98 protein-coding genes and 5 tRNA genes (2 of these 103 only partly in view) are annotated in these 115,343 nt (G+C 57.3%); 33 read left to right on the top strand and 70 right to left on the bottom strand.

Annotated elements, in window-relative coordinates:
* A protein-coding gene (gene yigL / locus DBY66_RS11480; protein WP_094111152.1) for a sugar/pyridoxal phosphate phosphatase YigL crosses the window boundary here: on the bottom strand, positions 1-526 show its 5' portion. 275 nt of this gene lie to the left of the window's left edge; 526 of the gene's 801 nt are visible here — the first part of the coding sequence; the start codon lies at positions 524-526; its stop codon lies off the left edge, out of view.
* 32 nt (positions 527-558) lie between these two features.
* Positions 559-1,554, bottom strand: coding sequence for a lysophospholipase L2 (pldB, locus tag DBY66_RS11475; RefSeq protein WP_039381774.1), 996 nt, complete (start codon positions 1,552-1,554; stop codon positions 559-561).
* 104 nt (positions 1,555-1,658) lie between these two features.
* Here pldB and rhtB point away from each other — a divergent pair, with 104 nt between their 5' ends.
* Positions 1,659-2,282, top strand: a complete 624-nt coding sequence (gene rhtB / locus DBY66_RS11470; protein ID WP_094111154.1) for a homoserine/homoserine lactone efflux protein — start codon at positions 1,659-1,661, stop codon at positions 2,280-2,282.
* Between the two features lie 62 nt (positions 2,283-2,344).
* Here the strand turns inward: rhtB and rhtC are convergent, their stop codons facing one another.
* Genes rhtC through pldA form a run of 3 tightly spaced genes read right to left on the bottom strand, consistent with a single transcriptional unit; the run spans position 2,345 to position 5,705 of the window.
* Positions 2,345-2,968 carry a threonine export protein RhtC gene (gene rhtC / locus DBY66_RS11465; protein ID WP_104085852.1) on the bottom strand — a complete coding sequence of 208 codons (624 nt, stop codon included), beginning with the start codon at positions 2,966-2,968 and terminating at the stop codon, positions 2,345-2,347.
* A 12-nt stretch (positions 2,969-2,980) separates the two neighbouring features.
* The gene (gene recQ, locus DBY66_RS11460) at positions 2,981-4,807 is read right to left on the bottom strand and encodes an ATP-dependent DNA helicase RecQ (RefSeq protein WP_039381770.1); all 1,827 of its coding nucleotides are present in this window, start codon (positions 4,805-4,807) and stop codon (positions 2,981-2,983) included.
* A 19-nt stretch (positions 4,808-4,826) separates the two neighbouring features.
* Positions 4,827-5,705 (bottom strand): phospholipase A, encoded by an 879-nt coding sequence (gene pldA / locus DBY66_RS11455; protein ID WP_039381766.1) that lies wholly within the window; start codon positions 5,703-5,705, stop codon positions 4,827-4,829.
* A 166-nt stretch (positions 5,706-5,871) separates the two neighbouring features.
* Between pldA and DBY66_RS11450 the strand changes: the two genes are divergently transcribed.
* Both DBY66_RS11450 and rarD read left to right on the top strand, forming a co-directional pair.
* Positions 5,872-6,342, top strand: a complete 471-nt coding sequence (locus tag DBY66_RS11450; protein ID WP_039381765.1) for a thioesterase family protein — start codon at positions 5,872-5,874, stop codon at positions 6,340-6,342.
* A gap of 41 nt (positions 6,343-6,383) precedes the next feature.
* On the top strand, positions 6,384-7,283 hold the full coding sequence (gene rarD / locus DBY66_RS11445; protein WP_108570302.1) for an EamA family transporter RarD: 900 nt from the start codon (positions 6,384-6,386) through the stop codon (positions 7,281-7,283).
* Here rarD and DBY66_RS11440 read toward each other — a convergent pair.
* The 9 genes from DBY66_RS11440 to DBY66_RS11400 form a co-directional block, all read right to left on the bottom strand.
* On the bottom strand, positions 7,254-8,306 hold the full coding sequence (locus DBY66_RS11440) for an AbrB family transcriptional regulator (protein ID WP_039381762.1): 1,053 nt from the start codon (positions 8,304-8,306) through the stop codon (positions 7,254-7,256). The two genes, rarD and DBY66_RS11440, sit on opposite strands and share 30 nt — an antisense overlap.
* 639 nt (positions 8,307-8,945) lie before the next feature.
* Positions 8,946-9,899, bottom strand: a complete 954-nt coding sequence (gene corA, locus DBY66_RS11435) for a magnesium/cobalt transporter CorA (protein ID WP_039381760.1) — start codon at positions 9,897-9,899, stop codon at positions 8,946-8,948.
* A 315-nt stretch (positions 9,900-10,214) separates the two neighbouring features.
* The gene (gene uvrD, locus DBY66_RS11430) at positions 10,215-12,377 is read right to left on the bottom strand and encodes a DNA helicase II (protein WP_039385680.1); all 2,163 of its coding nucleotides are present in this window, start codon (positions 12,375-12,377) and stop codon (positions 10,215-10,217) included.
* Positions 12,378-12,544: 167 nt separating this feature from the next.
* Positions 12,545-13,261, bottom strand: a complete 717-nt coding sequence (gene yigB / locus DBY66_RS11425; RefSeq protein WP_108570303.1) for a 5-amino-6-(5-phospho-D-ribitylamino)uracil phosphatase YigB — start codon at positions 13,259-13,261, stop codon at positions 12,545-12,547.
* Complete coding sequence (gene xerC / locus DBY66_RS11420; protein ID WP_108570304.1) at positions 13,258-14,160, bottom strand: tyrosine recombinase XerC; 903 nt, start codon at positions 14,158-14,160, stop codon at positions 13,258-13,260. The genes yigB and xerC overlap by 4 nt, the downstream gene beginning before the upstream one ends.
* Complete coding sequence (locus DBY66_RS11415) at positions 14,157-14,861, bottom strand: DUF484 domain-containing protein (protein ID WP_094111160.1); 705 nt, start codon at positions 14,859-14,861, stop codon at positions 14,157-14,159. Before DBY66_RS11415 ends, xerC begins: the two co-directional genes overlap by 4 nt.
* Positions 14,858-15,682 carry a diaminopimelate epimerase gene (gene dapF, locus DBY66_RS11410; protein WP_039385679.1) on the bottom strand — a complete coding sequence of 275 codons (825 nt, stop codon included), beginning with the start codon at positions 15,680-15,682 and terminating at the stop codon, positions 14,858-14,860. Before dapF ends, DBY66_RS11415 begins: the two co-directional genes overlap by 4 nt.
* Before the next feature lie 29 nt (positions 15,683-15,711).
* On the bottom strand, positions 15,712-15,915 hold the full coding sequence (locus DBY66_RS11405; RefSeq protein ID WP_039381747.1) for a lipoprotein: 204 nt from the start codon (positions 15,913-15,915) through the stop codon (positions 15,712-15,714).
* A gap of 112 nt (positions 15,916-16,027) precedes the next feature.
* Complete coding sequence (locus DBY66_RS11400; protein WP_104085856.1) at positions 16,028-18,586, bottom strand: class I adenylate cyclase; 2,559 nt, start codon at positions 18,584-18,586, stop codon at positions 16,028-16,030.
* Between the two features lie 308 nt (positions 18,587-18,894).
* On the opposite strand from DBY66_RS11400, the gene hemC reads away from it, so the two are divergent.
* The 4 genes from hemC to hemY are packed head-to-tail and all read left to right on the top strand — an operon-like array spanning position 18,895 to position 22,926.
* Positions 18,895-19,836, top strand: coding sequence for a hydroxymethylbilane synthase (gene hemC / locus DBY66_RS11395; protein WP_094111176.1), 942 nt, complete (start codon positions 18,895-18,897; stop codon positions 19,834-19,836).
* Positions 19,833-20,573: a uroporphyrinogen-III synthase gene (hemD, locus tag DBY66_RS11390; protein WP_104085857.1), complete on the top strand. Its 741-nt coding sequence runs from the start codon at positions 19,833-19,835 to the stop codon at positions 20,571-20,573. The genes hemC and hemD overlap by 4 nt, the downstream gene beginning before the upstream one ends.
* 23 nt (positions 20,574-20,596) lie before the next feature.
* Positions 20,597-21,727, top strand: a complete 1,131-nt coding sequence (gene hemX / locus DBY66_RS11385; RefSeq protein ID WP_039381739.1) for a uroporphyrinogen-III C-methyltransferase — start codon at positions 20,597-20,599, stop codon at positions 21,725-21,727.
* Positions 21,728-21,729: 2 nt separating this feature from the next.
* Positions 21,730-22,926, top strand: a complete 1,197-nt coding sequence (gene hemY / locus DBY66_RS11380; protein ID WP_108570305.1) for a protoheme IX biogenesis protein HemY — start codon at positions 21,730-21,732, stop codon at positions 22,924-22,926.
* A gap of 1,096 nt (positions 22,927-24,022) precedes the next feature.
* Here the strand turns inward: hemY and DBY66_RS11375 are convergent.
* From DBY66_RS11375 to trxA, 18 genes are all read right to left on the bottom strand, one after another.
* Positions 24,023-24,099, bottom strand: a tRNA-Pro gene (locus DBY66_RS11375).
* Between the two features lie 53 nt (positions 24,100-24,152).
* Positions 24,153-24,239: transfer RNA gene (locus DBY66_RS11370), tRNA-Leu, on the bottom strand.
* Positions 24,240-24,255: 16 nt separating this feature from the next.
* Positions 24,256-24,331: transfer RNA gene (locus DBY66_RS11365), tRNA-His, on the bottom strand.
* A 90-nt stretch (positions 24,332-24,421) separates the two neighbouring features.
* Positions 24,422-24,498: transfer RNA gene (locus DBY66_RS11360), tRNA-Arg, on the bottom strand.
* A 158-nt stretch (positions 24,499-24,656) separates the two neighbouring features.
* The gene (gene wecG / locus DBY66_RS11355) at positions 24,657-25,400 is read right to left on the bottom strand and encodes a lipopolysaccharide N-acetylmannosaminouronosyltransferase (protein ID WP_199559922.1); all 744 of its coding nucleotides are present in this window, start codon (positions 25,398-25,400) and stop codon (positions 24,657-24,659) included.
* A gap of 18 nt (positions 25,401-25,418) precedes the next feature.
* Positions 25,419-26,762 carry an ECA oligosaccharide polymerase gene (gene wzyE / locus DBY66_RS11350; protein ID WP_108570104.1) on the bottom strand — a complete coding sequence of 448 codons (1,344 nt, stop codon included), beginning with the start codon at positions 26,760-26,762 and terminating at the stop codon, positions 25,419-25,421.
* Positions 26,759-27,829 (bottom strand): TDP-N-acetylfucosamine:lipid II N-acetylfucosaminyltransferase, encoded by a 1,071-nt coding sequence (locus tag DBY66_RS11345; RefSeq protein ID WP_108570103.1) that lies wholly within the window; start codon positions 27,827-27,829, stop codon positions 26,759-26,761. Before DBY66_RS11345 ends, wzyE begins: the two co-directional genes overlap by 4 nt.
* Positions 27,826-29,079 (bottom strand): lipid III flippase WzxE, encoded by a 1,254-nt coding sequence (gene wzxE, locus DBY66_RS11340; protein WP_108570102.1) that lies wholly within the window; start codon positions 29,077-29,079, stop codon positions 27,826-27,828. The genes DBY66_RS11345 and wzxE overlap by 4 nt, the downstream gene beginning before the upstream one ends.
* On the bottom strand, positions 29,079-30,209 hold the full coding sequence (rffA, locus tag DBY66_RS11335) for a dTDP-4-amino-4,6-dideoxygalactose transaminase (protein WP_108570101.1): 1,131 nt from the start codon (positions 30,207-30,209) through the stop codon (positions 29,079-29,081). Before rffA ends, wzxE begins: the two co-directional genes overlap by 1 nt.
* Positions 30,206-30,904: a dTDP-4-amino-4,6-dideoxy-D-galactose acyltransferase gene (gene rffC / locus DBY66_RS11330; RefSeq protein ID WP_039381720.1), complete on the bottom strand. Its 699-nt coding sequence runs from the start codon at positions 30,902-30,904 to the stop codon at positions 30,206-30,208. The genes rffA and rffC overlap by 4 nt, the downstream gene beginning before the upstream one ends.
* A complete protein-coding gene (rfbA, locus tag DBY66_RS11325) occupies positions 30,882-31,763 on the bottom strand; it encodes a glucose-1-phosphate thymidylyltransferase RfbA (RefSeq protein ID WP_039381718.1) in 882 nt (293 codons plus the stop codon). Before rfbA ends, rffC begins: the two co-directional genes overlap by 23 nt.
* 22 nt (positions 31,764-31,785) lie before the next feature.
* A complete protein-coding gene (rfbB, locus tag DBY66_RS11320) occupies positions 31,786-32,862 on the bottom strand; it encodes a dTDP-glucose 4,6-dehydratase (RefSeq protein ID WP_104085860.1) in 1,077 nt (358 codons plus the stop codon).
* Entirely contained in the window at positions 32,859-34,118 is a 1,260-nt protein-coding gene (gene wecC, locus DBY66_RS11315; protein WP_071668218.1) for a UDP-N-acetyl-D-mannosamine dehydrogenase, read from the bottom strand. Before wecC ends, rfbB begins: the two co-directional genes overlap by 4 nt.
* A 2-nt stretch (positions 34,119-34,120) precedes the next feature.
* On the bottom strand, positions 34,121-35,245 hold the full coding sequence (gene wecB, locus DBY66_RS11310; RefSeq protein WP_039385676.1) for a UDP-N-acetylglucosamine 2-epimerase (non-hydrolyzing): 1,125 nt from the start codon (positions 35,243-35,245) through the stop codon (positions 34,121-34,123).
* A gap of 10 nt (positions 35,246-35,255) precedes the next feature.
* Positions 35,256-36,302, bottom strand: a complete 1,047-nt coding sequence (gene wzzE / locus DBY66_RS11305; protein WP_071668219.1) for an ECA polysaccharide chain length modulation protein — start codon at positions 36,300-36,302, stop codon at positions 35,256-35,258.
* 33 nt (positions 36,303-36,335) lie between these two features.
* Positions 36,336-37,412 carry a UDP-N-acetylglucosamine--undecaprenyl-phosphate N-acetylglucosaminephosphotransferase gene (gene wecA, locus DBY66_RS11300; RefSeq protein WP_071668220.1) on the bottom strand — a complete coding sequence of 359 codons (1,077 nt, stop codon included), beginning with the start codon at positions 37,410-37,412 and terminating at the stop codon, positions 36,336-36,338.
* Between the two features lie 274 nt (positions 37,413-37,686).
* Positions 37,687-38,946, bottom strand: a complete 1,260-nt coding sequence (gene rho / locus DBY66_RS11295) for a transcription termination factor Rho (protein ID WP_039381703.1) — start codon at positions 38,944-38,946, stop codon at positions 37,687-37,689.
* A gap of 344 nt (positions 38,947-39,290) precedes the next feature.
* Entirely contained in the window at positions 39,291-39,623 is a 333-nt protein-coding gene (gene trxA, locus DBY66_RS11290; RefSeq protein WP_039381699.1) for a thioredoxin TrxA, read from the bottom strand.
* Between the two features lie 116 nt (positions 39,624-39,739).
* Here trxA and rhlB point away from each other — a divergent pair, with 116 nt between their 5' ends.
* Positions 39,740-41,035 (top strand): ATP-dependent RNA helicase RhlB, encoded by a 1,296-nt coding sequence (gene rhlB / locus DBY66_RS11285; RefSeq protein WP_094111166.1) that lies wholly within the window; start codon positions 39,740-39,742, stop codon positions 41,033-41,035.
* Between the two features lie 6 nt (positions 41,036-41,041).
* Positions 41,042-42,526, top strand: a complete 1,485-nt coding sequence (gene ppx / locus DBY66_RS11280) for an exopolyphosphatase (protein ID WP_039381693.1) — start codon at positions 41,042-41,044, stop codon at positions 42,524-42,526.
* A 17-nt stretch (positions 42,527-42,543) separates the two neighbouring features.
* Here the strand turns inward: ppx and rep are convergent, their stop codons facing one another.
* Positions 42,544-44,562: a DNA helicase Rep gene (gene rep / locus DBY66_RS11275; protein WP_039385675.1), complete on the bottom strand. Its 2,019-nt coding sequence runs from the start codon at positions 44,560-44,562 to the stop codon at positions 42,544-42,546.
* A 151-nt stretch (positions 44,563-44,713) separates the two neighbouring features.
* Between rep and ppiC the strand changes: the two genes are divergently transcribed.
* Positions 44,714-44,995, top strand: coding sequence for a peptidylprolyl isomerase PpiC (gene ppiC / locus DBY66_RS11270; RefSeq protein WP_039381691.1), 282 nt, complete (start codon positions 44,714-44,716; stop codon positions 44,993-44,995).
* Here the strand turns inward: ppiC and DBY66_RS11265 are convergent, their stop codons facing one another.
* Together DBY66_RS11265 and pdeH are read right to left on the bottom strand one after the other, a co-directional pair.
* The gene (locus DBY66_RS11265) at positions 44,996-47,056 is read right to left on the bottom strand and encodes an AsmA family protein (protein ID WP_108570100.1); all 2,061 of its coding nucleotides are present in this window, start codon (positions 47,054-47,056) and stop codon (positions 44,996-44,998) included.
* Positions 47,057-47,115: 59 nt separating this feature from the next.
* A complete protein-coding gene (gene pdeH, locus DBY66_RS11260; RefSeq protein WP_104085862.1) occupies positions 47,116-47,886 on the bottom strand; it encodes a cyclic-guanylate-specific phosphodiesterase in 771 nt (256 codons plus the stop codon).
* Positions 47,887-48,461: 575 nt separating this feature from the next.
* On the opposite strand from pdeH, the gene DBY66_RS11255 reads away from it, so the two are divergent.
* Complete coding sequence (locus DBY66_RS11255) at positions 48,462-49,334, top strand: alpha/beta hydrolase (RefSeq protein ID WP_039381681.1); 873 nt, start codon at positions 48,462-48,464, stop codon at positions 49,332-49,334.
* A gap of 413 nt (positions 49,335-49,747) precedes the next feature.
* Here the strand turns inward: DBY66_RS11255 and DBY66_RS11250 are convergent, their stop codons facing one another.
* The 19 genes from DBY66_RS11250 to DBY66_RS11160 form a co-directional block, all read right to left on the bottom strand.
* A complete protein-coding gene (locus tag DBY66_RS11250; protein ID WP_108570099.1) occupies positions 49,748-51,238 on the bottom strand; it encodes a pitrilysin family protein in 1,491 nt (496 codons plus the stop codon).
* A gap of 245 nt (positions 51,239-51,483) precedes the next feature.
* Complete coding sequence (locus tag DBY66_RS11245) at positions 51,484-52,764, bottom strand: dicarboxylate/amino acid:cation symporter (protein ID WP_108570105.1); 1,281 nt, start codon at positions 52,762-52,764, stop codon at positions 51,484-51,486.
* 233 nt (positions 52,765-52,997) lie between these two features.
* On the bottom strand, positions 52,998-55,007 hold the full coding sequence (hmsP, locus tag DBY66_RS11240) for a biofilm formation regulator HmsP (protein ID WP_199559921.1): 2,010 nt from the start codon (positions 55,005-55,007) through the stop codon (positions 52,998-53,000).
* Positions 55,008-55,213: 206 nt separating this feature from the next.
* Positions 55,214-56,209: a glycosyl hydrolase family 8 gene (locus DBY66_RS11235; RefSeq protein WP_199559923.1), complete on the bottom strand. Its 996-nt coding sequence runs from the start codon at positions 56,207-56,209 to the stop codon at positions 55,214-55,216.
* 18 nt (positions 56,210-56,227) lie between these two features.
* Positions 56,228-56,674 (bottom strand): cellulose biosynthesis protein BcsD, encoded by a 447-nt coding sequence (gene bcsD, locus DBY66_RS11230; protein ID WP_108570096.1) that lies wholly within the window; start codon positions 56,672-56,674, stop codon positions 56,228-56,230.
* Positions 56,674-60,474, bottom strand: coding sequence for a cellulose biosynthesis protein BcsC (locus tag DBY66_RS11225; protein ID WP_108570095.1), 3,801 nt, complete (start codon positions 60,472-60,474; stop codon positions 56,674-56,676). Before DBY66_RS11225 ends, bcsD begins: the two co-directional genes overlap by 1 nt.
* An 11-nt stretch (positions 60,475-60,485) precedes the next feature.
* On the bottom strand, positions 60,486-62,936 hold the full coding sequence (gene bcsB / locus DBY66_RS11220; protein WP_108570094.1) for a cellulose biosynthesis cyclic di-GMP-binding regulatory protein BcsB: 2,451 nt from the start codon (positions 62,934-62,936) through the stop codon (positions 60,486-60,488).
* The gene (gene bcsA / locus DBY66_RS11215) at positions 62,933-65,038 is read right to left on the bottom strand and encodes a UDP-forming cellulose synthase catalytic subunit (protein ID WP_104085865.1); all 2,106 of its coding nucleotides are present in this window, start codon (positions 65,036-65,038) and stop codon (positions 62,933-62,935) included. Before bcsA ends, bcsB begins: the two co-directional genes overlap by 4 nt.
* Before the next feature lie 54 nt (positions 65,039-65,092).
* Positions 65,093-65,893, bottom strand: coding sequence for a cellulose biosynthesis protein BcsQ (bcsQ, locus tag DBY66_RS11210; protein ID WP_071668229.1), 801 nt, complete (start codon positions 65,891-65,893; stop codon positions 65,093-65,095).
* A complete protein-coding gene (gene bcsO, locus DBY66_RS11205; protein ID WP_108570093.1) occupies positions 65,884-66,417 on the bottom strand; it encodes a cellulose biosynthesis protein BcsO in 534 nt (177 codons plus the stop codon). Before bcsO ends, bcsQ begins: the two co-directional genes overlap by 10 nt.
* Positions 66,418-66,891: 474 nt before the next feature.
* A complete protein-coding gene (dppF, locus tag DBY66_RS11200; RefSeq protein ID WP_108570092.1) occupies positions 66,892-67,902 on the bottom strand; it encodes a dipeptide ABC transporter ATP-binding subunit DppF in 1,011 nt (336 codons plus the stop codon).
* Positions 67,892-68,878: a dipeptide ABC transporter ATP-binding protein gene (gene dppD, locus DBY66_RS11195; protein ID WP_039381653.1), complete on the bottom strand. Its 987-nt coding sequence runs from the start codon at positions 68,876-68,878 to the stop codon at positions 67,892-67,894. Before dppD ends, dppF begins: the two co-directional genes overlap by 11 nt.
* 12 nt (positions 68,879-68,890) lie before the next feature.
* The gene (gene dppC, locus DBY66_RS11190; RefSeq protein ID WP_039381650.1) at positions 68,891-69,793 is read right to left on the bottom strand and encodes a dipeptide ABC transporter permease DppC; all 903 of its coding nucleotides are present in this window, start codon (positions 69,791-69,793) and stop codon (positions 68,891-68,893) included.
* A gap of 9 nt (positions 69,794-69,802) precedes the next feature.
* Positions 69,803-70,822 carry a dipeptide ABC transporter permease DppB gene (gene dppB / locus DBY66_RS11185; RefSeq protein WP_039381648.1) on the bottom strand — a complete coding sequence of 340 codons (1,020 nt, stop codon included), beginning with the start codon at positions 70,820-70,822 and terminating at the stop codon, positions 69,803-69,805.
* A 200-nt stretch (positions 70,823-71,022) separates the two neighbouring features.
* Positions 71,023-72,633, bottom strand: coding sequence for a dipeptide ABC transporter periplasmic-binding protein DppA (gene dppA / locus DBY66_RS11180; protein ID WP_108570091.1), 1,611 nt, complete (start codon positions 72,631-72,633; stop codon positions 71,023-71,025).
* Between the two features lie 841 nt (positions 72,634-73,474).
* Positions 73,475-73,551, bottom strand: a tRNA-Pro gene (locus DBY66_RS11175).
* A gap of 122 nt (positions 73,552-73,673) precedes the next feature.
* Positions 73,674-75,365 (bottom strand): kdo(2)-lipid A phosphoethanolamine 7''-transferase, encoded by a 1,692-nt coding sequence (eptB, locus tag DBY66_RS11170; RefSeq protein WP_108570090.1) that lies wholly within the window; start codon positions 75,363-75,365, stop codon positions 73,674-73,676.
* Between the two features lie 260 nt (positions 75,366-75,625).
* Positions 75,626-76,054 carry an organic hydroperoxide resistance protein gene (locus DBY66_RS11165; RefSeq protein WP_108570089.1) on the bottom strand — a complete coding sequence of 143 codons (429 nt, stop codon included), beginning with the start codon at positions 76,052-76,054 and terminating at the stop codon, positions 75,626-75,628.
* A 73-nt stretch (positions 76,055-76,127) separates the two neighbouring features.
* On the bottom strand, positions 76,128-76,592 hold the full coding sequence (locus DBY66_RS11160) for a MarR family transcriptional regulator (RefSeq protein WP_108570088.1): 465 nt from the start codon (positions 76,590-76,592) through the stop codon (positions 76,128-76,130).
* A gap of 60 nt (positions 76,593-76,652) precedes the next feature.
* Between DBY66_RS11160 and DBY66_RS11155 the strand changes: the two genes are divergently transcribed.
* Positions 76,653-77,246 carry an HD domain-containing protein gene (locus DBY66_RS11155; RefSeq protein WP_108570087.1) on the top strand — a complete coding sequence of 198 codons (594 nt, stop codon included), beginning with the start codon at positions 76,653-76,655 and terminating at the stop codon, positions 77,244-77,246.
* A 41-nt stretch (positions 77,247-77,287) separates the two neighbouring features.
* Here DBY66_RS11155 and DBY66_RS11150 read toward each other — a convergent pair whose 3' ends face one another.
* Entirely contained in the window at positions 77,288-77,584 is a 297-nt protein-coding gene (locus tag DBY66_RS11150; RefSeq protein ID WP_039381633.1) for an HTH-type transcriptional regulator, read from the bottom strand.
* A 699-nt stretch (positions 77,585-78,283) separates the two neighbouring features.
* Here DBY66_RS11150 and DBY66_RS11145 point away from each other — a divergent pair.
* The 5 genes from DBY66_RS11145 (at position 78,284) to DBY66_RS11125 (ending at position 83,669) form a co-directional block, all read left to right on the top strand.
* Positions 78,284-79,000 carry a DUF3053 domain-containing protein gene (locus tag DBY66_RS11145; protein WP_108570086.1) on the top strand — a complete coding sequence of 239 codons (717 nt, stop codon included), beginning with the start codon at positions 78,284-78,286 and terminating at the stop codon, positions 78,998-79,000.
* A 431-nt stretch (positions 79,001-79,431) separates the two neighbouring features.
* On the top strand, positions 79,432-81,366 hold the full coding sequence (locus tag DBY66_RS11140) for a PTS mannitol transporter subunit IICBA (RefSeq protein ID WP_108570085.1): 1,935 nt from the start codon (positions 79,432-79,434) through the stop codon (positions 81,364-81,366).
* A gap of 93 nt (positions 81,367-81,459) precedes the next feature.
* Positions 81,460-82,608 carry a mannitol-1-phosphate 5-dehydrogenase gene (mtlD, locus tag DBY66_RS11135; RefSeq protein WP_039381626.1) on the top strand — a complete coding sequence of 383 codons (1,149 nt, stop codon included), beginning with the start codon at positions 81,460-81,462 and terminating at the stop codon, positions 82,606-82,608.
* A gap of 63 nt (positions 82,609-82,671) precedes the next feature.
* A complete protein-coding gene (gene mtlR / locus DBY66_RS11130; RefSeq protein WP_175540444.1) occupies positions 82,672-83,217 on the top strand; it encodes a mannitol operon repressor MtlR in 546 nt (181 codons plus the stop codon).
* A gap of 89 nt (positions 83,218-83,306) precedes the next feature.
* Positions 83,307-83,669, top strand: a complete 363-nt coding sequence (locus DBY66_RS11125; RefSeq protein WP_065647847.1) for a YibL family ribosome-associated protein — start codon at positions 83,307-83,309, stop codon at positions 83,667-83,669.
* A gap of 6 nt (positions 83,670-83,675) precedes the next feature.
* Here DBY66_RS11125 and DBY66_RS11120 read toward each other — a convergent pair whose 3' ends face one another.
* From DBY66_RS11120 to fdhD, 3 genes are all read right to left on the bottom strand, one after another.
* On the bottom strand, positions 83,676-84,638 hold the full coding sequence (locus DBY66_RS11120) for a VirK/YbjX family protein (RefSeq protein ID WP_108570084.1): 963 nt from the start codon (positions 84,636-84,638) through the stop codon (positions 83,676-83,678).
* 184 nt (positions 84,639-84,822) lie between these two features.
* Positions 84,823-85,440 (bottom strand): superoxide dismutase [Mn], encoded by a 618-nt coding sequence (gene sodA, locus DBY66_RS11115; protein ID WP_039381619.1) that lies wholly within the window; start codon positions 85,438-85,440, stop codon positions 84,823-84,825.
* A gap of 149 nt (positions 85,441-85,589) precedes the next feature.
* Complete coding sequence (fdhD, locus tag DBY66_RS11110) at positions 85,590-86,381, bottom strand: formate dehydrogenase accessory sulfurtransferase FdhD (RefSeq protein ID WP_233499585.1); 792 nt, start codon at positions 86,379-86,381, stop codon at positions 85,590-85,592.
* 332 nt (positions 86,382-86,713) lie between these two features.
* Between fdhD and fdhE the strand changes: the two genes are divergently transcribed.
* Positions 86,714-87,640: a formate dehydrogenase accessory protein FdhE gene (fdhE, locus tag DBY66_RS11105; protein ID WP_071668234.1), complete on the top strand. Its 927-nt coding sequence runs from the start codon at positions 86,714-86,716 to the stop codon at positions 87,638-87,640.
* A gap of 48 nt (positions 87,641-87,688) precedes the next feature.
* Entirely contained in the window at positions 87,689-88,300 is a 612-nt protein-coding gene (locus DBY66_RS11100) for a glutathione S-transferase (RefSeq protein ID WP_071668235.1), read from the top strand.
* Between the two features lie 57 nt (positions 88,301-88,357).
* Here DBY66_RS11100 and glyS read toward each other — a convergent pair whose 3' ends face one another.
* Positions 88,358-90,427: a glycine--tRNA ligase subunit beta gene (glyS, locus tag DBY66_RS11095; protein WP_039381608.1), complete on the bottom strand. Its 2,070-nt coding sequence runs from the start codon at positions 90,425-90,427 to the stop codon at positions 88,358-88,360.
* Positions 90,428-90,436: 9 nt separating this feature from the next.
* A complete protein-coding gene (gene glyQ / locus DBY66_RS11090) occupies positions 90,437-91,348 on the bottom strand; it encodes a glycine--tRNA ligase subunit alpha (protein WP_039381606.1) in 912 nt (303 codons plus the stop codon).
* A gap of 203 nt (positions 91,349-91,551) precedes the next feature.
* Here glyQ and DBY66_RS11085 point away from each other — a divergent pair, with 203 nt between their 5' ends.
* Positions 91,552-92,547, top strand: a complete 996-nt coding sequence (locus DBY66_RS11085) for an acyltransferase (protein WP_104085873.1) — start codon at positions 91,552-91,554, stop codon at positions 92,545-92,547.
* Between the two features lie 43 nt (positions 92,548-92,590).
* Here the strand turns inward: DBY66_RS11085 and DBY66_RS11080 are convergent, their stop codons facing one another.
* Positions 92,591-93,334 (bottom strand): alpha/beta hydrolase, encoded by a 744-nt coding sequence (locus DBY66_RS11080; RefSeq protein ID WP_349254539.1) that lies wholly within the window; start codon positions 93,332-93,334, stop codon positions 92,591-92,593.
* A gap of 463 nt (positions 93,335-93,797) precedes the next feature.
* On the opposite strand from DBY66_RS11080, the gene DBY66_RS11075 reads away from it, so the two are divergent.
* Both DBY66_RS11075 and DBY66_RS11070 read left to right on the top strand, forming a co-directional pair.
* On the top strand, positions 93,798-94,901 hold the full coding sequence (locus DBY66_RS11075; protein WP_233499583.1) for an EpsG family protein: 1,104 nt from the start codon (positions 93,798-93,800) through the stop codon (positions 94,899-94,901).
* 242 nt (positions 94,902-95,143) lie between these two features.
* Complete coding sequence (locus DBY66_RS11070; RefSeq protein ID WP_108570080.1) at positions 95,144-96,181, top strand: acyltransferase; 1,038 nt, start codon at positions 95,144-95,146, stop codon at positions 96,179-96,181.
* A 65-nt stretch (positions 96,182-96,246) separates the two neighbouring features.
* Here DBY66_RS11070 and DBY66_RS11065 read toward each other — a convergent pair whose 3' ends face one another.
* The 4 genes from DBY66_RS11065 to DBY66_RS11050 all read right to left on the bottom strand — a co-directional run bounded on the left by DBY66_RS11065 (position 96,247) and on the right by DBY66_RS11050 (position 99,513).
* Entirely contained in the window at positions 96,247-97,380 is a 1,134-nt protein-coding gene (locus tag DBY66_RS11065; RefSeq protein WP_071668238.1) for an ROK family protein, read from the bottom strand.
* Positions 97,381-97,473: 93 nt separating this feature from the next.
* Positions 97,474-98,214 carry a DNA replication protein DnaC gene (dnaC, locus tag DBY66_RS11060; protein ID WP_071668239.1) on the bottom strand — a complete coding sequence of 247 codons (741 nt, stop codon included), beginning with the start codon at positions 98,212-98,214 and terminating at the stop codon, positions 97,474-97,476.
* Entirely contained in the window at positions 98,214-98,750 is a 537-nt protein-coding gene (gene dnaT, locus DBY66_RS11055) for a primosomal protein DnaT (RefSeq protein WP_039381566.1), read from the bottom strand. Before dnaT ends, dnaC begins: the two co-directional genes overlap by 1 nt.
* A gap of 100 nt (positions 98,751-98,850) precedes the next feature.
* Positions 98,851-99,513, bottom strand: coding sequence for a hypothetical protein (locus tag DBY66_RS11050; RefSeq protein ID WP_094111890.1), 663 nt, complete (start codon positions 99,511-99,513; stop codon positions 98,851-98,853).
* A 128-nt stretch (positions 99,514-99,641) separates the two neighbouring features.
* Here DBY66_RS11050 and DBY66_RS11045 point away from each other — a divergent pair, with 128 nt between their 5' ends.
* The 10 genes from DBY66_RS11045 (at position 99,642) to DBY66_RS11000 (ending at position 109,775) form a co-directional block, all read left to right on the top strand.
* Entirely contained in the window at positions 99,642-100,202 is a 561-nt protein-coding gene (locus DBY66_RS11045) for a DNA-3-methyladenine glycosylase I (RefSeq protein WP_108570079.1), read from the top strand.
* 108 nt (positions 100,203-100,310) lie between these two features.
* Complete coding sequence (locus tag DBY66_RS11040; protein ID WP_039381558.1) at positions 100,311-100,973, top strand: OmpA family lipoprotein; 663 nt, start codon at positions 100,311-100,313, stop codon at positions 100,971-100,973.
* Positions 100,974-101,127: 154 nt separating this feature from the next.
* Complete coding sequence (locus tag DBY66_RS11035) at positions 101,128-102,123, top strand: LacI family DNA-binding transcriptional regulator (RefSeq protein WP_104085879.1); 996 nt, start codon at positions 101,128-101,130, stop codon at positions 102,121-102,123.
* A gap of 61 nt (positions 102,124-102,184) precedes the next feature.
* Positions 102,185-103,210, top strand: a complete 1,026-nt coding sequence (locus DBY66_RS11030; protein WP_108570078.1) for a LacI family DNA-binding transcriptional regulator — start codon at positions 102,185-102,187, stop codon at positions 103,208-103,210.
* A 127-nt stretch (positions 103,211-103,337) separates the two neighbouring features.
* Complete coding sequence (locus tag DBY66_RS11025) at positions 103,338-104,084, top strand: xylose isomerase (protein WP_039381548.1); 747 nt, start codon at positions 103,338-103,340, stop codon at positions 104,082-104,084.
* Between the two features lie 10 nt (positions 104,085-104,094).
* Positions 104,095-105,042: a sugar kinase gene (locus DBY66_RS11020; RefSeq protein WP_071668244.1), complete on the top strand. Its 948-nt coding sequence runs from the start codon at positions 104,095-104,097 to the stop codon at positions 105,040-105,042.
* A 93-nt stretch (positions 105,043-105,135) separates the two neighbouring features.
* On the top strand, positions 105,136-106,416 hold the full coding sequence (locus tag DBY66_RS11015) for an MFS transporter (RefSeq protein WP_071668245.1): 1,281 nt from the start codon (positions 105,136-105,138) through the stop codon (positions 106,414-106,416).
* Positions 106,417-106,483: 67 nt separating this feature from the next.
* A complete protein-coding gene (gene ghrB, locus DBY66_RS11010) occupies positions 106,484-107,458 on the top strand; it encodes a glyoxylate/hydroxypyruvate reductase GhrB (RefSeq protein WP_108570077.1) in 975 nt (324 codons plus the stop codon).
* Between the two features lie 84 nt (positions 107,459-107,542).
* Positions 107,543-108,829: a valine--pyruvate transaminase gene (locus tag DBY66_RS11005; RefSeq protein WP_108570076.1), complete on the top strand. Its 1,287-nt coding sequence runs from the start codon at positions 107,543-107,545 to the stop codon at positions 108,827-108,829.
* A gap of 40 nt (positions 108,830-108,869) precedes the next feature.
* Positions 108,870-109,775, top strand: coding sequence for an EamA family transporter (locus DBY66_RS11000; protein ID WP_039381533.1), 906 nt, complete (start codon positions 108,870-108,872; stop codon positions 109,773-109,775).
* A 57-nt stretch (positions 109,776-109,832) separates the two neighbouring features.
* Here DBY66_RS11000 and ibpA read toward each other — a convergent pair whose 3' ends face one another.
* The gene (gene ibpA / locus DBY66_RS10995) at positions 109,833-110,249 is read right to left on the bottom strand and encodes a small heat shock chaperone IbpA (protein WP_039381531.1); all 417 of its coding nucleotides are present in this window, start codon (positions 110,247-110,249) and stop codon (positions 109,833-109,835) included.
* Positions 110,250-110,536: 287 nt separating this feature from the next.
* Here ibpA and DBY66_RS10990 point away from each other — a divergent pair, with 287 nt between their 5' ends.
* The gene (locus DBY66_RS10990) at positions 110,537-110,893 is read left to right on the top strand and encodes a YceK/YidQ family lipoprotein (protein ID WP_223811800.1); all 357 of its coding nucleotides are present in this window, start codon (positions 110,537-110,539) and stop codon (positions 110,891-110,893) included.
* On the opposite strand, the gene DBY66_RS10985 is transcribed toward DBY66_RS10990, so the two are convergent.
* The 4 genes from DBY66_RS10985 to DBY66_RS10970 all read right to left on the bottom strand — a co-directional run.
* Positions 110,862-112,133 carry a DUF3748 domain-containing protein gene (locus DBY66_RS10985; protein ID WP_108570075.1) on the bottom strand — a complete coding sequence of 424 codons (1,272 nt, stop codon included), beginning with the start codon at positions 112,131-112,133 and terminating at the stop codon, positions 110,862-110,864. The two genes, DBY66_RS10990 and DBY66_RS10985, sit on opposite strands and share 32 nt — an antisense overlap.
* Before the next feature lie 101 nt (positions 112,134-112,234).
* On the bottom strand, positions 112,235-113,527 hold the full coding sequence (locus tag DBY66_RS10980) for an MFS transporter (RefSeq protein ID WP_104085883.1): 1,293 nt from the start codon (positions 113,525-113,527) through the stop codon (positions 112,235-112,237).
* Positions 113,528-113,771: 244 nt separating this feature from the next.
* Entirely contained in the window at positions 113,772-114,920 is a 1,149-nt protein-coding gene (gene dgoD / locus DBY66_RS10975; RefSeq protein WP_039381519.1) for a galactonate dehydratase, read from the bottom strand.
* Positions 114,917-115,343, bottom strand: partial view of a 2-dehydro-3-deoxy-6-phosphogalactonate aldolase gene (locus DBY66_RS10970; RefSeq protein ID WP_108570074.1) — the 3' portion only. Its footprint extends 191 nt past the window's final position; 427 of the gene's 618 nt are visible here — the last part of the coding sequence; the start codon falls outside the window, past its right edge — the gene reads right to left on this strand; its stop codon occupies positions 114,917-114,919. Before DBY66_RS10970 ends, dgoD begins: the two co-directional genes overlap by 4 nt.

The following is a 115,343-nucleotide window of genomic DNA, read 5'->3' as shown; positions in this document are numbered from 1 at the left end:
AACTGACGTTAACGCGATCGCCCCAGCGCGCTTCAATCGCCTGCTCCAGCGGCAGCAGACGAGCCGGATCGCTGCAGGTGAAGAAGACTTTGCTGATGCCATCGGTGGGCAATATTCCCGGCTCATAGAGCTGATACATAAACTCCGACTCCTGGAAATAGTCCTGCTCATCGGGATGGTGACGGTTCATAAACCACTCATCATCGCGATAAACATGGGTCAGAATATTTTCATCCTGATATTTCAGGGCGTAAAGCTCGCTGGCGATATCGCCGTCAAGATTGTGGCTGAAAATCAGCTCGCCTGCGGCGTTATGCACGCGCGCGCCGTTGGAGGTGATCATATACGCCGGAATGCCGAGCTTGTCGCGCATCTGTCCCACGTCGATATGGTGGCGGCCGGTGGCAAAAACAAAATGGATATCACGCGCCACCAGCGCCTGCAGCGTGGTACGGGCAAACGGCGTCAGACGATGTTGCGGCGAGAGCAGCGTGCCATCCAGATCGGATGCAACGATGTGAAACATGGAAACCTCGGGTTGTAATAACGGAAATAACGTCAGCTGAGATGACGGGCAAAAAAATCCACGGTGGCATTGAGCGCTTCGGCGCGCATTGCATCTGATTCAAACAGAATTTCATGGCGCGCGCCTTCAATGACGCGCGGTGCGTTACCTTCGCAGGGATGCCCGGCTGCCGCCAGCGCCTGGCAGAAGAGATCCTGTGAACGGTTGTCCACCACATCATCTTCACTCGCCTGCAGCAGCAGCAGCGGCGTGGTGATATTTGCCGCCTGACGCATGATATTGCGTCCGGCCTGCACGCCTTCACGCACCCAGTGATAGGTCGGACCGCCGACGCGAATAGCCGGATCGTCAGCATAAAAGCGCAGATTGCGTCGATAGCGCTCGCGGCTGTGCGTCAGGCGGTTAATGCCAAACGGATGCGCGCGCCAGCGTCCGGTACCAAGGGCGTATCCGTCGCGCAGCGCCGGCCGCTTCTCTGCCCAGTCAAGAATACGGTGCGCCAGAAAGGGCGGCAGCGGTAGCACAATGCCAAACATAGGTGCGCACAGCACCGCCGCATGAAATGCCCGCGGCTGCCGGGCCAGAAACAGCGCGACAATCGCACCGCCCATTGAGTGAGCGAGGACATAGCGCTGCTGATAATGCTGGCTGACAATCTCTTTCAGGTAGAGCGTCTCCAGATCGTCAACATAGTCGCTGAACTCCACCACGTGTCCGCGGTGCGAATCTGCCAGCAGCCGCTCAGAGCGCCCCTGCCCGCGATGGTCAATAATCACCACATCGTAGCCGCAGTGAAACAGGTCGTATGCCAGCTCCGGGTATTTGATATAGCTTTCAATACGCCCCGGCACAATCAGGATCACGCGCGTGTGGTGTGGCGCAGTAAAACGTACATAGCGGAGAGTAAGATTGCCCGTTCCGGTGAACTCACACTCTTCCCGCTGCCGCCAGAAGTCGAGCAGCGGACCGGTAGCAAACGCCGCAAAAGCGCGTTCACGCCTGAGCCAGCTCTCTCTGTGATGCTGCATCTGCCCCTCCCGGAGAGTTCAGTTCGCCCTGCTGGTATGCCATAGCGCAGCGCAATTTTCTGGCGTATTGTGTCATACTTCGCTCGCTTCAGGGAATGTCACACATGACGACAGAATGGTGGTTAACCTACCTGCTTACCACAACCATCCTCAGCCTTTCACCAGGCTCAGGCGCTATCAATACCATGAGCACCGGTATCAGCCACGGCTATCGCGGTGCGGCCGTATCGATTACCGGCTTACAGCTCGGACTGGCGGTGCATATTGTGCTGGTGGGGGCCGGACTCGGCGCGCTATTTTCACAGTCGCTGCTGGCGTTTGAGATCCTCAAATGGGCCGGTGCTGCCTATCTGATCTGGCTGGGTATTCAGCAGTGGCGCGCCGCTGGCAGCCTCGACCTGAACGCCGTTGCCAAAGCGATGCCGCGCCGGCACCTGTTTCAGCGCGCGCTGCTGGTGAACCTGACCAACCCTAAAAGTATCGTGTTTCTCGCCGCGCTGTTTCCGCAGTTTATTCTGCCCCATCAGCCGCAGCTGATGCAGTATCTGATTCTCGGCGTGACCACGATTGTGGTCGATATCATCGTGATGATTGGCTACGCCACGCTGGCAACGCGCATTGCGGGCTGGATCAAAGGCCCGAGACAGATGAAGCTGCTGAACCGCATTTTTGGCGGATTGTTTATGGCGGTCGGCGCGCTGTTAGCCAGCGCGCGTAAAATAGCGTAATAAACGGCCGGGTGTGCGGTCAGCCACACCCGGCGCAGCGTCGCCGTTTCAGGCGACCGGGCCTAGCGCGAAATAATCAGGTGAATGCCAAAACCGGCAAACAGCACGCCCGCCATGCCATCCACCCACTTTGCCATGCGCTGATACTTCTCGCGCATCCACGGCAGGGCAAAGATAGCGGCCACCAGCGCAAACCATGCAAAGGTTTCCGCAATAATCAGCAGGAATAGCCCCCAGCGCGTCGCGGCACCGACATCATTGCCGACAAACAGCGAAAAGACGCTGCCAAAATAGATAATGGCTTTGGGATTGGACAGGTTTGTCAGCAGCCCTTTCAGAAAGCTCATGCCGCGCTTCGGCAGCTCCACCTCGGGTGCATCACTCTGCGGCTGCTTATGGCGCTGACGCGCCGAGCGCAGCAGCTGCCAGCCCATCCACAGCAGATAGAGCCCGCCGCCCACCATGATAATTTCATGCAGCCATGCCATTTTGGCCAGCAGCAGGTGCAGCCCCATCAGCGCTACGCCCGCCCAGACAACAATGCCCAGCGTAATGCCCAGCACGCCCATCATCGCCTCTTTACGCGAGCGGCTGGCCGCAGTTTGCGACACAAAAAAGAAGTCAGGGCCGGGGCTCATCAGCGCAACCAGGTGCACCAGCGCGACGGTAGCAAATAATATCAGCATGCGTTTAGTCCTTTATTCGTCATTATCAAGATGTTCCCGGATCATCAGCAGGAACGGCTTACCAAAGCGCTCCAGCTTGCGATGCCCTACGCCGTTTACGCTCAGCATATCTGACGCGCTGACCGGCAACTGTTCCGCCATTTCAATCAGCGTGGCGTCATTAAACACCACGTAAGGCGGAATATTCTCTTCATCAGCTATCGCCTTGCGCAGCTTACGCAGCTTGGCAAACAGCTTGCGATCGTAGTTGCCGCCGTACACTTTTGGTGCACTGCTGCGGCTTTTCGCCGTCACGGTACGCGGTACCGCAAGCATCAGCGGTATTTCAGCGCGCAGTACCGGACGCGCGGCCTCGGTGAGCTGCAGCGCAGAGTGCATGGCGATATTTTGTGTCACCATGCCGAGGTGGATGAGCTGACGCAGTACGCTGATCCAGTGCTCCAGGCTCTGCTCGCGCCCCAGGCCATAGATCGGCAGTTTGTCGTGGCCGTTATCGCGAATACGCTGGCTGGCTGAGCCGCGCAATACTTCCACAATGTAGCTCATGCCAAAACGCTGGCCGGTACGGTAAATGCACGACAGCGCTTTCTGCCCGTCAACCAGCCCGTCATAGCGGCGGGGAGGATCGAGGCAGATATCACAGTTGCCGCAGGGCTGCTGACGCCCTTCGCCAAAGTAGTTCAGCAGTACCAGACGCCGGCAGGTTTGCGCTTCCGCAAACGCGCCCATCGCATTGAGCTTGTGACGCTCGATATCCTGCAGCGGCCCCGGGACTTTCTCTTCCAGGCATTTGCGTAGCCAGACCATATCCGCCGGATCGTAAAGCATCATCGCTTCAGCAGGCAGGCCATCGCGGCCGGCGCGGCCGGTCTCCTGATAGTAGGATTCGATGTTGCGCGGGATATCAAAATGCACCACAAAGCGTACGTTGGGTTTGTTGATCCCCATGCCAAACGCCACGGTAGCGACCACAATCTGCAGATCGTCGCGCTGAAACGCTTCCTGCACATGCGCGCGCTGTGCGCTGTCGATGCCGGCGTGATAGGCGCCCACGCTCAGACCACGGCTCTGCAGACGCGCGGCGGTATCTTCCACTTTTGCCCGGCTGTTGCAGTAGATAATGCCGCTTTTGCCGCGCTGCTCCTGTACGTAGCGCAGCAGCTGATCGGTGGGTTTAAACTTCTCCACCAGGGTATAGCGAATGTTAGGACGATCAAAGCTGCTGACCTGAATCAGCGGATCGCGCATCTGCAGCAAATGGACAATGTCGTTACGCGTGGTTTCATCGGCCGTGGCGGTCAGCGCCATCACCGGCAACTGCGGAAAGCGCTGCCTCAGCTGCCCGAGTGCGCCATACTCCGGCCGGAAGTCATGCCCCCACTGCGAAATACAGTGCGCTTCATCGACGGCCAGCATCACCGGATTCCAGTGCTGCAGCCCCTCGAGGAAGTTGTCCATCATCAACCGTTCCGGAGCGATGTAGAGCAGTTTGAGCTTCCCGGTACGGCAATCGGCAAAAACCTGCTGCTGCTGTTCGCGCGTCTGCGTCGAGTTAAGACACGCCGCCGCCACACCGTTGGCCAGCAGCTGATCAACCTGATCTTTCATCAGTGAAATCAGCGGGGAGACCACCAGTGTCAGCCCGTCCTGCACCAGCGCCGGGATCTGATAACAGATCGATTTGCCGCCGCCGGTCGGCATGACGACCAGACAGTCGCGCCCCGAGAGCGCTGACTCGATAATGGATTGCTGACCCGGACGAAACTGCTGATAGCCGAAGGTGTCATGTAACACCTGCTGCGCCAGCGTTTCCTGATTGTGCACTGCCGAAATTGCCACGGTAATCCTGTTTTACTGATTAGAACAGATCGTTAAGCGTTACGCCCACGCCTAAACGGGTCTGACGGTGGTTATAGTCGATAAGCGATTCGCCATAGCCGCTGAACAGCTGCGTATAAAAGCGAACGTGTTCAGTGAGAGGATAGCTCCAGGCGAAGGTTGCGCCGCCGTAGCCGCTGTTCCAGTTATAGTTGCCTTCCACGCTGAAAATGCTGTCGCCCATCATATAGCCGAGCTTCGCGCGGTAATAACCCATGTATTTGGTAATGTCCGGGTTATCGTCATTGCTGGCGCTTTCCGGCAGACGATACCAGGGCTTGATCTCCGCAAGGAAGTTGCCGTTTTCTGCCATCAGGCGGGCGTAAAGGCGGTTCCAGCTGCGGGAAGTGGGATCGCTGCGACCATTGGACTGATGATTAACGCCCAGCTCCACATCGCGCAGCGTCCAGCCTGCCAGTGAGTAGTCCGTTGCCCAGCCCAGAAACAGCTGTGGCTCATAGTTCGTTTCGCGGAAGGGTGACGACGCGCCGCGATTCGACAGCTGCCACCATGAACGCTGAGTATACGAGGCGGCCAGTACTGAGTTATCACCTAAAATGCCGCGCCACAGCGGAAACGCCAGGCTGAGCTGGAATTTTACTTCATCTTTTTTCGCTTTGTCTGCCCAGTTGTAAGAGGAAATCGCCTCTTTATTCATGTCGCTGGTGTAGGTGTAAAGCAGGTAGTTGTTTTCATAGGGGTAAAGCACAAACGGATTGTCATGCTTTTCCAGCAGATTTGCGATCACGCTCCCCTTCACCGCAGGTGCGTCGTGAATATTTTTAATCGTGGCTTCATCTGCCTGCGCCAGTGCAGGAACGGTTAATGCCGCGGCCAGCATGACGTATTGCTTACGCATAGTGTTCTCCAGTGCGCTGCGTGGGAAGGTTTTCAGGGCGGTGGTACAAAAAGCAGGCCATTCTACACGCAAAGCGGGGCGTTGATCAGCGCCGATTTCTGAAACTGGAAAGCAGCGCGGGAGCAGCATAATATACACAACTTCTTAACATCTTAAGGCCGTAACTATGTCATCTCCGATGCTGACTCAGCAGGACGCGCGCCAGCTGATTGGTGAAATTTTTGTTTATCATATGCCATTTAATCAGGCGCTGGGCCTGGAACTGGAACACCTTGATGCTGATACGGTCCGGCTGGCATTTGCCAATAAAACCATGCTGGTAGGCAACGCCGCACAGCAAATCCTGCATGGCGGCGTGATTGCCTCAGTACTGGATGTTACCGCCGGACTGGTTTGCGTCAGCCATGCGCTGACGCGGCAGGAGAGCATCAGCGAAGAGGAGCTGCGGCAGCGGCTGGCGCGAATGGGCACTATCGATCTGCGGGTTGATTATCTGCGCCCGGGCCGCGGCGAGCGTTTTATCGCTACCGGCACTCTGCTGCGTGCCGGTAATAAAGTCGCCGTGGCGCGCGTTGAACTGCATAATGAGCAGCACGATTATATCGCTACGGCCACCGCCACCTACCTGATTGGTTAACCCACGCAGCGCAACCGGTGCGCCGCCTTATGGACAATACAATGGACAGCCAGCAAACGCGGGAGGGCATTTTTTATGCGCTCGGCGCTTATTTTATCTGGGGCGTTGCTCCGGCCTACTTCAAACTGGTCAGGGCAGTGCCGCCCGCCGAAATCATGACCCATCGGGTGATCTGGTCCGTGCTGTTTATGCTGATCCTGATCACGCTGAGCCGCAGCTGGAAGCAGGTGCGTCAGGTGGCCGCTCAGCCGAAAAAAGTTCTGCTGCTGGCGCTGACCGCCGTCACCGTCGGCGGCAACTGGCTGCTGTTTATCTGGGCGGTCAATAATCAGCATATGCTGGAGGCGAGCCTCGGCTACTTTATCAATCCGCTGATTAATGTGGTGTTGGGTATGCTGTTTCTGCGTGAGCGCTTTCGCCGTCTGCAGTGGCTGGCGGTTGTGCTGGCGGCGGCGGGCGTACTGGTGCAGCTGTGGCAGTTTGGCTCGCTGCCGGTAATTGCGCTGGGGCTGGCGCTGAGCTTTGCGCTGTATGGTCTGGTGCGGAAAAAGATCCAGGTTGATGCACAAAGCGGCATGCTGATCGAGACGATGTGGCTGTTCCCGCTGGCGGCGATCTATCTGTTTGGTATTGCCGACAGCGCGACCAGTCATCTCAGCGCCAATCCGCTCAGCCTCAATCTGATGCTGGTGGCCGCCGGCGTGCTGACCACCATTCCGCTGATGCTGTTTGCCGCAGCCTGCGCGCGTCTGCGCCTCTCAACCGTGGGCTTTTTCCAGTATCTTGGCCCGACGCTGATGTTTCTGCTGGCGGTACTGTTTTATGGCGAGCGTCTCACCCCCGATAAGCTGGTCACCTTTGGCTTTATCTGGCTGGCGCTGGCGGTGTTTATTTTTGACGCCGTACTCTTCTCAGCCCGCACGCGGATGCGCAAAGCGTGAGATAAAGCGCGCCAGTGCCGGGCCGGTGAGCAGAATGGTAAACAGACGCAGCGTCTGCAGCGCCATAACAAACGCCATATCGACCCGGCTGCCGGCGGCGATAATAGCGACGGTATCCAGCCCGCCCGGGCTGGTAGCCAGATAGGCGGTCATCAGGTCAATATGCAATACCCGCGTCAGCATCCATGCCAGCGCCGCACACAGCACCATCAGCCCGAGGATTGAGGCGAGCATCTGCGGCAGCGTCCGCAGCGCCAGCAGGAAAATCGGGCGCGTAAAGCGCAGTCCGACGCTCCATCCAATCAGCGCATAGGCCAGCGCCAGCAGCCACTCCGGCACCTGCAACGTCGCGATTTCGCTCCCCTGCAGCGTGGCCCCAGTCAGCGCCGGCAGCAGCAGCGCACCGGAGGGGATCCGCAGGCGCTGCCCGAGCCAGGCACCGGCGATCATCACCACCAGCGTCAGCAAAAAACCGTGGCCGAGCGCCGGAAACCAGATTAGTCCGGTCGCACCGCCGCTGGTATCCAGACCAATACGCGCCACTACCGCCGCCGCCGTGGCGACGAACAGCACGCGCAGATACTGCATAAACGCGACCAGACGCACGTCAGCCCCGAAATCCCCTGCCATCGCCACCATCGCCGAGGCGCCGCCGGGCGACGATCCCCAGGCACCGGTAGGCCCCGGCAGGTTACTGAAGCGCACCAGCAGAAAACCTGAGAGACCGCTGGCGGCCAGCGTAAGGATCAATACCGCCAGCACCACCGGCCAGTCGTTTAATAAGGGGGTCAGTATGGCGGGCGACAGGCTCTGAGCGATCATGCAGCCCAGCACCGCCTGCGCCAGAATAAACAGCCGCTTATCGATGCGCAGCGTTGCGCCGCTGAGTCCCATTACGGTTCCGGTGATCATCGGGCCAAGCAGCAGCGCAGCGGGCAGGTGAAGCAGCTGGAGAGCAACGCCCAGCGTCAAAGATGCAACCACCAGCAGCATCCATTGTAAGCGGAGAGAGTAGTGTGACATGAGCAAAATCAGACAAAGATAAGAGTTCAACAGGTTACGCAGGTTGCGCCCCCGGAGCCAGCGCAAATCGTTTTTTAATCAGCAGGCGGGGGCGATGTTTGACCAGGGCGCCATGAATGGCGCCCCTACAGAAATGTAGGGGGCGCATTTATGCGCCCCTGGCGTCAGACGGGTGCGGTGTTCAACCAGGGCGCCATGAATGGCGTCATCAGGCGAGTGCGGTATTTAACCAGGGCGCCATGAATGGCGTCATCAGACGGGCACAATTATTCAGCCAGGGCGCCATGAATGGCGTCATCAGACGCGTGCGATATTCAACCAGGGCGCCATGAATGGCGCCCCTACAAAAATGTAGGGGGCGCATTTATGCGCCCCTGGCGTCAGGCGGGTACGGTATTCAGCCAGGGCGCCATGAATGGCATTATCAGACGGGTGCGGTGTTCGACCAGGGCGCCATTAATGGCGCCCCTACAGGAACGTAGGGGGCGCATTTATGCGCCCCTGGCGTCAGACGGATACGGTATTCAACCAGGGCGCCATGAATGGCGCCCCTACAGAAATGTAGGGGGCGCATTTATGCGCCCCTGGCGTCAGACGGGTGCGGTGTTCAACCAGGGCGCCATGAATGGCACCCCACGATCACAGCCAGTTTTTGCGTTTGAAATAGAGATAAGGTGCCAGGCCTGCCAGCATCATCAGGCAGATTGCGCCAGGATAGCCGAAGCTCCATTTTAGCTCAGGCATAAACTCAAAGTTCATACCATAGCTGGAAGCCACCAGCGTTGGCGGCAGGAACACCACCGAGACCACCGAGAAGATCTTGATAATGCGGTTCTGTTCGATATTGATAAAGCCCATCGCCGCCTGCATCAGAAAGTTGACCTTCTGGAACAGGGATTCATTGTGCGGCAGCAGCGATTCAATATCGCGCAGGATCTCACGTGCCTGCTCCAGCTGGTTACCTGGCAGGCGCGCCTTACGCACAAGGAAATTGAGCGCACGCTGCGTATCCATCAGGCAGAGACGGACTTTCCAGCCGATATCTTCCAGCTCGGCGAGACGCGACAGCGCCTCGTCATACTCTTCACCCTGCTGGCCTTCCATAATCACGCGGCTCAACTTCTCCAGCGCGCTATAGATATTTTCAATCTCATCCGCCAGCTGCTCAATTTTGGTCTCGAACAGATCCAGCAGCAGCTCGTAAGCGTTGCCGTCGGTCAGCTGCTGATTGCGGGCGCGCATGCGGTAAAGGCGAAAGGCTGGCAGCTCGCGCTCGCGCAGCGTATAGAGGCGATCTTCGCGGATTGTAAAGGCCACGGTGGAGTTGCCGGCGTGATCTTCAGCATCCTCAAAGAAAAAGAACGAGTGGATATGCAGGCCATCTTCATCTTCAAAGAAGCGCGCCGAGGCTTCAATATCTTCCAGCTCCGGACGCGTTGCCAGGCTCTGTCCCAGCTCTGACTGCACGCGCTCGCGCTCGCTGTCATCCGGCTCGATGAGATCGACCCATACCGACGTGTTGAGTTTATCGTTGTTGTCTTCCAGCTCGATGCGCGTCAGGCGATCGCGCTCGAGTTTAAATGCGCTCAGCATAGCAATACTCCCCATTGCAGACCAAATGGGACAGGGCGGTGCCCGTCACGTCCGAAACGTAACGGACACGGCAAAGCCTTAACGCGGAAACTTTCGCTTCAGGGTGTGATCAGTGCTGACTCATGCGACGGATAAGCAAAGGAGGTCGCGGATAACCTTTAAGGCTACCTGCGTAAAGAGGTAGCCTTAGATATTCCTGCTAAACAGGATGTTGAGCCAGCATCGACTGGGCGCGTCCAAGGCATTGTCCTCTCATGATAATAGTGCGCGCATGTTACGCTGAGACGAAAAAGTCGTCAAGGTAGCGCAGCCGCGCTACATCGCCTCCAGCCGCGCATACGCGGCGACCAGCCACTTAATGCCCTGCCCCTGGAAAGCGACCTGCAGGCGACTGTGCTCGCCGCTGCCTTCCAGATTAATAATGGTGCCTTCGCCAAACTTCGCGTGGCGCACCCGCTGACCCAGGGTAAAGCCGCTGTCGCTTTTGCTGGTGGGCGTGCCCATGCGCTGATGGCTGACCGGACGGCTGACGCTGGCGCGCAGGCGCACTTCCTCCACGCACTCTTCCGGCAGTTCGCCAATAAAGCGCGACGGGCGATGATAGACTTCCTTGCCGTAAAGCCGCCGCGTCTCGGCGTAGGTGAGCGTCAGCTTGACCATCGCCCGGGTGACGCCAACATAGGCCAGCCGCCGCTCCTCCTCCAGACGCCCGCCCTCATCCAGCGACATCTGGCTCGGGAACATGCCCTCTTCCATGCCGACAATAAAGACCTGAGTAAACTCCAGCCCTTTTGCCGAGTGTAGCGTCATCAGCTGTACGGCATCCTGCCATTTATCCGCCTGACCTTCGCCCGCCTCCAGCGCGGCGTGCGATAAAAACGCCTGCAGCGGCATCAAATCTTCATCTTCATCCTGATAGCTGAACTGGCGGGTGGCCGTGACCAGCTCCTCTAAGTTCTCGATACGCGCCTGGCCTTTTTCGCCTTTTTCCTGCTCATACATCAGCCACAGACCGGAATCTTTAATCACGCGATCGGTCTGCACATGCAGCGGCATCTCTGCGGTTTCATGCGCCAGCGCATCAACCAGTTCGCAGAAGCGCTGCAGTGCCGACGCCGCCCGGCCCGCCAGGGCCCGGTTCTGCAGCAGTTCCCGCGTAGCCTGCCACAGCGTCAGCTGTTTTTCGCGCGCCGTCTGCCGTACCACATCCAGCGTTCTGTCGCCCACGCCGCGCGTCGGCGTATTGACCACGCGTTCAAACGCGGCGTCGTCGTTGCGGTTGGCGATCAGGCGCAGATAGGCGAGCGCATCTTTGATCTCCTGGCGTTCAAAGAAGCGCATACCGCCATAAATACGGTAGGGCATGCTGGCCTGCAGCAGCGCCTCTTCCAGCACGCGCGACTGGGCGTTACTGCGATAGAGAATCGCGCAATCCTGCAGCGCATTGCCGTTCTCATGCCAGGTTTTAATGCGGTTAACCACAAAGCGCGCTTCATCCAGCTCGTTAAACGCGCAGTAGATTGAAATCTTTTCGCCGTCGCTGCCGTCGGTCCAGAGCTCTTTTCCAAGCCGCCCGCTGTTGTTGGCGATCAGGGCATTGGCAGATTTCAGGATATGGTTGGTGGAGCGGTAGTTCTGCTCCAGGCGGATAGTTTCCGCCCCGGGAAAGTCCTGCAGGAAGCGCTGGATATTTTCAACCTGCGCGCCGCGCCAGCCGTAGATGGACTGATCGTCATCGCCGACAATAATTACCCGGCTGCTGTCGCCCGCCAGCATGCGGATCCACGCATACTGAATGTTGTTGGTGTCCTGAAACTCATCGACCAGAATATTGCTAAAGCGCTCGCGATAATGATTCAGGATCTGAGGCTTATGCAGCCACAGCTCATGCGCGCGCAGCAGCAGCTCGGCAAAATCGACCAGGCCGGCGCGATCGCACGCCTCCTGATAGGCCTGATAAATACGCAGCCACGTCTGCTCAACCGGATTGTTGTAGCTTTCGATATGTTTTGGCCGCAGGCCCTCATCTTTCTTGCCGTTGATGTACCACATGCCCTGCCGTGCCGGCCACTGCTTATCATCCAGATTCATTGACTTAATCAGACGCTTCAGCAGCCGCAGCTGATCTTCGCTGTCGAGGATCTGAAAATCCTGCGGCAGTCCGGCATCCAGATGGTGCGCCCGCAGCAGGCGATGCGCCAGGCCATGGAATGTGCCAATCCACATGCCGCCCTGTCCGCTGCCAATCAGCTGATCGATACGATGACGCATCTCAGCCGCCGCTTTATTGGTGAAGGTGACCGCCATGATGGAGTATGGCGAGCAGTTCTCCACCGACAGCAGCCAGGCGATGCGGTGCACCAGCACACGGGTTTTGCCGCTGCCTGCTCCGGCCAGCACCAGCAGATTGCTGCGCGGTGCGGCAACCGCCTCACGCTGTTTGTCATTCAAGCCGTCGAGCAGATCAGAAACGTCCATAAGCACCGTTTTTAAAGAATAGAGTTGCGTACCCTGAGTCATTCGTCCTGCAGCGATGCTGCAGATCTCTGAATGGTCGCGCGCTTACGCAGGTAAGTCGCCAGAGTGAACCGGCACAGCCCGTAAAGCCGTGCGCCGGAGGATACGACTGGATAAATTTACAGCCATTATAGCAGTGAGGTCAGGGATGCCAACCGATGAATTTCAACGTGCGGCAGCAGACGGGCGTCATCAATCTGCATCAGATTGCCGCTGTTCAGGTTGATCCAGCACGCCTGCAGGCCGGCGCGCAGCGCGCCTGCAACATCGGTGGTCAGGTCATCGCCAACGTGCAGGATCGCCTCCGGCGCAATAGCCAGCCGCTCCGCCGCGAGATGATACATATCCTGCCACGGCTTGGCGCGACCGTGCGGACCGGCGCGCAGCGTAAACTGAAAGTAGTGCTGAATGCCGAGCTTTTCCGGATCGGCATTGCCGTTGGTGATCGCCACCAGCGGCACGCGCTCGTCGAGCCAGCGCAGCGTCTGGTGCGTCTCTTCCGGCATCACAACCTGACTGCGCCAGTGGTGAAAGGTGCGCATAACCTCTCCTGCGCCCGCGGCAGCGTCGGCGGCCGGCAGGCCAATATTCAGTAACGCCAGCTCCACCGAACGGCGGCGCCACTCTGAGACGTCATGATAAATATCGGGTTCGCGCGCCAGCAGCTCATCACGCAGCTGCTGATAATCGGCCGGTGTGAATTCACGCAGCGCCGGGTGAAACGCCTGCAGCGCCGCATGCGTCTCCTGCGCGGTCTTACGGATCACCGGGCGGTTGTCATACAGCGTATCATCCAGATCGAAGGTCAGCGCCTTAACCGGATGCAGGGAGCGGTAAAACTTCATTCTGATTTTCCTCGTTTGGCACGCGGATGCGCGGCATCGTAGACCGAGGCCAGATGCTGGAAATCGAGATGGGTATAGATCTGGGTGGTCGAGAGATTGGCATGCCCGAGCAGCTCCTGCACCGCGCGCAGGTCGCCGCTTGACTCCAGCAGGTGCGTGGCAAATGAGTGGCGCAGCTTATGCGGATGAATATGGCTGGCCACGCCCTGCTTGATGCCCCACTCGGCAAACCGCTTCTGCACGTTGCGCGCGGAAATCCGGCTGCCGCGCGAAGAGACAAACAGCGCATCATCCTGCGGAGCAAAACTGTCGCGCAGCGCCAGCCAGTGCTGCAGCCAGGTCACCGCCGTTGCGCCAACCGGCACGCGCCGCTCTTTACTGCCTTTGCCCAGCACCTGGACTTCACCCGACTCTGCATCAAGATCGCGGCAGTTGATCCCGACCAGCTCGCTGAGACGCAGGCCGCCGCCATACATGGTTTCAAGCATTGCGCGATCGCGCACCGCCAGCGGGTCATTAAGGTCAATCTCCAGCAGCTGCGTGACTTCATCCACGTCCATATTCTTTGGCAGATGGCGGGCGTTACGCGGCGTGGCGATACCTTTCGCCGGATTTGCGCTCAGCATGCCCTGGCTGACCTGCCAGTCGAGAAAGCTGCGCAGGGCAGACATCCGCAGCGCCAGACTGCTCGCCTGCAGGCCATCGCGCCGGCTGCGCGCCGCCAGACTGCGCACCTGCGCCGGCTCCAGCTTTGACCATTCGGTTAACTGCATGCTTTCCGCGAGAGTCACAAGCGCCAGCAGCTGGCGACGATAGTTTTTCTGCGTCAGCGGGCTGAGCTGACGTTCAACCTGCAGGTAGCGCAGAAAGGCGTCGACCGCGGGCAGCAGCGTACTCATACGCGCTCGATCCAGCGCGCCAGCAGCGCCGGCAGCATCTGGGCCAGGTGCTGCAGTAAGAGTGTTCCCATGCCGGCCTGATAGTGCTGATTATCGCGGCTGCTGAAGATGACGACGCCCGCTTCACCCCGCTCGCCCAGCAGCGACATCGCAACCGAGCCGACCGCTTTCGCCTGCGGCAGCAGCAGCAGCAGCTCCGGCCCGTTCAGGCTGCCAAGATAGTGCTGCTGCTGACCAAAACGCTGAATACGCAGCGGCTCAAACGCCTGTCGCGCCAGACCCAGCTGGATAAAATCAGAGGGTGCGCCGAGGCGCCATTGATCGCTGAACAGCCGCACATTGGCGCCCGCCAGACCCAGCTCGCGCGCCCAGCGCTGCAGGCGGTTCAGCATCTCCTGCAGGCTGTCAGCAGCGGCGAGATGCCCCTGCAGCGCCAGCAGGCGATCGAACAGCTGATGATTGGCGTTGGCCTGCTCCATCAGCAGCGTGATCTCCTCTTCCAGCTGACGGATGTGGTTGCGCTGGCGCGCCATATGCCACTCTACCAGCGAGACGCTGCCGCGCACCGCGTGCGGCACCGCCATCTGTTCAACCTGACGTGCGTTGCGGATAAAAAAATCGGGGTTCTGCTGCAGATAAGCGCTGACGGCGCGATCGTCAAGCTGCACCGCGCTGTCAGTCTGCTCTTCCGGGTATTTCATAAATGGATAAATCCGTCATAAACGTGGGTGGCGGGTCCGGTCATATATAGCGGCTGTCCGGCCCCCTTCCAGGCGATATGCAGCGTGCCGCCTGGCAGATCGACACGCACTTTTTCTGCCAGCAGCCCCTGCTGAATACCACAGGCTACCGCTGCACAGGCGCCGCTGCCGCACGCCTGGGTTTCGCCGGCTCCGCGCTCATAAACGCGCAGGCGTACGTGCTCACGGCTGACCACTTCCATAAAGCCGACGTTAACGCGTTCCGGGAAGCGCTCGTGACTCTCCAGCGCCGGCCCCAGCGTCTCAACGGCTGCAGTTATCACGCTCTCCACCTGAATCACACAGTGCGGATTACCCATTGAGACGGCACCAAACATCACGGTCTGCTCAGCGACGCGCTGCAGATAGAGATTCTCCGCCTTGTTAGCGCGCAGCGGCACACGCTGCGGATCAAAATCAGGCTCGCCCATATTGACCCGTACCAGCTCATCGCTGGTCACGCTCAGCACCATACGTCCGGTTTGAGTGCTGACGCGAATGTCACTTTTATTGGTCAGCCCTTTGAGGCGCACAAAGCGGGCGAAACAGCGCGCGCCGTTGCCACACTGCGCCACTTCACTGCCGTCAGCGTTAAATATGCGATAGTGAAAGTCGAGATCCGGATCGTAGGGTGGCTCTACGATCAGCAGCTGATCAAAGCCGATCCCCAGATGCCGATCCGCCAGGCGGCGAATCAATTCCGGCGAAAAAAAGACGTTTTGTGTCACTGCATCCACGACCATAAAGTCGTTGCCGAGACCGTGCATTTTCGAGAACTGCATTTTCTGCTCCGCCGGATTACTCATTAAATTTAGTTTGACTGTACGCCTGATGAGCTGCCGGTGACCAGGCCCCCGGTATCCGCCTGCTGAGCGGCCTGCTGCTGCTGTTCTGTCGGCTTGTCATTCTGCTGCGGCTTATCCGCGGGCGGGAAGTATAACGGGCCTTTCAGGCCGCAGCCTGCCAGGCTGACCAGCATCAGCGCCATGCCCAACTGGCTTATGACTCGTCTCATTTTATCTGCTCGTATTGTCCAATTCTCAGCTGCTTATCATCGCAGCTGATGGTGTAAAAGCAACAGGAAATATCGGACAGGGTGGCCGCACAGGCTGGCTGAAAACCCGCGATCAGTGCACCTGATAACGCGGCATAAAATCGGCGTTGTCGTTATCCGGCGGGGTCGGGCAGAGCTGCGTCAGGGTCTGACTGCGGAACGGGATCACCTGAAAACGATCGCCGGTGTTCACGATTTGATAAAACTGCGGCAGATTGAAATTGATAAAGCTTGAGCCGTAGGTAAAGCGATCGTGTGATGAAGAGTAGAAACGGCTGACGTCGCGCACCAGCTCCTCTTTACTGCCTTCGCAGTGGTGGTAAATCTCCACGCGATTGCTTTCATCGAGAATATAGATGTTGAATCCGCGATCGTCGCTGGTGTCTTCAAAGAAGAACTGAATAATGCCTTCGCTGGCGTAGCCGTTTACCACCGGCGGCAGCGGAGTCTGATTCGATTCCACCTTGATCGATAACCCATGCAGCTTGTTGTTGGAAATCGCGCCGTAAAACTCTACCGCGTTCTCCAGCTTCTGCACCGAGACGCTCATGCGTTCAAAGAAGAGTCCCCAGGTCTGCCCCGCGACGCGAATCGCTTTGAAGCGGCCCGGCTCCTGCCGCGTACTCGACAGGCGCAGCTCAATGCACTCTGATACCAGCTGCTGAACCCGCGTGCGGATCAGGCCACGCAGATGCTGACTGTAGCAAAATACCTCAACCGTATCGGGCGGCGCCGCATCCTGATGCATCTTGCCCAGAATGGTTTTCAGCGCGTCAATCATCGCCTGTTCACCGCTGAAATGCAGGGTACGTACTTCATTCCACGAGTTGCGGTAGAGCAGATCGACGCTGCCAATCAGGCACTGCTGCTGCTGACCAAAGCTGAATACATCCAGCTTGCGGAAATCAAAGTGCACCACCTGGTTACGGAATGCCGCAGTGGGATCGTGCTCAAGATTGACAATAATCGCCAGATGGCGGATTTCGCACGGGCTGTAGAGCGCTTTTGGCGTAGGCGCCGGCAGGCGCAGCGGAAAGTGGCCGGAGACATCGCTGACCAGCTCCTGCAGACGCGCCAGGTCGCACAGCTCGTTACCTTTAATGTGCAGCCGCGTTTTCTGCGTCAGTAATCCGTTGAACCATGCCCACGCCACCAGCTTGTTCAGATAGCGGTTATATTCCAGCGGCTGATGGCTGATAATCGAACTCATATCCGGCGACTGATTATAGAGATACCAGCCTGGCCGGTTCGCGCGCCCGGCGGGCACGTGGATAAAGGTCAGATTCTCTTCTGACAGATCGGGTGATATTTGCGGGTTGACCAGCGTGACTTTACCCGGCAGCGCTTCAAAAGCGGCATACAGTTTACGCGTCAGTACGCCGATATCCTGCGGGCTGGCACTGACGCTTAAATTGTTCCGGCGCGCAAAGCGGATCAGATTACGATAGCTCTGCATCATCGCATCCAGCAGCTCATTATGCGCCTCGCGCACGCGCTCGATCTTCCACTCCGCCCGATTATCCAGAACGGCGAGTTTCGCTTCGTCCCAGCCCCAGGCTTTTACCAGCTGCAGCAGAATTTCGCGCCGCCAGCCGTTGCGGGCGTGCTGATCGTCACCGGAAAGCTTCTCGCACACTTTCAGATAGAAACAGCGCCGCACCAGATCGAGGCGGGCGTGATCTTCCACACTGGTCAGATAGCGCGTGACCCGCTCCAGCATCATGCAGTAGGGATCCAGCCCGAAGCTGACGATCTCGCCTTCATGCAGACGCTGTCTGATATCCATCGCCAGCAGCTGCGTATTCGGATACTCCCAGCTGTACGCTTCCAGCAGCAGCGTTTTCAGCACCGCTTTATAAGGGGAGTCGATACTTTTATAGAGCTGCCACAGGCTGGCGCCAAAATACTCTTCTGCCGACAGCGTACCGAGGCCGCCTAAATCGAGCCATTCGTTCGGTGTCAGTACGCCCTGTGAATAGAGCGACATGACGTAATCGTCATAGTGATGCTCTTCCTCATTCGGCACCATATTCCACAGGATGCGCTTACCTGCCATACGCACCGCCGTGCGATAGAACTCATCGAGCAGCAAAATATGCTGGGTCGATCCGCAATCCTCACCGCCGAGGCTGCCGCTCTCGTTGTGACGAAAACGGTTTTCATCAATAAGGAAAAAGCTGACTTCCACACCCATTGACACACACCACTTCTGTAACAGCGTACACTTACGCTGCAGGGCCAGACGCTCTTCGTTATCAAGCCAGGAGTGGTGGCACACCCAGATATCCAGATCGGATGCGCTGTTCTGCCCGACCGACGAGGTGCTGCCCATCGAGTAGATAGCGGTAATTGGCCGTTCGCCCCCGGCCGCTGGCGTCAGGTCTGCCGCCGGTTTGCCGGTAACGGTATGCAGCAGCTGCTGTTGCTGTTCATCAGGCGTGAAGAAGCAGACGCCGTGTGGAACGTTACCTTCGAGGTAACCCGGCATCAGAGGATGATGATAGTGCAATAATGTTGGCAGCAGACTGTAGACGTGCTGGAAAGCAGGCCCCATGGCAGCCAGCGCGCGATCTACGCGCAGCTGGTTAATCGCATCCAGTCTCTGTTTAAGTGTCTCAATGTAGAGGTACAAGACGTTTCGCCTGATTGTCCCAGTGTTAAGCACCCTGCTTCCAGCGTTTGCCATTTTAATAATGAGGTATGCAGGCAAATTATTGCTGGAAACGTGATCAATCTAACACCAGAAGGATTGACCGTAAAGAAAGTTGCGCTACATGACAGTTTAGCATCTGCCGCAGAGCAACCCGCTTTTTTTGCGCCACGCCTGCTGAGGTATGGCGAGCCACAAATGAATAGTGCGGCCTTTTCAATCCGTTGAAACTGACAGCATTCCCCTATCGATGATAGGATAATCGATGAACGATCAAAATGGTTAACGGTATGTTAAACAAAATTTTCAGAATTGCTACCCGTCAAAGTCCTCTCGCACTCTGGCAGGCACAATATGTTCAGCAGCGCCTGATGGCAGCCCATCCGGGCCTGCAGGTAGAGCTGGTGCCGATGGTGACCAAAGGCGATGTTATTCTCGATACCCCGCTGGCAAAAGTGGGCGGCAAGGGTTTGTTCGTTAAAGAACTGGAACAGGCCATGCTGGAGAATCGCGCCGATCTGGCGGTGCATTCCATGAAAGATGTGCCGGTTAACTTTCCGGAAGGCCTGGGTCTGGTGACTATCTGCGAGCGTGAAGATCCACGCGACGCCTTTGTCTCTAATCACTATAACGCTATCGATGAGCTGCCTCAGGGTGCAGTAGTCGGCACCTCCAGCCTGCGCCGCCAGTGTCAGCTGAGCGCACGCCGGCCTGACCTGATTATCCGTTCGCTGCGCGGCAATGTCGGCACCCGTCTCGGCAAGCTTGATGCGGGTGAATATGATGCCATTATTCTGGCCGCTGCCGGTCTGAAACGCCTTGGGCTGGAAGATCGCATTCGTCAGGCACTGCCTGCAGAGCTTTCACTGCCCGCCGTGGGACAGGGTGCCGTAGGCATTGAGTGTCGGCTTGATGACAGCGCATTAATTACGCTGCTGCAGGCGCTGAACCACAGTGAGACAGCAGTATGCGTGCGCGCTGAGCGCGCCATGAATACCCGGCTTGAGGGTGGATGTCAGGTGCCGATCGGCAGTTTTGCCGTACTGGAAGATGACCAGCTCTGGCTGCGCGGTCTGGTCGGTGCGCCCGACGGCAGCCAGATGGTAACCGGTGAACGCCGTGGCCCGCGTGAGCAGGCGGAGCAGATGGGCATTTCGCTGGCTGAAGAGCTGCTGAATAAGGGCGCGCGCGAAATTCTGCATGAGGTCTATCAGGGGCAGCCGCCGGTATGACTATTCTCGTGACCCGTCCGGAACCGGCTGCCAGCGAGCTGGTTGCGCGCCTGCGCGGCCTGGGCAAGCTGGCGTGGGCGTTTCCGCTGATTGAATTTACGCCGGGTCGCGATTTAGCACAGTTACCGCAACAGCTGACGGCGCTGCGGCCGGGCGATCTGGTGTTTCTGCTGTCACAGCAGGTAGTGAATTTCGCCCATCCGGCGCTGCAGCACAGCCAGACAGCCTGGCCCGCTACCGCTGACTACTATGCGATTGGCCGCTCAACCGCGCTGGCGCTGCATACCGTCACAAATCTCAAAGTAGACTATCCTCATGCGCGGGAGACCAGCGAAGAGCTGGTTCGCCTGCAGCGCCTGCAGCAGGTCAGCGGCAAGCGCGCGCTGATCCTGCGCGGCACTCCCGGTCGGGAATTATTAGCTGAAACTCTCATCGAACGTGGCGCAGAAGTGCAATACTGTGAGTGCTATCAGCGCAATGAGAAGCACTACGACGGCGCTATTGAGGGCCGGCGCTGGCGCGACCGCGGGATTACCACGCTGGTGGTGACCAGCGGTGAAATGTTAAAACAACTCCATGCACTGTTTCCGCCAATCGATCGGCGGGAGTGGTTACTGCACTGTCGACTGGTGGTCGTCAGTGAACGTTTGGCTACCCAGGCCGCTGAAGCGGGCTGGCAGGAGATAGACGTAGCCGATGGTGCCGATAACGACGCGCTGCTGCGTGCGTTACGCTGAACTTAACAATGGGATGAGCCACAATGACGGAACACAAAGCTTCCTCCGCCATGGTTGAAGAAACTACCCCAGCGGACACTTCCCCGACGCCAGAAAACCAGCCGCCACGCGAAAAACAGCGCGATGGCCGGGTATTAAGCGCCGTGGCAATTGTGATTGCGCTGGCGATTGGCGCAGGCCTTTACCTCAACGGGAAACACCAGGCCGATGTACAGGCTCAGACTAACCAGCAGCTCAGCGAGCAGCTCAGCGCGCTGCAGCAGCAGCTTGGCAGCGACAAACGCCAGCTGACGCAGCAGCTGACTGACGCGGGCACTGCCCTGCAGGAAGCGCGCACGAAGCAGGATAACAGCGCAAAAGAGCTGGAAACGCTGCGCGAAAAAGTCGCCACTATCTCCGGTAATGACACCCGCACCTGGCTGCTGGCGCAGGCTGACTATCTGGTAAAACTGGCGGGCCGCAAACTCTGGAGCGATCAGGATGTCACCACGGCCGCTGCTCTGCTGAAAAGTGCCGATACCAGTCTGGCTGAGATGAACGATCCCAGCATGACCAACGTTCGTCGGGCGCTGACGCAGGATATCAGCTCACTTTCGGCCGTCAGCCAGGTCGACTACGACGGCATCATTCTCAAGCTGAATCAGCTCTCTAACGGCGTAGACAATCTGCGCCTGGCGGACAACGACAACGACGATGCGCCAATGGATAGCGACGGCGGCGAACTCTCCGGCTCGCTGCACGAATGGCGGCAGAATCTGGTGAAGAGCTGGCATAATTTTATGGATGATTTCATTACCATCCGCCGCCGTGATAATACCGCTCAGCCGCTTCTGGCGCCTAATCAGGACGTCTATCTGCGTGAGAATATCCGCTCCCGTCTGCTGGTGGCTGCGCAGGCGGTACCGCGTCATCAGGAGGAGATTTATAAACAGTCGCTGGATGCGGTATCGAGCTGGGTACGCGCCTGGTATGACACCAACGATGCGGCGACCCGGGCGTTTCTTGCACAGCTGGACGAACTGAGCCAGCAAACCATCTCAATGGATGTGCCGGATTCGCTGGAAAGTCAGCCGCTGCTGGAAAAACTGATGCAAACGCGCGTGCGCAATCTGCTGGCGCAGCCATCGGTTGCGGCTGAACAACAGGGAGGCTGACCATGCTAAAAGTACTGGTACTTTTCCTGCTGTTGCTGGCTGGCGTCGTGCTGGGCCCGATGGTAGCCGGGCATCAGGGTTATGTGCTGATCCAGACTGATAACTGGAATATTGAGACCAGCGTGACCGGGCTGGGGATCATTCTGGTCCTGAGCCTGCTGGTGATTCTGCTGGCAGAGTGGATCCTGCGTCGTCTGTTCCGCACCGGCGTCCGTACGCGCGGCTGGTTCACCGGCCGCAAACGTCGCAGCGCGCAGCGTCATACGCAGCATGCGCTGATGAAGCTGGCTGAAGGTGACTATCAGCAGGCAGAGAAGCTGCTGGCGAAGAATGCCGATCACGCCGATCAGCCGGTAGCAAACTATCTGCTTGCGGCTGAAGCGGCACAGCAGCGCGGCGATGAAACCCGTGCTAATCAGCATCTGGAACGCGCTTCTGAACTGGCAGAGAACAATACTATCCCGGTGGAGATCACCCGGGTCCGGCTGCAGCTGGCGCGCAACGAAGATCATGCGGCGCGTCACGGTGTTGACCGTCTGCTGGAAGTTGCGCCGCGCCATCCGGAAGTGCTGCGTCTGGCGGAGCAGGCCTATATTCGTACCGGTGCCTGGGGTGCCCTGCTGGATATTCTGCCGGCGATGCAAAAGGCCAAAATTAACGATGATGCGCAGCGTCATGCGCTGCAGCAGCAGGCGTGGCTGGGGCTGATGAACCAGGCGATGGCCGATCAGGGTAGCGAGGGCCTGAAGCGCTGGTGGCAGAGTCAGAGCCGCAAAACGCGGCAGGAGACTGCGCTGCAGGTCGCCATGAGTGAGCATCTGATCGAGTGCAACGATCCCGACACGGCTCAGGATATCGTGCTGGACGGTCTGAAAAAGCAGTATGACGATCGGCTGGTGCTGCTGATGCCGCGCATTAAAAGCGGCAATCCTGATGCGCTGGAGAAAGCGCTGCGTCAGCAGATCAAACAGCATGGGGCAACGCCAATGCTGCACAGCACGCTGGGGCAGCTGCTGATGCGCCACGGCGAGTGGCAACAGGCGGCCGATGCGTTTGAGCAGGCGCTGGCGCAGCGTCCTGATGCGTTTGATTATGCCTGGCTGGCGGATGTCTACGATCGCCTGCAGCGTCCGGAGGATGCGGCCAGCATGCGCCGCGAGGGCCTGCTGCTGACGCTGAAGAACAATCCGGCAACCTGATTTATGCTTGTTGTTTGTCTGCCGGGCTTGTCCCGGCTTTTTTTTGCCTGAACCGTGCCATCCCCGTCGTAAGCAGATAAAAAAACACCTGCCAGAAGCAGGTGTAAGATCAGGTCGTAAGACAACTGATGGTATCCGACTCAACGTAATGTCCGTCTAACTACAGTAGCGCACAGCGTTACTGCCAGGCTGGACAACGGATACCGTAAGGGGCTCTGCATCATTCCCAGGTTTATGTCGCCTGAGCGGACATAAGAGGTGGAATGAGCATCTACGACAGGAAGTATTGCACAAGATGTGCCAGATTGGCATTTTTCTTAAAAAGCTTTTCTGGTTCAGAGAGTTAACGCTGCTGTTCTCTTATCTTAAAAGCGACATGCCGCAGGCAGTATGCCATTGTGGTCATTTCCGTCGCAAAACAACGACAAATAGTTCTCTTATGGAACAAATTCAATTTATTCAAAGCGTTATCTGTCGCAAAAATACGACAAAAACTGTAGCGGTCGAATGGCGGGTTTAAACCAGGGCGCCATTAATGGCGCCCCTACGGTTTGGTGGGGGCCGCGCATCGTATCGCGGATTTTTTGCAGGGGTCGCATTTATGCGATCCTGGCCGCAGACCGTATTGCGGGTTACGTCATTGCGTATCGTACCCGCCCTTAACCAGGGCGCCATAAATGGCCCCCCTACGGTTTGGTGGGGGCCGCGCATCGTATCGCGGATTTTTTTGCAGGGGTCGCATTTATGCGACCCTGGCCGCAGACCGTATCGCGGGTTACGTCATTGCGTATCGTACCCGCCCTTAACCAGGGCGCCATAAATGGCCCCCCTACGGTTTGGTGGGGGCCGCGCATCGTATCGCGGATTTTTTGCAGGGGTCGCATTTATGCGACCCTGGCCGCAGACCGTATCGCGGGTTACGTCATTGCGTATCGTACCCGCCCTTAACCAGGGCGCCATAAATGGCCCCCCTACGGTTTGGTGGGGGCCGCGCATCGTATCGCGGATTTTTTGCAGGGGTCGCATTTATGCGACCCTGGCCGCAGATTACACGCAAACGAAAAAAGCCTGCTTTTTCAAGCAGGCTTTTCGAATATGGTCGGCGAGAGAGGATTCGAACCTCCGACCCACTGGTCCCAAACCAGTTGCGCTACCAAGCTGCGCTACTCGCCGATTTTTTACTTCTTTACTTCTTTACTTCTTTACTTCTTTACTAAAATTCTGCCTGGTGCGAAGAGAGGGACTTGAACCCTCACGTCCGTAAGAACACTAACACCTGAAGCTAGCGCGTCTACCAATTCCGCCACCTTCGCATGTCCCAGCAAAATCTGGGGTGGCTAATGGGACTCGAACCCACGACAACTGGAATCACAATCCAGGGCTCTACCAACTGAGCTATAGCCACCATAATTCTGGTGCGTAAGCTGTTACGCTTACTATTCACTGCATAACGCGGTTAAAACCAACCACCGAAGCTCTTGCGCCCAAAAGAAAATGGCGCGCCCGACAGGATTCGAACCTGAGACCTCTGCCTCCGGAGGGCAGCGCTCTATCCAGCTGAGCTACGGGCGCGTAGCGCCGTTGCGGATGGGCATACTACGTATTTGGCTTCACCCTGTCCAGTGCTTTTTAAAGAAAAAAACGCGTTTGGTTATGCTTTGTGCATTCCGTCGATAAATAGCGCAATTTCACGCTTATAAGCTAAAAAATCGCTGGATTAATCAGCAGCCTCAGAGATCGCCCCTCCAGTGATAGCGCAAATATTTCAGCAGCTTTAACTGCCGGCGCCAGCGTGAAGGCTGCCGGATCAGCCGATAGAGCCACTCCAGCCCCAGACGCTGCCAGAGACGCGGTGCACGGGTAACGTTGCCGGTAAAAACATCATAGGTGCCGCCTACTCCCATATAGAGTGCGTCGGGCCAGTGCTGGCGGCAGTCACGCATCAAAAGCTCCTGACGTGGTGAGCCCTGCGCTACGGTAACGATTTTTGCGCCGCTCGCAGCGATACGTGCAAACAGCGCCTCGCGGTCAGCCGGGGCAAAATAGCCGTTCTGGCTGCCAACAATATTTACGTTCCACTGACGCTGCAGTTTGTCGCAGGTCTCCTGCAGTACCTGCTCGCGGCCGCCAATTAAAAATACCGGGATCCCGGTGCGTCCGGCGCGCTCCATCAGCGCCTCCCACAGATCGGCACCGGCAATGCGGCTAACCTGCAGCTGCGGATACTTTTTGCGCAGCGAGCGGACAATACTGATGCCATCCGGATATTTAAACTCAGCTTCGCTAATCAGAGCGCGCAGCTGCGCATCTTCTTCCAGCGTCAGCATCTTTTCAGCATTGATGGCAATCAGCGTACCGCGCCGGGGCGTATTGTCAGGCAGCAGAAAGCTGACAAAGCTCTCCATATCGTTAAACGCGTGCAGATCAACGCCGCGTATCGCGTAATGCGGCTCAGTGGTCTTCATGGTTTTCATCTTCCGTTTGCCCGGTGATCAGGAGGAACCGCGCAGCGCCTGAACACGACGCGGACGAATAAGCCCTGCGCGCGCCAGCAGCCAGCTGAGCAGCTTTGCCAGGCCTGTACAGGCGGCAAAAATGATGCAGAAAAACACCACGCGCGAGCCGAATGCGTCCAGCCCCTCGCGAGCGAGAACGATCATGTTAAACACCGCGCCGAAACAGAAACTCTGCAGCACCGCGCCGCTATAGCGGTTGTCGCTGTCACGTCCCTGCGTATAAAGCGCGTCAAAGCCTTTCATCAGGAGACCCACCGCGACCGCACCCAGTGGAATAAACAGCACGCCACCCATGATCAGCAGCGAACCGATCAGCGTCGGCGAAATGGCCAGGCCGGAGTGGTTATTCAGCACTTCCCAGGTAAAGTAGTTAGCGCTGTTCAGGATCGCAGAGGGGCGATCGGGCCACAGCCAGCCCGGAATAAAGACATAAAAGTCGCGCCAGAGCGGCGCCAGCCCCTGAAAGTCGATTTTGTCATAGTTCTGCAGCAGCAGCGCCAGGTTCTCCCACGGCGAGAACGTATCCCGCGTCAGGTAGAGAAACGTATAAAAGGCCTCTGCCCCGGCCACATCCAGGTTGTAGCGCCGCAGCGCCAGCCAGAACATACCGCAGATCGCCATCGCGCCTGCCCCTGCCAGCATCCAGAGCGTGATCCAGCCGCGCGTAATACCGATGAACAGAAACAGCGCAAAAGCGATGATGATGTTTGCGCGCGTACCGCCCACCAGCGCATAGGTCAGCAAGCCAAACGCCACCGTCACCAGCAGAAACAGCAGCCACTGCCGCTGTGTCGGATGCAGAAAATAGCGGATTAGCATCGCCGGAATAAAGAAATAGAAGAAGCGCTTGAGCGCCACGCCAGAAACCTCACTCGAGAAAATCTGGTTATAGGCGGAGAGCCGGAACAGCAGTAGCCCGTTATGCATGAAAAACACGGTCACCGTGCCAATCGCCACCAGCGCCAGCAGCAGGCAGGTGAGATGCGTCTCCACCCGATCCATAACCAGCCACGGCTTGCGCGGCGCGGCGCTGGCCGGTCGCAGCCGGACTTTATAACTGACGTAATAAATAGCGTAGAAGCTGGTGGCTGCCAGCAGCGCCTGCAGCAGAAAGGCTGGCGGTACCACGGCCACATCAAAGCGGAACACCAGTATGCTGGTCAGCGGAAAACCAAAGTAGAAGGTCAGCAGAAACAGCAGCGTAAAGAAGAGATGAAAGTTAAAGCGCACGCGCCTGAACTCACGCCAGGTGAGCGTCAGGATAAAGCCCAGCGAGCAGAGATAAACCACCAGCAGACCACTAAACTGCAGCAGACTCATGATGCACTTCCTTCACTCAGGCTGAGCGCATGGCGCCAGCCGGCAAGATAGCCCGGCGCAAAAAAAGCGATGGCCGGCTTGTCACACGCCGTCAGCTGGCGCTGCGCTTCCGCGATGCGGCTGGCATCAAGTTCATCACAGCTGAACAGCACCGGAACACCCTGCTCGCTGAGATCGCGCCAGAACGGATTTTTACGGTTCAGCACAAAGGGAATGTTAGCCTGAATCAGCAAACAGAGCGTGCCAATCCCCTGCTGCCGCTCAAACATAAAATAGCCAAGCTGGCAGCGTCTGAGCAGCTGCAGGTAGGCTTGAAAATCGAGCCTGTCGCGGATCAACGTAACCTGCCCGGCCGGAAACAGACGCTGCGCCGCCGCATCGATCTCATCGATATAGGCATAGTTGTTGGCCGGGTAGCCGAGCGGGACCAGCACGCTGATTTGCTCGCCAAACTGCCGGCGTATCGCCTGTAATCCTTCAATGTGCCGGTTGCTGCGATCGCCGGAGTTACCCAGCAGGATCGTCAGCGCACCCTCCGATGCTGTGGCTGACGGCAGCGCAATATCAGGCATGCGCGTCGGAAAATAGAGCAGCGACGCCGGCACCTGCGGATGCCGCTGCTGATAAAAAAAGAGATCGCCGCGCGTAGCAAATACCTGAGCCACACGCCCCTGCGCGATGCGGCGCAGCAGATAGAACAGACGATATTTCAGCCCGGCGCCCTCTTCATACAGGTCAGCTCCCCAGACATGCCAGAACGCCTGATGGCGGCGGATCTTTCCACTGAGCAGCGCCAGCCAGATACGCGGGTTAAACTGTCCGTGAAAGAAAAAGCGCTGAGAGCGATCGGCGGCGCGCGCTATCACCGCCTGCGCCAGCGCGGCTTTAGTGGCGAAAGTTTCGATCTGCAGCTGGCTACAGGCGGGCAGCGAGCCAGGCGCAGCAACCACCATAAAGCGGCGCGGCGCGGCGGCAGGCAATTCAGTGCCTATAACGTCATTAAAGAAACGCAGCACCGTCTGATTGTGATGCGGGATATCAGATCCCAGCACATGAAATAACGTCATTTTGTCCGGCAATAAATCAGGAAAGCGCCACAGCAAAGGGCAAAATAGAGTATATAGGTCGCCATATACGCCTGCGCTGCGCCAGTCGCGCCGTGAAGCGGGATCAGCCAGCGCGAAAACAGCGTCAGCAAAGCAAACTGGCTGATCTCGGTGAGAATATAGAAGCGCAGCGACGCTTTGGCGATCACCAGATATCCGAAAACATAGGCGCCGACTTTAAAGAGATCGCCACATAACTGCCAGATAAAAAGATCGCGCATGCCGCTAAACTGCGGGGAAAACAGCAGCCAGATCGCCATGTCGCGCAGCAGCCAGACAGCGAAACTGGCGGCCGCCACCGCCGGCAGTACAAACCGCAGCGCGCGGCCTATCTCCCGTGCAATCTGCTGCTTATCCTCCAGGCGTGCCAGCGTCGGCAGCAGCCAGACGCTGAAAGTGGCGGTAATAAACTGCAGATAGGCGTCAGAGATCGTCGTCACGCCCTGCCATAATCCCACCTGCGCCCAGCCCTGCTGTTCCGCCAGCAGATTACGCATCATCACCCACGCAACCGGCAGCGTGATCGACGTTATCAGCGCCATCAGCGTATACTTTGCCAGATTGCGTGCCCGTTCCGGCTGCCATACCGGTCTGAGCCAGCGCAGCGGCAGCACCGCACGATGGCGCCGCAGCATAATCAGCGCCGGTACTACCAGCAGCGCCGGAACCAGCGCCAGTCCCGCCAGCGCTCCCTGATAACCGCCCAGCCACCAGCAAATAATATAACCGGCCACGCCTGTCAGGCTGCCGGTTATCAGCGCCAGGGCATTGCCGCGCGCATCGCGAAAGCCTTTCAGCAGCGCCAGCGCCAGGTTTGCCCAGGCGATGCCAAACTGCAGAAACGCCACGATGCGCACCACGCTCTGGTAGTGCTCATGTCCAAACAGCACCCGGCTGACCGGTGCCGCGCCCAGCAGCAGACCGGCGGCCAGCAGCACCGAAAAGCCCAGCACCATCGCAGAGGCCGTGCCGGTCAGCGCCCGCAGCTGTGCAGGTTCATGCTGCAGCTGCGCCACGCTGGCGGTCACGCCGTTAAAAATGCCTGCGCCAGCCAGTACGCCGAGCACGGTGATCAGCTGCCGGAAGTTACCCGCCTGCCCGACGCCTTCCGGGCCGAAACTCAGCGCCAGCAGCTTTATCACCAGCAGGCCAGCCGCAATTTTTACCAGCGTAGAGGCCGCGGTCCAGACCGATGCTTTTGCCAGCGACATCAGGCAAAGTAGCTCAGCAGAGAGCTAATCACGGTACGCTGATTGTTATCTGACAGGTTATAGAACAGCGGCAGACGCAGCAGGCGCTCGCTGTCGCGCGTGGTGACGCGATCTTCACCGTGGAAGCGGCCAAACCGCTCACCGGCAGGCGACGTATGCAGCGGGATATAGTGAAATACCGTGAGGATTTCCGCTTCTTTCATCCAGCGTATCAGCGCTTCGCGATCGCCACTGTCGCGCAGTTTCAGATAGAACATATGCGCGTTATGACGGCAGCTATCCGGCACTGCCGGCAGCGCGATCCGCCCCTGAGCCGCCAGCGGCTGCAGCGCATCGTAGTAGCGCTGCCACAGTCGCAGTCGCTGCTGATTAATGGTCTGTGCCGCTTCCAGCTGCGCCCAGAGATAGGCTGCCTGCAGATCGGCCATCAGGTAGCTTGAGCCGATATCGCGCCAGGTATATTTATCCACCTGACCACGGAAAAACTGACTGCGGTTGGTGCCTTTTTCCCGGATAATTTCAGCACGCTCGGTGAGCGCCGCATCATTTATCAGCGTCGCGCCGCCTTCACCTCCGGCGGTGTAATTTTTCGTTTCGTGAAAGCTAAAGCAGCCGATGTGCCCGATGGTGCCAAGCGCGCGGCCTTTATACTGTGACATGACGCCCTGTGCAGCATCTTCGATGACATAAAGCTGATGCTTTGCGGCCAGCGCCATAATGGTGTCCATTTCACACGCCACGCCCGCATAGTGTACCGGTACGATAGCGCGCGTTTTCGGCGTGATCGCAGCCTCAATCAGTGTCTCATCGATGTTCATCGTATCCGGGCGCACGTCAACAAAGACAATGGTGGCGCCGCGCAGCACAAACGCGTTTGCGGTGGAGACAAAGGTATAGCTCGGCATGATCACTTCATCACCGGGCTCGATGTTGATCAGCAGCGCGGCCATCTCCAGCGAGGCGGTGCAGGAGGGCGTCAGCAGCACTTTTTTACTGCCAAAATGCTGCTCCATCCACTGCTGGCAGCGGCGGGTAAAGCCGCCGTCACCGCACAGCTTGCCGCTGGCCATCGCCGACTGCATATAGTCTGTTTCAGTGCCCACCACAGGGGGCGCGTTAAAAGGGATCATGATGCTTTCCTGTAAAACCAGTAGGCGGTGCTTTCCAGCCGGGCACCGCAGCGTAAATAGAGGCGCATCGCTGCAAGATTGCTGAGCTGCGTGGCAACTCGCAGCTGCGCCAGCTGGCGCACCCGGCCCCAGTCAGCCGCAGCCAGCAGCAGACGCTGGCCAATACCCTGCGACCGGGCATCAGGCAGCACCGCCAGCAGTCCGATACGCACATCGCCGTTCACTTCACGCAGGGAGACAAAGCCCTGCAGGCTGCCCTGTTCATCGCAGGCGATCAGACACTGGTGATCGAAGGTGCCGCGCACCGCGTTTTCAATCCACTGCGCATAAAACCGGCCGCTGTCGGCCGCGTCAAACCACGGGGCACGAAACCGGCTCTGGCTGAAGGCTTCTGCAGCGGCGGCACGCAACGCCGGGATTTGCGCCTCACGCGCAATTCGTACGCCAGGCTGACGCGCCGTCTGCGTCAGCGGTAACGTCAGATCGGCTTCTCCCTCAACCAGCTGAAAGCCGTGCTGGCAGACCGCATCAATCGCCGCGGTCTGCTCTGCCGGCACTTTTATCTGCAGCAGGCCTGTCGCCTGCTGCAGCGCCTGCGGCAACGTTAGTTCACCCTGCAGCGTCAGGCGCGCCGTGGGCTGATGAAAGAAGTCACTCTCCCACTCAAGGGGATCAATACTGACGCGGACGGGCATGTAAAATATCCAGCAGATACTGGCCGTAGCCGGTTTTGGTTAACGCCTCGCCTGCCGCCTGTAGCTGAGCATCGCTCAGCCAGCCGTTGCGCCAGGCAATCTCTTCCAGGCAGGCTATCTTGAATCCCTGCCGCTTTTCTACCGTCTGCACAAAGACGCTGGCTTCAACCAGGCTGTCATGCGTACCGGTATCCAGCCAGGCGAACCCGCGACCCAGCAGCTCAACAGAGAGTGAGCCAGCCTCCAGGTACATCTGGTTAATCGCCGTAATCTCCAGCTCACCGCGCGCCGAGGGCTGGACGCGCTTTGCAAACTCCACCACGCGGCGATCGTAAAAATAGAGTCCGGTCACCGCCCAGCGCGATTTTGGCTGCGCCGGCTTCTCTTCGATTGAAAGCGCATTAAACGCCTCATCAAATTCCACCACGCCGAACCGCTCGGGATCCATCACCTGGTAAGCGAAGAGCGTCGCGCCTTCCGTTCGGGCAGCCACTTTTTTCAGCTTCGGACTAAAACCCTGACCAAAGTAGAGATTGTCGCCCAGCACCAGACAGCAGTGGTCGTCACCAATAAACGATTCACCAATAATAAACGCCTGCGCCAGTCCATCGGGGCTTGGCTGTTCAGCATAGGAGAGCCGGACACCAAACTCACTGCCATCCCCCAGCAGACGCTCAAAGTGCGCCCGGTCTTCAGGCGTGGTAATGATCAACACATCGCGGATGCCTGCCAGCATCAGGACAGAAAGGGGATAATAGATCATCGGCTTGTCATACACCGGCAGCAGCTGCTTGGAAATTGCGCGGGTAATCGGATGCAGGCGCGTTCCTGAACCACCCGCCAGAATAATACCTTTCATCATTGCTCCTTCTGGCTCTGCTTCAGCGCGATGCGGTTAAGCCGAGGCGTTCAGCGCGATAGCTGCCGTTGAGAATAGCCTGCCACCACTGCGGGTTGGCCAGATACCACTCCACCGTTTTACGTATGCCGCTCTCAAAGGTTTCCTGTGGCGTCCAGCCCAGCTCGCGGGCAATTTTGCTGGCATCGATGGCGTAACGCAGATCGTGTCCGGGACGGTCGCTAACAAAGGCGATCAGCTCGCGGTAGCTGTTAATCGCCGCAGGACGCTGCCCGGCGGCAAGCTCATCGAGCAGATCGCACAGGGCGTGCACTACCTCAAGATTACGTCGCTCATTATGCCCGCCAATATTGTAGGTCTCTCCTGCTTTGCCGTGACTGACAACGGTATAGAGCGCGCGCGCATGATCTTCCACATAGAGCCAGTCGCGGATCTGGCTGCCGTTGCCGTAGACCGGCAGCGCCTTGCCCGCCAGCGCATTGATGATAGTCAGCGGGATCAGCTTCTCCGGAAAATGGCACGGGCCATAATTATTGGAGCAGTTGGTGACGATCACCGGCAGTCCATACGTTCGCATCCAGGCACGCATCAGATGATCGCTGCTGGCTTTTGATGCGGAGTAGGGGCTGCTCGGCGCATAAGGCGTGGTTTCGGTGAAAAAATCATCCGTACCGTGCAGATCGCCAAAGACTTCGTCTGTGGAAATATGGTGCAGCAGGAAGCCAGCTTTGCGCGTGCTCTCCATCGCCTGCCAGTAGTGGCGTACCGCTTCCAGCAGATGATAAGTGCCGACAATATTGGTTTCGATAAAGGCAAATGGCCCATCAATCGAGCGGTCGACGTGGCTTTCTGCTGCCAGATGCATTACGCAGTCGGGCTGATACTGCGCCAGCACCCGATCAAGCTCCGGCCGGTTACAGATATCAACCTGCTCAAAGGCAAAACGCGGATGCTGCTGCACGCCCGCCAGCGACGCCAGATTGCCGGCGTAGCTTAGCTTATCCACCACCACGACCTGATGCTCCGTGCTTTCAATCAGAAAGCGCACCAGCGCTGAGCCTATAAATCCCGCGCCGCCGGTGATCAGAAAGCGTTTCATCGCCATACCCCTTTGGTATCGACAATCCACGGCTGGGCAATCTGCGCAGCGTCAATGGCCCGGAACTGTGCATGATCAACCAGCATCACCAGAATGTCAGCCTGCTGTAGCGCCTGCTCCACGGATACCAGCGAGGCGTCCTGCCCCAGCCGGTCAGGAATCGACGTAACGTGCGGCTCGACAACCCAGGTCTCTCCGCTGTGCCACGCCGCAATGCGCTGCGCGACCGCCATCGCCGGGCTCTCACGCAGATCGTCGATATCGGGCTTAAACGCCAGCCCGAAACAGGCAATAGCGATCTCGCTGGCGCGCTTATCGCTCTGCGTCGCGCACTCCGCCAGCGCCTGTTTTACCTGCTCCAGTACCCAGCCAGGTTTGGCATCATTCACTTCACGCGCGGTGCGAATCAGCCGCGCCTGCTGCGGGTTCTGCGCCACAATAAACCACGGGTCGACGGCAATACAGTGTCCGCCCACGCCCGGTCCGGGCTGCAGAATATTGACGCGCGGATGCCGGTTCGCCAGCGCAATCAGCTCCCAGACGTTGATCTTCTGATCGGCGCAGATCAGCGACAGCTCATTAGCAAAAGCGATATTGACATCGCGGAAGCTGTTTTCCGTCAGCTTGCACATCTCCGCCGTACGCGCGTTGGTTTCAACGCAGGCTCCGCGCAGGAAAATACGGTACAGCTCGCTGGCACGCGCCGAACAGGCGGGCGTCATGCCGCCAATCACGCGATCGTTCTCCAGCAGTTCGGTCATCACCTTGCCGGGCAGCACCCGCTCCGGACAGTAGGCGATAAAGATATCGCTCTCGCCCTCATGCTGAGGAAAACGCAGATCGGGACGCGCCTCGGCCAGCCATTCCGCCATCTGCTCTGTGGCGCCGACCGGCGAAGTCGACTCCAGAATCACCAGATCGCCTGTTTTCAGTACCGGTGCCAGCGACAGCGCGGCCGCGCGGACAAAGCTCAGGTCTGGCTGATGATCGTTCATAAAGGGCGTGGGGACAGCGATCAGAAACGCATCTGCCGGTTCTGCCGTCGTGGTGGCGCGCAGCAGCCCCTGCTGCACCGCCTGCCGGACCACCTCGCCGAGATCGGGCTCCACGATGTGGATTTCCCCCCGGTTAATGGTTTCAACGGCGCGCAGATTGACATCCACGCCCACGACCTGTTTTCCCCTTGAAGCGAAAACGGCTGCCGTTGGCAGCCCGATGTAACCCAGTCCGATCACGGAAATGGTATTAAAAGACATAATTAAACTCTGTTGTTGTTCAGCGCCTGCAGAATGCGTGCGCAGGCGTGGCCGTCGCCATAAGGGTTGTGTGCCCGGCTCATACTCTGCCACGCCTCTTCGTCCTGCAGCAGCAGGGTGACTTCAGCGACAATGGTATCGACATCGGTGCCAACCAGTTTTACCGTCCCTGCCGCGACCGCTTCCGGCCGCTCCGTGGTATCGCGCATCACCAGCACCGGTTTCCCCAGCGACGGCGCCTCTTCCTGAATTCCGCCGGAATCGGTGAGGATCAGCCAGGCACGGTTCATCAACCAGACAAACGGCAGATACTCCTGCGGTTCGATCAGAATAATATTGTCGATACCGCTAAGTATCCGGTTAACCGGCTCGCTGACGTTGGGATTGAGATGCACCGGATAGACGATCTGCGCCTGCGGATGAAGGCGCGCAATCTGCGCCAGCGCACTGCAGATACGCTCAAAGCCCTTACCAAAACTTTCGCGCCGGTGACCGGTAACCAGGATCAGCTTTTTGTCCGATTCCAGAAACGGATAGTGCGCCGCCAGACGGGCATTGAGATCGGCGTTGGTCAGCACGCGATCGCGCACCCACAGCAGCGCGTCGATTACCGTATTGCCGGTGACAAAGATACGCGCATCAGGCAGGTTTTCCCGCAGCAGGTTCTGCCGCGATGTGGTGGTCGGCGTGAAGTGATAGCTTGCCAGATGGCCTGTGAGCGTGCGGTTAGCCTCCTCCGGCCAGGGCGACATCAGATTACCGGTGCGTAAACCAGCCTCGACGTGTCCCACCGGGATCTGCTGATAAAAGGCCGCCAGGCTGGCCGCCAGCGTGGTGGTGGTATCACCGTGCACCAGCACCACATCAGGTTTAAAATCGGCTAAAACGGTTTTCATGCCCTGCAGAATACGGCAGGTAATCTCAGTCAGCCCCTGCTCCGGGCGCATGATATTTAAATCGTAATCGGGCTGCAGCTGAAACAGATGCAGCACCTGATCGAGCATTTCACGGTGCTGTGCGGTGACGCACAGGCGGGATTCAAACGCAGCATCCTGCGCCAGTGCCTGCACCAGCGGCGCCATTTTGATGGCTTCAGGACGGGTGCCAAATACAGTCAGTACTTTCACGCTGATTCTCTTATTGGCGAATAGCTGATAACGCGCGCGGCCGGCGCACCAGCGCCACACCCGCTCCGACCAGCGCCCCGATCGCTCCCCACATCACCATCATAAACAGACGGCGCGGGCTGTCGCGTGAAACGGGCTCTTCCGGCGTACGCAGGTAGCGGTAAGTCTGGAACTGTTTATCAAGGCGTGGGCCAGCCTGTAACGTGCTCAGCATCGCCCTGTTTTGATCATAGCTCAAATCGTAGGCGGGGCCGCTGGCCTGCAGCATATCGAGCTGCGCCTGTAGCCGCTGCTGGCCCAGTAAAAAGCGATCGCTCTCTGGCAGGCTCTCACCTGCAGCAGGCGCACGGTTATCGGTAATACCCTGCTGACTGGCGAGCTTCAGCGCCTGCTCAATGCGCTGACGCTGGCGATCGTACACCGCCTGCGCCACCGCCTGCTGCCGGTCAACCTGCGACTGCAGCTGCACGTTACGCGCCTGCCATGCGCCTTTCAGCTCTTCATTCAGATGGCGTGCCGCACGCTCGCTGGCGTAAGCAATATACTGACGCAGAAGATTGTTAGCATCACCGGCGGTTTCTGCCACCAGCCGCACCGTATCAAGCGTGTTGTGCGCACTATCTGCCGGCATAAACTGGATGTTGGTGATCATATCGTCCAGCAAGGCCGCATCATTATGCGCATTACCACTTTTACGGCTTTTAAAATAGTCGGTCTGCTGCCAGAAATCGCGCCGCGTATCCCATGAAGCGAGCTGCATGGTGAACTCCTGATAGACCTCATCCATTACGGTAGGGGCCGGATTATTCAGGCTCAGCGTATTGCTGTGGATATCGAGGTTGTTCAGAAACTGCTGCTGTACATAGTAGTCGCCCAGCATGTTAACCGTAGGCCTGTCGGTGACTGCCGTGGTGCTCCACGCCTGCTTCATCAGCATTGAAGCGAGCCAGGCCAGCAGGGCAAACAGAACAGCGCAGCCCGCTATCCAGCGTTTACCGCGCCACAGCGTGCAGCCCAGGCCGCGAATATCCAGTTCGTTCTCCACAACAGAGTTCATAACAGCGGTGTCCTTATCTGATGCTTATCCAGGTCATGTTTTATTGATATGCGCTTGATTCCATCTGCGCTTGAGACGGCGAATCATTCGTGCCATACGCCACGCGTGTTTAATGCAGTAGCCATAGAGCAGAAATGCTACCAGGAAGAGCACCAGCATGACCCACTCAGGTATGAACGCCAGATATTCGCCGAGCACGCCGATGCCTGCCAGCAGCGCCGCCGCCAGCGTGATCAGTAAAAAAGCCTGACGTGACGAGAAACCGGCACGCATGATGAGATGGTGAATATGTTGCCTGTCGGCTGAGAATGGACTCATGCCCTTGCGCAGCCGGCGATACATGATAGCCACCATATCCATCAGCGGGATGGCGATCAGCCACAGCGCTGTTACCGGCGTAATAGGATGGCTCAGGCCCTGTGTCGTTTCCAACAGGATCCAGATAATGGTGAAACCGATCATGGTGCTGCCGGCATCACCCATAAACACTTTATAGCGTTTGCCCAGAAAACCGAGGTTCAGCAAAATATAGGGAATAGTGGCGGCGATCATGGCAAAACACCACATTGCCAGGCTGGTCATGCCGTCAAAATAGAGAATGATCCCCATTGCACCGAACGTTACGCAGGAGAGTCCGCCCAGCAGACCATCGATACCGTCGACCATGTTAAACGCATTAATTGCCGCCCAGACGGCGAACAGCGTTAATACGTAGCCAAAGGGACCGACGACAATCTCCACCGGACCCACAATAAAACCGAGACTCAGCAAATAGAGCTTGGCGCCATACATCATGACAACGGCGATAATCGCCTGCATACAGGCGCGAAACTTTACGCTGATATCAAAGCGATCGTCGAGTGCGCCGACCAGCACCAGCACGCCGGCACAGAAGAGATAGAGCAGGCCGTTCGGCATATAGGACTGCGTAATAAGGAAAGCGAAGCAAACGCCAGCGTAAACGGAAATACCGCCAACGAGAGGGATAACGCCCTGATGCTTTTTCCTTGCATTAGGCTTATCAACTAATCCGATTTTTTTTGCGACCTTACGGGCCATAAAAAGGAATGCCAGAGAGAAGAGAAAAGTTAAACCCAGCTCTGCACCCATAGTGAGTAAATTCACATTAACGCTCTCAGCTAAAATCGTGGACAACAATAAGCAAAATCCCGGTTATTGCTGTATATCCCTGTCTGACCAGGCCGCAGCGCGCGCGGTTGCTGAAAAAATCGCCGCCTTTCTGCTTGCGTCATTCTAAAACTTTTCTGACTCGCCTAATCCTAATGCGCACAAATAAAAAACGCCACGATAAGCCGTGGCGTTTAACAGAAATAATGCCGATTTATTACCTGCGTAACAATATCATTGTTTCGCTTTTAACCGCTTATGAACGCTTCATCATGTCGAAGAATTCATCGTTGGTTTTGGTCATCGCCAGCTTGTTGATGAGGAACTCCATCGCGTCAATCTCGCCCATCGGGTGAATAATTTTGCGCAGGATCCACATCTTCTGCAGCTCTTCCTGAGAGGTGAGCAGCTCTTCTTTACGGGTACCGGAACGGTTGTAGTCAATTGCCGGGAAGACGCGTTTTTCCGCAATCTTACGCGACAGGTGCAGTTCCATGTTACCTGTACCTTTAAACTCTTCGTAAATGACTTCATCCATTTTCGAACCGGTATCAACCAGCGCTGTGGCGATGATAGTCAGGCTACCGCCCTCTTCCACGTTACGTGCTGCACCGAAGAAACGCTTCGGACGATGCAGGGCGTTGGCATCAACACCACCGGTCAGGACTTTACCTGAGGCAGGAACCACGGTGTTATACGCACGCGCCAGACGGGTGATTGAGTCGAGCAGGATGATGACATCTTTTTTATGCTCAACCAGGCGCTTGGCCTTTTCGATGACCATTTCAGCAACCTGCACGTGGCGGGATGCAGGCTCATCGAAGGTAGAGGCGATAACTTCACCTTTAACCAGACGCTGCATCTCGGTCACTTCTTCCGGGCGCTCGTCAATCAGCAGCACCATCAGGACGCAATCCGGATGATTATACGCAATGCTCTGCGCAATGTTCTGCAGCAGCATGGTTTTACCCGCTTTTGGCGGTGCCACAATCAGGCCACGCTGGCCGCGGCCAATTGGCGACGCCAGATCCAGCACGCGAGCGGTTAAGTCTTCAGTTGAGCCATTACCCCGCTCCATACGCAGACGACTGTTAGCGTGCAGCGGCGTGAGGTTTTCGAACAGAATCTTACTGCGGGCGTTTTCCGGCTTGTCGTAGTTAACTTCGTTAACTTTCAGCAGGGCAAAATAGCGCTCACCCTCTTTTGGCGGACGGATTTTACCGGAAATGGTGTCGCCGGTACGCAGGTTAAAACGACGAATCTGGCTGGGGGAAACATAGATATCGTCAGGACCGGCGAGGTAGGAGCTGTCTCCGGAACGGAGGAATCCAAATCCGTCCTGCAATATCTCCAGCACGCCATCACCAAAGATGTCTTCGCCGCTCTTCGCATGTTGTTTGAGGATGGCGAAAATAATGTCCTGTTTGCGCATGCGCGCCAGGTTTTCCAGCCCCATATTTTCGCCGAGAGTAATCAGCTCAGAAACCGGCGTATTCTTTAATTCGGTAAGATTCATAGTGATGGGTTCTTAAACTCGGGGTAATTCTCGAAATGATTGTCGTGAATGGTATGGCAAAAATTCCATGCCTGTTAATGGCTCTTTTTCAACACTGCTCGGCGGGTATCGTCTGATAGAGCGATAGGAAGCGAGAGACGGTCGAAAGATGATGCCGGGTATGCTAGCCGTCAGATTGCCAAACCACAAAAACGTTCAACTCGAGCGGGGTCTGACAAGAGAAATCTTTAGATGCAAACTACAAAGGTAAGTGCGTAATGCAGTATCGTCAAATTAGCACGCCTGACCAGCGGCGTCCAGCAGTGGCGAAAAAATTCACCACTGCGGAACAGAGCGCGTTGCGCTTACGCTAGATTGGCGTTCAGGAACTCTTTCAGCTGGCCTTTAGACAGCGCACCCACTTTAGTTGCCGCCACTTCGCCGTTTTTAAACAGCAGCAGGGTCGGAATACCACGGATGCCATATTTTGGCGCGGTACCTGGGTTCTCATCAATGTTCAGCTTGGCGATGGTAAGCTTACCGTCGTACTCTTCAGCAACTTCATCGAGGATCGGGGCGATCATTTTGCAAGGACCACACCATTCAGCCCAGAAGTCAACCAGGGTAACACCCTCGGCTTTCAGCACGTCAGTATCGAAACTGTCATCGGTGAGGTGAACGATTTTATCGCTGCTCATGTTTAACTCCAAAGATTATGCCTGGCGAATTGGCGTAAAATATACCAACGTTGGTTAACTTTATTTCATCGGATACGCTTTCGTAAAGCGATAGTAAGCTGATATTCTACCACACTATGAGCAAAACACACTTAACCGAACAGAAGTTTTCCGACTTCGCCCTGCACCCTCAGGTCGTGGAAGCCCTTGATACTAAAGGCTTTCAGCATTGCACGCCTATTCAGGCGCTCGCACTGCCTTTTGCGCTTTCAGGGCGTGATGTTGCGGGTCAGGCGCAAACCGGTACCGGCAAAACGATGGCGTTTCTGACGTCAACGTTTCATTATCTTCTTTCTCACCCTGCAGCTGAAGGGCGCCAGGTTAACCAGCCACGTGCGCTGATCATGGCCCCTACGCGCGAGCTGGCCGTACAGATTCACGCCGATGCGGAGCCGCTGGCTAAAGCGACCGGCCTGAAAATGGGTCTGGCTTACGGCGGCGACGGCTATGACAAGCAGCTTAAAGTGCTCGCTGACGGTGTCGACATCCTGGTGGGCACTACCGGACGTCTGATTGATTACGCAAAACAGAACCATGTGAATCTGGGCGCTATTCAGGTTGTGGTGCTGGACGAAGCCGATCGCATGTTCGATCTCGGCTTTATTAAAGATATTCGCTGGCTATTCCGCCGCATGCCGCCTGCCACGCAGCGTCTGAGCATGCTGTTTTCCGCAACGCTCTCTTACCGCGTCCGGGAACTGGCGTTTGAGCATATGAACAACGCGGAATATGTCGAAGTAGAACCGGAACAGAAAACCGGCCACCGCATCAAAGAAGAGCTCTTCTATCCATCCAATGAAGAGAAGATGCGTCTGCTGCAGACGCTGATCGAAGAAGAGTGGCCCGATCGCGCCATCATCTTTGCTAACACCAAGTATCGCTGTGAAGATATCTGGGGCCATCTGGCCGCCGACGGTCATCGCGTCGGTCTGCTGACCGGTGATGTCCCGCAGAAAAAGCGCCTGCGCATTCTCGATGATTTCACCAAAGGCGACGTGGATATTCTGGTAGCAACGGATGTTGCGGCGCGCGGTCTGCATATTCCGGCCGTAACGCACGTCTTTAACTACGATCTGCCGGACGATCGCGAAGATTACGTTCACCGTATTGGTCGTACCGGCCGTGCCGGCGCCAGCGGACACTCTATCAGCCTCGCGTGTGAAGAGTATGCGCTGAATCTGCCCGCGATTGAGGAGTATATCGGTCACGGCATTCCGGTCAGCAAATACAACAGCGATGCGCTGCTCAGCGATCTGCCACCGGCAAAACGTCTGCAGCGCAACCGCACCGGCAACGGTCAGCGTCGCGGCGGCAATAACAGTAATCGCCGGAGCAGCGCGCCCCGTAATCATAACCGTAAACGCCCAGGTTAATCCCACATGCTAAGCGCATCATCACTCTATGCAGCGATCGACCTCGGGTCTAACAGCTTTCATATGCTGGTGGTGCGTGAAGTTTCCGGCACTATTCAGACCGTGGCGCGCATCAAGCGCAAAGTCCGGCTGGCAGCAGGACTTAATGCTGACAGCGAACTCTCTGCTGAGGCGATGCAGCGCGGCTGGCAGTGCCTGAAGCTGTTTTCGGAACAGCTGCAGGATATCCCGCCAGAGCAGATCCGCGTGGTGGCGACCGCCACGCTGCGCATCGCACGCAACGCGCCAGACTTTCTGACCACCGCTGAAGCGATCCTGGGCTGTCCGGTCAATGTTATCAGCGGTGAGGAAGAAGCGCGCCTGATCTATCAGGGCGTGGCCCATACGACTGGCGGCTCCGACCAGCGTCTGGTAGTCGATATTGGCGGCGGCAGCACCGAACTGGTTACCGGTGAAGGTTCGCACGCAACCACGCTGTTCAGCCTTTCAATGGGCTGCGTCACCTGGCTGGAGCGTTTTTTCAGCAATCGCCATCTGACGCAGGACAATTTTGACCGGGCAGAACAGGCGGCGCGCGACATGCTGCAACCCGTGGTAGCGGCGCTGCGTGAGAAAGGATGGCAGGTCTGCGTCGGTGCATCCGGTACGGTTCAGGCTCTGCAGGAGATCATGGTGGCGCAGGGGATGGATGAGCGTATCACCCTGAGTAAACTGCAGCAGCTGAAGCAGCGCGCTATTCAGTGCGGCAAGCTGGAAGAGCTGGAAATTGAAGGGCTGACGCTGGAGCGTGCGCTGGTCTTTCCCAGCGGTTTGTCGATTCTCATCGCCATTTTCAACGAACTGAATATTGATAGCATGACGCTGGCAGGCGGCGCGCTGCGCGAAGGTCTGGTGTATGGCATGCTCCATCTGCCGGTCAATCGCGATATCCGCAGCCGTACGCTGCATAATGTGCAGCGCCGTTTTTCTATCGATGTGGAACAGGCTGACCGGGTGCAGCAGCTGGCTGAACGTTTTTTTCGTCAGGTCAGCCAGAGCTGGAAGCTTGACCAGCGCTGTCGCGATCTGCTGTTAAGCGCCTGTGCCGTACACGAAATTGGCCTGAGCGTCGATTTTCGTCAGGCTCCCCGGCACGCCGCCTATCTGATCCGCCATCTCGATCTGCCTGGCTTTACGCCCGCGCAGAAAAAAGTGCTCGCCTGTTTGCTGCAGAACCAGAGCGGCAGTATCGATCTGGCTCTGCTGGCCCAGCAAAATGCCGTGCCGCCGCGTACGGCAGAACGCCTGAGCCGCCTGCTGCGCCTGGCGATTATCTTCTCCACGCGTCGCCGTGACGATACGCTTCCGGCGGTACGCTTACTGGCAGAAGAGGATACGCTGCACCTTACGCTGCCGGCGGGCTGGCTGGAGGCGCATCCGCTGCGCGCCGAGCTGCTGGAGCAGGAGAGCCACTTTCAGTCCTACGTTCACTGGCTCCTGACCTTCTCCTGATGACGTGACGGCTGCCACTACTTTTTTGCATTCGCCAGCATTGCCCGCAACCCGGCCACCCGGGTTTGCCCGGTTTTAACGCGCTCTTCTGCGCTTACCACTTTTTTCTCACGCTCCCACTCGACGTCATCCTGCGGCAGTTCCAGCAAAAAACGGCTGGGTTCAGGACGAATCAGCTCACCATACTGGCGACGCTCCCGGCAGAGCGTAAAGGTCAGCTCTTTCTGTGCGCGCGTAATGCCTACATAGGCGAGACGCCGCTCCTCTTCGATGTTGTTCTCATCAATGCTGCTCTGATGCGGCAACAGACCCTCTTCCATGCCGACCAGGTAGACATAGGGAAATTCCAGCCCTTTTGATGCGTGCAGCGTCATCAGCTGAACCTGGTCGAGATCTTCATCACTCTCTCCCCGCTCCATCATATCGCGCAGGGTAAAGCGCGTGACAACCTGTGCCAGCGTCATGGGCTCATTCAGCTCATCACCTTCAAGCATTTCCGTCATCCACTGGAACAGCGTATTGACGTTTTTCATCCGCATCTCTGCGGCTTTCGGACTGCCGGAGGTCTCAAACAGCCAGCTCTGATAGTCGATACCGCGGATCAGATCGCGCACCGCGCTGATCGGCTCCCGTTCAGTCAGCTGCACAATCTCATTCAGCCAGTGGGTAAAACGCTGCAGATGCTCCAGACCGCGCCCGCTTAGCGTCTGAGCCAGCCCCATGTCAAAACTGGCATTAAACAGGCTCTTATTACGCAGCGTGGCCCACTCACCCAGCTTCTGCAGCGTGGCCGGGCCGATTTCGCGACGCGGCGTATTTACGATGCGCAGAAACGCGCTGTCGTCATCCTGATTAGTCAGCACGCGCAGATAGGCCAGCAGATCCTTGATCTCCGGGCGTGAAAAGAACGAAGTGCCGCCGGAAATACGGTAGGGAATGCGGTTCTGCATCAGCAGCTTTTCAAACACGCGCGACTGATGATTGCCGCGATAGAGAATGGCGTAATCTTTATACTGGGTGCGGTTGATAAAGTGATGTGCGATCAGCTCGCCGGTTACGCGCTCCGCTTCGTGGTCTTCATTATTCGCGCTCAGCACCTTCAGCGATTCGCCTGACCCCAGTTCAGAAAAGAGACGCTTTTCAAACACGTGCGGGTTATTGGCGATCAATATATTAGCCGCTTTGAGAATACGCTGCGTGGAGCGATAGTTCTGCTCCAGCTTCACGACCTCCAGCGCCGGAAAGTCCTCTTTCAGCAGCACCAGGTTTTGCGGACGCGCCCCGCGCCAGGAGTAGATAGACTGATCGTCATCGCCCACCACGGTAAATCGCGCGCGCGCGCCGACCAGCAGTTTTACCAGCTCATACTGGCTGGTGTTGGTATCCTGATACTCATCCACCAGCAGATAGCGAATACGCTGCTGCCAGCGTTCGCGTACCGCCTCATTACGCTGCAGCAGCAGCGTAGGCAGCAGGATGAGATCGTCAAAATCGAGCACGTTGCACGATTTGAGATGCCGATCATAGAGCTGATAGCAGTGCGCAAATATCTGGTCACGCTGGGATTTTGCTATTGCTGCCGCACCCTGCGGATCGATCAGATCGTTTTTCCAGTTAGAGATCGTGGCAATCAGCTGCTGCAGCTGTGTTTTATCCTCTTCCAGCCACTGGCTGGTCAGCTCTTTCAGCAGCGCCAGCTGATCCTGGTCGTCAAACAGCGAAAAGCTCGATTTCATCCCCAGCGCGGCATATTCACGCTTGATAATCTCCAGCCCCAGCGTATGAAAGGTTGAAATCATCAGGCCGCGCGCCTCTTTGCGTCCCAGCGTTTGCGCCACGCGCTCTTTCATTTCGCGCGACGCCTTATTGGTAAACGTCACCGCAGCAATGTGGCGCGCCTGATAGCCGCATTCGCGGATCAGGTGAGCGATTTTATTGGTAATGACGCGGGTTTTACCGGACCCCGCCCCCGCCAGCACCAGGCAGGGGCCGGTGACAAATTCGACAGCACGTTGTTGGCCGGGGTTTAAACGCATAAAAAACATCACTCGATTGAATCAGACAGGAAGAATTACATCGCGTCGCAGGGTGCGTACCTGAACGCAAAGGTCGCCATCAATGGCGCCCCTGCAACTGACGCGCACTACGCTATAATGCGCCGCACATTATACATAACAGGAGAGCACCATGGCGAAAACCGCAGCAGCTTTACATATCCTTGTGAAAGAGGAAGCACAGGCGAAAGCCCTGCTGGCGCAGCTGGAGAAAGGAGGCAACTTTCAGCAGCTGGCAAAAAAACATTCAACCTGCCCGTCCGGACGCAACGGCGGTGATTTGGGCGAGTTTCGTCAGGGACAGATGGTGCCGGCTTTTGATAAAGCGGTTTTTACCTGCCCGCTGCTGAAGCCTTACGGACCGGTAAAAACCGCGTTTGGTTACCACATCATTAAGGTGCTATGGCGCAGTTAATCACTTCTGGCTCTTCATCTGCTGCAGCACATTGCTGCACTGATTAGCGTCGGTGTCGCTGGGTGAAATCAGCGCCAGCAGCGCGGCAGCCGGTGCCACAACCGCCCCCAGCGCTACGGCCGCCGCACCGCGTGCAATAAGCGGCCCGGTTTTAACCCCGGCATCCGGATTTTTAAAGGTTCCGCGCACGTAGAGCGGAGAACGCAGCGTAATAATGCGAATGCCTTTGCTCTCCGGATTTACCGACAGATCGAGTCGCTCGCTGGCAAAGTTAACGTTGCCGGTGACGTTGATTACCGCATTTTCGGTATCAAACACGAACAGGCGCGGCGTTGCAACGCCCTGGCGCAGCGTAAGATCGGTGGCGGCACAGTTGATGCGCACTTCATCATCACCAAACAGTTTACCCACCACGTAGTTTCCGACGTTAAGCCCGGCAATTTCCATCAGGCTGCGGCTGATGAGGCCATTGTTCATCAGCAGGCGCAGCTGACCGTTGCTGCTGCCCAGCAGTGCGGCAACCGAATTGCCGGTACCGCTTAGCGTTGCGTCTCCGTTGAGCTGGCCCAGGCTGCGCTGCATGGCGGTTACATCAGGGAACAGCTGGCGCAGCTGCAGTTTGCGCGCGTGCAGATCGGCGCGGCCGCGCATCGGTGAACGGCTGCCCTCAAGCCGGATAGTGGTATTGATATTGCCGCCGGCCATGCCGAAGCGCAGCGGATCAAGCAGCAGATCGCCTTTTTCCAGCGTCAGATGCGTATAGAGGTCGCTGAGCGGCAGCTTGCTGCTGTGCTCAATGCGCTTGCCGCTAAACTTCACGTCGGCATCCATCGCATCCCAGCTTTTGGTTTCAAACTTATCGTAAGGCAGCACGCGATCGGCAGGCTGCGTGGCGGCTTCACCACGCTGCGCCTTCGCCCGCGCCGTTTTCTCACTCCCTTTACCGGAATCAACGCCAATCAGCGGGCCGAGATCGGCCATGCGCAGCTGACGGGAAGTGAGTTCGCCGCTCAGCTTCGGCCGGGGTTTGCCCTGACGATAGGTGAGCGATCCATGGATATCACTGTCACCGATATGGCCATTAAACTTTTCATAGCGGAACAGCGCGCCTTTGGCGTCATTAAAGCGGGCAGTCAGATGACCGTCAGTTTCATAAGGGGGGGTATCAGGCAGCAACACGCCGGTTAAGCCATAGAGATTGGCCAGCGTATCGCCGGAAAATCGCAGGCGCACATCCAGCCCGCCCAAGTTCAGCGGATCCTGCAGCGTGCCTTCCAGCCTTACCCGCGTGGTGCCGTTACGCAGATCGGCCTGCAGCGGAAATGGCGTGGTTTTGCTGCGCAGTGAGAGCATACCGCCAATTCTGCCGTCGCCGGAAAGCGGCTGCTGGTTATAGGTGCCTTTCGCCTGCCAGCCAAAAACAAAATCGCCAGCGCCTTTCTGCTTATCATCGCCGCCGGTAACCTGAGCATAAGGCACGGGTTTACCGAGTGAGTTGATATTCACCGTTACATCCGCTTTGTTGATCGCATCGCGGTAGCGCAGCTGCCCCTGATCAAACAGAATATTATCCATGCGGAATGACCAGGCTGAGGGAGCGGCGTCAGCCTCGCTGTTTTCGCTGCTGGCGAGCGTAAATGTCCAGTTATTCTTCTTGCTGGCGAGCTGTATCAGACGCGCGTCGGGCTGCTGCAGCTTGATCCAGGGCAGGTAGATCTCTTTGTGCAGCAGCGCCAGGGGGGCCAGCGTCGCATCAACGCGCTGCAGGTGTACCATCGTCACGTCAGGAATGTCGGGCGGATTGCCCAGCATGATATCTTCAGCGTGTACCTGCGGCCAGGGGATCCAGCTGCGCCAGCCCGGCTCAGCGCGGTTACGTGCCCAGTGTACGCCAAGGTCGCCGCGTATCGCGAAAGGACGGTTCAGCTCTGCTGACACTTTCTGATTAATGGTTGGTTTCAGGCGGTTCCAGTCAAAGGTGGCAATTACCACAACCAGTACCACGATCAGTAACAGCAGAATGCCCGCCACCCAGCTGGCAGCTTTTCCCGTGCGAGTCATGCTTTTTCCTCCTTGTTCTCACGTCTCATTAAAGATAGTCGAGACGCGGCGCAACAACATCAGAGAAGCATCAACGGCAGCGATCTCAGCTCACTAAAAGGAAGCGGACGGGAAAAAAAGTATCCCTGAGCTGCAATAGCGGGTGAGGATTGTACCTGGCGCCACTCCTCTTCGGTTTCCACGCCCTCAACTATTACGCCATTGCAGTAGCGATTAATAAGCGTCAGCAGCGTTGAGAAAAGGACTCGCCCCTCTTCTGACGCGCGCAGCAGCATAAAGAGTTCACGCGATAATTTGATGTAGTCATAGCGCAGTTCGGTCAGCGCGGAAAAATTTGCCATGCCGGAGCCAAAATCATCCAGCCATAGCGGCCCCAGCTCCGGCATCTGCGCCACCATCTCCTCCTGCGGCAGCGCATGATGCTCAGTGAGTTCAAAGCGCACCCACGGCAGCTGGCCAATCAGCCGTCGCAGGGCCGGATGCTGCTGTATCGCCAGCAGCGTCGGCCCGTCAATATTGACCGATGCCACCAGCTGATGGCGGATAAAAAAGCGGGACCACGTCAACAGCAGAGTAAGTTGTTCATGCACCACATCCAGCCGCTGCTCTGTCGATAGCGCAGCAAAGTAGCTTTCCGGTGAAAGACGCTTTTCCGGCATAGCCGCGTGCGTAACGGCGGTCAGCAGCTCAATCGCCAGCAGGCGGCCAGATATCTGATAAATAGGCTGAAAAGTATAAGTACGCTGGCACTGCTGCCGGAAAAATGCGATATCCGGTTGCGCATGTTTGAGAGAAACAGGCAGCCGGTGTCCGGAATTCTTCATCACCATGGTTTTTTCCTGGTCGGTGGTGAGTGCCTGCAGAAAGCAACCCGGCGGCAAGTATCGGCTGGTCCCTGGATAACTTTATCGCTTTGTGCAGCCATATAGGGCGTCGAGTCTAACAGCGCGCTTTTGCCTTAATCGCAGAAACAGAGGATGCTTTGTCTGCTAAATCGTCGCCGGAGGGCGATTTAAAGACTTAAGGCAAACTGACGCGCCAGAAAACCGGCCGCCGGAAGGGTTCGGAAAAAGGCGCAGCCGGAGGGATTTCTCCGCTGAAATTTCCCGTGACTGGTTTGACTTACTACTCTGTTTTATCCTGTTCATTGCGCTTAGTACGCCTCTTCCATCTTTCGCACTTTATCTGAAGTGTGCACTTATTATCTTCGCTAAACATAACTGTTTAAATTCAGTCTCTTGAAAGAGAATTCCCGCCTGCCAGGTATAGTCTGATTCTCGCTGGTTATCGTTTTTTCGGCTGGACGACAACGCAAAAGAAGACCATCTTTTAATCAATAACAGCAGGACGCTGTTCCTTCGGCCGCAGAAAAACAACGACTATACGCCCTGCTCAGGACAGATTTATGCACACAGAAATTATCAATATCTGGCCATCCGGTGATGCGCCAGGCGCCAGTGACTCCCGCGCTCAGCCGCAGATTGTTGACCTGGCTAAAGAGTATGAGCCTTACGATCGCGCAGCCACCGGCGTGCGCTGCCCGGAAATGGCTATCTGGTATCCGGAAACCTCCAACGGGATCACCTTGCTGGTGGCACCGGGCGGCGGTTATCAGCGGGTGCTAATCGATCGTGAAGGCAGCGCGCTGGCCACGTTTTTTACCTCCATGGGCTATACGCTGGCCGTAATGACATATCGCCTGCCCTATGACGGGCATCATGAAGGCGCGGATGCACCGCTGGCCGATGCCCAGCGGGCGGTCCGCGTGCTGCGCGAACGGGCGCAGCAGGGCAAAAACGGTAAGTACATTGTGATGATGGGCTTTTCCGCAGGCGGCCACGTTGCGGCCTCGCTGGGAACGCGGTTTAACGAGAAGCTCTATCCGGTCCAGGATCGTATCGATGCGCTCTCACCGCGCCCCGACGCTATGGTGCTGATCTACCCGATTATCAGTATGCGTGACGGCCTGGCACACGAAAGTTCACGCACGCGCCTGCTGGGCGCCTGGCCGGATCAGAAAAGTATCGATGCCTATTCGCTGGAGACGCGCGTGCACGCGCAAACACCGCCAGCCCTGCTGATCCATGCGGCTGACGATGAAGCGGTTTCCGTTAACCACAGCATGCTGTTCTTCAGCGCGCTGCGTGAACATAAAATTCCGGCCGAGATCCATTTTTATCAGAAAGGCGGGCACGGTTTCGGTATCCGCGGCGTAGCCGATCTGCCACTGGCAAGCTGGCCAATGCTGGTCACCGAATGGCTGCGGGCGAAAACCTGACGTTGTTACGTCCCGTGCGCATCGGCCAGGGCGCCATGAATGGCGCCCCTACGGGGGAATGTAGCGTGAGGTAATTCATCGTAGGGGGCGCATTTATGCGCCCCGGGCCGGCCATGTGCACGGTGGCCATTAATAACGTCATCACGTTTCGTGCGCGCATTGGCCCGGGCGCCATGAATGGCGTCATCACGTTCCGTGCGTGCATCGATCCGGGCGCCATAAATGGCGCCCCTACGGGGAATTTATCGTAAGGTAATTCATCACAGGGGGCGCATTTATGCGCCTCGGGCTGGCCATGTGCACGAGGTCCATCGATAACGTCATCATGTCCCGTGCGCGCATCGACCAGGGCGCCATAAATGGCGCCCCTACGGGGGAATTTATCGTAAGGTAATTCATCACAGGGGGCGCATTTATGCGCCCCGATCGGCGCTGTTTTCTGCTTTACTGCTTTCGTCCGGGGCCGGTGCTGCGGGTGCATCAGGCACTGCCATCACCTTATTCCAGCTCTCCTGCAACATCTTCACATTGGTCTCTGCTTCGCCCTGCGGCTGGATCAGTACCATAGTCAGCTCCTGCGTCAGCTGCTGGCGCAGTTCCTGGTTGAGCTGCTCACGTGTTAACTCACTCAGGAAAGACTGCCGCAGTTTCTGATACTGCTCGGGAGCAATATCCACTACCGCGTTCTGCTGCGAGCGCAGTCGCTGCCCCATCAGAATGTCAGTATCCGTACGGGCGTAAGTGGTAAACAGCTTATTCAGCTCCAGCAGCTTCTGCGCCATAAGCGCATCAAATTCATCCTGCGGCAGCCCTTTATCGCGAACCACGGCCAGCGCTTTAGCGATCTGATTCATGTTTTGCGGCAGTGACGCATTGGGGCTTTCCATATTAATGGAGCACTGCGCGCGCTGATAAAGCACGCGGCAGTCAAAGCCGACCTGCACATTTTGCGCTTTATTATCTGCAAGCGCGCGCTGCACGTGCCAGAACAGCGCTTCCCGCGCCAGATCGCTCTGCCAGTAGCGTTGCAGATACTGCGATTCGCGAATCGGCTGCCACGATGTATCCCACACCAGCGACAGTCGATCCTGCGCCAGAGAGCCATCAACCAGATTAACCGGCTGATGCGGCAGCGGTGACAGCGTGGGCAGCGGTGCCGGCGTATCGCGTTTTCCTTTCAGCGTTGCGAAGGTCTTGCCAATCTGCTCCGTGATAGTGCGGCTGTCGACATTACCGACCACATAGAGCGTCATATTATCTGGCGTATACCACTGCTGATAAAAACTGTTCAGCTGCGCGGGATCGACCGGGGCGCGCGGTGGCTCACCAGGGTCGTGCGCCAGCATGGTTGAGCCTTTCAGGCGGTAGCGCCACCAGACATCCTGCGTGTCAGAGGGCCAGGTGGCGATGGGATCGGTCGCGCTTAATGCCGTCGCGACCACCTGCTCATTAATGCTCATTTTACCCGCGGTCGCGGCCAGCCAGTTCAACGCTTCTTTAAGCAGTTCTGGCCGGTTGTTGGGCAGACTGAGGTTGTACTGGGTATAGTCGTATGACGAGATCGCTGGCGGCAGCGGGCGCTGCGGATCCATCGCCTGCTGCCACAGTGACCGCTGCTGATTGGTATCCAGCGCGGTGTTATGCACCATCGCCAGGCGCGGTAACAGGTGACTGAAACCGGTCTGCTGAGCGCTCTCCGCCAGTGAGCCGGTATTAACCACCAGGCGAAGCTCAATGCGATCGCTGGGACGTTGTGGTGTGGTCAGCAGCTGCCAACTGAACCCGTTGTCCAGTTTGCCCTCCTGCCAGGCGGGATCGGGCTGAAGTGTTTCGGCGTGCGCGCCGAAACCGGTTGCTGCAAGCAGCAAGCCGCCAACCAAAAGCCGAATTCTGGTGCCCTGCATGTGAACCCCTAATCAAACAGATAAACGCTTGTTAGCACGGACTGACTGGCCACCGGGAAAGCGGCCCGCGCGGCGTATTGCCGCCGCGTTTATTTAATGACAGTTCCTTTGACCACAGGATGGCCAGGAAGTCGCGCAACAAGGAAAAAAATCGGGAAAAAAATCAACGGGGTTTATTATGCAAATGCCCGCTGTCAGGGCAAGTGACAGCGGGCATTTAATCGGAAATTAACGCAAATTGTGGATTATGCGCCGGTGTGAGAGACGTGACTGACCTTTTTGGCTGAAGAAAGCGTCTCTTTCATCTGGTTTTCATCCAGCTGACCCACCCACTTAGCCACCACCACTGTGGCAACGCCATTACCGACCAGATTAGTCAGCGCACGCGCTTCGGACATAAAGCGGTCGATGCCCAGAATCAGCGCCAGGCCTGCGACCGGCAGATGCCCTACCGCAGAGAGCGTCGCGGCCAGAACAATAAAGCCGCTTCCGGTAACGCCCGCCGCTCCTTTCGAGGAGAGCAGCAGCACCACCAGCAGGGTGATCTGATGGAAAATATCCATATGGGCATTGGTCGCCTGCGCGATAAACACGGCGGCCATGGTCAGATAGATTGAGGTGCCATCCAGATTAAACGAGTAGCCCGTTGGAATAACCAGCCCCACCACCGATTTTTTGCAGCCAAGGCGCTCCATCTTATCCAGCATGCGCGGCAGCGCTGATTCAGACGATGACGTACCCAGCACAATCAGCAGCTCTTCTTTGATATACCCAATAAATTTGAAGATGTTAAAGCCAGCCCAGCGCGCAATTGCACCCAGCACGATCACGACAAACAGGATACAGGTGATATAGAAACAGATGATCAGCTGGCCAAGCTGCACCAGCGAGCCAACACCATATTTACCGATGGTGAAGGCCATGGCGCCAAACGCACCGATAGGTGCCAGACGCATAATCATATTGATTACGCCAAAGATCACTTTGGAGAAGCTTTCGATAACGTTAAACATCACGGTACCGGCGCTGCCGAGGCGATGCAGTGCGAAACCAAACAGAATAGCGAACAGCAGCACCTGCAGAATGTTGCCACTGGCAAAGGCACCAATAACGCTGCCCGGAATGATATCAAGCAGGAACGCGATCACACCCTGCTGTTCTGCCTGCTGTGCATAAACGGCTACCGCTTTCGCATCCAGGGTGGCGGGATCCACGTTCATTCCTGCGCCAGGCTGAACCACGTTCACCACTACCAGTCCGATGATCAGCGCGATAGTACTGACGATTTCAAAATAGAGCAGCGCTACTGCGCCGGTGCGTCCAACGGCTTTCATGCTCTCCATGCCGGCGATACCGGTCACCACCGTACAGAAGATTACGGGGGCGATGATCATCTTGATCAGCTTTACAAAACCATCACCAAGCGGCTTCATCTGCGCGCCTAATTCGGGATAGTAATGGCCTAACAGAACGCCGATGCCGATGGCAACCAGCACCTGAAAGTAGAGGCTTTTAAACAGTTTCATAACAGGTGTCCAGGTAGAGACGGCATTCACCGCCTGTGTCAGGGAGAAACGCATGCGGCAAGCCGCCTGAGAGCGTAAAACCTTACCGATAAACTGAAAATAACACCCTGTTAACAGGATGAGTATCCCCTGACATTCCTTACAAAAGTTACAAAACTCTAACTATGAACTGAAACGCTTCAGCTGGCGCTGTGGCGCGGTTTCTGCAGAACAATCAATTGATAAGGTCATTATCACGTGCGTGAACAGCGCTGCAGCCAGCCCTGTTCAAAGGTGGTAAGCGGCAGGGCTTCGGCATACAGATAGCCCTGACCAATAGTAATGCCACGCGCCAGCAGCCAGTCGCGCTGCTCCGCCGTTTCCACCCCTTCAGCCACAACGTCAGCATCCACAATCTTTGCCACGGCGGCCACAATGCGCACCATAGTGTCATCGTCCGGCAGCGCGGCGACAAAGCTGCGGTCCATCTTCAGCTTATTAACCGGTAACGCTTTAAACTGATGCAGATAATTGAGATTGCAGTAGCCCATACCAAAATCGTCCAGCGCAACGGCAACTCCGGTCTGCTGCAGCGCGAGCAGCAGCGCCATCGCCTGTTCGGCATCACCTATTCCGGCGGTTTCGGTGACTTCCAGCACTAAAGAACCCGGCCGGATGCGATGCCGTTCCAGCAGGCTCTGCAGATGCGTCACCATGCCGCTGTCGCGCAGCTGGACGGCCGAAATATTTACGCTCAGCGGCAGCGTAATCCCCCGTCGCTGCCAGCCGGCCAGAATGCGGCACGCCTCTTCAAATACCCAGCGACCGATGGCGGAAATCACGCCGATCTCTTCCGCGCTGGCGATGAACTCTTCCGGCAGCCCGAAGCTGCCATCCGCCATCCGCATACGCAGCAGCGCTTCAGCCCCCGTCAGCTCACCGGTTGCCATGTTAAGCTGGGGCTGCAGATAAAGCGCAAACTCACCCTCCTGCAGCCCCTGCAGAATGTCATGCTCCTGCGTCAGCCGCTTCTGCGCCCGTTCGGTCAGGACCGGATCAAAAAACAGGATCTGATTTTTCCCCTGATGCCGCGCTGACATCATGGCTGATGTCGCCCGATCCAGCTGCTCGCGGGCAGAGCAGAGGCTCTCGTCAGAGAGCGACAGCCCGATACTGGCATTGGGTCGCAGCTGCAGCTGATACAGATTGACCGGCTGATTGATACGCAGCATCAGGTTGCGCGCCAGACGCATCGCGCGGAAGGGGTTGTGCGCCCGCTTCAGCAGCAGCGCAAAATCGCTGGGTCCCGTCTGCGCCAGCAGCGTGTGGTCATCAATCGTACTGCGGATTTTCTCTACCAGCGTCAGCATCAGCGCATCACGCTGCTCATCGCTCAGCACGCCGTTGGCTTCCTGCAGCGTTTCGATACGAATAACCATGACGCTCCAGGGCTGCTGCCGGTGACGCTGCTGCAGATGCTGGTCGAGCAGCGCCAGGAACAGCGTGCGGTTAGGCAGATCCGTCACGGCAAAATGGGTGGTCAGCCGGCTCATCTCATCGTGAACGGACTCCAGCACCTGCTGATTGCGGTTATAGCTGCGGATCAGCATGCCTATCTCATCATCGCGGTGATTGCCGGGCAGCGTCAGCTTGTGTGTCAGGATGGCTGGCGGCGGCAGCTCCTGCAGCTCGCGTGAAATATCGCGCAGCGGGTGCACAACCAGACGGTTAATACACCAGCTAATGGCGACCGAGAGGATCAGCGCCATCAGCAGCCAGGTGGTGATCATGGTTGAGAGCGTACTGAGCAGAAACTGGTAAACGCGCGAGGAGTCCGCCTGAAGCACCAGATAGGCGATGGGTTTTGGCATGCCGCCCCGCTCTATCGCATACAGCGGCAGCGTGATCTGCACCGGCAGTTCAAACAGCCGGGCGACCAGACGCGGAACCGGCTTTTCCGGTGCAAAATCGGCGTGCAGCGCCTGAAACGCATTGGGCAGCACCACATCGGCCCGCGACAGGATACCGGCGGGTTTTAGTGTATTAAGGATATGCTCCGCCTGAGGGATGTCCGCTTTCAGCACCGCCTCTGAGAGCGGCTGGCGTACCGTGTGCGCCACATTCTCCATCTGCTGGGCGTAATCAACCCTGCGCTGCTGCACAAAGTGAAAGAGCTGGATAACGATAAAAATCGTGATCGTTACCAGCACAACCGCAGACACGGCTGCCATTTGCTTGATGGTTAACGAGCGACTGACGCGCAAAAAAATTTCTCCCGGCCGCAATGCCGCCATAATCCGGAGTGATAGTAGCCTGAATGCGCAGCAAGTATATCCCAGGTCTCAGACGTTGTACGCCGCGATAAGGGTGAAAATCATCGGTCGGAAGGGAGAGAGACGCGTTTTCAGCGTTTTGCCCGTTGCCGGGAGCGGGAGAACGCGAGCGCGCACCGCGCGCTCGCAGAAGAGCATTAACCTTTTTCCTGCCAGGCAAGCCACACTAATAGCTGCAGGCTGGCAGAGAAGTAGTTCTGTTCCGGCTGAATGCGGTCGCTGAGATGACCGGTCTGGTTCAGCGTCAAATCGCGTACCGCTGTCAGGCCACCTTCCATATTGTAAGGTGCCGGGCTGTTAGCCAGTACGTCGAACCAGGCCGGCGTGGTCTGACGCGGATAGCCCTGCCAGACGCGCTGAAAAGGCACCAGCCGCAGGCTCTGCGGATCGTACCACCAGATATTCAGCGGCACGCGAATCGCATCATAACTGAACCGGTTAGAGTACCCCACCGCCGGCGCGACAGAGCCATCCGCATTCAGTGCAACCCAGTCCAGCGGCAGCGCGGTTTTACCAAACTGCATCTCACCCAGCAGCGTCACGCCATCGTCAATGAGCGTGTTCCAGACGCGCAGATGGCTCTGCTGTGCAAACGCCTGCCAGGCAGCAAACAGGAAATAGGAGGGGTTCAGCACGACGTAGCTCGACTTATTAAAGCCGTTTGCGCCAGGCAGCATAACTTTGTGTCCGGCGTAATCGATCACGTTCAGCTTAATAATTGCCCGCTGAATGCGATCGGAATCCTGCTGATAATCCCCTCCCCACTTCTGGGCCGCACGCTGCAGCGCCCAGGCAATGAGCACATTACCGTCGCTGGCGTCGTTTTTGTCTGCCACCGGATCGGCCGCGTCAGGCACATAACGCCAGTAGAACAGATCATTTTGCGGATTATGCAGGTGGGTACGCGTCCACTGCCACAGAAGATCAAAGGTAGCGCGATCGTTATTCGCTACCGCCAGCAGCATACCGTAGCCCTGACCCTCTGTATGGCTGACGCCTTTGTTGCCGGTATCGATAATCCGGCCGTCGCTGTTCAGAAAGCGGCTTTTATAACTGCTCCAGCCGTCTGCCATCGCCTGCGCGCTAAAAAATATCATCATTAAACAGAGCATCCACCGACGCCCGTGCCGCATTACATTCATTACCGCTTCCTATTGATATCGATACAGCAGCGTTGAGCCATTGTTGTTTTCCAGCGTCAGCGGTACTGCGGCGCTGCCGCCCTGATCGCGCAGCCATTGCGCATACAGGCCGCCCAGCACGGCGCCCATTGCCAGCCGCCAGCGTTCAGCCGGCAGCGTGTCGTGACCGGCTGGCAGCGCATGATGCTCAATCTGAATCGCATTTTCTGCCGGGTGCAGCTGCACAAAGCCCCAGTTGAAGCGGGCCAGCTGCAGATTCATCTCCCGCTCCAGATCCTGCACGGTACGTGAAGCCGGCAGCGGATAGCGCATCGCCAGCGTCTCCCCGGCGCTGGCCAGAAAAGCCGTGGCCTCATCGCCGCCGTTCTCCAGCACGCTCTCTGTCATTACGCAGACCAGGTCAAACCAGCCAGGCTGAGGCGACCAGGTCACGCGTGCGGTGGGTTGCTCGCTCATCAGTTATCTCCAAACATATAGCGGAAGTAGAGGTTGGCAGTGCTTTCGTTATAGTCGCCAAAGGTGTCATACCCCAGCTGCCCGCCAATCGTGACATCTTTATTAATCTTATAATCCGCACCGGCGTGCAGGTTGTAACCTATGCCGTTTTTACTTTCACCGCTGTAGTAAGCACTTCTGACAAAGCCGCGATCGGCCAGACTCTGCAGCTGCGACTGCAGCGCAGCATCGTCCGGGAAATAGGCGCTCTTATCCTGGCTGTAAGACTGATACCCTACCGATCCCCCGACGTTGACTTTCAGATCGTCAAACTGACGGCTGAAATCCACCGGGAATGAAACGGACGCATAGTTCTGCGGGCTGAAATAACCGCCCTGGCCATAACTGAAATAGCTGAGATTTTTGGAGAAATCCATCCAGGAGAGATTCATCCCCACCTTCAGCTCGCGATCGTCGTAGTGGAAAGGCCGTACATAAACGCCAGCGGTTGCCTGAACGCTCTGGTTGCTCGCCACATTTTCGCCAATGTAGCTATAAGCGCCGCCGCCGGCATAGAGTCCGGCATCGCCGTTGTCATAGCTCAGCAGGGCATTCGCGCCATTTTTCGTTACGCGTCCCCAGCGTTTGCCGCTGGTTTTATCTTCTGCGCCCACATAGGAAAGCAGGCTGTCGGTCATGGCACGGCGTTCACCGGTCAGGATCAGCGTCAGGAAATCAGTCAGCTTCGGTGACCACTGGATCCCGCCCACCAGCGTGCTGAGATCCTGGCCCAGCGGCGTGCTGCCGAGATCGATTTTATAGCTGTCGCCCTTCAGCGCCATGTTTAGCTCAACGCCGGAAGCGGACTGCGAATCGGTGGCTGAAGCGGGAACGTCCGTGATTTTCGCATCCCCGGCTGCCACGACATTGCCCTGCACCAGCGCATTGCTGCCAAAGCGGCGCCATGCATCTCCGCCAGCGCTGCCCGCGGTCAGTGAAACCGGCGTAACGGTAAAATCAAACCGCGACTCGCTAAACGGCACCGTGGAAAAGGTCAGCGGCGCTTTCGCTTCGGTCAGCTTACTCAAGCCTGACTCGCCATCGCGTCCGCGCACCTGCATCTGTCCCTGTACCCAGGTCCCGGTTTTCTCCTGCAGCGCGTCCATCATCGTGTCAATCTGATGCAGCGTCTGGTTCTGCTGCAGCACAGGCGTATTGGCTGCCAGCGCAGTGTCTGCTGTGCGGCTTACTGTTGGTGCGTTCTGCCACGGCATGACCGCGCCATAGCTGGAAGAGGAACGGCCAACCGGCGAGGTGCTGCGGTTAATAAAGGGATTGTCTGCCAGCGCCAGTCCGCCAACCACAGGTACGCTGCCGCTTTGCGCGCCCTGCAGACCAATCATTTTACCGCGTGCGGTACGCAGATAACGCATCGCTTCGCCGTGCTCGCCGTTGGCTTCCGCTACGCGCGCCAGCAGCAGCAGCCGCTCCGGCGTCTCTTCATTGCGCAGTCCGCGCGTCAGCGTATTCGCCCTGCTGATATCATTCTCTGCCAGCGCCACGTTAATGGCCCCGGTGCGCGCATCCTGTTGCGGCGTATCCTGCGTGATCAGATAGTCATAGACCACGCCCGCCTCTTTGTTCATTTTGCCGGACTGATAGAGACGCGCCATGGCAAACATCAGATCGCGGTTTTGCGGATCCTGCTGCAGCGCACCCACCAGTTTGTCATAGGCCGCCGCATACTGTTTCTGCTCACGCAGGCGATCTACTTCATTGATCAGATAGCCGTTGCGCACATCAGCCAGCTGCGCTGGCGTACTGCGCGCCTGCAGTTCAGGCGAGCTGAGAAAACGCTGCGCTTCACCGCTCAACCCGGCCTGGTTGAGCACCGTGACCTGCGTGGCATAGTCCCCGGCGTTACCCTGCACGCCGCGCTGCATGTTGCTGCGTACCACCGCCACGGCGCTGGTGAGATCGCCCGCTTTCGCCAGTTTCTCCGCCAGATTGCCGGCGTCAACCGGATTAGCCGGCGGGGCAGCAGCCAGCGCGCGCAGCGTATTCGCCGCCGCCGCATCCGAGCCCTGTGCCAGATACTGATCGGCCGTTGCCATTTGCAGATTAAAGTTAACGCGCTGCGCCAGTTCACGCATTGCGCCGGTTTTACTGCGATCGGGAATACGTGCCAGCAGCTGGCTCGCCTGCTGCCACGCGCCGCTTTCGCTGGCGTTGAGCGCACCGGCATAGAGTTCGCTGCTGGTCGCGCCATTGCGCATCACCGGCTGCATCACATTGGCTGCCATCAGCGTATTGCCCTGCGCGCGGTAGAGCCGCGCCAGATCCAGACGCAGCCAGCCATCGGTGGGATAGCGCTGTACGCCGCTGGTCAGCGTGGCGATCGCGGCGGCGCTGTTGCCTGCGGCCTGCTCGCGTTTCGCCTGTGCCCGGATGGGATCGCTGTTATTACCGCGTGGCGCCACGCTCTGCCGCACGCTGTCGGGCAGTGAGGCGAGCAGGCTGTTAGCTTCAGCGCTGCGGTTCTGCTGGCGCAGCACATAGAACAGTCCCTCTTTGGCGCTGCGGTTATCCGCATCGCTTTGCAGGATCGCACGGTAGGTCTGCTCCGCCTGCTGCAACTGATTGGTGCGGCGCTGCACATCGGCACGGAACAGTTTTGCCGCCACGCCTTTTTCGCCTTCAGCCTGGGTCAGCGGCTCGCTCAGCGCCAGCGCCTGCGCACTGTCGCCGCTTTTCAGCGCCTGCTGAGCGGCGGCAAGCTGCGCGTAAAAGCGGGCATCCGCCGCCTGCTTCTGCCGCGCATCGCTCTGATCGCCACCCAGCTGTGCCGCCCGGTTCAGGTAGTCTGCGGCTTCAGCGTAGCGCCCGGCGCGCTGCGCAACATAGCCCATGCCCGCCAGCGCATCCGCATCCTGCGGGTTCGCCTGCAGCACTTTTTCAAAGCTGGACTGCGCACCGCTGACATCGCCGCTGTTCAGGGCCGTAAAGCCGGCACCCTTTTCCGCGCCGCCCACGTTTTTACGGTAGTAATCCACTACCGCGTTATCCTGAGGATGACGCTGCTGCCAGGTCTGATAGAGCGCAGCGTCCTGAGCCTGCGGTGCCAGCCAGAGCAGCGCCTGACGCAGCGAGCGGTCAGCCTCTTTATTGCCGTCAGCCATACCGGCCAGCAGCTCAATCCCCTGGCGACGGGTCGGCTCCTGATAGGTCATCGCCTTGCCCAGCGCCAGCTGCGCACCGGTATCCTGCGGATGCTCGGCGGCAAACTGCCGCAGCGCCTCAACCGCCTGCGGCAGCAGCGTGCGGTCGCCGGCCATGGTCAGATAATATTCAGCGGCGACGCTCGGCGGTGGCTCGTTGCCGCTGAAGGTGTTGCGCCACGTCTGCAGCGCTGCGGCGATGTTGCCGCTGCGCGCCTGCTGACGCGCCAGCGACAGCTGCGCCTGCGGAATACTCTGCAGCTGACGGGCGTTATCCAGCTCGGCCAGATGCGCATCGTTGGGCGAAACGGCACTCAGCCGCGCACGCCACTGCGCTGCCTCGGCGGTACTTCCGGTCTGCTGGGAGTAGAGCGCCAGCAGATAGAGCGCCTGGGTATTATTTGGCTCCGCCTGCAGGATTTTCTGCAGCGACGCCTTTGCCAGATCGTCATGCGCTTTCTGATGCCAGTAGGCAGCCTGGTCAAACAGCGCCTGCAGCGCAGGATTGTTGCTCTCTGCCGCCAGCAGCGGCTGAGAGAGCGTCAGCGCCCCGCCCAGCAGCAGGGCGTGGCGGATGCCGGCACTCAGTATATTTTTATGCATTCTTTTTATCCTTACTTCCTGCCGGACTGACTGTCTGCTTTGGGGTTAAGACGCCGCCATGCGTGACGCTTCAGCATGAGCCAGGCGCTGCTGCCGATCAGCACGGCCACCAGCAGCGCGGCCAGCGCCATTAGCACCGAGTGCTGGTTGGCGTACCACACCACCATCATGTACCACGGCATTTCACCGCTCGGAAACTGCGGACCAACCCGGAAGCTGCGGATCCCATTTTCATCGGTAATGATGGCGGTATCGCCGCGAATACCGGCGTTGATACGCGCTGAATTGAGATCGTCATGCAGGCGCAGCAGCTGCTGATCGCTGGTTGCCACCGTCATGACCACCAGCCGGTCGGCGCTCCACGGCGAGCGATAGCTGACAAATCCGCGCCACGCCTCATTTGAGGAAAAGTAGCGATCGGCATCCAGCTCCTGGCGATACCAGTCGCCGGTCAGCCAGCCGTGCAGTTTTTCCATCAGGCCAGGCTCGTTAACGCTCAGCGTATTGCCGCTGGTCTGCCACGGCGTGCCGTGCAGCATCTGCTGCGTAAAGGCGCTGTGCTGCATGGTACTGACCGCCAGCACATCACTCTGCTGCAGCCGGCTCAGATTGGTGCCGCCTTCAGGCAGGCCAAACAGTACCTGATTTTGTACCAGCGCCACCCCGGTTGCGTTACCCGCGCGCGCCGCCATATCGAGCAGCGTGGCGATCTCCGCATCACCCGGTTTTTCCGGCAGCAGCAGCGTGGTCTGCGAAAAATCCGCCAGGCGCGTGAACGGGAACGCGGCCCCGACAAAGTAAGAGAGATTCGGCAGCATGGTGAAGTGACGGGTGTGGCTCAGATCGATCCACGAATCCTCTTCGATGCGGCTTTTGATATTGTTGTTAAGCAGTACGCCGCACGGCGCATCCGCTTTGGGCTTGATATTAAAGTAGAGCGCCAGCTGGTTATCGCCGTAAATCAGATATGGCTCCAGCTTCAGGGTGTAGTGCTCCTGACGCGCGTCGCCGCCCAGGCGGTGCCAGGCGCTCTCCAGCAGGCCAACTTTGTTAACCGTCAGGTTACGCAGGAAAGTCCCGTTGAGGGCGACATTCAGGAACGAATTGTTTTCGTCGATCCAGCTTTCAGTGGGAAAACGGTAGTTCAGGTTTACCGGGATCGTATCGCCATCCCACAAAAACAGATCGGGTGCCGCGCGGAAGTTAACGCGCAGCGCATCGTGCCAGATACCGGTCGTGGTCAGGCTCTGATCTTTGCGCAGCAGTTCACTCAGGCGTACCGGGCGTGAGGTGTTGATCCAGCGCGGCGCATCATAAGGTTTACGCTGGGCCAGCGGCTGCGGCTGCACAGCAAGCTGGCTGGCATCGGTAGTCAGCGGTTTGGTTGTCAGACGATTCGCCGCCTGACGCAGCTGTGCGTCATCGCTGCCCACAATCAGCAGCAGTTTATAGACCGGATTATCCGGGTTATCGATCACCTGCAGCAGCGGGCCATTGCTGGCCGGCAGAGTCACGATGCCGATTTTGTCGCCCGGATGCCCGACCAGAATACCGTTGCGCTCTGGCAGTGCGCCGCGGCTCACCGGAAAGCGAATGCCGCGGTAGTCAGACTGAATACCCATCCACGACGCCACCAGCGCGGCAGCGCTCACCGCATCCGGCGTCACGCTGCTGGCAAAACCAAAGGTGACGCTGGCCGGCGTCATACGCTGCGCATCAATAAACGGGCGCGGGAAGTTACGCAGGCTGGTGCCGATATTCAGCTGCTGGCCCTCCAGGCTCAGCGTGGTTTGCGGCAGAATCGTTACCTGATACTGCTGCGCGCTCTCTTTCTCGCACAGCAGCTTATCCGCATCGTTAATTTTAAAGCTGAGATTGTTATCTGACACCACCATGGCAGCCGGGATATCCAGCTGGTAGTCGCTGACATCGCTGTCGCTGGATCCGAGCGGCAGCGTGCCGAGCGGCTGTCCGTTCAGCATCAGCTGCAGCGAGGTGTTGCGCGCTGCCAGCGCTGATGAGACGCGCAGCGACAGGTTGAGACGCGCGTTGGTGACCACCTCATCACCGGGCAGGGTAAAGGTAATGCCCGACTGCAGCTGTCCTCCGGTAAGGGTGATGCCCTGTTTCTGGCCCATCTGCGCCACAGAAATCGTACTGCTTACCGGCTGGTTGAGGACGGCGCTTCCGGTATCAGCCGCAGGCAACAGAATTGCCGGCGCCTCAGTCTCAGCTGGCGTGGCGGCACTGCTTTCCGGCGCGTCACTACCGCTTTCCGGTGCATAAGGGGCGGCCCCGGCGGCCTGCTGCAGCTGCTGATCGGCCGTGAGCCCTTCCGGCGGCGGCACGGCTGACAGCGCACTGCTGTCCTGCGTAACCGCAGGCTCTTCAGCCTGAACCGATGTCAGCAGCAGTGCGGTCGCCAGCGAACTGGCGAGCAGCGTTTGCGTTAATCTTTTCATACTGCGCTGTCCTCTTTGGCCACAGGCTGGTCATCACGCTTGCGCTTCTCGCGGCGATCTTTCCAGGTCAGCCAGAACAGCTCAAAAACGGTACGAATAATAGTGCCGATCGACACCAGCGGATTATCCTGCTTGTACTCCGGCTGGATCCACGCATCCGCTCGCGCCAGCACCACGCGAACCAGCTCGCGGCGACGCGCCAGCGGCATCGCGCCAAAGCGCAGACGGATTGTCTCTGCATCGCCGGAAATTTTACTGACCGGGATAGTGATAGTGCCGGACTTCAGCAGCAGATCGATCTCTTCAATCTCATCCATTTCATGCCGGTTGTCAGGCGCATCCAGCTGCGCGCCGCCCATCGAGAGATCGCTGGTGCGGGTACGCGACGAAATCCCGCTGGCGTAGTGGATCACAGCCGGGATCTGCACCTCAATACGAATGGTTTTACGCACCTGCTTGGTTTCGCGCGCCACGGCGATGGCCGCCATCAGAATAATCAGACTGAAAATAGCCCAGCCAACGTTGAGCGCGATAACCCAGGGATCGACCCCGAAATAGTCATGCGCCGTCGCGCGGACCACGCCGGCGACAATACCGATGGAGAGCAGCGTCGCGACAATGACGTGCGGCCGTACGATATGGAAATCAAAGAAGCCCTGATCGAGCAGACCGCCTTTATCCGTTACGTTGAACTTGCCATGTTTCGGCGACAGCAGCGTCAGCAGGGTCGGGATGACCAGATGGAAGCACATCACCGTTTCGTAAATCTCTCCCCAGAAGGTATAGCGGAAGCGGCCATTCATACGGGAGTTAACGTAGAGCGACATCACCAGATGCGGCAGCACATAGGCGAAGATCAGCGACGCCGAAGAGTGGATGATATTCAGGTTAAACAGCAGATAAGCCAGCGGCGCGGTAAGAAACGCCACGCGCGGCAGGCCAAACTGAAAGTGCAGCATGGCGTTGAGGTAGCAGAGGCGCTGCTGCCACTTCAGACCACGGCCAAACAGCGGATTATCCACGCGGAAAATCTGCGTCATGCCGCGCGCCCAGCGGGTACGCTGAATAACGTGCAGGCCGAGGCGCTCGGTTGCCAGACCGGCCGCCAGCGGGATCGCCAGAAACGCTGAGCCCCAGCCGCGGCGCTGCATTTTCAGCGCGGTGTGCGCGTCTTCCGTCACGGTCTCAACGGCAAAGCCGCCAATCTCTTCCAGCGCGCTGCGCCGGATAACGGCACAGGAGCCACAGAAAAAGGTCGCATTCCAGTTGTCATTGCCCTGCTGTACCGGACCATAAAACAGCGATCCCTCGTTAGGAATAGAGCGGGCGGCACGCAGGTTGCGCTCGAACGGATCGGGAGAGTAGAAATAGTGCGGCGTCTGCAGCAGGGCCAGCTTCGGATCTTTCAGGAAGGGGCCGACCGTTGCCTGCAGGAACGCGCGCGTGGCGACGTGATCGCAGTCGAATACGCAGATCAGCTCGCCTTTGGTAATGGTCATCGCGTGATTAAGATTGCCCGCTTTGGCGTGCCGGTTGTCATCACGCGTGATATAGCCCACGCCCACGTCAGCGGCGAATACCGCAAACTCGCTGCGCTTGCCGTCATCCAGCAGATAGACTTTGATTTTATCGCGCGGGTAATCGATACACTGCGCCGCCAGCACGGTATCGCGCACCACGTCCAGACTTTCGTTATAGGTCGGTACGTATACATCCACCGTGGGCCACAGACGGGTATCATCCGGCAGCGGTTCAATCGTACGCTTTAAAGGCCAGGTGGTCTGCAGGAACCCGAGAATTAAGATCAGCCAGACGTAAAGTTCAGCCAGATATAAGCCAATGCCGAGAATAGCTTCGATCTCGGAATTAAACTCCAGCGTTTCGGTAGTGCGCCACCAGATATATCGGGTCGACATCAGCGCGGAAAGAATAACCATTACCACGGTTATTTTACGGCTTTTGCTGAAGCCCAGTAAAAACATCATCCCGATGCTGATTAAACCAAAAATATATTGTTTCTGGCTGTCCATAGGCGTGATGATGATTACCGCCGCCACCGGCGCGAGCACCAGCAGCAGCAGGTAAAACCCGAGTTTACTCATGAGTCACCCTGAAAAAGCGTTATAAATTATCTGAGCCGGGCCTGAGCACGGCTATTAATACTGGCTGCGGATCGGCGCCTGAACTTCACCGTTGCCGACCTGAATACTGAGCAAATTAGCCACGCGCTTTGCCACCAGTTCAATATCGAACGCGGCCGCCGAAGCGGGGCTGAAGTCGTACACTGACTGCTGTGATGCATTCGCTTCCGCCACGCTTTCATCGCGGTGGACAACGCCGAGCAGGCTATCGCCCAGACGCTGCTGCATAAATGATGTGACTTCACGGCTGATATTGCGGCGATTGTCGCTTTGGTTCAGCACAAAATAGTGGCCATGTTTATTATTCAGCGGCTGACCAATCATGCGGTTATTTTCAATTTGCGGCAGCAAAGAGACGGATGCCGTATCCGCAAGCATGACTACTAAATGCATATCGGCAAGTTGCTGCATCGCTTTAAGCGCCGGCCCCGGACCGGGAGGAAAATCGGCCACAATTACCAGGCCGGGATAATTCAGCACGGTATCGAGACCGCGCCGCAAAAAATGGGTGTCGCTGGCAAGCTTGTGCTCAAAGCGTTCACGCTGCTCCTCTGTGACGTCGCCGTAGGGCAGCACAAAAATATTGCCGCCGGTGGTCAGAATCGACTGGCTCCAGTCAGCCTGCTCTTCAGAGCGCGCAACAAAGCCGCGGCCATCCTGCAGCGGGACGCCAAAATGCAGACGCAGCGCATTCTGCACATCAAAATCGATTGCCAGCACCTTGCTGCCGGCGCGCGCCAGACTCCATGCAAGGTTGGCCGCCATGGTGGTCTTCCCTACTCCCCCTTTTGGCGAGCACACACAAACTAACGGCATAACGCAATCTTCTCCAGTAGCGGTTTGAGGAGTGTTTCTTTAGACAATGCAGCGGGTTCAGCCGGACGCGAGCGAAACAGCGTGCTGAAGCGGGCAGAGGCGGGCGGAGCAACAGGCGCTGCTGCGGCCGGCACCGCGCTGGCAGGCGGCTGCGGGGCCGCGGGGCGGGTCACGACCGGCTCAGAAAGCGGAGGCGGAAACAGCGCACTGCTGCCCGGCGCGGCCTCGCGGACCGGCGCGGTGGCCGCCAGGCTGCTGAGCAGCGAGGCGCCCTCCTCTGCCGGAGCACGCGGAGCGGCAGGTATGGCTGGCGCGGCAAATGCCTCAGGGCCGGCCGGCTGTGGCTGCGGCAGATCGATACGCTGCCCCTGGCCCAGCTCCGGCGCATCATCTGTGCTCAGCTGGCGCAGAATGGCCCACTGATGATGATCGGCGCTCTGCGCCTGACCCGACATATCTTTGAAATCGATATCAAGCGTCTGCGTTTTTTCTTTGAAACGCTGCAGATCGTCATAATTCTTCATGATCAGTGCCTGTGAAAGCAGAGGGAATTTTTTGGCGAATATAGCACACACATTAAAAGACGGTGAGAAAATTCTGATTATTAAAACCGCATATCTGATAAAGCTGCTTTATCTGTGTTTATAAAAAACCGGACGCTTTGCCGGCGGGAGATACGCGGCGAGAAGAGACTAATACATTGCCATTAACCAAAACGAAAAACCCGCTGCAATGCAAATAACTCTATGTAAAAAAAGGATATTTATGAATTCAGCGTTGCATAACCCCAGCGGTTAAGCCGGCAACGCCTGCGCGGTGATTTAAGAATTTGTCTTAGCACGCTGCGCGGGGAGCCCTGGCGCTGACAGTCAGATAACGTAATGTGATAGATTTCCGGTCTTATGCCCGGTTAACCTGATAAAGGTTAGCATTGCTGAACTGTTTTCGCTGAAAAAAAGAAAGGCTCCCGCGGGAGCCTTTTTTATCAGTGGCGTTAATCAGGGTGTTTCCAGCGGCTGGTTTTCATCCTGATCGACGGCAAAGCAGGCAACCTGCTGATCGCCATAGCGTTTGAGTTTTGGCTGCAGCTGCACGCAGGTGCCAAAACGGCGACGGCAGCGCGCGTTGAACGCGCAGCCTGGCGGCGGATTGAGCGGGCTGGGCAGCTCACCGGTCAGTTTGATACGCTCGCGCCGCTCATCCGGATTAAGACGCGGCGTGGCGGAAAGCAGGGCCTGCGTATAAGGATGGCGCGGATTGCTGAAGATCGCTTCTTTACTGCCTTTCTCCACGCAGCGCCCGAGGTACATCACCATAACTTCATCGGCGATGTGCTCCACCACTGAGAGGTCGTGCGAAATAAAGACGTAGGAGAGGCCGAGGTCCTGCTGCAGATCCATCATCAGGTTCAGCACCTGCGCGCGCACTGAAACATCGAGCGCCGAAACCGGCTCATCCGCGATCAGGACATCCGGATCCAGCATCAGCCCGCGCGCAATGGCAATACGCTGACGCTGACCGCCGGAGAACATGTGCGGATAGCGATCGTAATGTTCGGTCTTGAGACCCACTTTCGCCATCATCTCCAGCGTTTTTTCACGCCGCTCCGCTTTGCTCAGCGCGGTGTTAATAATCAGCGGCTCTTCGAGGATCTGGCTGATTTTTTTACGCGGGTTGAGCGAGCCGTAGGGGTTCTGAAAGATGATCTGAATTTTCTGCCGGCGTAGTTTTTGCGCCTGTGGATCGTGCTTCAGCAAATCCTGTCCGTGCCAGTAAAGCTCGCCGTCGGTCGGGGTTTCGATCATGGTCAGCAGACGGCCAAGCGTGGATTTTCCGCAGCCCGACTCACCGACTACCGCCAGCGTTTTACCCCGTTCGAGGTTGAAGGAGACGCCATCCAGCGCCTTCACCAGGCGCTCCTGACCAAACAGGCCTTTCTTCACCGGGTAGTGTTTTTTCAGGTCAATCGCCTGCAGCAGATAATCCTGCTTTGTGTTATCAGGACTCATAGGTCGGTCTCCCGGCATCATCCAGTGGGAAGTGGCATTTAGACTGGCGGCCCGGAATGTCGCGCAGCGCAGGTTCTTCGGTACGGCAGCGATCGGTCACATAGGGGCAGCGCGGATTCAGCAGGCAGCCAGAGGGCCGGTCATATTTGCCCGGCACCACGCCCGGCAGCGATGCCAGCCGCGCCTTGTCTGCCGCAAACTCCGGCAGCGCCCGCAGCAGCGCCTGCGTATAGGGATGACGCGGCGCCCTGAAGATATCCACGGCTTTGCCGCTCTCCACCACCTGACCGGCATACATCACAATAATGTGCTGCGCCGCTTCGGCAACCAGCGCCAGATCGTGGGTGATGAGGATCAGTGCCATGTTCTCCTGCTTCTGCAGCGCCAGCAGCAGTTCGATGATCTGCGCCTGAATGGTGACATCCAGCGCCGTGGTTGGCTCATCGGCAATCAGCAGCTTAGGCTTGCAGGCAATCGCCATGGCGATCATCACGCGCTGGCTCATGCCGCCCGACAGCTGGTGCGGATAGACATCAAGCCGCGAAGCCGGATCGGGAATACCCACCTGCTCCAGCAGATCGATAGCGCGCTGGCGGCGGGTGCGTTTACTGCCGCCCTGGTGCACCTTGAGCGCTTCCATAATCTGGAAACCCACGGTATAGCAGGGATTGAGGCTGGTCATCGGATCCTGAAAAATCATCGCCACTTCTGCGCCAACCAGCTGCCGGCGCTCTTTTTCAGAAATCTTCTGCAAATCGCGCTGGTTAAACTCCAGCTTCTCAGCCATGACGCGGCCAGGAAAATCGATCAGACCCATAATCGCCAGCGAACTGACTGATTTACCGGAGCCCGACTCACCGACAATCCCTACGACCTGGCCCTGCTCGACCTGATAACTGATGCGGTCAACCGCACGGAATGGTGTTTTTTCGTCGCCGAAATGCACCGATAACTTCTCTACATTTAATAACGCCATCTCGGTGCCTCTTTACTGCTTGAGTTTCGGGTCGAGTGCATCACGCAAACCATCGCCCATGAGGTTGAATGCCAGAACCGTCAGCAGGATGACCACTCCGGGGAAGGTCACTACCCACCAGGCACTTTGCGCATACTGCAGAACGTCAGAGAGCATGGTGCCCCACTCCGGCGTCGGCGGCTGCGCCCCCATTCCGAGAAAGCCCAGCGCCGCCATGTCGAGGATGGCGTTGGAGAAACCGAGCGATGCCTGCACAATCAGCGGAGCCAGACAGTTTGGCAGAATATTGATGAACATCTGACGCAGCGTTCCCGCACCTGCCACGCCGGAAGCGGTGACATAATCGCGGTTAACCTCAACCAGCACCGCCGCGCGCGTCAGGCGGATATAGTGCGGCAGCGCCACAAACGTCAGCGCCAGCGAAGCGTTGACGATGGAGGGGCCAAAGATGGCTACCAGCACCAGCGCCAGCAGCAGGCTGGGCAGCGCCAGCATGATATCGACCAGACGCATAATAGTGGCATCCACCACGCCACCGAGGTAGCCCGCCATCAGTCCAAAAATCACGCCAAAAATCAGTGACAGTACCACGACCAGGCAGCCTACCAGCAGCGACAGGCGCGCCCCAAACATCAGGCGTGACAAAATATCGCGGCCCACATCATCGGTGCCGAGGATATAACTCCAGCTGCCGCCCTCCTGCCATACCGGCGGATGCAGCAGCGCATCGCGGAACTGCTCTGCCGGACCGTGCGGTGCCAGAAAATCGGCAAAAATTGCAATCAGCAGCATCAGCGTGATGTAGACCAGGCCGATGACTGCGCCCTTATTACGTTTAAAATAGTGCCAGAATTCCTGAAACGGGGTCATCGGCTTTGGTGCGGCAGTTACGCGCGCGGGTTCAACAGCAGACATAGCTCCCCCTTATTTCTTATGTCGGATGCGCGGGTTAACCACGCCATACAGCAGATCAACCAGCAGGTTGACCAGAATGATCAGGATGGCAACCAGCAGCACGCCGCCCTGCACTACCGGATAGTCGCGGCGCTGCAGCGCTTCAATCAGCCAGCGGCCCAGACCCGGCCATGAGAAGATAGTCTCGGTCAGAATCGCACCGGCCAGCAGCGTACCGACCTGCAGACCGATAACGGTAACCACCGGCAGCATCGCATTACGCAGCGCATGCACGACAATAACCCGCATGCGCGTCAGCCCTTTGGCGCGGGCGGTGCGGATATAATCCTCGCCCAGCACCTCCAGCATGGAGGAGCGCGTCATACGCACAATCACCGCCAGCGGAATGGTGCCCAGCACAATCGCCGGCAGGATCATATGCATGACCGCATCTTTGAAGTCGCCCTCTTCCCCCCACAGGAGCGTATCGATCAGCATAAAGCCGGTCAGGGGATGGCTGTCGTCAAGGAAGATGGTATCGCTGACCCGGCCAGAGACCGGCGTCAGGTTGAGCTGCACCGATACCAGCATAATCAGCATGATCCCCCACCAGAAGATCGGCATGGAGTAGCCGGTCAGGGAGATCCCCACGGCGGTATGATCGAAAACCGATCCGCGCTTTACGGCGGCCAGTACGCCCACCGGAATACCCACGGCGATAGCAAACAGCATGGCACAGATGCCCAGCTCCAGCGTCGCCTGGAAGCGCGGGACAAACTCATCCCACACCGGAATGCGGCTCTTCAGAGAGATACCGAGATCGCCGTGCAGCACCCCGTTGATATAGGTGATGTACTGCTTCCACATCGGCTGGTCGAGGCCAAACTGCGCCATCAGCTGTGCGTGACGCTCCGGGGAGATACCGCGTTCGCCCGCCATGATCAGCACCGGGTCGCCGGGGATCAGATGAACAAACGCAAAGGTCAGTAGGGTAATACCGATAAACGTCGGGATGACAAGGCCCAGACGTCGGAGTATGAATTGCAGCATAAGCCGGATTCTCAGTCATTCTCCCGCAGCGGAAAGTCGTCGCGGGACTACATTGCTCATAACGCGCGGTCGGCAAAGCCGGACGCGATGCAGGCAGCGCTTCAGTAAAAGTATTTGCCGGAAAAAAGTACGGGACACGGATGGCGAAGAGCGCATCCGAGGGCCAGCAGGCTGGCCCTCACCGTGATAATCCGAAAGGGTTATTCCTGAATATCGACGTTTTCGAAGTGATGCTTACCTAACGGATCAACCACATAGCCGCTCACTTTCTTGCTGACAGGCTCATAGACGGTCGAGTGTGCAATGATCAGTGCCGGAGCCTGATCGTGCATAACAACCTGCGCCTGCTTGTAGAGCGCAATACGTTTGCTGTGATCGGCTTCCGCACGGGCCGGCTGGATCAGATCTTCAAACGGCTTGTAGCACCAGCGGGAGTAGTTGGAGCCATCTTTTGCCGCTGCACAGCTGAACAGGGTGGCAAAGAAGTTATCCGGATCGCCATTGTCGCCGGTCCAGCCCATCATGACCGTCTGGTGTTCACCTGCTTTGGCGCGCTTGAGATATTCGCCCCACTCATAGGTAACAATTTTGGCTTTTACGCCAATTTTCGCCCAGTCCGCCTGAACCATCTCCGCCATGCGGCGCGCGTTCGGGTTGTATGGACGCTGCACCGGCATTGCCCAGAGATCGATAGAGAAGCCATCCGCCATGCCTGCTTCTTTCAGCAGCGCTTTGGCTTTTTCCGGATCGTAGGCGTAATCTTTGATCTCGTCGTTATAGCCCCACATGGTTGGCGGGATCAGGTTTTTCGCTGCCTGCCCTGCTCCCTGATAGACCGCATCGATGATCGCCTGCTTGTTGACCGCCATGGTCAGTGCCTGACGCACTTTAGCGTTATCCAGCGGCTTTTTCTCTGTGTTAAATGAGAGATAACCCACGTTCAGGCCAGGCTGCTCCATCAGATTGATTTTGCTGTCTTTCTTCATGCTGGCGATGTCAGCCGGGTTTGGATAAGGCATCACCTGGCACTCGCCCTTCTGCAGCTTGGCGTAGCGCACTGACGCATCTGGCGTAATAGAGAAGACCAGACGATCGATTTTTGGTTTAGTGCCCCAGAAGTCCGGGTTCGCTTTGTAGAGAATGCGTGAATCTTTCTGATACTGCTGCAGTACAAACGGGCCGGTGCCGACCGGATTCAGGTCGAGTTTTTCCGGCGTGCCTGCTTTCAGCATGTTATCCGCATACTCTTTAGAAAGAATAGAGGCGAAGTCCATACCGAGGTCAGCGAGGAAAGGCGCTTCAGGACGGGTCAGGGTAAAACGCACGGTGTGATCGTCAACTTTTTCAATTTTGCCGATCAGCTTCGGCATATCCATGCCTTCAAAATATTCGTAGCTGCCGCCAGAGACGCCGTGGAATTTATTGTTTTTATCGAGCTGGCGCTCAAATGAAAACACCACGTCATCGGCGTTAAATTCACGCGTTGGTTTGAAATCTTTCGTGCTCTGCCACTTCACGCCCTGGCGCAGGTGGAAAGTGTAGGTTTTGCCATCTTCGCTGACATCCCACTTTTCAGCCAGGCCTGGCTGCAGTTCAGTGGTGCCGGTTTTAAACTCAACCAGACGGTTATAAATCGGGACCGAGCTGGCGTCATAGGTGGTGCCAGAGGTAAAGAGCTGCGGGTTGAAACCTTCCGGCGAGCCTTCTGAACAGTAGACAAGGGTCTTCGCCTGAACACCGGCAGCGACGGTCATCGCAATCAGGCTGAGACCGGCCTTCAGCATCCTGGATTTAGCCCGGGAGTTCATCATGTTTTGCTCCATTGTGATGTGATGTTGTGTGCATCGCCCGTCCTCTGATTTTTTTATGCGGTACGGGCAGGTCTGACAGCGACCAGAATGTGAGCGGTTATTGTTATTGCCCTGGCGGGATACACCAGCCAGATGCGTCCGTCTCTACATCTTACTGAGGCATCAATTTGTCAACAGTTGCAACGAACGTCAATACAACGTGGGGTTATTTACACAGAGTGTGAGTAAGTGCAAGCAACGATAAAAAAGAGCACTGGAGAGAGAAACCGATATATAAGGCGGTGAAAAAGCGTTCGATACCGCTGGATTATCTGGCGCTTGCGTCAAATAACAGTGATTATCACCGCTAAAAAACATTTTAAAATTGTCGATAAACGTCGAATATCTGAACGATTCCCCGTGCGTTATGACGTTCGGGTAGCGAAATATGCTGGCGTAATGGCATAAGAAATCAGCAAAAAGCAAAAGCCGGTCATAAGCAGAATGTGTCGCGAATTAAGAGAGGTGCTTTGATGCAGCAAGTGATGAAGAGCGGTGTTGAGGAATAATAAGGTTTATCCCGGTGATGATTAATGGAACGCGTAAATTGATGACTTTGCTTGATCGCTGCCGGGATGTGAGTCTGGTTCAGGGAAGGCCAGTAAATCCTCAGTCATCACCGAAGCCGGATAAAGGGTGAAATGCGGGGCCGTGGAGTAAAGCGTCACACGTCATGGATGGCGTGTGACGGGCGATCAGGGACAGACCTCGTCTTTACGGAGCGGTCGCGTATTTCACCCTGAGAGTGCAAATACGACAGACGAAAAAAACCTGCTTTTTGCAAAGCAGGTTTCTTAAATGATGGTCGGCGAGAGAGGATTCGAACCTCCGACCCACTGGTCCCAAACCAGTTGCGCTACCAAGCTGCGCTACTCGCCGATGGGGGCGAATATTACTGCTGCGCCTTTACAGCGTCAATCCCTTTTCCCTTTAAAGCTGCCTGATTGCCTGAAAAGCAGGCAACCCGCGCCGGGAAGGCGATCTCAGCGCGGGCATACCGGTCAGAGATTGCTCTGTGCTTTAGCGGCGGGAGCCTGACACCAGTTGTTTGCCGGATTGATACCGCCATTGGGTGAGGTGTAGCCCAGACAGCCCAGTATGGTATCAAACAGCTCAACGTGACGATGCGTTTTACCGACACGCTGCTGCGCCTGCAGTCGCTCAAAGTTGCTGCGGTTCACCGGATCGTCCAGATATTTATCGGACGCCCAGACCATCATCGGCACGCGGAACTGCTCAGGCGGCGCCATCTCACGTGGGGTGCCGTGCAGGTGCATATTTTCGCTGATCGACTCGCCGTGGTCCGCCGCATAGAACACCAGCGCTTTTTTATCACGCAGCTGATCCAGTACGCTGTCGAGCATCGAGTCCACATACAAAACAGAGTTGTCATAAGCGTTGATCAACTGCGCCTTGCTGCAGGTATCATCCACGCCCATGCACTCAGGCTGATAACGCGCGAAGCTGCGGGGATAGCGCTGCGAGTAAAGATAGTGTGAGCCTTTGGTATGCAGCACCACCAGATGTTTGCCTTTCGGGAAACGCTGCAGGGAAGCCTGCAGTTCCGGCACCAGCAGCATGTCGTCTACCGCTTTACCCTGATTACGCTTTTCAGAGCCGATCTGCTCGCGGAAAGAGAAGTTATTCACATCGGCATTGTCATAGAACCAGACCTCACTCTGCATGGCGAACAGCTCAGAGGTAAAACCCAGCTCTTTCATGACGGCAAATATGTTCTGCTCTTTCAGAGTACGGCCCGGATTATTCATGGTGCCGCCTTCGCGAACAAACATGCAGCGCAGCGAGAGCTTGGTTGCGGTGTCACAGGACTCACCGCGGAACGCCACCAGGTTTTTCTCTTTGGAGAGCTTTGGCGTGGTATCGCGATCGTAGCCCAGCATCCCCATATGATCCCAGCGCGTGGTTTCACCGATAACAAACACGACGTAAGTGTCATCAATGCCTGCCGGTGCCACGTAAGTAAAGTTTTTCGCCGGATCGAACAGCGCTTCGCTGTCCAGCTTTTCATCCACTTTAGTCCAGGTAAACAGGCCCAGAGCGGCAATCCAGTTAGAAGGCAGATAAGAGTGTGCCACTACCCCGCCATAGCTGGGCAGATCGATATTCGTGATCTCTTCCTGCGTTTTCTGCAGTTTGTCAAAATAGCGGATCGGCAGCCATACCAGCGCCACGCTCAGCAGCATAATGGCTACCGGTTTCATGCGCTGTCCCGGCGTTTTCAGCTGCTCAATCAGCGTCATACGCAGCCGGTTGCGCCAGATCAGCAGCAGCGGCAGCGCGCTGACCAGCACCATCCAGACAATAAAATGCAGGCCGATCACTTCTTTAGAGAGATCAATGTCGGTTGTCATAACCGAAGCCACAATGCCGTAGCCAATCACGACATTAAAGAAGGTCATGTAATATGCCGCGGCCACGGAAATCACCACCAGCAGACTCGCCAGCACGCGGTAAGCCCATTTTCCACCCAGCGAGAGCAGGCGCATCAGGAAAAAGGTAAGCAAAACAGCGGCCGTGACTTCAGCAACAGCAGAAAGCCAGTCGGACGGGGTTGATTTGGTTAAGAAGCCGTCAAAGCGGCGGTAAAAAATTGGCAGGTTTAGCAGGATGCCAAGATAAAGTGCGAGCAGCAGAGAGAGCTTCTGCTGAGTTAATCTTTTGATATAATTCATTTAAATTTTCTGTTCCCGACCCGGTGTCGATTTATCACCGTTCCTGTGACTCTGTTCAGACAGCAAGGTTCGCTTTGAGAATGGAAAAGCGTGACGTATCGAGCAGGATCGGGACGAATCTGAACCGAAAATAACTGCGATGCCGTGTTAAGCGCAGCAGTAGAACATTTAACCAATGGTAAGACCAGATTTTTTTGTGCGGGCTAAAAGCGGGCGAATAAAAAAGGCTCCCGCAGGAGCCCGGTTAACCACGTGCGTGCTTAATTAATGATATTCAGCGTCACGTCGATATTGCCGCGGGTGGCATTAGAGTAAGGGCACACGATGTGTGCAGCATCGACCAGCTTTTGGGCTTCTGCAGCATCCATCTCCGGCAGGTGGATATTCAGCGTAGCTTCAATACCAAAACCGGTCGGAATCGGGCCGATGCCAACTTCACCTTCAATCCACGCCTCTTTTGGCATCGCGATTTTGTCGCGACCGGCAACAAATTTCATGGCGCCGAGGAAACAGGCTGAATAGCCCGCCGCAAACAGCTGCTCCGGGTTAGTCGCCTCGCCACCGGCTCCGCCCATCTCTTTTGGCACGCCCAGCTTAACGTCCAGTACGTTGTCAGAAGAGGTTGCACGTCCGTCACGGCCACCGGTTGCTTTTGCTTTAGCTGTATAAACCACTTTCTCTAAAGACATACTTTATCTCCGTTCGCTATATAATAGCGCGCTACTTATCCGCGCTGATGTAAATGCTTTTTTATCCGCGCAGTCAGCCTGCGCGGTTCAGATTGGTGCGCAGCATATCAAGCTGCTCTTTCAGCGCTGCCATCGTCCCGGTGTCACAGGCCGTCGCACACTGCACCGCTTCCGGAATCGCAGCAGCGCGCGCCTGTAGCTCGCGCCCCTGATCGGTCAGCGTCACCACGACCTGCCGTTCATCCTGGCGTGAACGCTGCCGGCGCACCAGCCCGGCTGTTTCCAGCCGCTTAAGCAGCGGCGTCAGCGTCGCGGAGTCAAGAAACAGCTGTTCGCCAATCTCTGACACCGTGACATCATCCTGCACCCAGAGCACCAGCATCACCAGATATTGCGGATAGGTGATATTGAGTGCCGCCAGCTGCTGACGATAGACCTTATGCATGGCCAGATTCGCCGAGTAGAGCGCGAAACAGAGATGCTGATCAACCTGGAGTGGCGGCCGCTTCACTTTTTTGCCATCTTGATTACTGTTCATGCAAATTAATATAGATAGCGCGCTAGATAATTGCAAGCTACTTTTCACGGGAGAGTGAAGATGCAGAATTCACTGGAGGAGCAGGCGCGTCGTTTTGCTACTGAACTTCATGCAGCTACAGGCCAGCGACGTAAATACACCGATGAGCCCTATATCGTTCACCCGCAGGCAGTGGCTGAACTGGTGCGCAGCGTAACCGATGATGAAGAGATGCTGGCAGCTGCCTGGCTGCACGATACGGTAGAAGACACATCCAGCACGCTACAGGATATTGAACAGCAGTTTGGCCAGCGCGTAGCCGGCCTGGTCGCGATGCTGACTGACAGCGCCCAGCCGCAGGCCAGAAACCGCGCGGCGCGCAAACTGGCACACTTCCGGCATACGGCGGACGCCTCACCCGAAGCGCAGACGATCAAGCTGGCAGATATTATCGATAATACCCGCGCGATAGTGCAGTTTGACCCGGATTTTGCGCGCGTTTATCTGATTGAGAAGCAGGTGCAGATTCAGCTACTGCTGCAGGGCGATAAACAGCTCTGGCAGCAGGCGCATCAGAATATCAAACAGGGATTGCAGCAACTGTCGCAGCCCCCCTATAACGTTTCGGAAAGCTGGTTCGCCCGTCAGGCGGCTAAATTTGAAGCGCTGAAATAAAAAACCCGCCGTGCAGGCGGGTTCGGAGAACCGATAATTGGTTACTCAAGCAGCTGCCGTCCCAGATAGGGATTCGCCTGCAGCAGCTTCATCAATTTGCGTGCCGTAGCGGAGGGCCGCGTGCGCTGCGCTTCCCAGCTTTTTACTGATGAGACGCTCACCCCCATCACGCGGGCGAACTCATCCACCTGCATGCCGGTCATCTCACGTAAACGCTGTGGCTCGGGAACTGACACCGTGTTGAGTGCAATATCTGATACGGAAGGCTTAGCATCACGTGTCAAAACAATTTGCTCAAGACTGCTGAGTAATTCAACCATTGGATCTTTTAATTCCATAGAGAACTCCTTAAAACTCACTATGAAGCACGTGAAAGTAGAGAGGTAAGCATCAAATGATGCTGAAACCAGGCTTTATCAGGCTGCATCCCGCAGCGGTTTGGACGTTAGAGTTATAAAACCGTTACGGGACACAGCCTGCTGGGCACTGCGAACATGTCAGCGCAATGCAACAATTGCCGGGTTTCTTAGTATGGGTCAGAATCCAGGAATTGCTGTCTGTTTTTTGATTATTTTTTCATCTTGCTTATGGCTAAAACCTGCAGTAACGCTTAAGTGCCTGTCAGGTAAAAAGTTGCTGTCTGTCACACTCTGCCTCCTGTCCTGAATGAAGCAAAAATAGCGCCAGATCCGCATTTCGCATCCTGCGGACGTTTCGCACCGCCGCTGCGGCATTTTTGTTCGCATTGTGCTCAATAATAGAGCAGAGATGCACCAGTCTGATGCATATTAAAGGAAAGGTTATGAGTTATGCCGCCTCTGCTGCGTGCACTCCTTCGCCTGCTACGCTGGTCAGGGGCTGAAATGGGGCAGCGGTCTGCCACATCGTTGACTATTGCTGTGCCACACGGGCGCGCTGACCGGAGAGCATCACACTGCACGCCTTCGGTCATTGTGCACGCCAGGCCATTGCACTATTCTTTAGGACCATTCTCAGCGATTCACACATTGCCATTTTGTCACGACAGGAGTTGAAACATGGCGTCAGGAACTTCCCGCATCTGGATGCGCACCGGCATGCTGTTCGCCAGCGCGCTGATCGTATTGCAACTCACCGCCTGCGGTGACAAAGAGGGCGATCAGCGTAAGGCGTTTAACGATTTTCTGCAAAATACCGTGATGCGCAGCGGTGAACATCTGCCGGCACTGAGTGAAAACCAGAAGCAGACCTTCGGTAACTACGCCAGTGACTATGCCATTCTGTATGGCTTTTCTCAGCAGGTGAGTCAGGCCACGGAACAGGGTATGCGTCCGGTCGTGGATGAGCTGGCAGCGATTCGCGTTCCGCAGGATTATCTGACCCGCCGCGATACCCTGCGTCAGGTGAGCGGCAATCTCAGCGTTCTGACGCAGCAGATCCAGAGCGCGAAAATGCAGGCTGACAGCAGCAAGGCGACGCTTAAACAGCCCGACGACCTGAAAAAGTCGTATGACGCAGCCTATGCAAAAGTGGTTACACAGCCGGCAGGCACGCTGATCCCGCTGCTGCCTAAGCTGCAGGCGCTGAGCCAGAGCGCTGTACAGACCGGAGACTATCTGCAATCGCAGGGAACACGCGTCACTTTTAATGATGGTGGCGTACAGTTCCCGACGCAGGATCAGGCGACCCGGTACAATGCGCTGATGAGTGAGCTGTCTGCAAATGCGCAGGCGCTGACGCAGGCGCAAAATGCAGTACAGGGTTCCTGGCAATAACGCCGGTTACGGGCAGTATTACCACTGCCCGGTTCTCGCTGCGCTTCGCTTTATAACGGCCTGCCGCTTTACCTACCCGCCTGTGATCTGGCGTAATTATGACCATAAATTCTTTGTGACGCTAATCACACTTCCGCAATAAACCCGCACTACCAAAGAGTGAGGCTTATCACATAAAACCCGCTTTTTTGCTGAATTTTTCGGCGCCGCTGCTTTTTTATCCCGTCTTTGTGTGACAAGAGTCACATTAACCCCCCCTGTTCACCCCGCTTTTGCGTGATATGGATCACACTAATTCCGGACGCTACGCACGCTTCTGAACAAGTGCTAGAGTCCGCCTGCATACAGTAATGCCACGGCCCCCGCCGTAACGTCTCAACAAAAACAAATGCGCGCTCTTATTGCAGCGCGTCTCAATAAGGGGTGGGTTTATGTCCTCATCAGTCAAGGTCAGAGTGCAGAGCTTTGGTCGCTTTCTGAGTAATATGGTGATGCCTAACATCGGTGCGTTTATCGCATGGGGTATCATCACCGCGCTGTTTATTCCAACCGGATGGATCCCGAACGAAACGCTGGCGAAACTCGTCGGTCCGATGATCACCTATCTGCTGCCGCTGCTGATTGGCTTCACCGGCGGCCGTCTGGTCGGCGGCGATCGCGGTGGCGTAGTCGGCGCCATTACAACAATGGGCGTCATTGTCGGTGCCGATATGCCGATGTTCCTCGGCGCGATGCTTGCCGGACCGCTGGGCGGCTGGGCAATCCGCGCGTTTGACCGGGCCGTTGACGGCAAGATCAAAAGCGGTTTCGAGATGCTGGTGAATAACTTCTCCGCCGGCATCATCGGTATGCTGCTGGCGCTGCTGGCGTTCCTGGCTATTGGTCCGCTGGTGCAGGGGCTGTCGCACATTCTCGCCGCCGGGGTTAACCTGATGGTGCAGAACAACCTGCTGCCGCTGACCTCTATTTTCGTTGAGCCGGCGAAAATCCTGTTCCTTAACAACGCCATCAACCACGGCATTTTCTCGCCGCTGGGTATTCAGCAGGCAAGCGAAGCGGGTAAATCGATCTTCTTCCTGATCGAAGCTAACCCGGGCCCGGGCATGGGCGTGCTGGTCGCTTATATGATCTTTGGTCGCGGCAGCGCCAAACAGTCAGCGGGCGGTGCCGCTATTATCCACTTCCTCGGCGGCATCCATGAGATTTACTTCCCGTATGTGCTGATGGCGCCGCGCCTGCTGCTGGCGGTGATCCTGGGCGGTATGACCGGCGTATTTACGCTGACGCTGCTGAATGGCGGCCTGGTCTCTCCGGCGTCACCGGGTTCTATCCTGGCGGTGCTGGCGATGACGCCAAAAGGCGCCTATTTTGCTAACGTTGCCGCTATCGTGGCCGCTTTTGCCGTCTCTTTTGTTGTCTCTTCTATCCTGCTGAAAACCAGCAAAGTGAAAGAAGACGAAGATATTGAAGCGGCGACCCAGCGTATGCGTGACATGAAAGCGCAGTCTAAAGGTCAGCCGGCTGCAGGCGCGCCGGTGGTAGCTGACGCTAACAGCGTAGACGTGAGCCACGTGCGTAAAATCATCGTTGCCTGTGACGCCGGTATGGGTTCCAGCGCCATGGGTGCCGGCGTGCTGCGCAAAAAAGTGCAGGATGCGGGCCTCACGAATGTGTCGGTGACGAACAGCGCTATTAATGCGCTGCCGGGTGACGTTGACCTGGTGATCACACACCGCGATCTTACGGAACGGGCGATGCGTCAGGCACCGCAGGCGCAGCATATCTCGCTGAATAATTTCCTTGATAGCGCGCTCTACACCAACCTGACCGAGCGACTGGTCACGGTAAACCGCAGCGTGGCGCATCGCGAAACGGTGCAGTCAACGCTGGCAGACAGCTTTGATAACGAGAATACGCACCTGTTTAAGCTCGGGACGGATAACGTATTCCTCGATCTGAGCGCCAGCAACAAAGAACAGGCGATCCGCTTTGCCGGTGAGCAGCTGGTAAAAGGTGGCTATGTCCAGCCAGAGTACGTTGAGGCGATGCTGGCCCGTGAAAAGCTGACGCCAACCTATCTGGGTGAGTCGATTGCGGTTCCGCACGGAACGGTAGAAGCGAAAGATCGCGTGCTGAAAACAGGCGTGGTGTTCTGTCAGTATCCGGCAGGCGTACAGTTTGGCGATGAGCCGGATGAGGTGGCGCGCCTGGTGATCGGGATTGCGGCCCGCAACAATGAGCACATTCAGGTGATCACCAGCCTGACCAACGCGCTGGATGATGATAGCGTGATTGAACGACTGGCGCAGACCCGCAGCGTGCAGGAAGTGCTGGATCTGCTCTCAGGCAGCAGCGTCAAAGCGTAATCAGTCAGCAGTTTTTTCCCCGGGGCGGGCAGGCCCGCCCTGTGTCCGGGGCGGAAATGCCCGCCCTTTCGCTATTTGAGATGGGTCAATTTTATGAAAGCGTTACATTTTGGAGCAGGCAATATTGGTCGCGGATTTATCGGCAAGCTGCTGGCCGATGCCGGCATCGAGCTGGTCTTTGCTGACGTCAATCAGGTTGTGCTGGATGCCCTTAACGCCCGTCACACCTATCCGGTTCATGTTGTTGGCGAACAGGCAAAAACGGAGACGGTCACCGGCGTCAGCGCCGTTAACAGCACCAGCGATGACATCATTGCGCTGATCGCTGAAGTCGATCTGGTCACGACTGCCGTCGGACCGCAGATCCTCGAACGTATTGCCGGCAGCGTGGCGCAGGGTCTGATCGCCCGTCACGATCGGGGTAATACGGCACCGCTTAACATCATCGCCTGCGAAAATATGGTGCGCGGCACCAGTCAGCTGAAGCAGCATGTGCTGAAGGCGCTGCCGGCGCAGCATCACGCCTGGGCAGAAGCGCACGTCGGCTTTGTCGATTCCGCCGTGGATCGTATTGTCCCGCCTTCTGAAGCGGGCAGCAGCGATCCGCTGGAAGTGACCGTTGAGACCTTCAGCGAATGGATTGTTGATAAAACGCAGTTTAAAGGGGCGCTGCCGGCGATCCCTGGCATGGAACTGACCGACAATCTGATGGCGTTTGTTGAACGCAAGCTCTTTACCCTTAATACCGGCCACGCTATTACCGCTTATCTGGGCAAACTGGCGGGTCATGTAACCATTCGCGATGCGATCCTGGATAGCCGCATTCGCGCCGTGGTTGAGGGGGCCATGCAGGAGAGCGGCGCCGTTCTGATCAGGCGCTACGATTTTGATGCAGAGAAACATGCGGCTTACATCAGCAAAATCCTTACCCGCTTTGAGAACCCTTACCTGAAAGATGACGTCGAGCGCGTAGGCCGCCAGCCGCTGCGCAAGCTGAGCGCAGGCGATCGCCTGATTAAACCGCTGCTCGGCACGCTGGAGTACCAGCTGCCGCACGATAATCTGGTGCAGGGGATCGCAGCCGCGATGCACTACCGCAGCGATGCCGATCCGCAGGCGCAGGAGCTGGCCACGCTGATCGCGGAACAGGGCGTTGCAGAGACGCTGGTAAAAATTTCCGGCCTGGAGCCGGAGAGTCAGGCAGTAGAGGCTGTGGTGAGCGCTTACAGCGCTATGGCATAATGCGCGCCCCCGGGTGAGCAAACCGGGCGCAACAGGGTTGCGCCCGCAGACGGTAGCTGAACGATGCAGGCAATGATGGAAGAGAAGCAGGCTTTTGAAAACCAGGTGCTTGAGCGCCTGAACGCCGGTCGTTCGGTGAGAAGCTTTCTGATTGCTGCGGTTGAACTGCTGGCAGAAGCGGTTAATCTGCTGGTGCTGCAGGTTTTTCGCAAAGATGATTATGCGGTAAGGTACGCCGTCGAACCACTGCTGCTGGGAGACGGGCCGCTGGGCGAGCTGTCGGTACGTCTTAAGCTTGTTTACGGACTGGGCGTGATTACGCGGCAGGAGTATGAGGATTGCGAACTGCTGCTGACGCTGCGCGAAGAGCTGAACCACGACGCCAGCGACTATCGCTTTACTGATGACGAGGTGCTGGGTCCGTTCAGTGAGCTGCACTGCGTGGTCGCCTGGCCGCCACAGCCCGACTTCACCCGCGATGATGAGGCGCTGCGCATTATGCAGCAGCAGCGTTATCTGCAGATGGTGCGATCCACCATGGTGCTCTCTTTGACCGAACTTATTTCCCGTATTTCGCACAAACAGGCATTCAAAAAGCCCGCTGTCTGACCTCAGGCAGCGGTACATCGAACAGTCGTACTGCCCGCCCGGCCTAAATTAATGTATCCTTTCCCTGTTTTCCTTAATGAGTTTTTCCAATGAAAGAACAAGTCAAAGCCGAGATCAAACGCCTCAGCGATCAGCTGGACGCACTGAACCGCAAAGAACCCCAGCTGCTGGAAGCGGGTGACGCTGAAAAGCTGGGTGCGCTGCTGAAAGAGAAAGAGACGCTGGTGCAGGAGATTGAACGTCTGCGCGGCGTACGTGATGAAAAGCTGAGCAAAGAGGCGCAGCAGCTGCAGCAGCTGCCGTTCAGCCGTGAAATCACGAAAAAAGAGCAGGCCAACATGGGTGCGCTGAAGAAAAGCGTGCGCGGCCTGGTTGTGGTGCATCCGATGACCGCGCTGGGACGAGAAATGGGTCTGAAAGTCATGACCGGCTACGCAAAACAGCCGTTCTGAGGCTGTTCAGGCTGCACGGTCTGCGCGGTGAGCGCAGCCGGCGGCCTGCTGAACCTGCTCTTTCAGGCTGTCGAGCAGCGTGTAGCGCCGGCGATATTCGGCGCGCTTTTTACTGGCTATCTCCTCCAGCGCTTTGCGCTCCATCTGCAGCGGCAGCGTAAAGCAGCCGTCGGCCCGCTCCTCGCCGCCCAGCGACAGCCAGAACTCACTGTAGCTGGCAAAAAACTTATCCCCTTTACTGTGTCGATAGCGCAGGCTGCGAAACACATGCGTGGTGTCGCCGACGGCGGCTATCGCTTCTGCTCCACACGCCTCCGCCAGCAGAAACAGTGCTTCCATCAGCACGCGCTTGGGAAACAGACCGTGCGCAGCTTTGGTCGCTTCGCGGATCGCCTCCGACGGAATATGCTTGCGCGGCCCCTGCAGTCCGCCAATAAACAGCGTACACCGCTGCGGCCCGCCAATCAGCGAGAATGAGAGGGAGGCCAGCAGCATACTTTGATAGTGCAACGTCAGCGTCAGCTCACCTTCGCGATCGTAATAGCCGGAGCTGCAGGCAATCGTAAACTGCTCTTCATTTTTGCCGCTGAGCTGTGCAACAGGCGTCCCGGCCGGATTCAGCATTAGCTGACGCAGGGCGGGATTATCAAGCTGTGCAACATGCTGGTAGTGCTGCACGATAGCGCGTGCGCGCTGCGCCACGCTAAACCGCGAACAGAGATAGGGACGATGCGGTTTAGCGGGCAGCAGACCCTGGCTGGCCATCAGCTGTGGCAAAAAGGGCAGCTGCGCCAGCTGCTGCAGATAGGTCAGCGTGGTAAACGGATAGAGCGCCGTTCGCAACGCAAACTTGGTACGAAAGCGGCCGCTGTGCCAGAGATTATCAGGTCGAAGTTTGCCGCTGATCAGCGGAAAAAACAGCGCTGAAGAAGAGAGATCGACCGATTCAGTGTGGGTAATTGTTGTCATAAGGAGCTTAACGTCTCGAAAAAACCTGCTGCAATGTTAAGCACAGCCGCTTCAACGATTCGTTAATGACCCCACCCCGCCGGCACTAAACGGTTTGCTGTTTAGCCGGGGTTTAGATTGCCGTGACGCAGATAAAAAAAACCGGCGACATCGCACCGGTTTTTTACGCAGAAATAAGCGCTGATTATTTTGCTGAAGCAAAACGCGCTGCTGCTTCGTCCCAGTTCACTACGTTCCAGAACGCTTTGATGTAGTCAGGGCGCTTGTTCTGATACTTCAGATAGTAAGCGTGCTCCCACACATCCAGACCAATGATTGGGAAGCCAGACGCACCGGCGATCGCGTCACCCATCAGCGGGTTATCCTGGTTAGCGGTTGAAACCACAGCCAGTTTGTCGCCTTTTTTCACCAGCCACGCCCAGCCAGAGCCAAAACGGGTAGCTGCTGCTTTTTCAAACTCTTCCTGGAATTTCTCAACGCTACCGAAATCTTTTTCGATCGCCGCTTTCAGGTCGCCCTGCAGCGTGGTGCCGGTTTTCAGGCCTTTCCAGAACAGGCTATGGTTAGCGTGGCCGCCAGCGTTGTTACGCAGCGGGCCTTTTTTGTCTGCTGGCAGCTGATCCAGTTTGGTAATCAGCTCATCAACCGGCAGATCGGCGAATTCGGTACCTTCCAGCGCTGCGTTAGCGTTGTTTACGTAGGTCTGGTGGTGTTTGGTGTGATGGATTTCCATCGTCTGCTTGTCGAAGTGCGGTTCCAGTGCGTCGTAGGCGTACGGCAGGGATGGCAGTGAATAACTCATGTTCTTCCTCTCCATTTAATGTTTTGCAGCATCACCTTACCAGTGTGCCGCGTAAGCAGTGGGATCATTATAGTTAAAATCATGATCCATAAAAGGGTTATCAATGCCGTAGAAATGATAAGGATTTGCGGTTCAGCGGCCTGAACCGGCTAGCGCAGCCGCTGCGGGTGGGTATAGATCGTTGCCCGCCCTGGCTTACTGAAGCCTATCAGCGTCAGATTACTGCGCTGCGCAACCTCTACCGCCAGCTGGGTGGCGGCCGAGACCGCAAACAGGATCTCCACGCCGCACATGGCGGACTTCTGCACCATCTCATAGCTGGCGCGGCTGGAAACCAGTACTGCGCCCTGCTGCCATCCCTGCTGACTGCGCAGCCCCAGCAGCTTATCCAGCGCAACGTGCCGCCCGACATCTTCACAGCCGCCCGGCAGCAATCCCTCGGGTGAGAGCCATGCCGCCGCGTGCGTACAGCCGGTAAGATTGCCCACCGGCTGATAGTCACGCAGCCGCGCCAGCCCGCTGTCCAGCTGAGCCAGGTCAAACGTCTGGGTAAAAGGCAGCGGCTTCAGCGGCTTACCAATCTGATCCAGCTGCTCAACGCCGCAGACGCCGCAGCCGGTTCGCCCCGCCATCGCCCGGCGCTGCGCTTTTAACGCCATAAACCGGCGGCTGGCGAGCTCAATCTGTACTTCAATGCCGTTGCAGCCCGGCACCACATCGATGCCATAGATCTCAGCCGGTTGTTCAATAATCCCTTCTGAAAGCGAGAAACCCAGCGCAAACGCCTCAAGGTTGTCAGGCGTCGCCATCATGACCACATGCGAGATGCCGTTATAGACCAGCGCTACCGGCACCTCCTGTGCCAGCCAGTCAGTTTCGGCCGTTTCCGGTGTCCGGCGCTGCCACACTTCAGCCTGGCTTACGCCAGCGATCGTTTTCACAGGTTGCTCACCTGCCTGCTGTTTTGCTGTCACGTTATCTGTCTCTTATTGCACTCATCAAAAGCGGCGGGCCTCACGGCCTGTACGCTATACCGGCTGCCGGTTCAGATGCTGAGCATGAACGTCGGCCAAAAATTTTTCTTCAACTTATGTGCTGGCACTCTGGCTGCGCGGCCCGCGGCGGTCACAGAATCGTCCCTCCCTCCGGCTGCCGTCACCGGCAGTTAATCGTCCGTCAGCCAGCCGCCTGAGCGTCAGGCTGCTATCATCAGCGTAGTCGTGCTGCTTTCATTGTTGGCAGCGTTATCGCCAGAAAATAGAGGTGTTCCCTGATGAGTATTCGCATTATTCCGCAGAATCAGCCGGAAACACGCGAACCGCAGACCGCGGAACAGATCCCGCCGCTGCTGTTTCCCCGGCTGAAAAATCTCTATAGCCGTCGCGCTGCACGCCTGCGCCATCTGGCGGCAAAAAATCCGCTGGGTGACTATCTGCGCTTTGCTGCAGTGATCGCTCAGGCGCAGGAGATTGTGCTGTATGACCATCCGCTGCGGCTCGATCTGCGTCCGCGCCTTGCAGAAAGCGCGCAGCGCAATGAGCCGCCGCTTGATATTCGCCACTATCCGCGCGATCGTCACTGGCAGCAGCTGCTGCATTCACTGATTGCAGAACTCAAACCGGAGATGAGTGGCCAGGCGCTGGCGGTGCTGGAGAACCTGGAAAAATCGTCCGCCAGCGAGCTGGAGACGCTTGCCGGCGCGCTGCTGGCCGGGGAATTTAGCCGGGTCAGCAGCGATAAGTCGCCTTTTGTCTGGGCTGCACTGTCGCTGTACTGGGCGCAGATGGCCGCTATGATACCCGGCAAGGTGCGGACGGAACAGGGCGATCACCGGCAGTTCTGCCCGGTCTGCGGCAGCGTTCCGGTTACCGGCCTGGTGCATATGGATGTGGCGCAGGAGGGATTACGCTATCTGCACTGCAACCTGTGCGAAAGTGAGTGGCACGTCGCCAGTGACCGATGCTGCAACTGTGAGCAGACGCGCGATCTGCACCTCTGGTCGCTCGATAATCACCAGGCAGCCGTTCATGCAGAGAGCTGCGGCGACTGCGGCACCTATATGAAACTGCTCTGCCAGGAGCGGGATCCGGCGGTAGAGCCTGTTGCCGACGACCTGGCGTCGCTGGTGCTGGATGCGCGCATGGAGCAGGAAGGGTTTGCCCGCAGTAGCCTGAATCCATTTATGTTTCCCGGCGAATAGCTGGCCCGGGCGTTACCGCTACGTACCGCGTTTTATACGGAGGCTTTGATGAAACTGATAGGCAGTTATACCAGCCCGTTCGTGCGCAAAATTTCAGTTATTCTGCTGGAAAAGGGCATCGTGTTTGAGTTTATAAACCATACACCCTGGGCGGAAGATAGCCAGGTGCCCCACTATAATCCGCTGGGAAAAGTACCGGCTCTGATCGACGAGCGCGGATTAACCTGGTACGACTCTTCTGTCATTGCTCAGGTTATTGAGCTGCGTGATGAAGCACCCGCCCTGCTGCCTGATGATGCGCTGCGCGCGCTGCAGGTACGCCAGCTGGCAAAGCTGGCTGATGGTATTAACGACGCGGCGGTGACCATTGTGCGGGAACAGATGCGGCCTGGCGCGCAGCAGTCTGAAGAGGTGCTGCTGCGCAACCGCGAAAAAATCCAGCGCGGTCTGGATGCGCTGGAGGCGGCCGCGGCGAAAGCGGAGTTGATCAACACCGGCACACTGAATCTGGCGGATATTGCGACCGGCTGCATGATTGGCTATCTGAATTTCCGTCGCGTGCTGCCGAACTGGTGTGTAAACCGCCCGGCGCTGGTCAAACTGGCGGAAACCCTGTTTCAGCGCGAGAGCTTCGCGCGTACCGTGCCGCCGGCAGGTTAGACGGCAATAAAAAAGGGACGATTGCTCGTCCCTTTCGCTACCGCATCCTGCTGCCGTTTACTGCAGCAGGGAAATATCTGCCACCTGCAGGAACAGCTGACGCAGCTGTGCCAGCAGCGTCAGACGATTCACGCGCACGGCATCATCTTCTGCGTTAACCATAACGTTGTCGAAGAAGTTATCTACCGCTTCACGCAGCTGTGCCAGCTCCACCAGCGCATCCTGATAGCGGCCTTCAGTAAACCAGGGCTGCAGCTTGTCGCTCAGCGCGGTGACGAAAGTCGCCAGCTGGATCTCCGCGTTCTCTTTCAGCAGCGATGCCTGCACGCTGTCGTTCAGCGGATCGCTGGCTTTTGCCAGAATGTTCGACACGCGCTTGTTGGCCGCTGCCAGCGCTGAGGCTGCCTCCAGCGTGCGGAAATGCGATACCGCTTTCATGCGCGCATCGAAATCTGCCGGACGGGTAGGACGACGCGCCAGTACCGCCTGAATGGTATCAACGCTGTGACCCTCTTCCTGATACCAGGTACGGAAGCGACCCAGCATGAAGTCGATCACCTCATCAACCACTTTCGCGTTGCTCAGCTTGCTGCCGTAGAGGCGCACGGCCTCTTCGGTCAGACTCTGCAGATCGAGCGGCAGATTCTTCTCGACGATAATACGCAGTACGCCCAGCGCGGCGCGGCGCAGTGCAAAGGGATCTTTGTCGCCTTTCGGATGCTGACCGATACCAAAAATGCCCGCCAGCGTATCCATTTTATCTGCAATCGCGACGGCACAGGCCACCGGGTTAGAAGGCAGCGCATCGCCAGCAAAGCGCGGCTGATACTGCTCATTGAGCGCTACCGCCACATCTTCCGCTTCCCCGTCATGACGGGCGTAGTGCATACCCATGACGCCCTGGGTGTCGGTAAATTCAAACACCATGTTGGTCATCAGGTCGCACTTGGAGAGCAGGCCGGCGCGGGTCGCGTGATTGACATCTGCACCAATCTGCGCGGCGATCCAGCCTGCCAGCGCCTGAATGCGGTCGGTCTTATCACGCAGCGTGCCCAGCTCTTTCTGGAACAGCACCGTCTCCAGACGCGGCAGATTATCTTCCAGACGCTTTTTACGATCGCTGTTAAAGAAGAACTCCGCATCCGCCAGACGGGGACGCACAACTTTTTCATTACCGGCCACGATCTGCTGCGGATCGCCTGACTCGATGTTGGTAACGAAGATGAAGTTCGGCAGCAGTTTTCCTTCCGGGCTGTAGACCGGGAAATATTTCTGATCGCCTTTCATGGTATAGACCAGCGCTTCCGCCGGTACTGCCAGGAACTTCTCTTCAAACGTTGCGGTCAGCACCACCGGCCACTCCACCAGCGAAGCAACCTCTTCCAGCAGGCTGTCGCTGAGATCGGCGACGCCGCCCAGCTGCTGTGCAGCCGCTTCCGCATCCGCCTTGATTTTTGCTTTACGCTCAGCGTAATCAGCCATTACCTTACCGCGCGCCAGCAGCTGCTGCGGATAGTGATCGGCGTGCTCCAGCGTAAACTCCGGCTCGCCCATAAAGCGGTGGCCGCGAATGGTGCGCGCTGACTGTACGCCCAGGATAGTGGCCGGGATCAGCTCCTCTCCCAGCAGCAGCGTCACGGTATGCACCGGGCGCACGAACTGGACATCGCTGGCGCCCCAGCGCATCAGTTTTGGAATCGGCAGCTTGCTCAGTGCGGTAGTGACCATTGCCGGCAGCAGCGCGCTGGCCTGCTCGCCCTTCACCGCGGCGCGATGCACCAGCCATTCGCCTTTATCTGTGCTCAGGCGCTCAGCCTGATCGACCGTGATGCCGTTGCCGCGTGCCCAGCCTTCAGCTGCTTTCGTCGGATTACCCGCTGCGTCAAACGCAGCCGCGACGGCGGGGCCGCGCTTCTCAATCTCGCGATCGGGCTGCGCCGCCGCCAGCGCTGCGACTTTCAGCGCCAGACGGCGCGGAGCAGCAAACCAGCTGACTTCGCCGTGCGTCAGGCCAGCGCTGTCCAGCTCGGCAGTAAAGTGTGCAGCAAAAGCTTCCGCCAGGCTGCGCAGGGCTTTCGGAGGCAACTCTTCAGTGCCAATTTCCACCAGGAAAGTTTTATCGGTCATGGCTGCCTCTTACTTATTACGGTTGCACATCGGGAAACCCAGCGCCTCGCGTGACGCATAGTAGGCTTCCGCCACGGCTTTCGTCAGGGTGCGAATACGCAGAATATAGCGCTGGCGTTCGGTAACGGAGATCGCCTTGCGCGCGTCGAGCAGGTTAAAGCTGTGGGCCGCTTTCAGAATGCGTTCATAGGCTGGCAGCGGCAGCGGCTTCTCCAGCGCCAGCAGCTGCTGCGCCTCTTTCTCATACTGCTCAAAACAGCTGAACAGGAAACCGACGTCGGCATATTCGAAGTTATAGGTCGACTGCTCTACTTCGTTCTGATGAAACACATCGCCGTAGGTGGTTTTGCCAAATGCACCGTCGCTCCAGGTCAGATCGTAGACGCTGTCCACGCCCTGGATATACATCGCCAGACGCTCCAGGCCATAGGTGATCTCACCCGTGACCGGCTTGCACTCAAGGCCGCCAACCTGCTGGAAGTAGGTGAACTGCGTCACTTCCATACCGTTGAGCCACACTTCCCAGCCAAGGCCCCAGGCGCCCAGCGTCGGGTTTTCCCAGTTATCTTCTACGAAACGAATATCGTGGATAGTGGGATCGATACCCAGCTCTTTCAGCGAGCCGAGGTAGAGCTCCTGAAGATTGTCCGGGTTAGGCTTGATCACCACCTGGAACTGATAGTAGTGCTGCAGACGATTGGGGTTTTCACCATAGCGTCCGTCGGTCGGACGACGTGAAGGCTGCACGTAGGCGCTGGCCATCGGCTCCGGGCCAATAGCGCGCAGGCAGGTCATCGGGTGTGAGGTGCCGGCGCCCACTTCCATGTCCAGCGGCTGGACAATGGTGCAGCCCTGGCGCGCCCAGTAATCCTGCAAGGTCAGGATCAGGCCCTGAAAGGTCTTGGTATCAAACTTTTGCATGTTGAATTCGCACGGGATACGGGTGAATTAAAAAGAGTTCGACAGTATACCCTTTGACCGGGCAATGTGCAGCCGGAAATCCTGAGGCTGTGCGGGTCGCGCGCGCTTTTGCCGCACAGAGGGCTCTGAATTACGGCGGCAGATGTTGTTGAGTGGCGGCACAGCGGCTACCCTTCCTCGCACCATCTGTACGCGAGGATCACATGCCGCAAAAAATTAGCTGGATCGACAACTTACGTGCGGTCGCCTGCCTGATGGTGATCGTGATCCATACCACGACCTGGTATATCACCGGACCGATGGCGGTCACCGGCATAACCTGGGATGTGGCCAACCTGATGAACGCCGCCTCCCGCGTCTGCGTGCCGCTGTTCTTTATGATCTCAGGCTACCTGTTTTTTGGCGAGCGCAGCGCGCAGGCGCGACATCTGATACGCATTGTGCTTTGCCTGCTGTTCTACAGCGCGGTCGCGCTGGCGTATATCACCTGGCTGACACCGATCAGCGAAGGTCGATCCATCATGAAGCTGCTGCAGAAGCCGGTGTTTTATCATCTGTGGTTCTTCTTTGCGATTATCGGTATCTACCTGCTTTCGCCGCTGATACAGGTCAAAACGGTACAAAAACGCTATGTGGTGCTGCTGGTGGTGGTGCTGGCGGTGGTGGCAAACCCGAATACGGTCAGCCAGTCAGTGGGATCCTTTCGCTGGCTGCCGGTCAATCTCTATGTCAGTGGCGACAGCATCTACTACCTGTTGTACGCCCTGCTCGGACGCGCTATCGGCTGTATGGAGACGGGCGGCCGCCGGATCGGCTGGCTGGCGGGAGGCGTTTTTATCGCCTGCGTGCTGGGTATTGCACTCGGTACAAAGCAGCTGCTGCAAATCAACGGCGCCTTCAACGACACCTGGTATCTCTACTGCGGGCCGCTGGTCTTTATCGCGGCCATCAGCCTGCTGGTTCTGTTTAAAAACAGCCTGAACCAGCGGCCGCTGCCGCTGCTGGCGACCATTTCTCGCTATTCGCTGCCGGTATATGGTTTTCACGCGCTGTTTATTCACTATCTGCGTACTCACCACTATGACGATATGTCACGCCCCTGGCTCGATTTGCCGTGGGTGTTTGGCGTCACGCTGCTGGGCAGCCTGCTGCTGGCAAAGGTGCTGAAGCGCATCGATACGCGACAGCTGGTCAGCTGAAAGCGCTGACCGGCTCGCCAGAGTTCATCGCGCATTCTGGCTTTTACCGGTCAGTCAGCGTGCTCTGCCAGTCATGAAACAGCGTCAGCCAGTTTCTGACCGGCAGCTTTAGTTTTTGTCCGGTCCCGAAACCGTGCCCGCCCTGCTGGAACAGGTGCATTTCTGTTTTCACTTTATGCTCGCGCAGCGCGGCAAACATCAGCAGCGTATTCTGCGCTGAAGCCGTACCGTCATTCAGCGCGTGAACGAGAAACGTCGGCGGCGTACGATCGCTGACGCGCGCTTCCTGCGACTGCTGCAGAAGGGTCTGCGGGCTGATGTTTTTGCCGTACATGGCGGCGCGCGTGCCCGGATGTGTTACGCCATCCTTAAGCGACAGTACCGGATAGATAAGGGCAGTGAAGTCGGGACGGGCTGAGACGCTGTCCTGCGCATCCTGTGCCGGATAGTTATCAGCCTCCGGATCGTTACTGAGATTCGCGGCCAGATAAGCCCCTGCAGAAAAACCCATCACGCCAATATGATCGGCAGCAATATGGTATTGCGGGGCATTAGCCCGGATAAGCCGAAGTGCCCGCTGCGCATCCGCAAAGGCCGCCTGGCGATTCTGTGTGGTGCCGTCATGCGGCATACGATAAAGAAGAACGAAGGACGTATAACCCTGACGACTTAACAGCGTGGCGATATTAAGCCCCTCAAGATCTTTCATAATATAAGAAAATCCCCCACCCGGAATGATAAGCACGGCTGTGTGATTATTTTTTCCCGCAGGCGCTACATAAATCATTTCCGGCGAATTAACCTGCGTAACGGCACGATTATTATCAGCAGGATTTTTACTGAAATTAATAAATTTATTCTGTGTTATGTTTTCGCCCGGCCAGATAGGAATTTCCTTAGAGGCAAAGGCCAGCGGAAGATAAAGCAGTAAAAACGCGCTTATCAGGCGAAAAAGGATCATTCTTCTGGCTCCATATTATTAATAAAAACAGTTACAAACGCACTTTAGCCTCGGCCTTTTCTTTACCTCTGCGGATCGGCAACTCTCTGAAAAGGAAAAATATCAGCAGCAGAATTTGAAAATAGCAGAAAGCGGATGAATAATAATCCCGGCAGTAATCTGATAAAATACCGGGCCAGGAAAAATTAGACTTTTCTCATGTTTACCAAAACATAGCCCTATGTTATAAGTGCATTTTAAACTATAAGAATCTGTGACCATGGGAATTTACTGGATCATAAGTCTTAGCATGACTTTTGTCGCAATTGTCGAAATCATGTTAAGTAAAAATGAAAACACAGCACATATCAGGACGTGGCTTTATTTTATTGCTGTTGTAGTACTTTTTACTTTTGGCGGCATCCGTGGCCTGGGAACCGGCCTTGATGACTTCCAGTATCGCGACTTCTATGCACAGTTTCTCGATAAAATTATTATCGAGGGCTTCTGGCGCGCCGTGGTCGAGTTTCGCTATGAGCCTGCTATTTATGCGATTGCCGGTGCAACGCGCATTTTTACGGCCAATGCTGACATCTTTATCTTTGTTATCGCCTTCATCGCGGTATGCGTTAACGCGCACTACTTCCGCAAGCTGACGCCGCTGCCGCTGGTCGCGCTGGCCGTCTACTCGGCGCACCTGTTTATCAACAAAGATATGAACCAAATCCGCTTTGGTCTCTGCTCGGCGTTTCTGCTCGGCTTTGTCTGGCATATGTCGCGTCGCAGTAAATCGGGTATGGTAACCACGTTTCTGCTGTCGTTTTTCTGCCACGCCACGGCCATTGTCGCGCTGCTTATTCCGATGGCGATGATTATCCGCAAAAACAAATATGTGCCGATTGCGATCGTCGTTATCAGCCTGCCGCTGGCCTTTATGGGCAGCTCGGCACTGATCTCCGCGCTTTCCAGCCATCTGGGTTCTCTGGGCGACAGGGCCATGGGCTATGCCGATGCAGAGTCGCGTCAGGAGCAGGGTATTCTCACGCTCTCAAACCTGAAGAACATTGGCTTTGTCTTTATCTTCAGCTACATGCTGCTGAGCGATAAAATCAGAAACGCTGACCCGGCAAAATTTAACACTTACTATATTCTGGCGATTACGTTTGCCATCGGCAGTGGCCTGCGTATGGCGCTGCAGGACTACGCCTCTGGCGGCCGCCTGGCAAACTACCTGCTGCAGGTTGAACCGGTGCTGATTTCACTCTGTATCTGGGAAACCAAAAAGCTGAGAAAGGTCATCGCCGTAGCGATAACCGTGCTGATGGTGCTCTACTATCTCTACTATAACACCATGGCCAGTAAGCAATCGATCGTCGGCTACGAGGTGTCGCGCAGCTTCCAGCTGTTCCGTTAATTGTTAAAAACGCTAACCAACTGGTTAGCGTTTTTTATTTATAACCTCTTTTTTCCACCATACCAGGGAAATTCTGAATATTACGCCGCGCTTATGCATCGCTTGATTTTTCTATCGTTTAAAACTCTAATAGTTTACATCTGCCGCGGCAGAGCTTAACGCTTTTAATCAGAACACCATCCGATACAGGCGCTTTAATTATTATTACAGCGCGTGGTTATCCCATTAAAAAGAATGCTGATATGAACGAAAAAAATAATTTTGATATTGTCAGGCTTTCGCTCGCCTTTATCGTTTTGCTGGTACACTCAGCTGAAGTCACCAGAAATGCCGATATTCGTTTCCTTGCACATTATCTGAATAGCGATTTTGCTGTGAAAGGATTTTTTGCAATAAGCGGATTTCTTATTGCAAAAAGTTACTTAAGAAGCCGCTCGCTGAACTCTTATTTTATTAAGCGCGCCCAGCGCATCCTGCCCGCTTATATATTTGTGATTTTGATGTGTTTTACCATTGGCCTGTGTCTGACGACATTGCCGCTAATGGATTTTCTGAAACATCGTGAAACTATTAAGTACCTGGTGGCAAACTTTACCTTTCTGAATTTTATTCAGGCTTCACTGCCGGGTGTGTTTACCGATAATCCAAACCAGCCGATGGATGGCTCACTCTGGACGATCAAAGCGGAACTGACGCTCTATGTGCTGTTACCGTTTATCGTTCCGCTGATGAAGCGTAATCCGCTGAAAATCTGGGGCGCCATTTTCATCATCTCCTGCGCCTGGTTCTTCTATTTCACCTCTGTCTATAGCGGCCCCAAAGCCGATACGCTGGCGAAGCAGTTTGTCGCCCTCTCCTCGTACTTTTTCTTTGGCAGCCTGCTGGCGATACACAAGCCCGCTTTTGATCGGCTGAAGCTGATTACGCTGGTGTCGATGGCGGCATGGCTGCTGTGCAAACGCAGCGAGTATGCGTTTCTTATTGAGCCGGTCGCGTTCTCTTCAGTGGTGATTTTCTGCTGTACCAGCCTGTGTCGTGAGATAAAAATCAGCCAGTTTGGCGATCTTTCTTATGGCATGTACCTTTATCACTGGCCGATTATTCAGGTACTGCAGCACTTCGGCGTGTTCAGCGCCAACGCCTTTGCTGGCCTGCTGCTGACTATCGTCATCACTCTGGCGCTGGCGTGGACCTCATGGACCCTGCTGGAGAGCCGCTTCCTGAAACGGGCGCATCATACACCGCCTTCCATCGTACCACCGGCTGCTGCCCGCGACTGAATCAGCCAGCAGGCCACCTGCGGGTGGCCTGACCTGCGATGAGGTAAAAAGAAGGGTGCACGGCGTTAATAATCTGCCTGCTCATACTGCGCAATAACCGCCAGAGCCAGACCCTGGGCCGGCTCAAGGCGCTGCGCCAGAAAATGCAGCGTCGTATGCGCGTGGGTGAACGCCAGCGTACTGGCCTGCATCGTCTGCTGTACCGCCTCCCTGAAAACCGCTGAGCTGTTCCACGGCGCGTCAATAATGATACAGGCCGGGTTAACCAGCTGCATGACCTGACTCAGCGCAAAACCAAGATGCTCGCCCGCTTCGCTCATCAGCGGATTAAACAGTGAAGGTTCACTCTCACCCTGCTGCCAGCGCAGGCCCGGCTTGCGTTTGCTCAGCTGCTGCTGAATGGCGGGCTGACCGATCAGCGTCTCCAGGCACCCCCGGCGGCCGCAGCTGCAAAGCTGCCCCTCGCGCTGCATCCGCAGATGGCCGATTTCACCGGCGGTCCAGCTGCTGCCGGTAAACAGCGCGCCGCGATCGATCAGCGCGCCGCCCACGCCCTCCGCAATACGCAGATAAAAATGGCTCTGCGCCTTACTGAGCTGCAGCTGCTGTACAGAGAGCAGCGCGGCTGCCTTGACGTTGTTGAGCACCAGCAGCGGCAGGCTGACGCAGCGTTGCAGCGGTGCCAGCACCGCCACGTTCTCCCAGCCAAGCGGCGCAGAGAAGTGCACAAAGCCGCGCTGTGAATCGATAATGCCCGGCAGACCAATCGCAATCCCTGTCAGCTCCGGATGCGCGGCGCATAATGTCTGACACACTTCAGCCAGCTCCTGCAGCAGCCGCTCCGGGGCGGCCGTTTCGGTGCGCCACGTCTGTTCCGCAATAACCTGTGAGAAGTAGTCGCGTACCTGCCAGTGGATCGTCTGTCGCGCTACCATGATGCCAGCGCTTTTCAGTTTTTCCGGCCGCAGGGCGATCTCAATTTTGGGCCGTCCTGCCGCCGTCACGCTGACCGGCCCCAGCTCGCGCACCAGCCCCTGCGCCAGCAGGTCGTCGATAATCAGTGAAACCGTGTTTTTGCTCAGATCCAGCGCCCGGGCGATGTCCTGACGGGAGGTGATGCGGGCGGAGCGCAGCTGCGCCATGACCCGCTTCAGATTATTCAGTCGAAGTACCGCTGGTCCTTTACCGGCTGCTTTCATGGCGCCTTCACCTGAGGATGAGATACGGTTCAGTTTAGCAGCCCGGCATCACCCGGGCGCGCAGGCGGCCGCGCAGTTTACCCGTTTCAGCTATCAATATTCATCACCGCGCACGCGGCTGCGGTAGCTCTCCCAGTCGAAGCGCACCCACAGGCTGTTTCCCAGCCGCATCCGGTCCATTACGCGCTCGCCCAGCAGGCTGTTCATTCCTGCCGGGTCAAGATTAGAGAGCATGCCGGTAGGGCGTTTTGAAGAGGAGCGCCGATCGACAATCTGATTAATAATCACTTTTTCGTAGCGCGATTCACTCTGCATGCCGATCTCATCGATCACCAGCAGATCAACCTGCGTAAGATCCTGCAGCAGCCGCTCTTCCGTGATATCGCTGCCGCCGCTGAACGTACCCTTCATGCTGGACATCAAATCGGCCACCGTCACAATCAGGACGCTCCTGCCGCGAATGATCAGATCATTCCCGATCGCCGCCGCCAGATGATTCTTTCCGGTGCCGGGACGGCCGGTAAACACAAAGCTGGCAATACTGTTCTCAAATCCGGCCGCGTACTCGCGCGCCAGCGCCAGCGCTTTGCGCTGCCCGTCATTCTCTACGCGATAGTTGTCAAAAGAGCAGTTCATATGCAGTTCGCGAATACCGGAGCGGCCCATGATGCGCTGCATCTTCATGGCGCGGTTCTCACGCACTATCGCTTCTGAGCGCAGACGGCCCTGCTCCTGATTCCACGCCAGCAGCTCAGCGCCATTTTTGAATTTTGGCTGCACCTCTTTCGGCATGATTTTTTTCAGGCGATTGAAAAGATCGGTTGGCGTTTTCATTACTCACCTCGGAAACCATCGGGAATATCGTAATCAGTATTGTCGATACGCGTAATATCGCGCTTTGGCTGGCCCCCATTGCCGGCACGATGCATCTGCACGCTGCGCGCCAGCTTCTGCTGCCACTGCACATGATGAAACGGCCGCCCTTCTGCCTGCCAGTAAGCTACAAAGGTAGCCAGCTCAGCGGGCGTCACCGGCTCGCTGAGCGCCACGCCCCATATGGCGGCCTGACGCTGAAAGTCGCTGTCGGGCTGCCAGCCCTGATACATGGCAAACTTACCCGCCGGGATAGCCAGCGCGGCGCTATCCGGCTGAAAAAGAGTGTCATCCAGCGCGACATCGCTGGGCTGCCGGGCTGCCGCCTCCAGCGCCAGCAGCGCTGCCAGGCGCTGCGGCGTCAGCGCATAAAAAGCGGGCACGTTATCCTGCAGCACGGCCAGCGTACCGTTATCGGCCTGGTGCAGTGCGGCAAGCGGATCGCGGCAGAAGCTGTCCAGCCCGGCCAGCGTTGAAGATAAGATTTTTACGGACATGAAGAGACCTGACGTTGAGCATTTCGGGGCGCCAGATAACCCGGCGCCAGAGAGACAGTGTACCTGTTTTAGCACCGGGGATCGTCATAAAAGGCAGGAATCAGCGTGCAGCGCGGCTCAGCACAGGCGAGACGCTATCGCGGGGCAGAGACGCCTGCGCCGTATGCGTCTGCCACAGATAACGCAGCGATGCGATAAGGCAGAGAGTGTAACCAAAGAGTTCGCAGCCCTCTTCGGCCATATTCTTCACGACCCGGTTATACCCCTCCATCATCAGCTGCTGCCAGAGCTGATGCATACCGAATAGCCGGGAAAACACCAGTATGGCCAGTAAGCCTGCGGCCATCATCTGCCAGCTGCGGTGCTGCAGCAGCGCAGCGAGACCAGGCAGGATCTGCGCCGGGGTACGCAGCGCCAGCGCCAGTGACGCGGCGGTGGTCGCGAGCGCAAACCAGAGCCAGGCACCGTGCCGGATAAGATCAAACAGATAATCGAGTTCGCGTATCAGCATGCAACTGTAGAATCCACCCACCAGAATCAGCGCGCTGCGCTGCTCAGGTCGCTGCGACGCGGCGCGGAAGAACAGCGCAGCAAGCAGAGTCAGCATCACGGCCTGCGTGATTTCAGTAAATGACGTTTCGTGTAATGCGTTGTGCATCCAGGCGACGTCGATATATACCATCGCCATACAGAAAACCAGAAGCAATCCACTGATGAGAAAGGCCGCCATCTCGCGGCTAATAAGAGTAATATGTTCACGCATTATAATGTAACCAAATGATAAAATAATTAGCGTGCTTAGTATATTTCACCCGACTTATCGCGCTTCTCATTTGGTGCCGGTTTTCAGCCTTGCCGCTGAACGTTCGTAGCAGAAACAGGGAGCAGAGCATGCAGCGATGTGGCTGGGTAACCGCAGATCCGCTTTACGTGCGTTATCACGACCGTGAATGGGGGGTTGCGCAAAGAGAAAGGCGCGCCCTGTTTGAGATGCTCTGCCTTGAAGGGCAGCAGGCGGGTCTCTCCTGGATCACCGTGCTGAAAAAGCGCGAAAATTACCGCCGGGCGTTTCATGATTTCGATCCGGCCACCGTCGCGCGAATGGACGAAGCGGATATCAGCCGTCTGATGCAGGAGAGCGGAGTGATCCGCCATCGCGGCAAGCTGGAAGCGATTGTGCAGAACGCACGCGCCCTGCTGGCGCTGGAAGCAGCAGGCGACGATTTTTCCCGCTTTATCTGGTCATTTGTGAACGATCGTCCCGTTTTGCACCATTATGCCGATTACCGGCAGGCACCGGTCACTTCTGAACCGGCTATGGCGCTCTCTAAGGCCCTGAAGCAGCGCGGCTTCAAATTTATCGGCCCGACAATATGCCACGCATTTATGCAGGCCTGCGGGCTGATTAACGATCATCAAACCACCTGTTTCCGCCATCCCGATAATCTTTAACGCAAAAATTTACATTTTCAGATTCGGCCTCACGAATTTCCCCATCTTTGAACGGCATAATAGTGGCCTTCCGGGAGTGTTACCCATAAGTATATTGAGGGACTGATGATGAAAAAGCGTGCTCTGACGCTGGCCTTGTTTGTAAGCGGCAGCCTTGCGCTGTCGGGTTGTACTACCAATCCTTATACCGGCGAATCGCAGGCGGGTAAGTCCGGAATTGGTGCGGGTCTGGGTGCCGTGGTCGGTGCCGGAGTAGGCGTGCTCTCCTCCTCTAAAAAAGATCGTAAAAAGGGCGCGCTGATTGGCGCGGCATCCGGTGCGGCGCTGGGCGGCGGCGTGGGGTATTACATGGATGTTCAGGAAGCGAAACTGCGCGACAAAATGCGCGGTACGGGCGTCAGCGTAACCCGTCAGGGCGACAACATTGTTCTGAATATGCCAAACAATGTCACCTTTGACTCCAGCAGCGCAACGCTGAAAACGGCCGGCGCCAACACCCTGAGCGGCGTGGCTATGGTGCTGAAAGAGTATCCAAAAACCGCCGTTAACGTTGTCGGCTATACCGACAGCACCGGTTCACGCGCGCTGAATATGCGTCTGTCGCAGCAGCGTGCCGAAAGCGTGGCCAGCGCACTGGTGCTTCAGGGCGTAGCGCAGAATCGCTTGCGCACGCAGGGCATGGGACCGGATAACCCGGTTGCCAGCAACAGCACTGAAGAGGGCAAAGCGCAGAACCGTCGCGTTGAGATCACCCTCAGTCCGCTGAACTAAACAGCCTGCCGGCCTGCACCCGCAGGCCGGTTTTCTGATCCTTTCCGGAAGTAACTGGAAACCATTCCAGAAAACAGTATATACTGCCCCCGCTCTCTGAAGACTACACTGGCTTATACCAGCGTGACAAAAACTCAACCGGTCGGATACGCCCATGTCACTCAAAGCGATCGCTGCCGCCCTTGGCCTCTCTGTTACCACCGTCAGTCGCGCGCTGAACGGCTACGACGACGTGGCGGAATCAACCCGGCAACGCATTCAGGATGAAGCACGCCGTCGCGGTTATCGGCCAAACATTGCGGCACGCCGTCTGAAAACCGGCCGGGCAAACGCCGTCGGGCTGGTATTACCCGTCAGTACCGCCTCGCTTAACGACAGCTACTACAGTGAAATGCTGCTAACGCTGGATCGGTGCCTGGCGCGTCAGGATATCGACCTGCTGCTGCTGCCGGATAAACCGCGCGATCAGCAGCGCAATTTATTGCGCATGCTGCGCAGCGGCGCACTCGATGCGCTGATCGTTACCCATACCACTCCGCACGACGCCCGCCTGGAGCGCCTGCAGCAGAAAGGCTTTCGCTTCCTTACCCTCGGCCGCAGCAAGCTGCCGCAGCCCTACGCCTGGTTTGACTACGATAACTACGCGGGGGCGCAGCTGGCGGCGCGGCACGCCCTGCAGCAGGGGCTGACGCGGCTTGCCTGGCTCGGTACCGATGAACCGGGCACCTATATCCTTGATCGCCGCCGCGGCTTTCTCGATACGCTGCGGGATGCCGCACAGCCTGCAGAATTTGTTGCGGCACTGCCGCCTACCCGCCGTGCCGGACTGCAGCAGACGCTCGCCTGGCTGCGTCACCCTGCGCCGCCGCAGGCCATTATTACCGACTGCAGCACGCTCGGCGAGGGTGCAGCCATTGCGCTCCAGCAGCAGCAGCGGCTCTCCGGTGCGCGTGCGATCGCGCTCTACGTCTATGACGGTCTGCCCCATGACTCGATTATCGACCATCCGGTTAATGTGATCCTGCAGATCTCTCAGCAGCGCATCGGCGAATGTGTGGCGGAGATGGTGCTGCAGCTGCTGGCAGACAGGCCGGTCACCGAGCTGCAGACACTCTGGCAGCCGGTTTTGCGCCTGGCCGCTGACGCCTGATGATGGCGCGCCGCGCGTGCTGTGATAGTCTTCGCCTGATTTAACTTTTCAGGAATATGCAATGAAAACCAGGCCGCCACGCGCCACAATCAGCGATGTTGCCCGCACGGCAAATACCGGTAAAACCAGTGTTTCCCGCTATCTGAACGGGGAAGAACATCTCCTTTCGCCCGATCTGAAAACCCGTATTGAGCAGGCGATTGACGCGCTGAATTATCGTCCCAGCCAGATGGCCCGCGGCCTGAAGCGTGGCCGTACGCGATTAATTGGCCTGATCATTGCAGATATCACCAATCCCTATTCCGTGGATGTGCTGAGCGGCATTGAAGCAGCCTGCCGCGCCCGCGGATTTACGCTGCTGATGTGTAACACCAACAATGAGGTCGATCTGGAGCAGCACTATCTGCAGCTGCTGAGCAGCTATCAGGTTGAGGGCATCGTGGTTAACGCGGTCGGTATGCATGAAGTGGTACTCAACCGGCTGCAGCAGTCAATGCTGCCAATGGTATTGATCGACCGTAAAATTCCTGAGTTCGCCTGCGATGTTGTCGGGCTGAATAACCAGGAAGCAGCCTGCAACGCCACGCGTCATCTGCTGGATAATGGCTATAACGCCCTGCTGTTTCTCAGCGAGCCGCTGGGCAGCGTCAATACCCGCCGCGAACGCCTGCGCGCCTTTTTTGACACCGCAGGTGCCGCGCCGGACGCCATCGCAGAGAATGCGGAAGTGCCGCTGCACCAGCCAGAACCTCTGGATCGGGCGCTGCTGGACTTTTATCAGCGGCATGCCGGCAGACGCGTTGCCGTGGTAGCTGCCAACGGTGCCCTGACGCTGCAGGTGGCACGGGCGCTCCAGCGCCTGGAGCTGGTCTGGGGTAAAGATATCGGCCTGCTGGGGTTTGATGAACTGGAATGGGCGGCGCTGGCCGGCGTCGGCATTACCACGCTGCGTCAGCCCACCTGGCAGATTGGCTATGCGGCGCTGGAGCAGGTGATCACCCGTATTGACGGCAGCGATGCACCGATACGGGATCAGGTGTTTTCCGGCGAGCTGATCGTGCGCGGGTCGAGCCAGCCGCTGCGCTGATACCGGAACCTGATGCTGACTTCGTGAGCAGGATCATAAATCCGCAGTCTGCGTCTTTCCTTTGGAACCGGTTCCATCTAACGTTTTCTCAACGATTGGGAGGCAGTTTGGTGCCCGGAGAGACGTGATGAGACCAGAAATTATTGTAGTGACCGCCGCCTACGGCGCGCATAAAATTGCCGAGCTTGGCGGGCAGAGCCGCCTGCTGCCGCTGATCAAAGCGGCCGGCGCTGACGGCGTTGAGATTCGCCGCGAGCTGTTCAGCGACATTGAGCTGCAGCAGTTGCCGGAGCTGGGCCAGACGGCGCGTGAGCAGTCGCTGCAGGTCAGCTACTCCGTTCCGGAATCGCTGTGGCTGGCAGATGGCGCACTCAATCCACGGCTGGCACAGTTTTTCCATGAAGCGGAGCAGCTCGGCGCGCAGCGGCTGAAACTCGCTATTGGCCACTTTGTTCAGCTGGCTGACCGGCAGCTGGTAGAGATTCTGGCGTCAACATCCGTGACGCTGGTGATTGAGAACGATCAGACCGCTGACAGTACGCTGGCGCCCATGCTGCGCTTTTTTCACCACGCCTGCGACGCCGCCCTGCCGCTGGATATGACGTTCGATATGGGGAACTGGCTCTGGACCGGCGAGGATGCGCTGCAGGCTGCTCATCAGCTCAGCCGCTACGTCAGCTATGTGCACGTTAAAGCGGCCGTTGCGCATCGCGACACGTTCCGGGCGATCGCCCTTGATGATGCGGATGAGAGCTGGCGCACGCTGCTGCACGCCCTGCCCGCAGATGCACCGCGCGGTATTGAGTTCCCGCTGGAAGGCGGCGATCTGCTGGCGGTAACCCGCCACTATGTTGACCTGCTGCGTGCCGCCTAAGGAGCCTGCCATGACACAACCTTCTCAACTTGATGTCGTCACCATTGGCGAAGCGATGGCGATGTTTATCGCGCAGCAAACCGGCGACCTTGCGGCGGCAGAGCGCTTTATCAAGCGTATTGCCGGCGCCGAACTGAACGTTGCCATCGGTCTGGCGCGTCTTGGCCTGCAGGTTGGCTGGGTCAGCCGCGTCGGGGATGACAGCTTCGGGCGCTTCACGCTGCAGCAGCTGGCAAAAGAGAGCGTTGATCACCGCTGTGTGACCACGGATGCCCGCTACCGTACCGGCTTTCAGCTGAAAGCGCGCGTCGACGACGGCTCCGATCCGGAAGTGGAATATTTCCGCAAAGGATCGGCGGCAAGCCACCTCTCGCCGGACGATTTTAATCCGGACTATTTTGGCAGCGCGCGCCATCTTCATCTGAGCGGCGTGGCCGCTGCGCTTTCTGATTCATCGCTGGCGCTGCTGCACTATGCGGCACAGACAATGCGGGCGCAGGGCAAAAGTATCTCTTTCGATCCCAATCTGCGTCCGGTGCTGTGGCGCAGCGAAGCAGAGATGCGCCAGCAGCTTAATGCGCTGGCAGAGTATGCCGACTGGGTGCTGCCGGGTGAAAAAGAGGGCTATATCCTGACCGGCTATCGCCAGCCGGAAGCGATTGCTGATTTCTACCTCGATAAGGGCGTCAAAGCGGTGGTGATTAAAACCGGCTGCGACGGTGCCTGGTATAAAACGGCACAGGGAGAAAAAGGCGTGGTCGCCCCGGTGCTGGTCGACAACGTGGTGGATACCGTGGGCGCAGGCGACGGCTTTGCCGTGGGCCTGATCAGCGCCCTGCTGGAAGATAAAACGCTGCCGCAGGCGATTCTGCGCGGCAATAAGATCGGATCGCTCGCTATTCAGGTAGCGGGAGACAGTGAAGGCTTACCCACCCGCGCGGCGCTGGGTGATTACTGAGTTACTGCGCCGGCACGATACTACTTACCCTACAACACTATTATTCTGAGGCGCATCCACGGAATGTGCCCGCCTCAACCAGAGGAGTCACGCATGAAATCGCAGACAATCGCGCCAAAACGCTGGTGGTATATCATGCCCATCGTGTTTATCACCTACAGTCTGGCGTATCTGGACCGGGCGAACTTCAGCTTCGCCTCTGCCGCAGGCATTAATGACGATCTCGGCATTACCAAAGGGATGTCATCGCTGCTGGGCGCGCTGTTTTTTCTCGGCTACTTCTTCTTTCAAATCCCCGGTGCTATCTATGCCGAGCGCCGCAGCGTAAAAAAACTGATTTTCTGGTGCCTGATCCTGTGGGGCGGCTGCGCTTCGCTGACCGGGATCGTCAGCAATATTCCGATGCTGGCAGCGATCCGCTTTATCCTCGGCGTGGTGGAAGCGGCCGTGATGCCCGCGATGCTGATCTACATCAGTAACTGGTTTACCAAGTCGGAGCGTTCGCGCGCCAATACCTTTCTGATCCTCGGCAACCCGGTCACCGTACTGTGGATGTCGGTGGTGTCCGGCTATCTGATTAACGCCTTTGGCTGGCGTGAGATGTTCATCATCGAAGGTTTTCCGGCGGTGATCTGGGCTATCGCCTGGTGGTTCCTGGTGCAGGATAAACCGGCGCAGGCAAAATGGATGAGCGATGAGGAAAAAGCCGCGCTGCAGGCGCAGCTGCAGAAAGAGCAGGAAAATATCAAAGCGGTGCGGAACTACAGCGAAGCGTTTCGCAATCGCAACGTCATCATCCTTTGCATGCAGTATTTTGCCTGGAGTATTGGCGTATACGGCTTTGTGCTGTGGCTGCCTTCCATTCTGCGTAACGGCACGCAGATGGGTATGGTGGAAGCGGGCTGGCTCTCAGCGGTGCCTTATCTGGTCGCTACTATCGCCATGGTGGTGGTGTCGTGGGCGTCTGATAAAACGCAGAACCGGAAACTGTTTGTCTGGCCGCTGCTGCTGATTGGCGCACTGGCGTTCCTTGGCTCTTATCTGGTAGGTCCGGGCAATTTCTGGCTCTCCTATGCGCTGCTGGTGATTGCCGGCGGAGCGATGTATGCCCCTTATGGTCCGTTCTTTGCCATCATTCCGGAAATGCTGCCGCGCAACGTTTCGGGTGGTGCCATGGCGCTGATTAACAGCATGGGTGCGCTGGGTTCCTTTATCGGTTCATGGATTGTCGGCTATCTTAATGGAGCAACCGGCAGCCCGGCCGCATCTTATATCTTCATGGGTTCAGCCCTGCTGGTTTCGGTCTGGCTGACGCTGATCGTCAAGCCTGCCGCAAACAAAACGCCGCCGATTCACGGGGCGAAGCACGCCTGAAAGCGTAAGAGATGACTTCTCCGGGCGGCACCTGTCGCCCGTCACCTATTTCTACAGGAAGCGATTCATGAAACCTGCTGTGATCCTCTACAAAAGCCTGCCTGACGATCTGCGCCGCCAGCTCGATACGCATTTTCACGTTACCGAAGTAAAAGATGTTTCACCGGAAACGGTGCGCCAGCATGCGGACGCGTTTGCGCAGGCAGAAGGTATTATCGGTTCCGGCGGCAAAGTCGATGACGCACTGCTGTCGCAGATGCCGGCGCTGCGCGCCTGCTCCACCGTCTCCGTCGGCTATGACAACTTTAACGTTGACGCGCTGAATCAGCGCAAGGTGCTGCTGATGCACACCCCGACGGTCCTGACCGAGACCGTAGCGGATACCATGATGGCGCTGGTACTGAGCACCGCACGCCGCGTGGCCGAGCTGGATAAATGGGTTAAAGAAGGCAACTGGAAAAAGAGCATCGGTCCGGATCTGTTTGGCACCGACGTTCACCACAAAACCATGGGGATTTTAGGCATGGGCCGTATTGGCCTGGCGCTGGCGCAGCGCGCCCATTTCGGTTTTGGTATGAATATTCTCTATAACGCCCGTCGTCAGCATGAAGAAGCGGAGAACCGCTTTCAGGCCCGCGCCTGCGAGCTGGAGACGCTGCTGAAAGAGAGCGATTTTGTCTGCATCAGTCTGCCGCTCACCGAACAGACGCACCATATGATTGGTGCCGCGCAGCTGCAGCTGATGAAGCCCGGCGCAATTCTGATCAACGCGGGTCGCGGCCCGGTGGTGGATGAGCAGGCGCTGACGGCAGCGCTGAAAGCGGGCACCCTGCTGGCTGCCGGACTGGACGTTTTTGAGGTAGAACCCGTTCCCGCTGAGGCAGAGATCCTTACCCTGCCAAACGTGGTGGCGCTGCCGCATATTGGTTCAGCCACGCACGAGACGCGCTACGGCATGGCCCGTGATGCGGTTGAAAATCTGATTGCCGCGCTGACCGGTACACCGGATAAAAACTGCGTTAACCCGCAGGTTCTGCGCTGACAGGACCGCTTTAGCCATTGCGCCCGCCGCAGGCGGGCGTTATGGTGGTTTTCTCCATTCGCTTTCACAAAATTTTTACTTCCTATGTCCTTTTCTCAGTTCGGCGACAAATTTACGCAACCCACCGGTATCTCCCGTCTGATGGAAGATATGGGAGAGGGACTGCGCGCACCCGGCACCATCATGCTGGGCGGCGGTAACCCGGCACAGATCCCGGCAATGAACGATTATTTTGACCAGCTGCTGCTGCAGATGCATAAAGATGGCACGCTGAGCGAGGCGCTGTGCAACTATGACGGGCCACGCGGCAAGGCGCAGCTGCTGGCATCGCTTGCCACCCTGCTGCGCGAGCAGTTTGGCTGGCCTGTCACGGCGCAAAATATTGCGCTGACCAACGGCAGCCAGAGCGCGTTTTTCTATCTGTTTAATCTGTTTGCCGGACACCGCGCCGACGGCAGTAAAAAGCGCGTGCTGTTTCCGCTGGCGCCGGAATATCTCGGTTACGCTGACGCCGGCCTCGAAGAGGGGCTGTTTGTTTCAGCGAAGCCCACCATCGAGCTGCTGCCAGAAGGGCAGTTTAAATATCATGTCGATTTCGACCATCTGCCGCTGCATGAGGATATCGGGCTGATTTGCGTTTCGCGCCCGACCAATCCGACCGGCAATGTGGTCACTGACGATGAGCTGTTGCAGCTGGATGCGCTGGCACAGCAGCACGGCGTGCCGCTGTTGATCGACAACGCCTACGGCGTGCCCTTCCCCGGTATCATTTTCAGCGAAGCGCGCCCGCTGTGGAATCCCAACACCATTCTCTGCATGAGCCTCTCCAAGCTCGGCCTGCCTGGCGCACGCTGCGGCATCATTATTGCCGATGAAAGCACCATCAGCGCGCTGGGTAATATGAACGGTATTATCAGCCTGGCGCCCGGCAGCATTGGCCCGGCGCTGGCAAACGAAATGATTGTACGCGGCGATCTGCTGCGCCTCTCTGATGAGGTTATCCGGCCATTTTATCAGGCTAAAGTGGCGGAAACGCTGGCGATCCTGCGTCGCTACCTGCCGGAAGATCGCTGTCTGATCCACAAGCCGGAGGGGGCCATTTTCCTCTGGCTCTGGTTTCGCGATCTGCCCATCACCACTGAAGTGCTCTATCAGCGTCTCAAAGCGCGCGGCGTGCTGATGGTGCCGGGCCACTTCTTCTTCCCGGGGCTGGAGCAGGCGTGGCCGCATACGCATCAGTGCATGCGCATGAACTACGTACCGGAAGCGGCAAAAATTGAGCAAGCAGTCCGGATCCTGGCGGAGGAGCTGGAGCGCGCGCTCCGCGAGGCCGAAAGCGTCACGTATCCCGCAGACGAGAACCGGGTTTAACCGCCCGAAACCGGCTACAGCCTGAGAACAGGAAGCCCTTATGTCCGTGAAAGATATGCTGTTAGCGCTGTGCGTCGTTGTGGCGTGGGGCGTCAATTTTGTGGTGATCAAACTCGGGCTGCAGGGCATGCCGCCTTTTCTGCTGGCGGGACTGCGTTTTGCCCTGGTGGCGTTTCCGGCCCTGCTGTTTGTAAAGCGTCCGGCTATTCCGCTGCGCTGGCTGGTCATCTATGGCATGACGATCAGCTTCGGGCAGTTTGCCTTCCTGTTTTTAGCCATCAAGCTTGGCATGCCCGCCGGGGTAGCGTCGCTGGTGCTGCAGGCGCAGGCGTTCTTCACGCTGCTGCTGGGCGCGCTGCTGCTGGCTGAGAAGCTGCGCTGGAATCATATTACCGGCATCGTGATTGCGACCCTGGGGATGTATCTGCTCGCCAGCGCCGGTATGGCGGGCCAGACGGCAGGCGGCATTACCCTGACAACCATGCTGCTGACGCTGGCGGCGGCGGCCTCCTGGGGGCTGGGCAATATCACCAATAAAATCATTCTGCGCAATCACCGCGTACCGGTGATGTCGCTGGTGGTGTGGAGCGCGCTGGTGCCGGTTATTCCCTTTTTCATCTGCTCCTGGTGGTTTGAAGGCAGCGCGCTCATCGTGCACAGCCTGCAGGGCATTTCACTGCAGACTATTCTGGCGCTGATCTATCTGGCTTTCATCGCCACTATCATCGGTTATGGCATCTGGGGCCGGCTGCTGAGCCGCTATGAAACCTGGCGCGTCGCGCCGCTGACGCTGCTGGTGCCGGTGGTGGGGATTATCAGCGCGGCCGTTGTGCTGGATGAAGCGCTGACCGCGCAGGAGCTGCTGGGCGCAGCGGTGATCGTTGCCGGTCTGCTGATCAATGTCTTTGGCGGCCTGCTGAGCCAGCGGCTGCTCTCCCGCGCCTGAATCTGATCAAAAAAAAAACGCCGCATTGCTGCGGCGCTTAAGGCTTATGTGATGGCCTTATTTCAGAATTTCAATCCGGCGCGGTTTCGCCTCTTCAGGAACGATGCGCTCCAGATCGATGCTCAGCAGACCGAGTTCGAGACGCGCATCGCGCACCACGATGTGATCGGCCAGCTGGAATTTACGCTCAAAATTGCGCTCGGCGATGCCCTGATAAAGATATTTGCGCTCCGGCTGCTCTTCAGGGTGCGCGCCGCGTACCACCAGCATATTGTCGTGGGCGGTGATATCCAGCTCATTCTGGGCAAAGCCTGCTACCGCAATCGTAATGCGGTAGTGGTTTTCATCCACCAGTTCGACATTGTAAGGAGGGTAGCCTCCGTTCGCCTGGTTCTGATTGGTTTCCAGCAGATTAAACAGACGATCGAAACCGATGGAAGAACGATAAAGTGGAGAGAGATCAAAGTTACGCATAATAAGACTCCTGATAATCAGCAAGTTTTGGCAACCTTCCACTATGGACAGGTTGTCCGGCCTGGCACTGTCCCATGCGGCAACAGTCATACGGCCGTAATGTGAAAATGGGTATGGTAGCGATCTTTTCAAGGGCCACCGGCGTGATTTTTTTGCAGCAAAACCGGTGAGATGACATACACTCAGGAAACCCTGCACCTGCACTGAAAACAGAGCCAGAGAGCGCTGATAACGTCAGGTGACATATTGCTGCCAGGGATGCAGCCATGACTGAAGGGATGATGACAATGAAGATGATAAAACGTTTTCCGCTGACCGGCCTGCTGGTGTGCTGTGTGATAACCACCTCCGGCTGCTCCAGCATGATGTCGCACTCCGGCGGCAGTCAGGGTTACTATCCTGGCACCCGCGCCAGTGCCAAAATGCTGACTGATGATGACACGGGCTGGGTGCTGAAGCCGCTGGCGCTGATCGATCTGCCCTTCTCTGCCGTGCTGGATACGCTGCTGCTGCCGTGGGACTACTTCCACGCCGGTGAGGACAAACGCAGCTCCTCACCGCGCGAACGCGTGCTGCAAAGTGAAAGAGAGGCCAATACCCAGGCGAGCCTCGCTACGGCTGCTGCGATGCCGGCGTCGCACTGACGCAGAACAGCTGGCGCCAGCCCTCCACTTCACGCATATAGGCGATCTGTTTTCCGTCCGGCGACCAGACCACTGCGTCGCCGCTCAGCGCGGCGGCAGTGACCGGCGTCAGTGGCGTACAGCGACCGTCTGCCATTTCGCAGCGCATTACGCGGTCGGCACAGATAAAGGCGACGGCATCACCCTGCGGATGCCAGCTGAACGCAGACTGGATACTGCTGCTGAGCCGGGTGATCTGCCGCGGCTCACCGCCGTTGGGCGACACGCTCCAGAGCTGAATAATGTCCTGCTCATCGGCCAGCAGAAAGGCAATCGCGCTGCCGTCTGGCGCCGCGCGCAGCCAGTGACGCGGCTGCAGCGCCAGACCCCGGGTATGCGTCAGCCGCCGCTGCTGCACCCCTGCCGGCGGTGCCGGCATCCGGGTATCGCTGCCCTCCAGCGGCGAGCTGCCGGGACGGGCGTAATCAGCCAGCGCGTCCGGTAAATCCACGATAAACACCTCCGGCACCTTCTGCCCGCTGGCGCTGCGCGTGTCGCCGATAAAGGCGATAGCCCAGCGCTGCCAGCTGCCGTCAGCTTTCTGATAGCCGCGATCGCCAATCCAGCACTCTTCATAAGCGCGATCGATCGCATCGCTGCCGGGCTGCGGGTCGCGCTGCGTCTGGCTGATCAGCACGCAGTAGTGGCTGCCATCATACTCACGCGGATGTTTTTCAGCCGGACAGACCGGATGCAGCGGCACGGCCACGCCGACGTTGCGCAGGTCCTCGCGGCTGTCGCGCTCATGCATCACATGATCGTTGTAAGTAAAGCTGAGGCGGGTGCCATCCGGGCTAAAGACATGCACATGCGATCCGCCGCGCAGCGCGCCCGGCGTATAGGGCGCGGTAATATCGCAGGCGTCCAGCGTCTCCGCATGGCCATTCTGCACGATCACGCCACGGCGATGGTGAAAATCGTAATGCCAGTGTGCATCGGGATGTTCCGGGCCATGAATAAAGACGTAGCGCGGCGGCAGGTCGGGGCTTACGGTCACCACCCCAACGTGAGCCCCGTCGCGCGCCTGATAGAGAAGCTCAACGGCGCCCGTAAAGACGTTAACCCGCTCAATGGTCAGGCCGGTAAAAGAGGCGCCGGAGGGGCGCACATCAAACGCCAGCCACTGGCTGTCGGCGGTCCAGACGTTGATATTGGTCAGCTGGTGATGACGCTGCGCAAAGGTAAGCTGTTTTTCTGACATGGGACGCTCTGACAAATAACCAATGCTGATACGGTACGCGATTCCCTGCCGGGGCGCAGCAGTTTTGCGGGGATGCGCGCTTCCATGCGCGCCTCGTCGGATCAGCCAACGCGTTTCACGTCGCCGACCAGCAGAATGTAGGAGAGTGCGCCCACCAGCGCCACGGCGGAGATATACACCAGAGCCGGAGCAAAGCCATAATCCTGCGCCAGATAACCGACCACCAGCGGAACCGTAATACCGCCAAGTCCGCCGATAAAGTTGAACATGCCGCCGGTCAGACCAATCAGACGAACCGGTGCCAGCGATGATACCAGTGACCAGGTGATTGAGGCGAAACCGTTACCGAAGAACGCCAGCGCCATCAGCACCATAATCCACACGGGATCATTGGTGTAGTTAGCACCCATGATGCAGGTAGAGATCAGCAGACCGCAGATGATCGGCGTTTTGCGTGCGAAGCCGATTGAGCGTCCGCTGCGCACCAGCCTGTCGGCCACGATACCAGACAGGATCACGCCGAAAAAAGCGGCCAGAAACGGTACGGTTGTCATGAAACCGGCGGTTAATGCGGCAATATGCTTTTCCTGGGTCAGGTAGTTAGGGAACCATGTCAGGAAGAACCACAGCGTTGAGGTCACCGCAAACTGACCAAGGTACACGCCGCACAGTTTACGGTGGAACACCAGTTTCCAGTCGGCAGCTGTAAGCCGGGTGCGTGCTTTTTTCTCTGACGGCGCATCACCGTCAACCATTGCGCCACCTTCGCGAATATAGTCCAGCTCGGCCTGATTGATCCCTTTGCTGTGTCTGGGTGCCCGGTACACTTTGATCCACACCAGCGACCAGACGATGCCAATTCCGCCGGTAATGATAAACACCCAGTGCCAGCTGAGCAGCTCCTGGATCCAGATCAGCAGCGGCGTCAGGAATGCCAGTCCGACAAACTGTCCGGAGGTGTAGAAGCCAACGGCAGACGCACGCTCCTGCTCCGGAAACCAGCTGGTTACCAGGCGATTATTTGTCGGGAATGCCGGCGCCTCAAATACACCGGTAACCGCACGTAAGCTAATCAGCGATAATAAGCCCGTGGCAAATCCCTGAAATAATGTCGCCACCGACCAGCCGAGGATGGCAATAAAATAGGTCAGCCGCGAACCCACGCGATCGAGAAACCAGCCTCCGGGGATCTGGCAGAGCGTATATAGCCAGGCAAAGGCGGAAAAAACATAGCCCATTTCCGCTTTGGTAATGCCAAACTCCTCCTGAATATGAGCTGAGGCTACCGCTAAATTAGCGCGATCCACATAACAAATAACCACGGTAATAAAGATCATTAACAGCGTAATATAACGCCGCCGCGTTGGTCTGGCCTGAACAGCAGAGAGATCCATGGTGTTTCTCCGTCATGATGTTGTCCGCAGGGCGCAACAAGGCGCACCGCAAACAATGCAGGGTAAGATAGTCAGATGTAATCCGCCGTAGCGGTAAATATACCGTGCCGTCAGTAAGGCTGAGGGGTAGCCTGAGCCTTATTTATCCGGCACTTTTTTTAAAATATTTATAAATTTCCAACAGCCTGAATAATCCGGCCTGACGCAGGGTGATTATTTTAATCAGTCACCCGCAGAGCAGCGATCACCATTCAGCCACAGAGCCGTCCGGGAAGCGCCATAGCGGATTACGCCAGTCTGGCGCATTTTTACTGCGCTCAATCACCAGCTCTTCGTTAATTTCCACGCCAAGGCCTGGTTTATTCGACGGATAAAAGTGGCCATCATCCATTTTAAAATCGTCTTTATTAATAACGTAATCGAGCAGTTCGGCACCCTGATTGTAGTGAATACCCATGCTCTGCTCCTGGAATACCGCATTACGCGATACGAAGTCGACATGCAGACAGGCCGCGAGCGCAATCGGGCCCAGCGGACAGTGCGGCGCCAGCGCAACATCATACGACTCTGCCATGGCGGCAATTTTGTAGCATTCGGTGATGCCGCCAGCGTGCGACAGATCGGGCTGGAGAATGGCCAGCCCGCCCGCTTCCAGCACGCGTTTGAACTCAAACCGCGAGAACATCCGCTCACCGGCAGCGATCGGCAGGTGAGTCTGCGCAGCCAGGCGCGGATAGTATTCCGCCTGCTCGGCCAGCACCGGCTCTTCAATAAACAGCGGACGATAGGGCTCCAGCTCTTTAATCAGCACTTTTGCCATCGGCGCGCTGACGCGGCCGTGAAAATCGAGGCCAAACTCAATCTCGCTGCCGAACGCTTCGCGGATTTGCGCCACGGTATTGACCGCCGCGTCGACTTTGCGCGAGTTATCGATGATACCCATCTCTTCGCAGCCGTTGAGCTTGAAGGTATCAAACCCGATGGCGCGCAGTTTCTGAATGCCATCGATGACCTCCGCCGGCCGGTCGCCGCCTACCCAGCTATACGCTTTGATACTGTCGCGTACCAGACCGCCCAGCAGCTGATATACCGGTACGCCAAGCGCTTTGCCTTTGATATCCCACAGCGCCTGATCGATGCCGGCAATGGCACTCATCAGAATCGGACCACCGCGGTAAAAGCCGCCGCGGTACATCACCTGCCATAAGTCGTTGATGCGCGCCGGATCCTGCCCGACCAGATACTCTGACAGCTCATGCACCGCTGCTTCGACGCTGCGGGCGCGTCCTTCAATTACCGGTTCACCCCAGCCGGTGATGCCCTCGTCGGTTTCGATTTTCAGGAACATCCAGCGCGGCGGCAGACGATACGTCGTGAGTCGGGTAATTTTCATTGTACAGCGTCCTTGTAAGCAGCAATAAATGCGCGGGCCTTCTCTGCCGTGCGTGACAGCGGCTGGCCGGCGCGATAGAGATCGCTGCCCAGACCGGCGCCGATGCAGCCTGCAGCCATAAATTCATGCAGATTTTCGGGTGTAACGCCGCCAACGGCAAACACCGGGACTTCCGGCGGCAGGACCGCTTTCAGCGCTTTGATATAGCCGGGGCCAAAGGCTGAAGAGGGGAAAATTTTCAGCGCCTGCGCCCCCGCCTTTAAAGCGGTAAAGGCTTCTGAAGCGGTAGCACAGCCGGCTGCAACAATCATGCCCTGCGCGACCGCCTGACAAATCACGTCCGCATCCGTGTTGGGCGTGACCACCAGCCTGCTGTTCAGCGTGGCCAGCCTGTCGACCTGTGCCGTTTCCAGCACCGTTCCT

Origin of the sequence: Pantoea sp. RIT413 (assembly GCF_003057675.2) — a bacterium.
Classification (GTDB): domain Bacteria; phylum Pseudomonadota; class Gammaproteobacteria; order Enterobacterales; family Enterobacteriaceae; genus Pantoea; species Pantoea eucrina.
The sequence above is the reverse complement of the archived record's forward strand: the minus strand, read 5'-3'. Positions and strand labels throughout refer to the sequence as shown.

Bases quoted from the DNA above. Each gene is read 5' to 3' on its own strand.
- uvrD (WP_039385680.1), bottom strand. From the start codon at position 12,377: ATGGACGTTTCTGATCTGCTCGACGGCTTGAATGACAAACAGCGTGAG.
- DBY66_RS10980 (WP_104085883.1), bottom strand. From the start codon at position 113,527: ATGGATCTCTCTGCTGTTCAGGCCAGACCAACGCGGCGGCGTTATATT.
- hemX (WP_039381739.1), top strand. From the start codon at position 20,597: ATGACGGAACACAAAGCTTCCTCCGCCATGGTTGAAGAAACTACCCCA.
- dgoD (WP_039381519.1), bottom strand. From the start codon at position 114,920: ATGAAAATTACCCGACTCACGACGTATCGTCTGCCGCCGCGCTGGATG.
- DBY66_RS11245 (WP_108570105.1), bottom strand. From the start codon at position 52,764: ATGAAACTGTTTAAAAGCCTCTACTTTCAGGTGCTGGTTGCCATCGGC.
- bcsO (WP_108570093.1), bottom strand. From the start codon at position 66,417: ATGAAGAATTATGACGATCTGCAGCGTTTCAAAGAAAAAACGCAGACG.
- bcsA (WP_104085865.1), bottom strand. From the start codon at position 65,038: ATGAGTAAACTCGGGTTTTACCTGCTGCTGCTGGTGCTCGCGCCGGTG.
- trxA (WP_039381699.1), bottom strand. From the start codon at position 39,623: ATGAGCAGCGATAAAATCGTTCACCTCACCGATGACAGTTTCGATACT.
- DBY66_RS11025 (WP_039381548.1), top strand. From the start codon at position 103,338: ATGAGACCAGAAATTATTGTAGTGACCGCCGCCTACGGCGCGCATAAA.
- DBY66_RS11150 (WP_039381633.1), bottom strand. From the start codon at position 77,584: ATGGAATTAAAAGATCCAATGGTTGAATTACTCAGCAGTCTTGAGCAA.
- wecA (WP_071668220.1), bottom strand. From the start codon at position 37,412: ATGGGTGCAGAGCTGGGTTTAACTTTTCTCTTCTCTCTGGCATTCCTT.
- DBY66_RS10985 (WP_108570075.1), bottom strand. From the start codon at position 112,133: ATGTCAGAAAAACAGCTTACCTTTGCGCAGCGTCATCACCAGCTGACC.
- DBY66_RS11160 (WP_108570088.1), bottom strand. From the start codon at position 76,592: ATGAACAGTAATCAAGATGGCAAAAAAGTGAAGCGGCCGCCACTCCAG.
- ppiC (WP_039381691.1), top strand. From the start codon at position 44,714: ATGGCGAAAACCGCAGCAGCTTTACATATCCTTGTGAAAGAGGAAGCA.
- DBY66_RS10990 (WP_223811800.1), top strand. From the start codon at position 110,537: ATGAAGATGATAAAACGTTTTCCGCTGACCGGCCTGCTGGTGTGCTGT.
- wecG (WP_199559922.1), bottom strand. From the start codon at position 25,400: ATGAAAACCATGAAGACCACTGAGCCGCATTACGCGATACGCGGCGTT.
- mtlR (WP_175540444.1), top strand. From the start codon at position 82,672: ATGCAGGCAATGATGGAAGAGAAGCAGGCTTTTGAAAACCAGGTGCTT.
- DBY66_RS11405 (WP_039381747.1), bottom strand. From the start codon at position 15,915: ATGAGACGAGTCATAAGCCAGTTGGGCATGGCGCTGATGCTGGTCAGC.
- hemC (WP_094111176.1), top strand. From the start codon at position 18,895: ATGTTAAACAAAATTTTCAGAATTGCTACCCGTCAAAGTCCTCTCGCA.
- pdeH (WP_104085862.1), bottom strand. From the start codon at position 47,886: ATGGTGATGAAGAATTCCGGACACCGGCTGCCTGTTTCTCTCAAACAT.
- DBY66_RS11155 (WP_108570087.1), top strand. From the start codon at position 76,653: ATGCAGAATTCACTGGAGGAGCAGGCGCGTCGTTTTGCTACTGAACTT.
- DBY66_RS11045 (WP_108570079.1), top strand. From the start codon at position 99,642: ATGCAGCGATGTGGCTGGGTAACCGCAGATCCGCTTTACGTGCGTTAT.
- ibpA (WP_039381531.1), bottom strand. From the start codon at position 110,249: ATGCGTAACTTTGATCTCTCTCCACTTTATCGTTCTTCCATCGGTTTC.
- DBY66_RS11050 (WP_094111890.1), bottom strand. From the start codon at position 99,513: ATGCGTGAACATATTACTCTTATTAGCCGCGAGATGGCGGCCTTTCTC.
- DBY66_RS11075 (WP_233499583.1), top strand. From the start codon at position 93,798: ATGACTTTTGTCGCAATTGTCGAAATCATGTTAAGTAAAAATGAAAAC.
- rhtC (WP_104085852.1), bottom strand. From the start codon at position 2,968: ATGCTGATATTATTTGCTACCGTCGCGCTGGTGCACCTGGTTGCGCTG.
- ppx (WP_039381693.1), top strand. From the start codon at position 41,042: ATGCTAAGCGCATCATCACTCTATGCAGCGATCGACCTCGGGTCTAAC.
- fdhE (WP_071668234.1), top strand. From the start codon at position 86,714: ATGAGTATTCGCATTATTCCGCAGAATCAGCCGGAAACACGCGAACCG.
- rarD (WP_108570302.1), top strand. From the start codon at position 6,384: ATGGACAGCCAGCAAACGCGGGAGGGCATTTTTTATGCGCTCGGCGCT.
- sodA (WP_039381619.1), bottom strand. From the start codon at position 85,440: ATGAGTTATTCACTGCCATCCCTGCCGTACGCCTACGACGCACTGGAA.
- DBY66_RS11165 (WP_108570089.1), bottom strand. From the start codon at position 76,054: ATGTCTTTAGAGAAAGTGGTTTATACAGCTAAAGCAAAAGCAACCGGT.
- DBY66_RS11415 (WP_094111160.1), bottom strand. From the start codon at position 14,861: ATGAAATACCCGGAAGAGCAGACTGACAGCGCGGTGCAGCTTGACGAT.
- DBY66_RS11250 (WP_108570099.1), bottom strand. From the start codon at position 51,238: ATGCAGGGCACCAGAATTCGGCTTTTGGTTGGCGGCTTGCTGCTTGCA.
- dppD (WP_039381653.1), bottom strand. From the start codon at position 68,878: ATGGCGTTATTAAATGTAGAGAAGTTATCGGTGCATTTCGGCGACGAA.
- DBY66_RS11140 (WP_108570085.1), top strand. From the start codon at position 79,432: ATGTCCTCATCAGTCAAGGTCAGAGTGCAGAGCTTTGGTCGCTTTCTG.
- DBY66_RS11235 (WP_199559923.1), bottom strand. From the start codon at position 56,209: ATGCGGCACGGGCGTCGGTGGATGCTCTGTTTAATGATGATATTTTTT.
- rffC (WP_039381720.1), bottom strand. From the start codon at position 30,904: ATGCCCGTCCGCGTCAGTATTGATCCCCTTGAGTGGGAGAGTGACTTC.
- DBY66_RS11440 (WP_039381762.1), bottom strand. From the start codon at position 8,306: ATGTCACACTACTCTCTCCGCTTACAATGGATGCTGCTGGTGGTTGCA.
- DBY66_RS11450 (WP_039381765.1), top strand. From the start codon at position 5,872: ATGTCATCTCCGATGCTGACTCAGCAGGACGCGCGCCAGCTGATTGGT.
- yigB (WP_108570303.1), bottom strand. From the start codon at position 13,261: ATGAAGTTTTACCGCTCCCTGCATCCGGTTAAGGCGCTGACCTTCGAT.
- DBY66_RS11080 (WP_349254539.1), bottom strand. From the start codon at position 93,334: ATGATTTATGTAGCGCCTGCGGGAAAAAATAATCACACAGCCGTGCTT.
- ghrB (WP_108570077.1), top strand. From the start codon at position 106,484: ATGAAACCTGCTGTGATCCTCTACAAAAGCCTGCCTGACGATCTGCGC.
- rhlB (WP_094111166.1), top strand. From the start codon at position 39,740: ATGAGCAAAACACACTTAACCGAACAGAAGTTTTCCGACTTCGCCCTG.
- DBY66_RS11030 (WP_108570078.1), top strand. From the start codon at position 102,185: ATGAAAACCAGGCCGCCACGCGCCACAATCAGCGATGTTGCCCGCACG.
- wecC (WP_071668218.1), bottom strand. From the start codon at position 34,118: ATGTCTTTTAATACCATTTCCGTGATCGGACTGGGTTACATCGGGCTG.
- dnaC (WP_071668239.1), bottom strand. From the start codon at position 98,214: ATGAAAACGCCAACCGATCTTTTCAATCGCCTGAAAAAAATCATGCCG.
- wzzE (WP_071668219.1), bottom strand. From the start codon at position 36,302: ATGAACTCTGTTGTGGAGAACGAACTGGATATTCGCGGCCTGGGCTGC.
- dppB (WP_039381648.1), bottom strand. From the start codon at position 70,822: ATGCTGCAATTCATACTCCGACGTCTGGGCCTTGTCATCCCGACGTTT.
- dapF (WP_039385679.1), bottom strand. From the start codon at position 15,682: ATGCAGTTCTCGAAAATGCACGGTCTCGGCAACGACTTTATGGTCGTG.
- dppC (WP_039381650.1), bottom strand. From the start codon at position 69,793: ATGTCTGCTGTTGAACCCGCGCGCGTAACTGCCGCACCAAAGCCGATG.
- rho (WP_039381703.1), bottom strand. From the start codon at position 38,946: ATGAATCTTACCGAATTAAAGAATACGCCGGTTTCTGAGCTGATTACT.
- dppF (WP_108570092.1), bottom strand. From the start codon at position 67,902: ATGAGTCCTGATAACACAAAGCAGGATTATCTGCTGCAGGCGATTGAC.
- DBY66_RS11125 (WP_065647847.1), top strand. From the start codon at position 83,307: ATGAAAGAACAAGTCAAAGCCGAGATCAAACGCCTCAGCGATCAGCTG.
- DBY66_RS11255 (WP_039381681.1), top strand. From the start codon at position 48,462: ATGCACACAGAAATTATCAATATCTGGCCATCCGGTGATGCGCCAGGC.
- xerC (WP_108570304.1), bottom strand. From the start codon at position 14,160: ATGAGTACGCTGCTGCCCGCGGTCGACGCCTTTCTGCGCTACCTGCAG.
- glyS (WP_039381608.1), bottom strand. From the start codon at position 90,427: ATGACCGATAAAACTTTCCTGGTGGAAATTGGCACTGAAGAGTTGCCT.
- DBY66_RS11120 (WP_108570084.1), bottom strand. From the start codon at position 84,638: ATGACAACAATTACCCACACTGAATCGGTCGATCTCTCTTCTTCAGCG.
- rhtB (WP_094111154.1), top strand. From the start codon at position 1,659: ATGACGACAGAATGGTGGTTAACCTACCTGCTTACCACAACCATCCTC.
- dppA (WP_108570091.1), bottom strand. From the start codon at position 72,633: ATGATGAACTCCCGGGCTAAATCCAGGATGCTGAAGGCCGGTCTCAGC.
- DBY66_RS11225 (WP_108570095.1), bottom strand. From the start codon at position 60,474: ATGCATAAAAATATACTGAGTGCCGGCATCCGCCACGCCCTGCTGCTG.
- rffA (WP_108570101.1), bottom strand. From the start codon at position 30,209: ATGATCCCTTTTAACGCGCCCCCTGTGGTGGGCACTGAAACAGACTAT.
- DBY66_RS11265 (WP_108570100.1), bottom strand. From the start codon at position 47,056: ATGACTCGCACGGGAAAAGCTGCCAGCTGGGTGGCGGGCATTCTGCTG.
- mtlD (WP_039381626.1), top strand. From the start codon at position 81,460: ATGAAAGCGTTACATTTTGGAGCAGGCAATATTGGTCGCGGATTTATC.
- DBY66_RS11020 (WP_071668244.1), top strand. From the start codon at position 104,095: ATGACACAACCTTCTCAACTTGATGTCGTCACCATTGGCGAAGCGATG.
- DBY66_RS11005 (WP_108570076.1), top strand. From the start codon at position 107,543: ATGTCCTTTTCTCAGTTCGGCGACAAATTTACGCAACCCACCGGTATC.
- DBY66_RS11035 (WP_104085879.1), top strand. From the start codon at position 101,128: ATGTCACTCAAAGCGATCGCTGCCGCCCTTGGCCTCTCTGTTACCACC.
- DBY66_RS11000 (WP_039381533.1), top strand. From the start codon at position 108,870: ATGTCCGTGAAAGATATGCTGTTAGCGCTGTGCGTCGTTGTGGCGTGG.
- rfbB (WP_104085860.1), bottom strand. From the start codon at position 32,862: ATGAAACGCTTTCTGATCACCGGCGGCGCGGGATTTATAGGCTCAGCG.
- DBY66_RS11100 (WP_071668235.1), top strand. From the start codon at position 87,689: ATGAAACTGATAGGCAGTTATACCAGCCCGTTCGTGCGCAAAATTTCA.
- bcsB (WP_108570094.1), bottom strand. From the start codon at position 62,936: ATGAAAAGATTAACGCAAACGCTGCTCGCCAGTTCGCTGGCGACCGCA.
- DBY66_RS11040 (WP_039381558.1), top strand. From the start codon at position 100,311: ATGAAAAAGCGTGCTCTGACGCTGGCCTTGTTTGTAAGCGGCAGCCTT.
- bcsD (WP_108570096.1), bottom strand. From the start codon at position 56,674: ATGAGCGAGCAACCCACCGCACGCGTGACCTGGTCGCCTCAGCCTGGC.
- DBY66_RS11145 (WP_108570086.1), top strand. From the start codon at position 78,284: ATGGCGTCAGGAACTTCCCGCATCTGGATGCGCACCGGCATGCTGTTC.
- bcsQ (WP_071668229.1), bottom strand. From the start codon at position 65,893: ATGCCGTTAGTTTGTGTGTGCTCGCCAAAAGGGGGAGTAGGGAAGACC.
- DBY66_RS11085 (WP_104085873.1), top strand. From the start codon at position 91,552: ATGCCGCAAAAAATTAGCTGGATCGACAACTTACGTGCGGTCGCCTGC.
- hemY (WP_108570305.1), top strand. From the start codon at position 21,730: ATGCTAAAAGTACTGGTACTTTTCCTGCTGTTGCTGGCTGGCGTCGTG.
- pldB (WP_039381774.1), bottom strand. From the start codon at position 1,554: ATGCAGCATCACAGAGAGAGCTGGCTCAGGCGTGAACGCGCTTTTGCG.
- corA (WP_039381760.1), bottom strand. From the start codon at position 9,899: ATGCTGAGCGCATTTAAACTCGAGCGCGATCGCCTGACGCGCATCGAG.
- eptB (WP_108570090.1), bottom strand. From the start codon at position 75,365: ATGAATTATATCAAAAGATTAACTCAGCAGAAGCTCTCTCTGCTGCTC.
- dnaT (WP_039381566.1), bottom strand. From the start codon at position 98,750: ATGTCCGTAAAAATCTTATCTTCAACGCTGGCCGGGCTGGACAGCTTC.
- wzxE (WP_108570102.1), bottom strand. From the start codon at position 29,079: ATGTCGCTGGCAAAAGCATCGGTCTGGACCGCGGCCTCTACGCTGGTA.
- DBY66_RS11345 (WP_108570103.1), bottom strand. From the start codon at position 27,829: ATGACGTTATTTCATGTGCTGGGATCTGATATCCCGCATCACAATCAG.
- wzyE (WP_108570104.1), bottom strand. From the start codon at position 26,762: ATGAGTCTGCTGCAGTTTAGTGGTCTGCTGGTGGTTTATCTCTGCTCG.
- DBY66_RS11065 (WP_071668238.1), bottom strand. From the start codon at position 97,380: ATGAAAGCAGCCGGTAAAGGACCAGCGGTACTTCGACTGAATAATCTG.
- rfbA (WP_039381718.1), bottom strand. From the start codon at position 31,763: ATGAAAGGTATTATTCTGGCGGGTGGTTCAGGAACGCGCCTGCATCCG.
- glyQ (WP_039381606.1), bottom strand. From the start codon at position 91,348: ATGCAAAAGTTTGATACCAAGACCTTTCAGGGCCTGATCCTGACCTTG.
- pldA (WP_039381766.1), bottom strand. From the start codon at position 5,705: ATGCGTAAGCAATACGTCATGCTGGCCGCGGCATTAACCGTTCCTGCA.
- DBY66_RS11015 (WP_071668245.1), top strand. From the start codon at position 105,136: ATGAAATCGCAGACAATCGCGCCAAAACGCTGGTGGTATATCATGCCC.
- rep (WP_039385675.1), bottom strand. From the start codon at position 44,562: ATGCGTTTAAACCCCGGCCAACAACGTGCTGTCGAATTTGTCACCGGC.
- hemD (WP_104085857.1), top strand. From the start codon at position 19,833: ATGACTATTCTCGTGACCCGTCCGGAACCGGCTGCCAGCGAGCTGGTT.
- DBY66_RS11070 (WP_108570080.1), top strand. From the start codon at position 95,144: ATGAACGAAAAAAATAATTTTGATATTGTCAGGCTTTCGCTCGCCTTT.